Consider the following 115,343-nt stretch of genomic DNA (forward strand, 5'->3'; position numbering starts at 1 on the left):
CTTGACCAGGGCAGGGGGTTGCCGCCCAGCGTGGAAATCACGAAGTTGACGAACCCGAAGTCCTGGCCGAACAGCCACTTCCAAATGACGCCGACCACGATCGGCGAAATCAGCCAGGGCAGGAAGATCACCATTTTGGCTGCCGTCCGGCCGCGGACAGCCTTGCTGGCCAGCAGCGCTGCGACGCCCAGGGAGCAGACGTATACCAGCGGGACCGACAGGACGGTGTATGCGAAGGTCCGGCCCAGCGCGCTGTAGAAGGCTGCGTCGGCAAAGAGCTTCTGGAAGTTGGCCAGGCCGATGAAGTGCAGTTTGCCGATGCCGCGGTAGTCGGTGAAGGAGTACAGCAGGCCCAGCGCCCCCGGCCAGACGAAGAAGACCAGGAAGAGGACCACGTTGACGCCGATCAGGACCAGCGGCGCAATGACGTAGCGGTTCCGGCGCTTCTGTGCGGATTTGCTGCGGGGCGGCAGCGCTGGCGCTTCGGGCGCCGCCACCGTGCTGATGGTTGGTTGCGCCACGGGATCAGGCTCCGTTGTAGAGCTTCACGATGTTATCCACCGTGGTCTTGGCGTCCTGGCTTCCGGAGAGCATCTTGACGGTCTCCTCGCGCAGCGGGTCACCCGAGAACGGGGTTTCGGCGTAGGCCTCGGCCACGACGCGCTTGATGGCGTTGTCGCCCTTGGCCTGGTTCCCGGCAATCTGCTTCTGGTAGAGCTCGAATGATGGCTGCTGGAACTGGTACTCCACCTTGAGGTCCTTGGCCGGCAGGTAGCCGCCAAGCTGCGCGAACTCGATGTAGTTGGCGTCCTCATAGAACCAGTCGATGAACTTCTTCGCTTCCTCGTCCGCCCCGGTGTCCTTGAAGGCCACCATGAAGCCGCCGCCCAGGTTGGTGGCGTTCACTTCCTTCTTCGGCAGCGGGACCGACAGCCATTCGAAGTCCTTGATGTTCTTGTTGAAATCGGCAACCTGCCAGCTTCCGGAGTAGTAAGCCGCAACCTGGCCGCTCTTGAACATGGCATTCCCGTCCTCGCCGCTGAGCCAGACGGACTTGGGCATGGTCTGGTCGTCGTTGATCTTCCGGAAGTACTCCAGCGTCTCCACGGCCTTGGCATCCCCGGTGTACTTGCCGTTTTCCTTGGCGAAGGCGGTGCTGCCGAACTCGTACATCATGGCGCGCAGGCGGTGCCCGGAACGGTCCATGACCACGCCGTACTTGGCGCCGGCCTTCTCGCGGACCTGGTTGACGGCCGTGATGAACTCGTCCCACGTCCAGGTATTCCCGATGTCGGCCGGATATGTGACGCCGGCCTTGTCGAACAGGCTCTTGTTCACGAACAGGCCCACCGCGGTGAGGTCGGAGGGGATGGCAGGAATGATGCCGTCCGGGGATTCCTGAAGGTACTTTTCGTCGATCCCGTGGGACTTGGCAATGTCTGACAGGTCCTGGAGCTGGTTCGCCCAAAGCGGGTCCAGCCCGGTGACGCGGGCCAGGGCCGGGAGGTCGTTTGCCGTGGCCGCGTTCTTGAGCTTCGTGGTGATGTCGGCCGTGGGAACGTCCACCACCTCGATGGTGACGCCGGTGGCTTCCTTGTACTTCTTGGCCGCGGCAGCAAAGGCGCCGCCCTGGTTGGTGTCGCCGGACAGGATAAGCTGCAGGGTCTTGGCCGCACCGTCCGAGGAACCCCCTCCTCCCCCGCCACAGGCCGTGAGGCCGGCGGCCAAGGCTGACAGTCCGAAGGCCGTCAGGCCGAACTGGCGGCGACTGATGCTGGAGATTCTTGTCTTCTCTGACAATGCTCTGTCCTGTCTCTCGCGGTTTGGAGGGAAAACCCTTTCCGCAGAAAACTGTGACCTATGTCATGACATAAAGTCAAGAATACTTTTCACCGCCATAGAACTTTCGCACACCTTCAGCGCGCTCCTTCCGCAGCGCTCCCGGCGGCCGTACGGTGGACGGATGGCACTGAAAATCCAGGTGGTTGTCGATTCAGTACGTCCGCATGAGCTTGCCGATTGGTGGCGGAAACCCTGCAGTGGGAAGTGGAACCGCAGGACGGGGACTTCATCCGGTCCATGATCGAGCAGGGCTTCGCCGGCGAAGACCAGACCATGACCCACCGCGGGCACCTGGTCTGGAAGGACGGGGCTGCCATCCGGCCGGCGGAGGAGATCGAATCGAAGGACCCGGAGCGGCGCATCCTGTTCCAGACGGCGCCCGAAGGGAAAACCGTGAAGAACCGGGTGCACTGGGACGTCCGGCTGGACGGCCGGGACAAGGACGAGGTCCGGAACGAACTGGAAGCCCGCGGCGCCACGTTCCTCTGGACGGCGCGGCAGGGCCCGCATTCCTGGCACACCATGGCGGACCCCGAGGGCAACGAGTTCTGCATCAGCTGACGCCGATTACTAGACTTGGACGGTGAGCAACCAGATCCCCGCCCCGGTGTCCGATGTCTTCGATCCCACCCGCTGGCGGGTGGTCTCCGGTTTCGAGGACTTCCAGGACATGACCTACCACCGGCAGGTGGAGCGGGATTCCGACGGCGGCTGGGTGCGTGACCTGCCCACGGTCCGGATTGCGTTCAACCGGCCGGAGGTCCGCAATGCGTTCCGTCCCGGCACCGTGGATGAGCTGTACCGCGCCATGGACCACGCCCGGATGACGCCGGACGTCGCCACCGTCCTGCTCACCGGCAACGGCCCCTCCCCCAAGGACGGCGGCCACTCGTTCTGCTCCGGCGGTGACCAGCGCATCCGCGGCCGGGACGGCTACCGCTACGCCGACGGCGAGACGCAGGAAACCATCGACCCCGCCCGGGCCGGCCGGCTCCACATCCTGGAAGTCCAGCGGCTCATGCGCACCATGCCCAAGGTGGTGATCGCCGTCGTCAACGGCTGGGCGGCGGGCGGCGGCCACTCCCTGCACGTGGTCTCAGACCTCACCATCGCGTCACGCCAGCACGGCAAGTTCAAACAGACCGACGCCACCGTGGGAAGTTTCGACGCCGGCTACGGCTCCGCGCTGCTGGCACGGCAGGTGGGGCAGAAGACCGCCCGCGAAATCTTCTTCCTGGCCCGCGAATATTCCGCGGAGGACATGGTCCGCATGGGGGCGGTCAATGAAGCCGTGGACCACGAACGGCTGGAGGAGGTGGCCCTCGAGTACGCGGCGGACATCGCCCGGCAATCCCCGCAGGCCATCCGCATGCTCAAGTTCGCCTTCAACCTCGCCGACGACGGCCTCGCTGGCCAGCAGGTCTTTGCCGGCGAAGCCACCCGCCTGGCCTACATGACGGACGAGGCCGTGGAGGGCAAGGAGGCCTTCCTGCAAAAACGCGACCCCGACTGGTCCCGCTTCCCGCACTACTTCTAAGGCAGGACGGCAATGAACAGCGAAACTCCCCCTGTCCCGGTCCAGCACGGACCGCTCAACATCGAACCCGCCCTGAAAGCCCTGGCGGCCGCCCTGCACGGTGAGGGTCCCGCCGTCGAACTGTCCGTTGGCCCGGACGGCGCCCTGGTGGTGGGCCATGTGGAAACCCCCGGCTGCGACGACGCAGTGGCCGTGGTGCGCACGTCCGGGTCCACCGGCACGCCCAAGGCCACCCTGCTGACGGTGGAATCCCTGGCGGCCTCCTCCATGGCCACTGCGCTGCGGCTCAAGGGCGAGGGGCAGTGGCTGCTGGCACTGCCCGTGCAGTTCGTTGCCGGCATCCAGGTGCTGGTGCGGTCCCTGTTCGCCGGGACCCGGCCCTGGGTGATGGACATGTCCGGCGGCTTCACTCCCGAGGCCTTCACCGCCGCGGCGCTGGAGCTGACGGACAAGATCCGCTTCACGTCACTGGTGCCCACCCAGCTCCAGCGCCTCCTGGAGGATCCGTCGCCGGAAACGCTGGCAGTGCTCCGCCGCTTCAACGCCATCCTGCTGGGCGGCGCCCCGGCCCCGGAAGCACTCCTAACGGCAGCGCGGGACGCCGGGGTCCGGGTCATCACCACGTACGGATCCGCGGAGACCTCGGGCGGCTGCGTCTACGACGGCTACCCCCTGGAAGGCGTTTCGGTCCGGGTGGCAGAGGACGGCAGGATCCTGCTGGGCGGGGACACGGTGGCGGCGGGCTACATCGAGGCCCCGGACGAAGAAACCGGAACGTTCTTCGAGGAGGACGGGGTCCGCTGGTACCGCACCAGCGATCTCGGCTCGATTGACGACGACGGCCGGCTCACGGTCCTGGGACGGGCCGACGACGTCATCATCACCGGCGGCGTCAAAGTCTCCGCCGGGCACGTGCAGGAGCAGTTGGAAAAGTCCGACGACGTCGCCGCGGCTTTCGTGGCCGGGGTCCCTTCCGCGGAGTGGGGCCAGGCGGTGGCCGCGTACGTGGCGCTTACCCCCGAAGGCGCGTCCCGGCACGATGCCGGGGACCCCGCCGCCGTCCTTCAACACCAGTGGCAGCAGCAACTGGGGGTGCTCGCGCCCAAGACCGTCGTCACCGCACCTGCCCTGCGGATGCTGCCCAACGGAAAACCGGACCGGCTCGCCATGACTGCCGAACTCAGCGCCCTGCACCGGGGAAAGTAGAGTTGGACCTGCACCACCGAGGCGGGTGGGTACGTCCCGTCCTGCCGTCTGACCGAAACAACACGAGGTACTAACCGTGGCCACAGCCGCCCAATGGATCCAAGGCGCCCGACTCCGGACGCTCCCGGCAGCGATCGCGCCCGTGCTGATCGGCACCGCCGCCGCCTACGAGATGGACTCGTTCATCCTGCCCAACGCCATCCTCGCGGCGCTGGTGGCGCTCCTGCTCCAGGTCGGCGTCAACTTCGCCAACGACTACTCCGACGGCATCCGCGGCACCGATGATGACCGTGTGGGCCCGCTGCGGCTGGTGGGCTCCGGCGCCGCCAAGCCCGAACAGGTGAAGTGGGCCGCGTTCGGCACCTTCGCCCTCGCCATGGTGTTTGGCCTGGTCCTGGTGTTCCTCACCCAGGCGTGGTGGCTGATCCTGGTGGGGCTCGGCTGTGTCATGGCCGCGTGGGGCTACACCGGCGGCAAGAACCCCTATGGCTACATGGGCCTGGGCGACCTCTTTGTCTTCGTCTTCTTCGGCCTGGTGGCCACCCTGGGCACCACCTACACCCAGGCCGGGCACATCAGCCTGTCGGCCGTCATCGGCGCCATCGGTACCGGCCTGATCGCCACCGCACTGCTCATGGCCAACAACGTCCGGGACATTCCCACCGACATGCAGGCCGGCAAGAAGACCCTTGCGGTGCGGCTGGGCGACAAGCACGCGCGCGAAAGCTACGTCCTGATGCTTGCCGTCGCCATTCTGCTGGTGGTGATCCTGGCGCCGGGCCGGCCCTGGATCCTGATCGTGCTGCTGCTCATCCCGGCCTGCCTGATGCCTGCCTGGCTGATGATCAACGGCCGCAAGCGGAAGAGCCTGATCCCGGTCCTGAAGCAGACCGGCCTGATCAACCTTGGCTACAGCGTGCTGTTCTCACTGGGGCTGATCCTGAGCCACGGGCTCTAGCTGTTCTTGTTGCTGCTGCCCTTGGCGTTGTTGATGGTGATGTCCGGGTTGGCGTCCAGCAGGGCGTCCTCGGCGGTGGCGTCCTGGACCTCGCCGGCAGAGCGCAGGGGCTTAGCCTTGCCGGAGAACCGGTGCTGCAGGGCTGCGGCGGCAGCGTCCCGCTGCTTCTGGAAGAACAGGTAGCTGATGGCGAAGGCGATGAGCGCGGCGCAGATCACGGACATCAGAACCCCCACCTGCAGGAGCGCAAAGAGGACGAACAGGGGCACGAAGATTGCCAGCCGGATCAGGGAATATTTCAAAAAGGCCACTATTCAAGTTTAGCCGCCTCCGCCGGGGGCCCCTGCCCGTCCTGACGATAGACTTAATGGCATGCTCTTCCGTGTGGCATTGGCCGTGGCAGTCCTCGTCATCTTTGTGTATGGCCTGGTGGACGTGATCCGCACCGAAGGCCGCCTGACCAGGGGCATCTCCAAACCTGCCTGGATTGTCGTCCAGATCGTGCTGCCCGTCCTCGGCGCCATCCTGTGGCTGCTGATCGGCCGGCCCCGCGGCACAGCCCAGCCCCGGCCCAGCTATCCGCACCCCACCGCGCCCGACGACGATCCGGACTTCCTGCGCAACCTTGAGGCCCGGCGCCGCAACCAGGCCGAGGCCGACCGCCTGAAGAAGCTCCGGGACGACCTCGAGGCCAAGGCCAAGGAGGAAGACGGGAAGGGCCGGCGGGGCACCGACGAACATGACACCGACGGACTGAAATAGGTCCCGTGGCGTCCCAACCCGGCGGTGAGGAGCAGCATCTGCCTGCTCCCCCTCCGAGACCCGGGTTCTCCTACTCCGCGCCCCCGCCCATCCCGGTCACTCCTCCGCCGCCATGGCCCGTCCGCACCTCCCGCACCCTCTGGATCCTCAGCTTCATCGCCGGATCGGCTGTCCTGCTCGGTTCCTACGTTGCCCGCGACTCCAACCTGCAGCGGCTCCGCGGCGTGGTGGCGGGCATGGCAGCGGGCAGTGACGCCGGCTCGGTGGGCACCGCGGCGGAGATCGTTTTTTGGGGCAGCATCGCGGCCCTGCTGCTGGTCACCCTGCTGGAGGCGGCCGTCCTATCGATGCTGATGGGCCGCCGGATATGGGCCCGCTGGACCCTGGTTCCCCTCCTCGCCACCCATGTCCTCCTCCTGCTGCTGGCCTCAGCGTTCCTGGTCCCCGGTGGTGCCGCGGGAAGCTACGTCGTGATGCTGTGGGCTGCCGGCGTGGCCCTGGCTTTCGCCGGACTGGTACTCCTGTTCCTGCCTTCCGCCGGAGCGTGGTTGAAGCGCTAGGCTGGCTGCGCTTGCCGGTCCTGTCCCGCGCACTCGGCCAGTACGCCCTCGCAGCTGCGGATCACCACCCGGCACGCTTCGGCTGCGGACCGCGCCGTCAGCGGGTTCTCGGCGATCCTGCGCCAGCGCGTGAGGCAGCGCCGGGCTTCTGCAACCAGCAGACCGGGAGCGGCATCCGGGGCAAGGCCCAGCCGCAGCCAGGCCGGCGTGCCGCGGCCGCCCACCAGCCGTTCAGCCTCCGCCGCGAGTTCCGGGGCCAGCTCCACCCGGGCAGCCCGGAGCGCAGCCAGCAGCCTGAGCTCGCGGAATTCGTGGTCGCCGGCCTCAAGCCGTTCCAGGGACGCCGCAAGGTGTTCGGTGCCCGGGCGGGGGCTGCTGTGCAGGAGGTCTGCCACCGCCACCAGGGCGGTCCTGGCCTTCAACACCCCCGCCCTTGACTGGAACTGGCGGGCCAGCAGTTCCAGCAGCGGGTCCAGGCCGCTGCGGCGCACCAGTTCGTGGGCCAGCGGCGTGGGTTCGGTGAACCCGTTACGGATCAGGACCATGGCAAGCCGGATGCCAAAAAGCCCAAAGCGTTCCAGCAGGGAGGCCCTTGCTGCTTCCGTCAGCCCTTCCGGCACCGCGGACCGGCGGAACCTGTCCGCCGAAAGCATCATCCGCTCGCGGTCGCTCCGGTCCAGCGCTGCCAGTGCCTGGAGGGATTCGAAATCGGGCTGGCGCAGGGTACGGGCGCTCTGGGCCAGCAGGCCCGCCACCGGAAGCACGTCAAGGGCCAGCTTCCGAAGGTTGGGGTCCCGGCTGTAGCGTTCGGCGATGGTGGCCGCCGAAATCAGCGAGTCGATGCGTCCGGCCCCCACCTCGTCGGCACGGGACAGCACCGCAATGGCGTTGACCGTGCCGGAGCGGCCGGCGCCGGTGTCCCGGAACGACTCAAGGAAATGGACGTCCGAGGCGTGCAGGTGCCGCATCAGGTAGATGACGGCATCGGCCTCCGACGGCGAGTCCTCCGGTGCCAGGAACCGCAGAGACCGCGCTGACACGTCCTGGGACAGGGACGCGATTCCGGGGGTGTCGATCAGGGTTACCGCCTGCAGCGCAGGCGACGGCCATTCGACGTCGAGCCTTTCCACACGCTCCGCAGGCACACCGTCGAGGGCGAAGGCCAGGCGGCCGTCCGCCCGCCTCAACGGCAGGGCCCGCGATCCCCCGTCCGTGGCGTGCAGGGTGATCCGGGGGGTATGGCCGTGGCGGTACCAGGTGACGATCCTGGTGCATTCGCCAGTGTCCGTGGGAGCAATTTCCTCCCCGATAATTGCATTCAGGAGCGTGGACTTTCCCGCCTTCACCATGCCGCCCACCGCTACCCGCAGCGGCTCCGCGAGGCGCTGCGCGTACCCCCGGAGCGCCTCGGCGGCCTGGGCGTCATCGCCATAGACCTCCAGCGCTTCGCGGAGGAGGGCCGCCGCGCCCGCCGTGGTGGGTACCGTCATGGGACCCCCGCCGCCCTGGGGGTCCCGGCCGCGGCGACCTCCGCCGATACAGCCTCTGCTGCCCGGTGCAGCGCATCCACCTTGGTGAGCCGGGCCCTGATCTCCCGTACGCGCCCTTCCCTTTCCTGTGCATACGAGTTGGCCGACTTCTGGGCGGCGGCAACAGAATCGGACAGCGAGCGGTGGTATTCATCCGCGATATCGGTGAAGTGGTCCCGGATGGTCCGCTGGACCAGGCGCAGCCGGTCCTTCAGCTGCTTTCCCACCTGGAACGTCACATCGTCGAGCTGCCGCCGCACCAGGGCCTTCGCTTCGGCCTGGCGGCGCTTCAACCGGTTTTCCTGGTCGTCCCGGTACGCCTTGCGGCCAAGCAGGAGTCCGGCACCCACCGACAGCGGATTGATCAGGGCCATTCCGAAAATGCCCGTCAGGAGGCCAAACATCAGGACTCCGCCGTACGAACCGCGCATCCCGATCAGGACCTTCTGGACAGGATTCACGCGCCCCGGGTCCAGGTCCGCCATTCCGTCCACCGGGTCCAGGGCATCACCGGAATCGGCCACATGCAGGACGGGCAGCGACACCTCGTCAGCGGCGAAGTGTGCCGCCACCTGCCCGGCAAGCCATTGCGCCCGCTCACTGGTCCAGACAAAGGTGTCCGAGACCGCGTCGGCCACGCATTCCTCGAGCCATTGGGAGAATTCGGCCCAGACGGGTCCGGGATCGCCCTGGTCGATGGCATTTTCGGCTTCCTTTTGGATGTGGCGCAGCCGGTCCCGAAGGTCGTACTCCATGTCCGCGATGAGGTCGTTGATGCCGTCGCTGAGGGTCAGCTGCCAACGCGCTGAACGCTTCCTCAACTCATCTGCCTCGGTCTTGGCCTGTTCCAGGGCGGCCAGCATTTCAGGCTTGCCCTCCGGGTTCTCCAGTGCCCCAAGCTCGGACTGCAGCGACAGCCGGAGATTTTCGGTGACGGACAGCAGGTCCTGGCTGACGGAGTGGCGCTGGATGCGCTCCGCCTTGCCGACGACGTCGTTGCGGAGGTGGGTGACGAGGTCCGGGAAACCCGATTCGGCATTGAGTTCGCTGTCCTGCAATCGCGAGGCCTCGAGGCGCAGGTCTGCGGAGAGCGGAAAGAGCGGAATACCCGGGGCGACCTGGTCCAGGTGCTCCCTGTCCAGCTCCTCCACCCGCCGCCAGTCCGGGTAGAGATCGGTTTTGGACAGGACGGCGGCGACGCTGGGGGTGATACGCATGGCCTGCCGCAGGAACCGCAGCTCCGGTTCCGTGTATTCCTGGGAGGCATCCGAGACCATCAGCAGGGCGTCGGCTGTGGGAAGGGCGGTGAGGGTGGTCAGCGTGTGCGTGGAGCCCATGCCGCCCACGCCCGGAGAATCGATGATGGTGAGCCCGCCGGTAAGGATCCGGCGGGGCAGGCAGACTTCGGCAGCCGCGAGCTTCCGGCTGTTGCCAGGATTGCCCTGCTCCGACACGAGCGCGGGCAGTTCCGAGAGATCCACCGGCCTGCGCTCCACGCTGCCGTCCCTGCCGTCGGCCGCTTCCGTCCCGGACGGACTGTCCGCGGGAACCAGGACGGCGGCCGAAGCCGGTTCGCCGTAGCGGACGATGGTTGGGAGTGCGGTGGCAATATCGTCATCCACCGGGCATACGGGCGCGTTCACCAGGGCATTGATGAGCTTGCTCTTGCCTTGTTTGAACTCCCCCACCACGATGACCCTGACGCTGGGGTCCTTCAGCCGGGCCATGGCTTGCTCCAGCCGCCGGCGCAGGTCCGCGCGGTCCCCGCCGCCCACCAGCCGCAGGCCTTCCTCCACCAGCTTCACCAGCTGTCCGGCGGCCGCAGGCCCAACCGGCCCGGCCAGTCCTCCTTCTGCCACAGCGTGCGTCCTTCCACTGCCGAAACCTGTCACGGTGCCGAAAATCCCGCCGTCGGTGGTACTGGAAGAGCCCGCAGGCGGCGGATGCCTCCTGCGGGCGTTTGCTTCCCGGGACCAGCCTGTTACAGCGCGGTGGAGTCGTCAACCACTGAATCGTCAATAATGGCGTGGTTGTCCAGGTCCACATCGGTGTGGGTGGAGTTGTCCTCCGTGAAGTCGAGTTGGTTGTCCGCCACCACCAGGTTGTCCTGGACGATGGTTGTGGCGGCGTTGTCCTGGAACGAATCGTCCACCTGCACGTCCGTGGTGGCGGAGTTGTCCTGGTTGAACGAGTCGTCAACCGCGGTGGAGTTGTCCTGGTTGAACGAGTCGTCAACCGCCACCGTGTTTTCCGTGGAGTTGTCGGAGTTGTCGTTGAAGGAGTCCGTCAGGTCCACGTCGGTGCTGACGGAATGGTCGGAGTTGTCCGAGTTGTCGTTGAAGGAATCGTCCGCATCCAGGCTGAGATCAGTGTTGAAGGCGTCGGAGATGTGCGTCTCCTCGTTGCCGACGCTGACGCTGCCGCCGGCGTGGATCGAGTTGTCCGTTGAGTTGTCGGTGGAATTGTCGGTGTTGTAGGAATCCCTGATGTTGTTCGAATCCCTGACGCTGGCGTCGTCGCCTGCTGCCACGGCCCGGTCCCCGGTCGCGACGGCGGCCGCATTGTCGAACCACTGCTCCACGTCACCGTCCGCCCAGATGTTCTGGTGGACCGACTGGTCCGTAACGGTGTCCCGGTCATCGAGCATGGTGGTGCTCGTGGTGTAGGAGAAGTGGTTCACCACATGATGGAGCTGCTGCACCGCGTACGCATGGTCATCGCCGCCGTACCCCGCACCCTGTCCACCGGCATGGACGGCGGCCGCGCTCCCGGAGTGCGCGGCAGACGCGTTCACCTGTCCAGCCCAGGCGCTGTTGCCGCCACTGCTGGCGTATCCCCGGTCAAGTGCGGGGGCACTGACGCTGATGGGCGCGTAATCCAGGACGACGGGCATGGCCGCATCCACGTCAGCCGAGCACACGTTGGCCAGGCCGTGTTCCGCCAGGGTCTTTTCCGGGTTGTCCAGGAAATTCTGGATGGCCTTCCGGTTGCCGAAAAGATGCATCAGGAACTGGACAAGGTCGTTGGCGAGTGTTGGCATGTGCGTGGTCCTCACATCTTCGTCGAGTTCTGGATCATGCGGCGAACGGATCCGGTTGGCTTAAACCTAGGTTCCTTGCCGGGACGGGGCATCGGGGCGCGTCCCCCCTGCCCGCAGGTTCGGCTCCGGGGCCCGGAGGCCTCCGGCGGTAGGGGTACTAGGGGTCACTCCTGTTGCGGATTCAGTGGCTGCTGGTTGTCCACACCCAGCGCCAGGCGCAGCCTGGTCAAGAGGTCGGAGCGGTTCTCAGCGCCCAGGCGGCGCCGGATGCGGGCAATATGGTGCTCCGCGGTCCGGGGCGAAATATAGATCGCCTCACCAATTTCCCGGTAGGTCTTGCCTTCCAGCACCAGCCTGGCCACCTCCTTCTCCCGTTCGCTCAGTCCCGACGCATCCGATTGGGCCCGGCTGCCCGCAGTCTCCGCCGCTCCCGGCCGCAGGTCCGCGGCACGGGAGGCAGCACCGGCAGGAGGGCCCTGTGGGTGCAGGTCCCTGGCACAGGCCAGCAGGCGCATCATGTCGCGTCGTTCATCGGCACGTGCGGCCGCGTGCCCGGCGAGCCTCGCCCCTTCCCAGGGCATTCCCACGGCACCCAGCAGCCGTGCAGCGCCCTCCACATCAGCCGGACGGAACCGCCCGGCCAGTACGGACACCCAGGCTTTGCCTGCCGTGGCCAGGACCGCGGCTAGCTGGCTGTGGGCGGACGCCCGGGCCAGCGCCGTGGCGTGCGGGGCAAGATCGGCGGGACTCTCGTTCAGCAGCGCTGCCTGGACCGCGGCCCAGTGCAGCGGCACGGCCCACAGGGCGGGGTCGTCCAGCTGGCCCAGCAATTTCCACGCCTCGTCCAGGTACTGCGCCACACGGGGTGTTTCGCGGAGCCGGGCGGCCGCGATGAGCAGTTCCCCCCACGGCAGCAGGCTGTACAGGTCTACGGACGTGTGGAGCATGGCCTCGCGTGCCCGTTCCCACGCCCGGAGCAGTTCGGGTACGTCACCGTTGCGGCGGGCCAGTCCTACTTCCAGAGCCGCACACATGAACTCGTCGCGCGGGACCAGGGGCCACGGGTTGGCTTTGGCGGCTTCAGTGGCGGCGAGCCTGGCCTCCTCGGGTTTGTCCTGCATCATGGCGGCCCAGCCCTGGAGCAGCAGGAGCCGGGGCTGGGCGGAATTTCCCCCCTGCCCCGCTGCCGCCGCCGACCGGCAGACAGTCTCCGCGAGGTGGGGGTCACCACTGTGAAGGGCCAGCAGGGCTGCGAGGGCTGCCGGCGTTTCAGGCAGCGGAAGTGCGATGCGCGCAGAGTTCAGCATGTCCGAGGCGTGGATCAGCAGGGATATTCCCTGGTGCGGTTTGTCCCCCAGCGATGCGATGATGCCCTGGCCGGTCTGGACCAGCGCGGCTGCCAGGAGCGTTGGCGAGGCCGCAGGGGCGTCCGGCTGGAAGATCGACTCCGCACCGGATCTGTCACCGGCTCCGATCATGGCCACCGCTGCGAGCGGTGCGGAGGGCCCCACCCGGGCAGCGCCCAGCCAGCTGTAGACGTCCGCCGCCCGGGCGAGCATCCCGCGTTGGGCCCAAACAGAGGCTGCCACGTCTGCCCCGCGCCGCACATCCGGGGGGTCCGGGCTGACCAGGAGGGCGTCGATGATCCGTGCCGCGGCATCAAGCTCCCCGTCGCCGGCTGCGGCCTGGGCGCGCCTTGCCGCCGTTGCCAGCGGATCGGCGCCGGCCAGGAGCGCCTCCTCGTAGAGCTGGAATGCAAGCCGCGGGTCACCCTCCAGCGCCGCATCGGCCGCCTGTTCCAGTTCTGCAGCCACCCGGTGGTCGGCGAAGCCGCCACGGGCCAGCTCCCGGGCCAGGCTGCCAAGCGGTTGTCCGGCCGACATGAAGACCGATACGAGTTCGCGTTGGAGCGCATGCACCTTGGCCGTTGGGGTGCTGGCCAGCAGGGCATGCTGGACAGTTCCGAGTACCGTGCCGTCCGGCCGCAGCAGGCCCGCGGCCTCCGCCCGGTCCACCAGGGCGTCCAGGTCTTCCACTGTTCCGCTGTCGAGCTTGTGCTGCAGGTCTGCCGGCAGCGGCCCCGGGAGGGCGAAGCCCACCGAGAGTGCCAGCAGGAGGTCCCGGACGGCGGCCTGTGCACCCCTTAACTGGCTGGCGACCAGCTCCGTGACGTGGGGTGGATGCCCTTGGTGGTCGGGTGAAGCCTGCAGGGGTACGGGGCGTTCCGCCCGCTGGAGATGCCCGTCCATGTCAGGCCGCCGGAGGAGTGGTCGGGGCCGTTGCCATGGCGGTTTCTTCAACAGGGGGTGTTGTTTCGGCTGGTGGCGCCTGGGGCGTTGGGCTGGCTTCCGCGGCCAGGTCTGTTGGGGTCAGGGAAGGTTCGGTGGTGTCCGTAGGACTCGGGCTGTCCGTTGCGGTGGGCGTTCCGGTGTCCCCCGCCGGAGGCTCCGTCGCCCCGGGGGTCGTGGGGTCGGTGGTTCCGGGATCGGTGGTTCCAGGATCAGTCGTTCCGGGATCAGTTGGATCCTGGGTGTCCGTCGCTGTGGGGTCACCTGGCGTCTGGGTCGCCGGAGGGGTTGTGGGATCCCCGGTGGCGGATTCGGCGGTTGGCGCGGTCCCGTCCGTTGCCCCTGGGGCTGGTGCTCCGGCCCCTGTTCCGTCCGTGCCCGGATCACCCGGGACCGCCGGTGCACCGGCGGCGGCTGCCGGGCCTTCCGCGGCAGGGCCGGCTGCCGGAGGATTTGCTCCCGCCGTGGGCGTTGCGTTGACGGCAGCCTGTCCGCTGGTGGGGAGGGCGGAGGCACTCAGCCCCGGTCCCTGTGCAAGGGGTTTCCTGGCGCTGGCCTCAACGCCGGCGAGTGGCTGTGGGCTGTCCGGGGCAGTGGCTCCCCCGCCGCCGGTGTCCGCAGCGCCGGAACCGCCGGTGGTGCTTGCCCCGGCCTGGGGCACGAACATCGCGGTCAGGCTGCCGAAGCCGTCCGGGCTTTGCGCGGCGGTGGCCGTGAGGACTGTGAGGAGGGCCGCGGCTGCGGCCACGGCGGTTACCCGCACGGTGGGTGCCGGGGCATGCGCTCCCCGGCGCCTGCGTTGCGGGCCGCGGAGGGCCGGGCCCGCGGGGGCGCCTGCCACCAGCGTGTACTTGCGCGACCAGCTGGGCCTGCCGGCTACGGGCGGAGCAGGCGGTACGACGGCGGGAACGACGGCGGCCAGTGCCTCATCGGCGCCTGCCTCGGACCGTGCCGGGGCAGCAGCCTCTGCGGCAGCATGGTGGGCAAGGACGGCGGCCACCGCCGCCCCAAGGCAAATGGCCGACTTGGGGTCGGCGTCGACGGCGACCGGAAGGTCCAGTTCCTCCGATACCACCTGGGCCACCAGGGGAATCCGCGAGGATCCGCCGATCAGCAGCACCGTGGAGAGGTCTGCCGGTGCAAGCTGAAGCTGGGCCAGGGAGCGTTCAAGCGCGGCCACGGTTTCATGCACGGGTTCTTCGATCAAGGCTTCGAACTCGGCACGGACCAGGCGGACCTGCTGCTGGACGCCGGGCAGGAGCACCGGGATGGTGGCCTCGCTGTCCACGGACAGCGCTTCCTTGGCCTCGACGCATTCGCGCCGGAGCCGGGCCAGGGCGCCCAGCACTGCCGGGTCCGCGGGGTCCAGGCCGTCCAGCGCATTCCCGGTGTGGGCGGCAACGTAGCGGAACAGGGCCGCGTCGAAGTCGGCGCCGCCAAGGTCTTCGATGCCCTCGGGGCGGCCCAGGAGCTCAAAGCGGCTGCTGCCGGCCTTCCGCAGGACGGCCGTGTCGAAGGTGCCGCCCCCGAGGTCGTAGACGGCGATGGTGCTGCCTTCCTCCACCCTCACCTGTGAGGCGTAATGCAGGGCTGCCGCCTCGGGCTCGGGGAGGAGGGTCACGTTGTGCAGTCCGTGGGCTGCGAGGGCGTCGCGGATGCTGGAGAGGCGGTGGCTGCCCCACGCGGCGGGGTGGGTCAGGAAGACCTCCGACGCCGGACCGCCCTCGCGTTCGGCGGCCCGGTCCGCCACCCAGCGTGCCATGGTGGCGAAGATGTCCTCGGGCTGCAGGGCGAGTGTCCCCAGGATGATGGGAACCTCATCGCCGATCCGGCGCTTGAATTCGCGCACCACGCGTTCCGGGAAGTCCAGGCCGCGGCGTTCCGCTGCTTCTCCCACCAGGACGGCACCCTGCTCCGGATAGTAGAGCACGGAGGGGATCGCGGCTCCGCGCGCGCCCAGCGGCAGGCACTCGGGCACGCGTGAAGCACCATGGTCAAAACGTACAACGGCAGCTGCCGTGAAACTGGTCCCGACGTCAACGGCGAGAGCGTAGCTCATGGATACCTCGAAAGGCTGGTGGTCCACCTGCAAGCTTCATCACAGTGAACAGTCACCAAATTAGCATTCCGGGGAAGCCGGGAACAGCCCTGTTGCTACATCGAATGGTTAAACGGCAAACACGGCCTTGAAGGCCCTCAAATTCAGGCCTAAAGGCACTTGTATCGGGCCCGGTCGGTCCGGATTAAAGGCCGGAGTATGAGTGGAGCCCGTTGAAGAACGTGTTCACGATGGTGAAGTTAAAGATCACGCACAGGTAGCCCACGATCGACAGCCATGCGGCCCGGGTTCCGGTCCAGCCGCGGGTGGCGCGGGCGTGGAGGTAGCCTGCGTAGACCACCCAGATCACGAAGGTCCACACTTCCTTGGTGTCCCAGCCCCAGAACCGGCCCCAGGCCTTCTCTGCCCAGATTGCGCCGAACATCAGGGTGAAGGTCCAGCCGATGAAGGCGATGGCGTTGATGCGGTAGGAAAGGTTCTCCAGGCTGAGCGCCGACGGCACCAGGCGCATGAAACCAAGCTTGTCGGCACCGCCGGCCGCCACGGTCTTCTGCCGCTGGGACTGCACCAGCTGCAGGGCGGACATGGCGAAGGTCAGGGTGAAGAGGGCGGAGGACAGCACCGCAATGGAAACGTGGATGACCAGCCAGTAGCTCTGCAGGGCGGGAACCAGGTGGCCCACTGGGGTCCAGAAAGCCACGGACGCGGCAACGAGCATGATGATGACCAGGCCCACCACGAAGGTGCCCAGGAAGCGGAGGTCGCGCCGGATCAGTGAGAGCAGGAAAACGGCCGCGACAAGGAAGGCGCCGGTGGTGAGGAATTCGTACATGTTCCCCCACGGCACGCGGCCTGCGCCGAGCGCCCGGGTGACCACGCCGGCACCGTGGATGACGGCGGCGAGGGTGGTCAGGGCTACGGCGACCCGCGCCGGCACCCGGCGTTCCGTGGCGTACTTCATGTCGCCGTCGGCCGTCATGACGCCGCCTGTTCCTGATCCGCCGGCCTTGGCAGCGGACGACGACGGGCGCTCGGCCCGGTCTGCCGGCCCGTCAAGGCGGCCCCCGGCAGAGCCCGCACCGACGCCGGCGACGGCCGGAACCTTGGCGGCAACGCCGGCCTGCGCTGCCTTAAGGTCCACCGCCCGCAGCGCCTTGCTGCTCTTGGCCAGGTCCCAGGCGAAGGCGATGAAGGCCACCGTGTAGGTACCCGCCGCCAGCAGCATGAAGAGTTCGCTGTACTGGCCCATGGTTTCGTTGATTCCAAATGGCATTACTGGTCCTTTTCGGGCCCGGTGGGGCCTGCTGGGGTGGTGACGGAGCCGTCGGCATTTTCGGCGGGGCCTGCGGCGTTATCGACGGAGCCTGCGACATTATCGCTTGTCCGGCTGGGAGTTTGCTGGGATCCGCCGGCAACTTCGGCGGCCTGGCCTTCGTCTCCCCCGTCCGGGAGCTGCCACTCCGTGGAGAAGAGTTTCCGGAGCGCCGCTGCCTCGCCGGCAAGGCGGTGGTCCTCGCCGCGGGCCAGGAGGCCGTATTCCACCATGGTGCGGCCGTCCGCCGCGGTGCCCGTACGCACCCAGACGCGGCGGCGGTTGACGTAGAGCGACAGGATCAGCCCGGCTACGGCAAGGAGGGCGAAGACCAGTGCGGACACCTGGCCCGGGTTGTGGTGGATGTCCACGCCGATGTAGCGCTTCACGCCGTCGAAGCTGATGCTGCCCTTGCCGTCCGGCAGGGTGTAGGTGGAGCCGGGAGCCAGGGTGATGCCGCCGGCTGCAAGGTTCCTGGCGTTCAGCGGGGTGAGGTTCTTGACGTCGAGTTCAAAGACGTTCTGCGGAGCGCCGGTGTCCAGGCCCAGGTTCCCGTAATAGGAGTTCAGGGTCAGCTGCGGGTTGAAGAGTTCGGGGTCGGCGCTGAATGACACGTTCTTGTCCGTGACGAACGCGGTGGGAAGGAAGAAGCCTACGAAACCCAGCTGGTCCGGCTTGGCGTCCGGGACCTTGATCACCACGGAGGAGTAGTAGTTCTCCCCCTGCAGCTTGGCCACCACCGGCCCCTGCATGGCCACGTTGCCGGCACCGTCCCGGATGGTCACCACGGGGGCATAGCCGTTGCCGGTGAGGTAGATGCTGGTGCCGCCCAGGCTGACGGGATCGTTCACCTTCAGGATTTCCTGCTTGGGCGGGGCGTCCGGGTTCTCCTTCGTGGTCACGGTGGCCGCAAAGTCGATGGGCTGTCCGAATTTGCCCTTGGATTCGCGGTCGAACGTGATGTTGAACTTGTCCAGCTGGAGCGAGTAGGGCTGCAGCTGGCTGGACTGGAAGTTGGTGCCCGGATTAAACTGGTCGTAGCCCACCAGGGTGTTCACGAAGGTGTCGCCTTCCACCAGGATGCGCTGGCCGCTGTAGCCGAACAGGCCGCCGGCGGCGACGGATACCAGCACCCCGATCAGCGAGGTGTGGAAGACAAGGTTCCCCACCTCCTTCAGGAAGCCGCGTTCGGCACCCAGGGACGGCAGGGCGCCGTCGGCATCCCTGACCTCCACCCGGTAGCCGCGCTTGCGCAACAGCCCGGCCGCGTTGTTGATGGCGTCCGACGCCGGGATCCCGGCGTCGGACGGAATCACCAGGGTGCCGTATTCGGGCAGCCGGGACAGGCGCTGCGGGGTACGCGGCGGCTGGGAGCGCATGGCCTTGTAATGGGCGATGGCGCGCGGAACCACGCAGCCGATCAGCGAAATGAACAGCAGCAGGTAGATGGCGGAGAACCACACCGAGGAGTAGACGTCGTAGAGCTGGAGGGTGTCCAGCAGCTTTCCGTAGTCCGGGTGGTCCTTGATGTATTGGGTGACGGTGGCCGGGTTCGCGGGCCGCTGCGGGAACAGCGAGCCGGGCACGGCGGCGACGGCGAGGAGCAGCAGGAGGAACAGCGCGGTGCGCATGCTGGTCAGCTGGGTCCAGGCCCACCGCAGCATGCCCTTGGGGCCCAGGGCGGGGAGGGCAGCCTGGGCCTTCGCCTCCGCGACGGGGGCGGTTTGCTTCTTCTTTACGTTCACACGCTCGCTCATCAGATCGGCAACTTCACGTCGGTTTGGAACCAGTACTGCAGCCCGGTGACCCAGGCACCCCATACGCCGGTGGCCATCAGCAGGCCCAGCACCACCAGGATCCCGCCGCCGGTCCGCTGGATGGCGAGCCGGTGCCTGCGGAAGAATGCCATGACACCCATCCCCCGGCGCAGGGCCAGCGCGATCAGCAGGAACGGAATGCCCAGTCCCAGGCTGTAGACGAAGGCAAGGAAGGCGCCCTTTGCGGCCGAGGACCCTCCGGAGAGGCTCAGCAGCTGGACGGCGGAGTAGGTGGGACCGATGCACGGAGCCCATCCCAGGCCGAAGGTCAGGCCCAGCAGCGGCGCACCCCAGAGCCCGGCGGGCGGCTTGGCATGGATCTTTGCGTCCCGCTGCAGCCAGCTGAAGCCGCCCATGAAGACGATGCCCATGATGATCACCAGGACGCCCAGCAGCTGCGTGATCCAGGCGTTCTGGCTGCCGGTGATCAGGGTGCCCAGCTGGCCGAACGCGCCGCCGAGCAGGACGAAGATCACGGAGAAGCCAAGGACGAACAGCCCGATCCCGGCCAGCATCCGGCCGCGTTTTTGCTTCTGCAGGTCCACCCCGCTCAGCCCTGTGACGTAGCCCAGGTATCCGGGGACCAGGGGAAGGACGCAGGGGGAAAGGAACGACACCAGTCCGGCGAGCAGCGCCACCGGAATGGCCAGCAGGATGGAGCCGCTGAGGATGGCTTCGGCGAAGGGGCTGTTCACGGTGCCGGCCGCCCTACTCCGCCACGGCGGCAGTGATAAGGGCTTTCAGGGTGCCCTTTTCGATCTCGCCGAGGACACGGGAGGCCACCCGCCCCTGCTTGTCCAGGACCAGGGTGGTGGGCACGGCACCGGGGGGCACCAGGCCGGACACGGACAGCAGGACGCCGCCGTCCTTGTCGTCAAAGCTGGGGTAGGTCAGGTTGAACGTCTTCTCGAACGCCTCGGCCGTGGGCTTCTCGTCCCGGAGGTTGACGCCGAAGAACTGCACTCCCTGGTCCTTGAACTCCTGGTGCAGCGCTTCGAGGAGTGGTGCTTCCACCCGGCAGGGCGCGCAGGCGGCGAACCAGAAGTTCAGGACGCTCACCTTGCCCTGGAAGTCGGCAGGGGTTACGGCGGTGCCGTCGAAGAGGGCGCCCTGGATCTGCACGGCTTCCTTGCGGTCTCCGGCGGCGAACTCCGTGACGGAGCCGTCACCGGCAACATAGTTCTTGTTGTCCCCCGCCTTGGCCTGCTTGGCCAGTGCATCCTCCTGGGCACAGCCGGACAGGCCAAGGGTCAGCGCGGTCAGGGCCACGCCGCCGGCGGCCAGCAGGCCCCGGCGGGAGGGAAGGTTGTGATAGCTCACTGCTAGGCTCCAGGGGTGCTGGCGGCACCGGGAAGAAGGGATGCCGCGGGTTCGTTGTACTCGACCCGCAGCAGCGAGCCGTCGTCAGCGAACACCAGGGACGTAACGGATGTCAGGGTGCACTCGCGCTTGCGCGGGTCATGCCAGAGGGGCCGGCCTTCCGCGCTCAGCCGTGCCGCCCAGATCGGCAACTGGTGGCTCACCAGGATGGCTTCGGGACCGCCGGCGCCAAAATCGCCGTCGGCCAGCTCAATCGCCCGCAGCCGCGCATCCCGCGCAGCTTCAGCCATCCTCGCCGCCTGCCGCTTATAGGGTTCCCCCCAGGACGGGCGCAGGGGGTTGACCAGGTGCGGCCAGTGCCTGGGCCGGCGCAGTTCCGCCTGGGTGACCCGCATGCCCTCGAAGTAGTTTTCCGCCTCGATGATCCGCTGGTCAGTATGGACGGGCAGGTGCAGGGCTTCCGACGTCGGACGCGCGGTTTCCTGCGCACGCTCCAGCGGGGAGGCGGCCAGGTAGGTGATCCGGGCACCGTACGCGGCACGCTGCCGGAAGTGCTCGGCGAGCGTCCGCGCCATCTCCTGCCCCAGCTCGGAGAGGTGGAATTCGGGAAGCCGCCCATAGAGCACGCCGTCGGGATTATGGACCTCGCCGTGGCGGAGCAGATGGACAGTGGCTTGGGGCATGTTTACCAGTTTCTCAAAGATGGCGTGCGATCCGAAATCATCGCAGCTGCTTTCTACAAAGAGTAGAACTCAAGTTTTTGAAGAAATGTTCCGAAGTCGGGAACAAAACATGCAAACGCATGTTTATACTGGATGCAGCAAGATGGTTGAGACGTCAACTGATGAAGCTTCAATAGCATGCCAACCGATACATATTCAGAGGAGCAACATCATGGCACTTCCCGCAGACGTCACCACCGGCACCTGGACCCTGGACAACTCGCACAGCGAAATCGGCTTCACCGTCCGCCACGCAGGCATCAGCAAGGTACGGGGCCAGTTCACCGAGGCCGCCGCCACCCTCGACCTCGCAGAAGACGTGGCCGCTTCCCGGATCAACGCAACCATCAAGACCGCCAGCTTCGACTCGGGCGATGCCAACCGCGACGGCCACGTCAAGGGCGAAGACTTCTTCGACGTGGAGAAGTTCCCGGAGATCTCCTTCGTCTCCAACGGCCTGGTGGCCAAGGGCAACAGCTACGAACTCACCGGCGACCTGACGATCAAGGGCGTCACCCGCCCGGTCACCCTGGAAACCGAGTTCAACGGCGTTGCCGTGGACCCCTTCGGCAACACGCGCGCCGGCGTCTCCGCCGAGACCACCATCAGCCGAAAGGACTTCGGCCTCACCTGGAACGCCGTGCTGGAAACCGGCGGCGTGCTGGTCAGCGACAAGGTTGCCATCAACCTGGAGCTGGCGTTCATCGCCCCCGCAGCATAATGACCCTTCCCGGGCGGACCCCGGCGCCAAGCCTGCAATGCTTGGCGCCGGGGTCCGCTGTTTAAGGGCAACCACCTGCGCGGATACCGGGCGAATCATCCACAACGCTGCCCGCCGGGGGTACGGTGGACCTAAGCCATGCTGGGGGGAAGGCAGAGGACCGATTCCCGGCAGCCTACCTGGATCCCGACCTGCAGAAGGAACGCCCATGAGTACTCCTCCCGTCCCACCCCCCGCGCCCCAAGATCCGCACTCCGGCAACGGCCAAACGGGGAATGACCCGGCCGGAACCGGCGAGCCCGGAAGCCCGCAGCAGCCCGGGTCCCAGCCCCGCTACGGCCAAAACGCACCGCAATATGGCCAGAACGCACCGCAGTATGGCCAGAACCAGCCCCCGTACGGACAGAACCAGCCGCCGGCGCCGCCGCAATACGGCCAGAACGCGCCCCAGTACGGCTCCTCCTACGGGCAGAACGCGCCGCAGGCTCCGGGCTACGGCCAAGGGGCCGGACAATTTGGCCAATCACAGTACGGACAGTCACCCTATGGCCAGTCACCCTACGGCCAGTACCCTTCCGAACAGCCGCAGCCGGCCGGCAGCAACGGCATCCCGCAGCTGGTGAACATCTCCTTCTGGCTGCTGATTGCTTCGGCCGTGATCTTCGTCGTTTCAATGCTTGCTGGCCTGACCCAGCTCGACGACCCGCAGTTCCGGCAGATTTTCGACCAGCAGATGGCGGCCGGTGGGGCCTCGGGAGTCACCTATGACGACATCAAGGGGGTCATCGCCGGCACCCTGATCGTGTTTGCGGTCATCGGTACGGCCCTCTACCTGCTGGTGGCGTTCTTCGTCCGCAAGGGCAGGAACTGGGCCCGGATCCTGGGAACGGTCTTTGCGGCCTTGTCCGTCTTCGGCCTGTTCGGCGTTCCCGGCATCGGAACCATCGGGACCATCCTGGGCATCGCCGCCATTGTGCTGCTGTACCTGCCGGCGGCTGCCCCCTACTTCCGTAAGCAGCAGCCTTTCGCCAACCCGTACTCGGGCGGCTTCGGCAACCCCTACGGACGGTAACCGGCACGTCCACACCAGGCAGGCGGCCCGGGATGCAGCAACGCATCCCGGGCCGCCTGCTTTTAACGGGTCGCGTGACATGCCCGGACCACGCCTGGCCGCCGGCCGCCTGCTCTAAACCCTGCCCCTAGGCTGTCTGCCCGGGGGCCTGGGCGCGCTGGGCGTGGTAAGCCAGGATCTGCAGTTCGGTGGCCATGTCCACCTTGCGCAGGTTGACGCCCTCGGGAACCTGCAGCATGACGGGCGCGAAGCTCAAGACGCTGTGGACGCCGGCTGCCACCACGCGGTCACAGACCCCCTGGGCCACTGCCGCCGGCAGGGCGAGCACCACCATGTTGGCTCCGGTGCGGTGCAGGACCGTTTCGAGGTCGGCCACGTCGCTGACCCGCAGCCACCCCACCTCATTGCCCACCACCATCTGGTCGGCGTCGAAAATCGCCACGACGTCGAAGCCCCGGGATTCGAAGCCGCCGTACCGTGCCAGTGCCTTGCCCAGGTTTCCGGCACCGACGATGGCCACTTTCCAGTCATGGGTCAGCCCCAGCGCGGCGGCGATGTGCCTGCTGAGGTACTGCACCTCGTAGCCCACGCCCCTGGTCCCGTAGGACCCCACGTGGGAGAGGTCCTTGCGGAGCGTTGACGAACTGACGCCGGAGGCTTCCGCCAGGGATTCGGAGGAGACCCGCTCCACGCCCTCGGCCAGCAGCGTGTTCAGGGCCCGGAGGTAAAGCGTCAGCCGTGCCACGGCGGCAGGCGGGATCTGCTTGGCCGCAGTGCCGGCGGCATCCGGAAAGTCCGGCGCGGGCTGGGACGTGGAATCCAAGGACGTCACTGGCGTTCCCCTACCGGGCCATGGCGCGCTGCAGCACGCGTTCCAGCCGGGCCTCGTCGATCTTCCAGAAGTCGCGCTGCACACCATCCACCAGCACCACAGGGATCTCTTCCGCGTAGCGCTCCCGAAGTTCGGGCTGGTTGTCCACCAACTCTTCGCTCCACGTAAGGCCCAGTGAGGCAGTAACGCGCCCGACGGCGTCGCGCGCCTCCTCGCAAAGGTGGCAGTCAGCTTTGGTGACCAGGACGACGCGGGGTGTAGCCATGGCTTAACGGTATCGCCGTTCGCGGCATGCGGGTGACGCCGACGGCGGCAGGCCACCTGATTGACTAGACTCGGGACCATGCCCGAGGAGAAATACGTCGCCGTAGTCACGCGGCCGGCCGTTGCGCCGCAGCCCGCCGAGGCGGCGTTCTTCGACGTGGACAACACCCTGATGCGCGGCGCCAGCCTCTTCCACGTGGCACGGAAGATGCACCAGCGCGGTGCGTTCACGCTGGCCCAGGCGGCCGGCTTCGCCTGGAAGCAGTTCAAGTTCGTGGCCCGCGGGGAAAACATCGACGACGTCCACGCCGTCCGCGATTCGGCCCTGACCCTCGCCGCCGGCATTACCGTCGATGACATCAAGGCGCTCGGTGAAGAGGTTTACGACGAAATGATCGCGTCCCGGATCTGGCCCGGCGCCAAGGCGCTGGCGGAGCAGCACCTCCGGGTGGGGCGCCGCGTCTGGCTGGTGACGGCAACGCCCATCGAGGTGGCCACGGTGATCTCCACCCGCCTGGGACTGACGGGGGCGCTGGGAACGGTGGGGGAAGTTTCCGAGGGCATATACACGGGCCGGCTGGTGGGCGACATCCTGCATGGCTCGGCCAAGGCCGTGGCCGTGCAGGCCATCGCCGACGAGGAGGACCTGGACCTCAAGCGCTGCTGGGCCTACAGCGACTCCTACAACGACATCCCGTTGCTGTCCCTTGTGGGGCATCCGGTGGCCATCAACCCGGACGCCAAGCTCCGCCGCCACGCCCGCGACCGGAACTGGCCGGTCTACGACTTCCGTGCCGGCCGCCGTGCCGCCACCCTCGGCCTCAAGGCTGCCACCTTCGGTGGAGCCGTCTACGGCCTGTGGAAGGGCTTCGCCCGCATCCGCGGCCCCCGCGGGTAGCCGCTCCCCCTCGGCCACGGAAACGCCCGGACAAACGAAAATGCCCGCCGCCTGGAAGGCGACGGGCATGTCCACGCTGCTGGAAGTATTGCTACTTCTTGTTGCGGCGCTGGTGACGGGTCTTGCGAAGCAGCTTGCGGTGCTTCTTCTTGGCCATACGCTTGCGACGCTTCTTAATAACTGAACCCACGAAAGTTCCTTACAAACTAGATGCAGTACCTGTCTGATGGAGAATGTCCGTGGACAAAGCTACGAACTGAACAACTGACAGATTCTTACAATGACGTAAAACGTTCCTTAACAGGGTACCGCCTATCGGGAGCGGCTCAGGACAAGCCCTCTCAGGCGGTCTCGGTGTGGCCGTCCACCACAGCACCCTTGAGATACTGCTCGACGGCGTTTTCGGGGACGCGATAGGAGCGGCCAAAGCGCACTGCCGGCATTTCGCCGGAATGCACCAGCCGGTAAACAGTCATTTTGGAGACTCGCATGACCTCGGCTACTTCAGCCACGGTCAGGAACTTCGCGTTGGAGAAGTTCTGTTCTGCCGACATTTCCCTATATTCCTTTGCTGACGGATGGACAACAGTGACCCCAGGTACGTGCCAATGCGGTGTTCCGATGCTGAGCCATCCACCAACCACCTAAGAAGATACTCTAGATGTTCATGTGGCAGATGTGAAAGTAGGTAAAACCCCCTATTTCGACTGCCGCCGCTTCGCCGCCGATGCCGCCAGCTGTACCAGGACGGAGGCGGAAACCTCCCAGTCCATGCACGCATCCGTGACGCTCTGGCCGTACACCAGCGCAGAGCGCCCGGCGGCGTGCTCCGCGACGTCCAGGTTCTGGGCTCCGCCCACCAGGAAGCTTTCCAGCATGACACCGGCAACGGCGTGCGCGGCAGCACCGCCGTCCTCAAGCTGGGCACCGATTTCGAGGGCAACCTCCGCCTGCCGGTGGTGGCTCTTGCCGCTGTTGGCGTGGCTCGCGTCCACGATCAGGCGTGGGTTGAGTCCCTTGCCGGCCAGTTCGCCGGAGGCGCGTTCAACGTCGGCCGCGGAGTAGTTGGGTCCCTTGCGTCCGCCGCGGAGGATGACGTGGGTGTCGGGGTTTCCTGCGGTTGATACCAGCGCGGCCCGGCCGTCGCCGTCGATCCCCAGGAACGCCTGGGCCGCCCCGGCGGCGCCGCAGGCGTCGATGGCTACCTGCAGGCCGCCGTCGGTCCCGTTCTTGAAGCCGATCGGCATCGACAGGCCGGAGGCAAGCTGCCGGTGGATCTGGCTTTCCGTGGTGCGGGCGCCGATGGCACCCCAGGAGATCAGGTCCGCCATGTACTGCGGGCTGATCGGTTCAAGGAACTCGGTGGCAGTGGGCAGGCCCAGGGCGGTGACCTGCTGCAGGAACTGGCGGGCGGTGCGCAGCCCGGTGACCATGTCATGGCTTCCGTCCAGGCGGGGGTCGTTGATCAGGCCCTTCCAGCCCACCGTGGTGCGCGGCTTCTCGAAGTAGGTCCGCATGACGATCAGCAGGTCTTCCTTGTGCTTTTCGGCCTGGCTGACCAGCCGGCGGGCGTACTCCAGGCCGGCCTTGGGGTCGTGGATGGAGCAGGGCCCCACGATCACCAGCAGGCGGTCATCCACGCCGTCCATGATGGCGCGCACTTCGTCGCGTCCGCGTTCGACGACGGCCGCGGCCCGGGCGTCCAGGGGCAGTTCGGCGAGGAGTTCGGAAGGAGTGGGCAGCGCGGTGAATTCGCTGACCCGGAGGTTCGAGGTGGACGTCGTGTTGCCGGCGGGGGCTGCTGTGGTAGCGGTGCTCATGGTTTGGGTCCTGTTCCAGATGGGAAGCGGGCCCGGATTTCAGAACCCGCCGGAGAAACGGCGAAGGGCAGAGAATCATCTCTGCCCTGTTGGCTCTGAAGGAATGCTGGATGCGTGTCAGTTAGACGCGGGCCCCTCCAGAGCCAACGAAAAATACGAATACCAACGGTTAGTCATGGAAGAGACCATAAGCCCACGGCGGCGCGGCCGCAAAATCGGGTGCGTCACATTTGGTCCCAAGCTTGTTCGCGGATCCGGACGTACAAGGCACTGATCCGCGAACAGGCTTAGGTTCCACCAGAGCTGCCCGGGCTTACCCCAGGAGCTTGCGGAGGAACTCCAGTTGCCGGATCCAGTGGTGTTCCTGGCCGCCCTCGTGGTTGTTGAACCGGTAGACCTCGATCTCCTTCGCGGCCCCGGTGCTGGAGGAAGCATTGGTGCCCGAGCCGTAGGCGTTGAAGCTGGCGAACACGGTGGACGCCGGGCAGATGTCGTCCATCAGCGCCGCGGAGTACAGGGCCGGGGCGGTGGCAAGCCGGGCCAGGTTGACGCCGTCAAAGTAGTTCAGGACGTCCATCGCGGACTCGTAGCGGTCCCGGTGCCGCGCCAGGAACTGGGCGATCTCCGGGTAGGGCCCGCGTGGGGTGATGTCGATGGCGCGGGGGAAGTCCTGCAGGAATGGGACGTCCGGCAGCGCGGCGATGACGCCGTCGAGCCGTCCCGCAGTGAGCCCGGCCGTGGCAACCACCAGGCCGCCGCCCTGGCTGATGCCCGCCAGCACCACCCTGGCGGGGTCGACGGCGGGGTGGGCCTGGGCAGCCTCGACGGCGCGGAAGGCATCGACATAGACGCGCCGGTAGTAGTAGTCCTCACGGCTGGAGATGCCCCTGGTCATGAGGCCTGCGTGGGCCACGTCCCCGGCCGAGGGATGTGGGTCGGCAGTGTCCCCCAGGGTGCCGCCATACCCCTGGCCGCGGGTGTCCATGATGAAGTGGGCGTAGCCGGCCTGCGCCCAGCGCGTGTCCTGGTTTACCAGGCCGCGGCCGCCGGAATAGCCGATGTAGTTCACCACCACCGGCAGCCGGGCGCCTTCCCCGCGGTTGGCCGGCAGGTGCAGCCAGCCCTTGACCGGTGCGCCGCCAAAGCCGGCAAAGGTGACGTCGAAGGTGTCGATGACGGTGAGGTAGTTCTCCACCGGCTCGAAGGCCGCATCCAGCGGAAAGGCGCGGGCTTCGTCGATGGTGGCATCCCAGAAGGCGGCCAGGTCGTCCGGCGGGGTGACGCCGGACGTGTAGCTGCGGAGCTGGGCCAGGGGCAGGTCGAAGAGGGGCATCGTTGTCCGTTCCGGTGTGGGTGGTGGCGGCCTCGCGGTGGCGTTCCTCTATTTGTAGCGCACGTTGTCCACGACGTTCAGTTCCTGGCGGCGTTGAGGGTGAGGTCCAGTGGTTCGAAGCGGCCAAGGCTTGCCCCTGCCGCGATGATCGAACGCAGTTGTGCCAGGCCTCCGGCTGCCGCCCCGGCCGCACGTGCCTGGACCAGGACGTTGCCCATGGCCGTGGCCTCCACGGGACCGGCAACCACGGGCCTGCCCGTGGCGTTGGCGGTGAGCTGGCAGAGCAGCCTGTTCTGTGAGCCGCCGCCGACCACGTGCACCACGTCCACCCGCCGGCCGGCGAGGCGCTCGGCGGCGGTGATGGTCTTGGCATATCCGGTGGCGAGGCTGTCCATGATGCAGCGGGTGATGGCCGCGGGGTCGTTGGGCAAAAGATCCCCGGTGCGCCGGACCGCCGCGCGGATGCGGTCGGGCATGTTGTCCGGGGCAATGAAGTAGGGGTCATCCGCATTGATCTGCGGACCGCCGGCCGGCAGCGCTGCCGCGGCCGCCAGGAGGGCGGGAAGGTCAGGCTGGAAGCCTTCGCCGGCCCACGTCCGCTGGCATTCGCTGAGCAGCCAGAGGCCGCCGACGTTGCGCAGGTAGCGGATGGTGCCGTCCACGCCGCGTTCGTTGGTGAAGTTGGCTTCCCGGCTGGCCTCTGTCAGGACCGGGTGCTTAAGCTCCAGTCCAACCAGGGACCAGGTGCCGGAGGAGATGTAGGCGAAGCTGTCCCCGCCGTTGTCCGCTGTCGCGGGAACGGCGGCGACGGCGGAAGCGGTGTCATGCGAGCCCACGGCCACCACCCGGGTTTCCCGGGACAGGTCCACGACGGCGGCAACCTCCGGGAGGAGCCCGCCGTAGGCTTCTCCGGGCTGGATCAGCGGCGGGAACAGGTCCTTCCGCAGCCCCAGCGCGGTGAAAAATTCGGTGGCCCACTCCCCTGCCATGGCATCAAACAGCCCGGTGGTGGAGGCATTGGTGGCCTCGGTCCTCCGCACGCCGGTGAGGCGGAACGCGATCAGGTCCGGGATGAGCAGCGCCTGCACCCCTGCCAGGTCCTGTTCAGTGGCGAGTTGGTAGATGGTGTTGAACTGCAGGAACTGCAGACCGGTGGTCTGGTACAGGCGGGCGGGGTCCAGCTTGGCGTGCACGGGTGCGACGGCCGCGCGGCTGCGGTCGTCGCGGTAGCTGTGGGGCTGCGCCACGAGCTTCCCGGCCTTGTTGACCAGCCCGTAGTCCACTGCCCAGGTGTCGATGCCAATGCTGGCGATCGTCTCGCCCTGCACCGCCGCGACCGTGGCCGCGGCCTTGAGTCCTGCCAGCACCTCGGCGTAGAGGGCGTCGAAGTTCCAGCGGAGGCCGCCGTCGATCTCCACCACGCCGTTGGGGAACCGGTGGACGGTCTCCAGTGCCACCCCGGCGGGGGAAACGCGGCCCAGCATGACGCGGCCGGAGGACGCTCCGATGTCGATGGCGGCGAACACCGCCCCGGCGGGTGCCGGAGCGGTGTCCGCGGCTGATTCCGCGGTGCTCATCGGAGGAAGGCTGCGGCCACTCCGGCGTCCACGGGGATGTGCAGGCCGGTGGTGTGGGACAGTTCGTTGCTGGTGAGGACGGCGGCGGCGTTGGCCACGTGTTCGGGCAGGACTTCGCGCTTGAGCAGGGTGCGCTGGGCGTAGTACTCGCCCAGTTTCTCCTCGTCCACGCCGTAGACCGCGGCGCGCTTGGCGCCCCAGCCGCCCGCGAAGATGCCGGAGCCGCGGACCACGCCGTCGGGGTTGATGCCGTTGACCCGGATGCCGTGCTCGCCCAGTTCAGCCGCGAGCAGGCGTACCTGGTGGGCCTGGTCGGCCTTGGTGGCGGAGTAGGCGATGTTGTTCGGGCCGGCGAACACGGAGTTCTTGGACGAGATGTAGATGATGTCCCCGCCCATGCCCTGCGCGATCATCACCCTTGCCGCGGCCTTGGCCACCAGGAAGGAGCCCTTGGCCATGACGTTGTGCTGCAGGTCCCAGTCCTTTTCGGTGGTTTCCAGCAGCGGCTTGGAGATGGACAGGCCGGCGTTGTTGACCACCAGGTCCACGCCGCCGAAGGCCAGGACGGCTGCGTCGATGGCCGCGAAAACCTGGGCCTCGTCCGTCACGTCCGCCTGGACACCAACAGCAACGTCCGGGCCGCCGAGTTCCTCGGCCACTTTTTGCGCGTTCTCCAGGTTGAGGTCGGCGATGACCACGCAGGCGCCTTCCGCGGCGAGGCGGGTGGCGATGGCTTTGCCGATGCCCGACGCCGCTCCGGTCACCAAAGCGATGCGGGTGGCGTGGGACTTGGGCTTGGGCATCCGGGCAAGTTTGGCTTCCTCCAGCGCCCAGTACTCGATCCGGAACTTCTCGGATTCTTCGATCGGGGCGTAGGTGGAGATCGCCTCAGCGCCGCGCATGACGTTGATGGCATTGATGTAGAACTCGCCGGCAACGCGTGCGGTCTGCTTGTTGGCGCCGAAGGAGAACATGCCCACGCCCGGGACCAGCACGATGGCCGGGTCCGCGCCGCGCAGCGCCGGGCTGTCCGCGTCGGCATGGCGGTCGTAGTAGGCCTGGTAGTCCTCGCGGTAGTCGGCATGCAGCTCGTGCAGCCGGGCAATGGAGTCCTCGATCGAGGCGTCCGCGGGCAGGTCCAGGATCAGGGGTTTGACCTTGGTGCGCAGGAAGTGGTCCGGGCAGGAGGTGCCCAGGGCGCCCAGCCGCGGGTGTTCGGCGGCTTCCAGGAAGTCCAGGACGACGGCGTCATCGCTGAAGTGCCCCAGCTGCGGTTTGTCCGTGGAGGCCAGGCCGCGGATCACCGGTGCCAGGGCTGCGGCCTTGGCGCGGCGCTCATTTTCGGGGAGCGCACCGTAGCCGGGGAGCTTGGGCCCGAAGGGTTCGGCCTTGCCGTTGTCCGTGATGTACTTTTCTGCCTGCTCAATGATCCACAGGGAGTTGGCTTCGGCTTCTTCGCTGGTGGCGCCCCAGGCGGTGATGCCGTGGCCGCCCAGGATGGTCCCGATGGCCTGGGGGTTGGCGTCCTTGATCGCGGCGATGTCCAGGCCAAGCTGGAACCCGGGCCGGCGCCAAGGCACCCACACCACCTTGTTGCCGAAAATCTTGGTGGTCAGCGCCTCGCCGTCCACGGCCGTGGCAATGGCGATGCCGGAGTCCGGGTGCAGGTGGTCCACGTGGGCGGCGTCCACCAGGCCGTGCATGGCGGTGTCGATCGAGGGGGCTGCGCCGCCCTTGCCGTGCAGGCAGTAATCGAAGGCGGCCACCATCTCGTCTTCACGCTCCACGCCCGGGTAGACGTTCTTGAGCGCGGCCAGCCGGTCCAGCCGCAGCACGGCAAGGTTCTGTTCCTTCAGCGTGCCCAGGTCCCCGCCGGAGCCCTTGACCCACAGCAGCTGGACGTCCTCGCCCGTCACCGGGTCCGTTGCGGTGCCCTTGGCGGAGGTGTTGCCGCCGGCGAAGTTGGTGTTCCGCTTGTCCGCGCCCAGGCGGTTGGAGCGGGTAATCAGGTCTTCAACAGTCTTATTGGTCATAACTAATCAGGCGCCCCATCCGGCTTGCTGGCCGCCCACGCGGTCCTCATTGATCTGTTTCTGGTAGCCGCTGGCCTTGAAGGCGGCCATCGGGTCCGCGGGCAAACCGCGGGATTCGCGCCATTCGGCCAGGATGGGCCGGACGTCGGTGTAGAAGGCATCGTTGAAGATGCCGTTCGCTGCCAGGACGTCCCCGGCACGCTGCGCTTCACCCAGCGCCGCGGTGTCCACCAGCAGGGCGCGCAGGGTCATCTCCTGGACGTTGAGCACGGAGCGGATCTGGCCCGGGATCTTCTCCTCCAGGTTGTGGCACTGGTCCAGCATGAGCGCCACCCCGGAGTCCTTGCCGTAGCCGCCGCCCCGGATTACTTCGTGCATGATGCGGAAGAGCTGGAACGGGTCCGCGGCACCCACGATGAGGTCGTCGTCGGCGTAGAAGCGGGAGTTGAAGTCGAAGGAGCCCAGCTTGCCCAGGCGCAGCAGCTGCATCACGATGAACTCGATGTTGGTGCCCGGCGCATGGTGGCCGGTGTCCAGGCAGACGAACGCCTTCTCCCCCAGCGCGAGGGTCTGGGCGTACGAGGTGCCCCAGTCCGGGACATCGGTGTGATAGAACGCCGGCTCGAAGAACTTGTACTCCAGCACCAAACGCTGCTCATCGCCCAGGGCCGCGTAAATCTCCTGCAGCGACTCGGCCAACCGGTCCTGGCGGCCGCGCATGTCATCCTGGCCCGGGTAGTTGGTGCCGTCCGCCAGCCAGATCTTCAAGTCGCGGGACCCCGTGGCATGCATGATCTGGATGCAGTCCAGGTGGTGGTCGACGGCCCGCCGCCGGACGGCCTCGTTGGAGGAGGTCAGGGAGCCGAACTTGTACTCATCATCCTGGAAGGTGTTGGAGTTGATGGTGCCCAGGCCCACGCCCAACCCCGCCGCGTACTCCTTCAAAGCGGAATAGTCGTCCACCTTGTCCCACGGGATGTGGAGGGCCACGGTGGGCGCCAGGCCCGTCAGCTCGTGGACCTTGGCGGCGTCCGCCAGTTTCTCCTGGACGGTCCGGGGCGTGCCGGGCGTGCCGAACACCCTGAACCGCGTCCCTGAATTTCCATAGGCCCACGAAGGGACCTCGATGGCAAGCTCCCCGAGCCTGCCCAGCGCCGTTGCTACGTCGTTCATGATGGTTCTTTCCGGTGTTTGAGCGTCTGTTTGCTGGTCTGCCTGGTGCCCCGCTGCTGGAGCCTGGTACTGCTGTGGTCAGTGGGAGCCGGCTGCTGCCAGCTGGCTGTCGAGGTTGAAGACTTCTTCAAGGACCTGGAACCCTTCATCGGGCGCCTGGCCGGAGTCTTCGAAGAGGGTGGCCATGTCCGCCTGCCAGCGGGCGTTGACCTCTGTCAGCGCCATGCGGGCGCGGGCGGCGTCGAAGTCGTCGCATTCCACGTAGCCCACCAGGAGCCCGTCCTCGGCCAGGAACAGCGAATAGTTGTGCCAGCCCGCCTCCTTGAGGGCGCGCAGCATATCTGGCCATACCGCGGCGTGGCGGCGCCGGTACTCGTCCATCAGCGCCGGCTGGATGGAGGAACGGAAACACACCCTCATCGGGACCCTCCTTCAAAGTTTCCAAAATTTGAATCGTTTCATTGGTACGATTCAAAGTACTCTTGGATTTGTTCGTGTGTCAAGCAATGGCAGAAACTTTTAATCCCCCGCGGACGAGGACAGCCGCGGGCAGACCAGCACGGAGAATCGATGAACCGCACAGCCAGTATCAAGGACGTTGCCGTCCACGCGAGCGTGGCCGTGGGAACCGTCTCCAATGTCCTGAATTATCCGGACCGGGTGTCGGAGCGGACCAAGGAACGCGTCCTGCGGGCCATCGACGAGCTGGGGTTTGTCCGCAACGACGCGGCCCGCCAGCTGCGCGTCGGCCACAGCCGCACCATCGGACTGATCGTCCTGGACGTCGGGAACCCCTTCTTCACCTCGGTGGTGCGGGCAGCGGAGGACGCCGCGGCACTGCAAGGCAGCGCGGTCCTGCTGGGCGACAGCGGCCACAATGCCGGCCGGGAGGCCAACTATATCGACCTCTTCCAGGAGCAGCGGGTCCAGGGCCTGCTGATATCGCCGGTGGGCGACGTCACGGACAGGCTGGACCTCCTCCGCGAGCGCGGCGTACCCACGGTCCTGGTGGACCGGCTGGCCGACGAATCCAAGTTCAGTTCCGTGGCAGTGGATGACGACGCCGGCGGGTACCTCGCAGCCCGGCACCTGCTGGACACCGGCCGCCGCCGGCTCGCCTTTGTCGGCGGCCCCACGTCCATCCGCCAGGTGGCGGACCGCCTCCAGGGCGCCCGGCGGGCGGTGAAGGAGGAACCGGACGCCACGCTTGAAGTGCTGGACTCCGAGGGCCAGACGGTCCTGGCAGGCCGCAGCGTGGGCGACATGCTGGTGGAGCGGGGCCGGGAGGAGCTGCCGGAGGGCATCTTCTGCGCGAACGACCTCCTGGCGCTGGGCGTCATGCAGTCCCTGACCATGACCCACACCTTCCGCATCCCGGAGGACGTGGCGCTGATTGGCTATGACGACATCGACTTCGCCGTCTCAGCCGTGGTGCCGCTCTCCTCCATCCGCCAGCCCACCGAACTGCTGGGCCGGACAGCCATTGAACTGCTGTCCGAGGAAGTGGAGTCCCGGAATCCTGTGCATCGGGCCGTGGTGTTTACGCCCGAGCTGGTGGTCCGGCAAAGCACGGCTACGCCAGACGCCGGCTGATCCCCGGGTCCGGCTACTTTCCGGTCTGCTGCAGCCATTTCATGGATTCGTCCCGTGAAGTAAAGAAGCGGGTGGGGCAGGGCGGTATGTGGACGCCCAGGAAGAAGTTCGCGATGATCCGGTCCACCGGGCTCGACCCGAGGAGGGCGATGCGGTTGGCCGCGCAGGGGATTGAAAAGACCGAACGGGCCTGGATGCTGACGTTTTCCGTGGTGGCCATATCCACCAGCATCGGGTAGCTGCCCTCCCCGGCGAGCCGGTTCACGGCAGCCATCGCCGCCTTCGCATCCTCCGCCTCGATCCGGACCTTCGGTTCCCAAATGAGGTGGATGACGCCGTCGGAGCGCAGCTCCACGGTGCCCTTGCCGCCGTCGACCGTAACGGGCTCCATCCCCCGCCTCCCTCCAGTGGGCAGTTCCTGAACTCCTCTATCTTGCCTCAGCCGGGGAAATCAGCACGAGCCGGCACCAGGGTTGACTCATCAGCATGCTTACTAATACGTTGGTCCACGTGCCGTGGTCCGGATCACGTGCCGGTCCACGCGTCGCGGCCCGCAGGGCTGCATCAACAACTGCATTTGGAAGAAACATCTCCGCCGGGATTCTCCATGGGGGCGGGATTCCGGGGGTTCACTGCGCCGCAACCCGGCGCTGAAAGGATTAACCGAAAATGCGAACCAAGGTCTCAGCTTCGATCACCGCCGTCGCCCTCTCCGGCGCCATGCTCTGTGGCATGGCAGGCCCGGCGACAGCCGCCGCACCGGCGGCTCCTTCGGCCACCTCACAGTCCTCACAGGTTGCCGGCGTTACGGGAACCATCAACCAGACCATCGACGGCGTGGGCACCTTCGCCGGCTCATTCACCCCGTCCGGATTCAGCGTCCAGGACGGCCAGCTGATGGTCACCGGGCTGGTTGAAGGAACGTTCACCAACCTCGCTGGCGTTGCCACTCCGGTCAGCCAGACGGTGACCACCACCGCGGCCGCCGCGCCGACGACCAACGCGGCAACGGCCTCGGGCGGAGGCTGCGACGTCGTGAACCTCGTCCTCGGCCCGCTGCACCTGGATGTCCTGGGGCTTAATGTCGACCTGAACCAGGTGGTGCTGGACATCGTCGCGCAGTCGGGCGCGGGCAAGCTGGTCGGCAACCTTCTTTGCGCCGTTACCGGGCTCCTTGACGGCGGCAACGGGCTGAGCGGCCTGGCCAACCTGCTCAACAGGCTCCTCGGACTCTAGTTTCCGCAAGAGCCGTAGAACAACGGATGCGGCATCAGGCGGACGGTTCCCCTGGGAGCCGTCCGCCTCCCCGCATAGCCAAGAGCCCGGCCGCCGCAAGCCTTCCGGCTACAGCTTCTCCACCACCAGGTTGCGGTAGGCGGCCCGGAGCGGGGCCATCTGGCGGAAGCCCACCCGGCCGCCGCGCAATACCTTTTCCGAGGCATCCCGCCATTCGAAGAGGCACAGCCCGTTGATGGAAAACGCCACGTGCGGCCCGTCCTTCACCACGTCCAGCCGGTAGAAGTCCACGGCGTCTTCGGCGGGCGGCAGCGGGTCCGCGCCCTGGGCCACCAGCTCGAAGCCTGCACTCTTGCGCAGGTTGCACGTCCGGAAGGCGCGCTCTGATTCGTACTTGTGCCGGAAGTAGGAGACGTGCAAAGCATCGATGTCCCCCGAGTGGTACTGCGGATAGTAGCCCGTCCGGGGCGCGAGCTTGGGGCTGAAGAGGTCCAGCCCGTGATGCCCCGTGGCGGCGAAGAACAGCATGGCCAGGCCGGGCTCCGCGAGGGGCAGGAACTCCCAGCTGATCCGGATGCCGTCCGGAAACTCCTCGGGGCACCAGAAGGTCCAGTGCGCATGATCACCGAATTCCCGGTCGTCGAGTGCACCCGACAATGCCAGCGTGCCGCCGTGGCTGCCCAACGCGACCGGCCCTTCCTGCACCCACCCCGCAACGTCTCCCGGTCCTGCCAGCGGGTTGCTGTAGAGGATGCTTCCCACCTAGCCGCGTCCCGCCGTCGGGCTCGAGGCCAACGCCCTTGGCCCGTAGCCCAGCCGCTCCAGCGCCCAGGCCACCTCGCCGGCCACCAGCGCGGCGCCCCGCTGCGAGAAATGAGTGTTGTCTGCCAGGCCGTCCGGCCAGTGCGCATGTTCCCCCGGGGCGAAGTGGCAGAAGAGATCCCGCGAACCCTCCCGGCCCAGCCGGACGTAAAGGTCCCGGGTCCAGGCGTTGAGGTCGATCACTGCGGTCCGCAGCTCCAAGCCAAGTTCACGGACCACGTCCGGATAGTCTTCGAGGCTTTCCTCGAGGACAGCGTCCGACGGCGGCACGGCCAGGAAGTGCCGCCGCTCCACCGGAGTGCACAGCACCGGAACGGCGCCCGCCGAGCGCACCTCCCCCACCATCGTGCGAAGGTTCGCTGCATACCCGGTACGGGCCGCCAGGTGCTGCTTCTTCTGGTCGTTGTGGCCGAACTGGACGAGTACAAGGTCCCCGGGCCCCGCGCCGGCGAGAAGCCCGGCCCACAGCCCTTCGTCACGGAAGGATTCGGTGCCCGCGCCGCCCTTGGCATAGTTGTGGACCGGGCCCCACGTGTACGTCAGCGGGGCAAGCCGTGCTCCCCAGCCGCTCATGGGGAACTCGTGCGTGGGACAGGTGGCCACGGTGGAGTCCCCGGCCAGGAGGATCTTCATGGTGTCCTTTCGTCGGACGGTGGATTAGCCCTTGACGGAGCCAATGAGCATGCCCTTGGCAAAGTGCTTTTGCAGGAAGGGATAGAAGATGAGGATGGGCAGGGTGGCCACCACGATCACGGCGAACTTGATCCCCTGTTCCGGCGGGATGTAGTTCGGGTCCACGTTGCCGGTGCCCAGCAGGTCCGAGGCCGCCGTAACCTGCCGCAGGTACATCTGCAGGGTCCATTTGGAGTTGTCGCTGAGGTAGAGCAGGGGCGACATGAAGTCGTTCCAGATGCCCACCGCATAGAAGAGCGCAAAGGTGGCCAGGACCGGCTTGGACAGCGGCAGCAGGATCCGCCACAGGATCCCGATCTCGGTGGCCCCGTCCATCTTGGCCGATTCTTCAAGCTCCGCGGGGAGTTCCTGGAAGAAGTTCTTGATGATGATCAGGCTGAACGGGTTGATGGCCGCCGGCAGGATCAGGGCCCAGTACGAGTTGAGCAGTCCCAGGTCCTTGACCAGCAGGAAGGTGGGGATCATGCCGCCGGAGAACACCATGGCGAACACCACCAGGGAAAGGATGACGTTCCTGCCCCGCAGGGTCTTCTTGGCCAGCGGATAGGCCATGGTCACTGTGAAGGCGAGCTGGACCAGGGTACCCACCGCGGTGACCAGGACGGTGGTCACCAGGGCGCGGATGAACGCCGGAGTGGCAAAAATGTACTCGTAGGAGCCCAGGGTGAACTGTTCCGGCCAGACGAAGAACGCCCGCCGGGTGATCTCCGCTTCCGAGGCGAAGGAGCCGGCGAAGACGTAGACGAACGGCAGCAGCGTGACGATGCCGATCAGGGACAGGAACACGTAGTTGGCGGCGTCAAAGATCCGCCCGCCGCGGGTGTTGTGGATTTTCATTAGAACAATCCGCTCTGGTTGAATCGCTTGGCCAGCCAGTTGGTGCCGAAGATCAGTACGATGCCCACCACGGACTTGAACAGGCCGACGGCGGTGGAGTAGCTGTAGGCGCCCTGGGTAATGCCCACGAAGTAGACATAGGTGTCAAAGACATCCGCAACTTCACGGTTCAGGGCATTGGTCATCAGGTAGATCTGCTCGAAGCCGGTGTTGAGCATCTGCCCGATCGCCAGGATCAGCATGACGATGATGGTGGACCGGATTGCCGGCAGGGTGATGTGCCAGACCCGCCGGAACCGGCCCGCACCGTCGATGATCGCCGCCTCATACTGGTCCTGGTCCACGGTGGCGAGGGCGGCCAGGAAGATGATGGTGCCCCAGCCCGTGTTCTTCCAGATTTCCTGCAGCACAATCAGGGGCCGGAACCAGGCCGGGTCCGACAGGAAGTCGATGTCGGTGCCCATGACGGTGTTCAGCAGCTGGAACAGCGGGCCGATGTCCAGGGCGAACAGCAGGAAGCTCAGGGACGCCACGATGGTCCAGGACAGGAAGTGCGGGATGTACACCAGGGTCTGCACGGTGCGCTTGAGGATGGACAGCCGGACTTCGTTCAACAGCAGTGCCAGGACGATGGTCAGCGGGAACGCCACGCCAAGGTTGAGGAAGGCCAGGATCAGCGTGTTGCCCAGCAGCCGGGGGAAGTCCGGGTTGGCGAAGAAGTCTTCGAAGTTCCGCAAGCCCACCCAAGGGCTGCCGTTCACGCCAAGGAACGGGACGTAGTCCTTGAATGCGATGGACACCCCGTACATGGGGGCGTAGCGGAACACCGCGAAGTAGGCCACGCCCGGCAGCAGCAGCAGGTAGAGCCACTTGTAGTGCGCGAAGTGGACGGAGAACCTCCCCCGGTTCCGCGGAGCGGTTGCGGACGTGCGCACCCGCTCCCCGGCCAGGGGGTCGATGACAGGGGCTGCCATTTACTTGTTGTCCTGCCAGAGCTTGTTGATCTCTTCCTTGACCTTGTTGCCGCCGCTGGTGTCCCACAGCTTGATGGCGTCCTTGAGGCCCTGCTCGTCGATCTGGCCGGCCAGGTACTTGATGCGCGCGTCGGCAACGATGTTGTCCAGCTGGGCGCCCTTGGCCACGTAGGTTTCGGAGACGTAGGGAGCGGCCGGGTTGTAGACGGCGCTCTTGAGGTCCTCCGCCATCACTTCGGTGCGCTTGTCGAAGACCTGCTGCTCGTAGTCCGAGGGCTGCTTCACGGGGTAGAACTGGTTGCCGGCCACGTTCATGCCCAGCTGCGCGTAGCTCTTGATGTCCGTGGTGACTGCCTTGCCTTCGGGGGTTTCGGGCTTGATGGTTGCGGCCTTGCCGTCCTCCACCGCGAAGTTCACGCCTTCGATGCCGTTGTTCAGCAGGACAGCCACGTCCTTGCCGTTCATGGTGTTCAGGAATTCCAGGACCTTGTCCAGCTCAGCCTCGGTCCTGACGCTTGCCTTGGGGATGGCCAGGAAGCCGGAGTAGCCATCGGTGGGGTGGGCATGCAGTTCGCCGTCCGGGCCTTCGAGGTTGCCCACGAAGCCCACCTTGTTCTGGAAATTGTTGGGATCCGCCTGCTTGAAGAGGTTGATGAGGACACTGACCCGGGAGTCGACGTCGACGATGATGCCGCCCTTGCCGTTGAGGAAGGGTTCATTCCATTTCGTGGAGTCAAACGTGGCGAAGTCCGGGTTGATCAGCTTCTCGTCCACCATCTTCTTGATGAAGCGGTCGGCCTCGAGGAACTCGTCGGTTTCGAAGCTGGGGACCAGCTTTCCGTCGCGTTCGGTCCACCGGTTCCCGGCGCCGTACCATTCCTCGATCAGGTCGTAGGGGCTGTTGGTACCCAGGGCGCCCCACTTGGGGATGGTGATGCCCCAGGTGTCGTTCTGGCCGTTGCCGTCCGGGTCCTGCTCGGTGAAGGCCTTGGCAACCTTGTACAGGTCTTCCGTGGTCTTGGGCGGCTGCAGGCCCAGCTTGTCCAGCCAGTCCTGGCGGAACATCACGGCGGCGCGCATTGGTGAGCGGCCCCGGAAGACGCCGTAGACCTTGCCGTTGACGCTGGCATTCTTCTGGATATCAGGGAACGTGGTCTTCAGGTTGGGGTACTTGTCCAGCTTGCCGGTGAGATCCCAGAACGCCCCTGCCTGCGCGTTCTTGACGAAGCCGGGGGTCTTGCCCTGGATCACCATGACCTGCGGGAGGTCCGAACCCGCAAGCGTGATATTGGTCTTGTCCTCATAGGAGGCATTGGGTGCCCAGTTGATCTTGACCTGCTTGCCCGTGAGCTCCTCCAGCTTCTTCTGGACGGCGCCGTCCGCGCTGGGCGGCTGCGCTTCAAGGAACGGGGCCATGATGGTGACGGACGTGAGGTCGGCGGCCGGGGCGTCACCTCCGCTGCAGGCGGTGAGGGTCATGGCCGTGGCGGTGGCGACGGCGGCAGCAAGGGACAGTTTCCTACGGATCATAATGTTCCTGTTCCACTTCGTTGGGGCGCGCCAAGCGGGTTGGCGCAGCAGATTGATACGTTTCATTAATCGCGCCGCCGGCGGGCGCCAGCGGCTCACGGCAGTCGCGGCGGCAGCCGGCGCCGGGCTTCAGCCGCCGGCTGCTGCCCGCAGGGCAGGGGTGGCGGCGGCAGTTCCGGCCGCCCCTGCAACCGACTGGTCATTGGCGGCAAAGAACCGGTCGCAGAGCCATCCCGTGACGTACAGCCAGGCTCCGATGCTGAAGAACGGGACCAACCCGGGAAGGGTGCTGCCGGCGTACACCGCAGCGGCGGAGACAAAGAGCAGGACGACCGTCCCGGCAAGATGCCGCACCGCAAACCGGGATGACATCAGGAGGTACTGCGGCAGCGCCAGGTGGTACCGGGCATACATCGGGAACACATAGCAGGCGCTCCCCGCCAGGAAGACCGCCAGGACAGGGATCCCGGCCGCCATGAATTGCGGGAAGATTCCCCGCATGCCGGAAAAGTAGTTCCAGTTCAGGGCCAGCGCGGCGGCGACGGCCATGATCGGCAGCGCAAGTGCGTTTGCCCTGAAGAAGTTCCGGAAGTACGCGGAGGCGAAGCCGCGCAGCAGGGGTGCGGCGTCCCCGGCGGCCCGCCTGCGGACCAGTATCTGCGCGGCGGCAGTGGCCGGACCTGCGCCGAACACCCCTGCGCCCAGGAGGGCAAAGGCGATCCACAGCAGGTTCAGGCCCGCAATCCATACAAGCGTGTCGAAAAACGAGTAGGCACGTGCACTGAAGGTCCCGGACAGCATGGCAGGGCTCCCTTCTGTTCTCCATCGTTGCAGAGGCGAAGCGGAAAGTGTCCCGCATCACGCTGGTAATCGGTTTCTCGAAAATCTAGACCGCCTTCGGCCGCAGGTCAAGCAGATTTTTGAATCGTTACATAGCTGGACTCGGCGCCGCCCCATACCGCACACTAAAAGGTGGAAAGCGCTTGCTGGCCGAGGCGCGGGCTGGATGCAGGTGCCCGGCTTTGCTGGGCAGCGCCGGGCAGAACGGAGAACCATGGGAACGGCAATGGAAGCCGCCGGCAGAGACGCCGGAACAGCAGCAACGGCAGCCGCAAGGGTCGCCCTGGTGGGCGTGCACGGCTTCGGCACCCACCACTTGCGGAACCTCGAACGGCTCCAGTCGGCCGGGACCGTTGAACTCGTGGCCGTGGCCGATCCGCAGCCGCCGGCACCCGGGGGCGTCCCGCCGTCGGCCGCTGTCTACCCGGGGCTCGACGACCTCCTCGAGGCGACGCCGGACCTGGACGTCATCATCGTTGCCACGCCCATCCAGACCCACGCCCCGCTGGCGCTGGCCGCCCTGAACACGGAAGCGGAACTGTACCTCGAGAAGCCGCCGGTCGCTTCCCTGGCGGACTTCAACCGTCTTGCCGACGCCGCCGGACAGTCCGGCCACGGGGTGCAGATCGGATTCCAGAGCCTCGGCTCACACGCGCTGACGGCGATAGAGCAGCTACTGGCCGCCGGAACCATTGGCACGCTGGAGGGCATTTCCGCCACCGGCCGCTGGGTCCGGGACAGGGCGTACTTCAAGCGCTCCCGCTGGGCAGGAAAGCGGAGCATCAATGGGGTTGACGTGGTGGACGGCGTCGCCACCAACCCCCTGGCCCACGCCGTGGCCACCGCCCTCCGGATTGCCGGGGCACGCACCACGGCGGACGTGGCCTCCGTGGAGACGGAGCTGTACCGCGCCAACGACATCGAATCGGACGATACATCGGTCATCCGCATCCGCACCGCCACCGGGCTGCCCATCACCTGCGCCCTGACCATCTGCGCCCCGGAGTCCGTGGAGCCGTATGTCACCCTCCAGGGCTCCGCCGGGACGGCTGTCTTCCACTACACGGAGGACCGAGTGACGGTGGAGACGGCGGACGGGCGCACGGAGGAAACCTACGGCCGTGACGACCTGACGGAGAACCTCCTGGCCCACCGACGCAACGGGAGTCCTCTCATCAGCAGCCTGCTGGACAGCGGCGCCTTCATGCTGGTCCTCGAAGCCGTCCGCACGGCGCCCCTCCCGGCCCCCATCGATCCCGCCCACGTCCGGTGGGAGGGCGACGGCGACGCCGGCCACGCGGTGGTGGACGGGATCGAGGAGGTGCTGGAGCGGGCGGGCCGGCAGCATGCCACCTTCAGCGAGCTCGGGCTCCCCTGGGCTGCCGCCGCCCCCACCACCTTCCGGTTTCCTGCCTCCTGATGGGATTGCAGGAGCCGCTGCCATCCGGATCAGCAAAAGTGTCCGGGGACAGTGCCCCGGCCGGCGTCGGCGGCCTCTACGCGGCCAGCCTCCTGACGGAGGGGCTGTCCCATTGCCTCACCGCCTCCCCATCCCCCACCTTCGGGTGGCAGCTGGGACAGGACGACGACAACGATCCCGCCCTTTCGCGGCAAGCCGGCTACGAGCTTGAGGTCCGCGACGCCCAGGGCGCCGTTATCTGGAGTTCCGGACCGCTGGCCTCGGCCTCACAGTGCGGCGTCCCGTACGGCGGACCGGCACTCGGTGACGACGCGGACTACAGCTGGCGTGTCCGCATCGCGGATGCCGCCGGGGTTCCCGGGGCCTGGTCGGACCTTGCACCCTTCAGCACCGGCCTGACGGATGCTGCCTGGCAGGCCGGGTGGATATGCCGGGCTCCGGGCGGACGAGCACCACTGGAACTCTTCGATCGGGCACTCCGCGTGGCGGGGTCGCCGTTCCTGCCGTTCCCCTGCCCCGCACTTTCCAGTGTCAGGCTTGACGCCCGGCTGCGTCCCGTGATGGGTCGGGCCGGGCTGCTCCTGCGCAGCAGCGGTGCCGGAACAGGCCTGCTGCTGGAGCTGGGCCCCACGGGGGACGTGGTTCTTCGCCGCGCCCCGGTGTGGGAAATCCCCTCCCCCGCCGTGCCGGACACCGACGTGCTGGCGTCCGCGCAGGCGGCCCCGGCACTTGGTTCGTGGCGTGAGCTCACCGTCAGCGACGACGGCCGGATGATCCGTGTCGCCGTGGACGGTGCCGAACTGCTGGTGGTTGATGAGCCGGCCGAGGGGGCTGCAGGCACCCCCGCCTTCCACCAGGGGCCGCGGAGCCAGGCAGAGTACGCGGCGCTGCGCGTCACGGGCGCCGCTCCCGGCCAGGGCGAAACAGTGCTGCTGGACCACCGCTTCGACCACGGCACAGCAGAAGCATTCCCGGCAGGCTGGCCCCGGCTCACCGGCCACCGCCAGCCCGACGAATGGACCCTGTTCCGTGCGGCCATCCCGCTCACCGGCACGGTCCGCCGCGCCCGGCTTTACGCGGCAGCCCACCACCAGGCCCAGTTCTCCGTGGCAGGGACGCCCTGCCTCAGCACCACGTCGTTCGGCTACCCGGGCGAGGGATATTACGACGCCGCCGACATCACCGGACTGCTGGCCGGGCACCCCGCTGACACCCCCGTTCCCGTCACGGCGCTGCTGCACTGGTACGGCCCAGGCCAGGGACGTGCCGCAGGCAGCCCCGGGCTCCTGGTCCGGCTCACGGTGGACTACGACGACGGCCGCCGCGAAGTCCTCGTCTCGGGCCCGCGCTGGTCTGCCGGCGAAGCCCCCTACCGCCAGTCGGGCTACCGCAACGACGAGGGTGATCCCGTCGAACACCTTGACGGCCAGGCCGCGGCGTCCCCCACGGTTGACGACTGCCTGGCCGCCGCTGTCAGCTCCGGCGCCCACCCGTCGTCGGACTTTCCCCGGCTGCACCCCCGCCGGACGTTCCTGGCCGGGGACTTCGTGGCACCGCAGCAGTTCCTGACCGCCGATGACGGCACCCTGGTGGCGGACTTCGGCCGGGTGGTTCCCGCGCGGCCGGAGGTCGACTTCCTGGCCGGAGTTCCCGGCCGCACCATCATGCTGCGCGCCGGCTACGTCCTCCGCCCCGACGGAAGGGTGGACGCCGGGAAGACCGCCAGCCAGAACACGGACATGTCCTTTCCCTACACCCAGGCCGCCGGACCGCAGCAGTACCGGGCATCGGTGCACCTAGGCTTCCGCTACCTTGAGCTGCCGGGCATTGATGCGGCGGAGGTGTCCCGCGTCGGCGCCGTCACCGTGCACGGCAGCCATCCCGGCGAAGGCAGCTTCAACAGCTCGGACCCCGCCCTGGACGCGGTATTCCGGCTGCTCCGCGACTCAGCGCTGTACGGCGTCCAGGAGCAGTTCGTGGATACGCCCACGCGGGAAAAGGGCCAGTTCCTGGCAGATGCGGCCAACATCTCGTACGCCACCATGGCCTTGTTCGGCGAACGTTCCTACACAGCCCAGGCGCTGCGGGAGTTCGCGTGGTCCGCCCGCCGCTATTGGACTGCCGCCGGGGAAAAGGGCCGCTACAACGCCGTCTACCCCAACGGAGACGGCAAGCGCGACATCCCGGATTTCTCCCTGATGCTGCCGGAGTGGGCGGAGGAGTACCACCTGCGTTCCGCAGACCTGGCCCTCATCCGCGAACTGCTCCCCCACCTGCACGACACGGCGGACTACGCCCTGTCCTGCATTCCCGCAGAAGGCCCGACGGCGGGACTGGTCACCGACCTGGGCGGCGGCTCCGGCCCCTACCTGCACGGCATCGTGGACTGGCCCGCACCCGGCCGGTACGGCTACGACATGGAATGCGCGGCGAAGACCACCGTCAATGCCCAGGCCTGTTCGGCGCTGATGTCCACAGCCCGCCTCTGCAGCGCGGCAGGCGATGAGGACGCTGCGGTCCGCTATGTCGCCGCTGCCCGAAGACTGGCAGCGGCCATCCGGGCACGCCTGCGGGTGGGCGGCGTCATGGTGGACGGCCTCCACGCCGACGGCACCCCCAGCGCCCACGGTTCGCAGCACGCCACATCCTTCCCGCTCTCACTCGGCATCACCGCTCCGGAGGACGCGGCGGCGGATGCCGCGCGGATCGCCGCGATGGGCATGCGGCAGGGGCCCATGACGGTGCACCGGCTGGTCCGCGCGCTGGCAGGCCAGGGGTTGATGGACGCCGTGCTTGACCTGCTCACCACCAAGGAACAACCCGGCTGGGCGCGGCTGCTGGACCGCGGGGCCACCTTCACCTGGGAAGCCTGGGACCTGGAGGACGGCAGCGACTACAGCCAGTCGCACGCGTGGTCGGCGTCGGTGGTCAAGGAGATCCTGGAGTACCTGCTGGGCGTCCGGTACAGCACGCCGGGCGGCAGCGAGGTAGTGGTGGAGCCCCCGCTCTGCCGACTGGCGCATGCCCGCGGCAGCGTCCCCGTGGCCAACGGCTATGTCCAGGCCGGTTGGCGCCGGCGGGGCGAACTGGTAGAGCTGGAGTGCACCGTTCCGCCCGGCACCACCGCAACCGTCCGGCTGCCCGCCGGCACCTATGGGGTCAAGGGGCCCGCTGCGGATGCCGCCGTCGTGGTTTCCGCACCGGAAGGCCGCGCGGACGGCGCCATCAGGGACTTCCGGGTGCACGCCGGGACGTGGAGCTTTACCCCGGCGTAGCAGCCCGCCGTCGCCGCCCGTGCCACCACAGCAGCAGACCCACGACGGCGGCGGACAGCATGCCCAGGCCGCCGGTGGCCACCAGGCCGGCCCGGACGCCGAACTGCTCGGTCAGCCACCCCGCCAGGAGGCCCCCGCAGGCATGCCCGCCCAACAGGAGCGGCAGGTACAGGGCCATGACCCGGCCGCGGATGGCGGGACCGGCTTCAAGCTGGACGGCCGTGGCGGCTGAGGTCAGGAACAACAGCGTCATCACGCCCACCACCAGCAGCATGGCCACAAACAGTGCCAGGGTGGGCATCAGCGCGGCCACCAGCTGGGACAACCCGAACAGGCCCGCCGCGGCCACGATGCCCTTCCGGCCCATGGTGCCCAGCCGGGCCGCCAGGAGCGCACCGGCCAGGGCACCCAGGGCGCTGACCGTGTTGAACAGGCCAAACCCTTCCACCCCGTTGTGCCACACGCGCTCGGCAAAGGCGGCAAGGACCACCGGCCCGTTCATCCCGAAGGCACCCAGGAGGCCTGCGAGCAGGATCAGGAGGAGCAGCCGCGGCCGTTCGCGGACATACCGGAAGCCGGCAAGGACCTGGCCCCTGCCCCTTTCGGCCGGTGCGCCGGGGTGAAGTTCGTGCAGCCTGATGCCCGCGATCAGGCCGAGCACGCCCATCCCGATCAGGGCGTTCACCGCGAACGCGGCGGCCGGTCCTGCCTGGGCTATCACCACGCCGCCCAGGGCAGGGCCGGCCATGGCCCCCAGTTGGGACAGGGCGTTATTGAGTCCGATCGCCGGGCGCAGGGCGGCGTCGCCCACCACTTCATTGACGAAGACCTGGCGTGTGGGCTGGTCCACTGCGGCGGTGACGCCCAGCGCGATGCAGCCGGCGTAAACCACCCAGACGGTCAGCGAGCCGCTTGCCGCCCAGGCCGCAAGCCCCAGGCCGAGCAGCACAATGATGGACTGGCAGACCATCATGATCCGGCGCTTGGGGAAAATGTCCACTACGAGCCCGGCAAGTGGCCCCACCACCAGCATGGGCAGGAACTGCAGCGCGACGGCGGCACCCACCGCCGCGGGACTGCCGGTCAGCTGCAGTACCAGCCAGTCCTGCGCCAGCCGCTGCATCCAGACGCCAAGGCTGCCGGCCAGCTGCATGGCCAGGAAGAGGCGGTAGTTGTGTTGTTTGAGGGGGTGGTACCAGCGGGGCCGGGCGGTGCGGGGACTGGCGGCGGGTTCGGAACGGGTTCGTCGGGAAGGCACAGCTACCGGAGGGTGCGGCGGGAACGGAGTTTGACCGCGGCCGCGGCGAGGATCAGGGTGCCGGGGACCACGACGAAGAGTGCGGCGAGCATCCAGACGAACACCACGACACAGAACAGGGCGGCGGCCAGCAGCAGTGACCCGGTCCAGTCGCGCAGGGAGACGTCCTTGCCTGTCTGGAGGGCCTGGTGCCACGTGTCCTTGCCGGTGGACTGGCTGGTCTGGCTGTCGGACCAGGCGGACGCGGTGCGCAGGAGCAGGATGGCTGCCCCGGCGGCGAGGACCAGGGTGGCGGGCAGGACGATCTCACGGCCGGGGAGCTGCCCCACCCAGGCGAGCAGGAGGTTAAGAAGAATCACGACGGCGGCTGCCGCCGTCGTGATGCCCAGTTTCCAGCTGCCGGGCAGGGCGGCCTTGAACAGGCCCCAGAGGCCGCGGATCGAATCGTCCCTGCCGTTAAGGTGCCGGTCAAGGTGTGCGGTGCCGGCGGCGTAGGCGGCCGGGATGGTGACCAGCGGGATGGACAGCACCAGCACCAGCACGCCGGCCAGGAGGGTTTCGGAAAACAGGGCGAACCGGTTCACCGGGATGGGCTCGCGCCCGGGGGCGGGTGTGGTGCTGTCCATGGTGCTCATATTCTGTCCTGTTGTCCGTCAGCCTTTGAGGCCCTGGGTGGAGACGCCTTCGACGATGTAGCGCTGGAAGATCAGGAAGAAGACCAGCACGGGGAGCAGCGCCAGGACGGACATGGCGATCATGGCGCCGTAATCCGAGGACTGGGTCTGGTCCACGAAGAGCCGCAGGGCCAGCGGCAGAGGGTATTTCTCCGGGGTGTTCAGGTACAGCAGCGGGCCCAGAAAGTCGTTCCAGCTCCAAATGAAGGAGAAAATCGAGGTGGAAATCAGGGCCGGCTTCATCAGCGGGAGCATGATGGAGCCGAAGATCCGGGCGTGCCCGGCACCGTCGATGCGTGCTGCCTCGTCCAGTTCTGCCGGCAGGCCGCGCATGAACTGGACCATGAGGAAGACGAAGAACGCGTCCCCAGCCAGGAACTTGCCGATCAGCAGCGGGACGTAGGTGTCCACCAGGCCCAGCTGCTGGAAGATGATGTACTGCGGGATGATCACCACGTGGAACGGCAGCAGCAGGGTGGCGATCATCATGCCGAAGAACAGGCTGCGGCCGGGGAAGTTGATCCGGGCGAACGCGTACGCGGACACTGACGCGGAGAGGATGGTGCCGATGACGGCGCCGAGGGCCAGGATCAGGGAGTTGGTGAAGAACTGCAGGGTGGATACCCCGCCGATCCCGTCCATCGCGGTGACGAAGTTGTCGAAGCTGAAGTTGTTGGACCACAGGGACGTGTTCTGTCCGCCGATTTCGGAGTTCGGCTTGAACGACGAGGCAATCATCCACAGCCCGGGGTAGAGCACGATCGCGGTGAGGATGAGGGCCACAGCGTGGAAGATGGCGCTCTTGGCGCGTTTGGCGCCGATCGACTCGGACTTCGGGTTGTAGGCCGGGGCCGTGTCCGGGGTGGACTGGGTGGGGGTTGCCATGGTTGTCATCGTGAATCACCGCTGTAGTGGACCCAGGACTTGGACGTGCGGAAGAAGATCAGCGTGATGATGCCGACCACGATCACCAGCAGCCAGGCCATCGCCGAGGCGTAGCCCATCCGGAAATCGCTGAAGCCGCGCAGGTACAGGTACAGGGTGTAGAAGAGGGTGGATCCGGCGGGGCCGCCTTCACCGTTGGAGATGATGTAGGCCGACGCGAAGATCTGGAACGCGTGGATGGTCTCCATCAGCAGGTTGAAGAAGATCACCGGGGAGAGCATGGGCCAGGTGATGTTGAAGAACTTGCGCACCGGGCCGGCACCATCCATGGACGCCGCCTCGTAGAGCTCGCCCGGGATCTGCTTGAGGCCGGCCAGGAAGATCACCATCGGGGCGCCGAACTGCCACACCGTGAGCAGGATGAACATCGGCATGGTCATGGCCGGGTTGCCCACCCAGCCGCCAAGGTTGATCCCGAAGAAGGACAGGCCCTGGTCCACCGGGCCGGAATCGCCGAACATCGCCTTCCAGACAATGGCGATGGAAACGGACGCGCCGATCAGGGACGGGGCGTAGAAAGCGGACCGATAAAAGCCCTGGCCGCGGCGCTTGCTGTTCAGCAGCATCGCCACGGCCAGGGCCGCCGCGAGCTTCAGCGGGGTACCGAAGACGACGTAGCCCACTGTCACGCCCACGGACTGCAGGAAGCGCTCGTCCTGGAACAGTGTGGCGTAGTTGTCGAAGCCGATCCACTTGGGCGGCTCGAACAGGTTGTAGTTGGTGAAGGACAGGTACAGCGAGGAAATCATCGGCCCCACGGTGAGGGCGATGAACCCCAGCAGCCAGGGCAGCAGGAAGGTATAGCCGGCACGGGCATCCGCTCCCCGCTGCCGCGGCTTGCGCGGCAGCGGGGCGGCGGGCGACGCCGAACGCCTGCTCAGGGTTGGGCTTTGAGTCACGAGTTCATTCCGTCAGTAGTGGAACCTGGATGGGAGGCCATGGTGCCGGGTCAGGCGTTCTGCTTGATGAGGTCTTCGGCTTCCTTGAACCAGGCGTCCGCGGCACCGTCGATGGTGAGCTTGCCGTAGTTCAGGTCCGAGGCAATGCGCTTGAAAGAGGCTTCAAGGGTGCCGAAGCCAACGATGGGCGGCTCGGGCGCGTCCTTGAGGTACTTTTCGATGGACTTCTCGTAATCGACCACCAGCTTGTCGGTGCCTTCGAAGGTGGTACCGTCGCGCTGGGTCTTGGAGGCGGGAACACCGCGGGAGGTCTTGAAGATCTGGCCCACCTCGGGATCGTTGACCATGAAGTCGATGAAGCGGGCGGCGGCATCCTTGAACTTGGTCTTGGCGCTGGCCACCATCAGCATGGACGGTTTGAGGAACAGGCCCAGGTTGTCCTGGTCGTCGGACGGAACCGGGACCAGCTTGAGTTCCTTGGCGCCGCTGTCGGCCAGGTAGCCGGCCATGAAGTTGTCCCAGGTGACTTCGGTGGCCGTGACGTTGGAGCCGAACGGGGACTTGGGCTGAAGCTGGGTCACGCGGTCCTCGGGAACGATGCCGCCCGTGCCGCGCAGTCCCGCAGTGAGGTTCCACCACTTCTTCAGGTCGTCCTTGCTGAAGCCCAGCTTGCCCTCGGACGTAAAGGCCTGGATCTTGTTCTGGCGCAACCAGATGTTGAACATCCACCACACCCCGGTGTAGTCGGTGCCGCCAAACAGTGCACCGTTGCTCTTGGCGCCCACCTGGCTCAGGAAGTCGTTGAATTCCTTGTAGGTCCAGCTGCCGTCCGGCTCGGCAATGCCCAGCGAGGCCAGTTTGGCGGGGTCGTAGTAGACGGCGAAGGCGTTGGTGCTGGTGGGGATGCCGTAGGTCTTGCCCTTGATCTGCCCGGAGGGCAGCAGGGACTTTTCGAAGGCGGAGGTATCGATCTTGACCGTGCTGAGGTCCAGGAGCTGGTTGCGCTGGCCGTAGTCACGCAGGTAGGACAGGTCCCACTGCATGACGTCCGGCAGGCCGCCGCCGGCAGCCTCGGTGGCGCGCTTTTGCCAGTAGCCGGCAAAGTCGGTGAAGTTGCCGTTGACCTTGATGTCCGGGTTCTTCGATTCGAACAGCGCGATCGCCTTCCGGGTCCGCTCTGCGCGGTCGTCGTTGCCCCACCAGGTGTAGTTGATGGTGACGGGCTTCTCGGCGGTTCCGGTCTGGCCGGAAGAGCCGGATCCGGAGCCGCATGCCGAAAGGGCGGCGGCAGATGCGGTGCCGACAGCCACGGTGGTGAGGAAATGCCTTCTGTTGATCACGGGAGCCTCCTTGCTCGATGTGTGCTACGCCTTGTCTCGGCCTACAACGTGGGTAGTGAGCTGGCTTACACGGCTTCTGAAACGATACAATAGCGGCATTCCAGAAATTGGGCAAGCGTTTTCCAAAGGTCTGATATCTGTCGTGTTCCACCTCTTCCAGTAGACAAAGGAGTCCCATGACATCGCAGGAAACCAGCCGCCCCGGAAGCATATGGAACAAGGCCGGGGGCATCGCGTTCGGCGGCGATTACAACCCCGAACAGTGGCCCGTCAGCGTCCGGCTTGAGGACCTGGACTTGATGCAGGAAGCCGGTGTGAACTTCCTCAGCGTCGGGATCTTTTCCTGGGCCCTGCTGGAACCGGCCGAGGGGCAGTACGACTTCGGCTGGCTGGATGAGGTCATGGACAACCTCGCGGGCATCGGCGTGAAGGTCGCCCTGGCCACCGCCACGGCCGCTCCCCCGGCCTGGCTGGTCCGCAAGCATCCGGAAATCCTGCCGGTCACGGCTGACGGAACCGTGCTGGGGCCGGGCTCACGGCGGCACTACACACCGTCGTCGGCCGCCTACCGCCGCTATGCCACCGGAATCACCCGTGTCCTGGCCGAACGGTACAGGGCCCACCCGGCCCTTGCCCTGTGGCACGTGGACAACGAACTGGGCTGCCACGTCTCGGAGTTCTATGGGGAGGAGGACGCCGCCGCCTTCCGTGGCTGGCTGGAACGCCGCTACGGGACCATCGATGCCCTGAATGCCTCCTGGGGCACGGCATTCTGGTCCCAGAACTATGGCTCCTTCGACGAGATCCAACCTCCCGCCGTCGCGCCGTCCACGCTCAACCCGGGCCAGCAGCTGGACTTCCAGCGGTTCAGCTCCTGGGCGCTGATGGACTACTACCGGGAGCTGGTGGCCGTCCTGCGTGACGTGACCCCGGACGTTCCCTGCACCACCAACCTGATGGCGTCAAGTGCCACCAAGTCCATGGACTACTTCGACTGGGCCAAGGACCTGGACGTCATCGCCAACGACCACTACCTGGTTGCGGCGGACCCCGAACGGCATGTCGAACTCGCGTTCAGCGCAGACCTCACCCGTGGCATTGCGGGCGGCGAGCCGTGGATCCTGATGGAACATTCGACGTCGGCCGTGAACTGGCAGCCCCGCAACCAGCCCAAGATGCCCGGCGAGATGCTCAGGAATTCGCTGGCGCACGTGGCCCGCGGGGCAGACGCCGTGATGTTCTTCCAGTGGCGGCAAAGCTTCGCTGGCTCCGAGAAGTTCCACTCCGCGATGGTGCCGCACGGCGGCCGGGATACGAGGGTGTGGCGGGAGGTGGTGGAGCTGGGCGCCGCCCTGAAACGGCTGGAGCCGGTGCGCGGGTCCCGGGTCCGGTCCCGTGCTGCCATTGTCTTTGACTACGAGGCGTGGTGGGCCAGCGAGATTGATTCGAAGCCCAGCGTCGACGTGAAGTACCTGGACCTGCTGCGGGCGTTCCACCGCGCCCTGGTCCTGCGCGGGATCTCCGTGGACCTGGTCCACCCTTCAGCGTCGCTGGAGGGCTACGACCTGGTGCTGGTGTGCACGCTGTATGCGGTTTCGGATGGGGACGCCGCCAACATCGCTGCTGCCGCCGCTGCCGGTGCCACGGTGCTGGTGAGCTACTTCAGCGGGATCGTGGACATGCAGGACCATGTGCGGCTGGGGGGTTATCCCGGGGCTTTCCGTGAGCTCCTCGGGGTACGGGTGGAGGAGTTCCATCCGCTCCTTGCCGGCGGCCAGCTCAGGTTGAGCGACGGCGCGGTGTCATCGGTCTGGAGCGAGCACGTCCACCTGTCCGGGGCTGAGGCCATCCAGACCTTCACCGGGTATCCGCTGGAAGGCGTTCCGTCGCTGACCCGGCGTGCCGTGGGTTCGGGTGCCGCCTGGTACCTCGCCACCTTCCCGGACCGGGACGGGATCGAGTCGCTGCTGGACCGGCTGCTGGCGGAGTCCGGGGTATCCCCCGTTGCCGCCGCTGATCCTGGCGTGGAACGTGTGCGCAGGTTCGCTCCGGACGGGCAGAGCTTCCTGTTCGCGATTAACCACACCCGCTCGGAGGCTGCAGTGGAAGCCTCCGGGACCGACCTGCTGACGGGTAAGGCGTTCACGGGCACGGTTCCTGCAGGCGGCGTGGCGGTGGTGGCGGAGGGTTAGGCCCGCGTTCCGGGAAGTTCGACCACACTGACCGGCCGTCCCGGGGCACTTTGACCGCGTTTTCGGTGTACGTGACGACGGCGGCCGGCATGTCCGTGTCGAAGTGCCCCGTTTCGGACGGCTTGCGCCAGGGAGTTCTCCCGGCCTTAAACAGCCCTGCCCGGCAGGAACCGTTGGTTCCTGCCGGGCAGGGCTGCCACCCGCCGTCGGACGTCTGGGATGGGGAGGCATCCATCCGATCTGTCCGGAGCCGTGTTGGCGGGGTAGGACTAGCTGCTGATGGCGGACTTCATTTCGTCCGTCGCTTTCTTGCCGGCTTCCTCGGGGGAAAGCCGCTCGAACAGGACTTCCGAGGTGTAGCGTTTGATGATTTCCTGGATTGCTCCGGCGCCCTTGGGCGGCGGGGCCGGGGCCTCGCCGAGTTCATCCTTGATCTGGTCGATGAACGTGACCACCTTGACGTCGGCCGGGGTCAGTTTCGGCTGGATGGCTGCGCGGACCTCCGAGTTCGGGTAGACGCCCCGGTCGGCCAGGAGAGCCTCACCGGCTTTGACGTTGTTGGTCAGGAAGTTGATGAACTTGGCTGTCTCCTGCGGGTGCTTGGTCCGCGAGGATGCCGACCAGAACTGCGAAGCCTTGTACCAAAGCTGGGCGTCGGCCGCCGACCCGGTCTTCGTGGGGAACCGCAGGATCTTCAGGTCTCCGCCGCTGGCCTTTTCCAGCGCCGGCGCCTGGTTGGACCACCAGAACGCCATGCCGTTCTTCCCGGTCGCCAGGCCGCTTTGGTCAAGCGGCGCAGCTTCGGCTTCCACGACCTCGGACGCGGAGGGCACTGCCTTCTTCTGGCTCAGCTCCTTCAGGAACGCCCACCATTCGGCGATGTCGCCCGGCTCGAAACCGAGCTTGCCATCGGCCGTGTACAGTGACTTGCCGTTCTGCCGCAGCCACACACCCAGCGAAGCCTCGTCGGTACCGTATGCTGCTGCGCCGTAGGTCCCCTTGGGGGATTTGGCGGTGATTTCGGCGGCGATGCGGCCAAAGTCGTCCCATGTCCACTTTGAGTCGTCAGGCAGGGGAACCCCGGCGGCCTGGAAGACGGCGGGGTTGGCCAGGATCGTGGCGGCGTTGATGCCGGCGGCGATGCCCGTCAGCCCCTTTTCGCCTTTGCCGGCGTTCAGTGCAGCCTCGTCCAGCTTGGACGTGTCGATGTCGTACTTGGACAGGTCCAGGAGGGCGCCACGACTGGAGTACTCAGTGATGTACTTTTCATCCATTTGGATGATGTCGGGGGCATCGTTGGCCGCCACCTGGGTGGCGAGCTTGTCCCAGTAGCCGCTCCAGTCCCCGAATTCCGGCTTGATATTGATCTTGGGGTTCTCTGCCTCGAACTGCTTGATGGCTTCCTGGGTCAGCTGGGCGCGTTTGTCGCCGCCCCACCAGGAGAAGCGGAGCTCCACGGTCCCGTCGGCGTTCTGCGGTGCTGATCCTCCTCCGCAGGCGCTGAGGGCCATCACGGCGGCCACTGCAGCGGCGACAACGGCGGCCTTACGGGGTCGGCGCCTGGCGCCTGATGTTGGTGCCCCTGCATGCTGCGTGGCAGCGGATGCAGGTCGGGGAAAAAGCGGCACTGTCTACTCCGATCTTCGTTGATCCTGGTGCGGTGGGTTTCCGGGTTGCGGTTGGGGTGCTTCACCGCCCCTCGAAGGGCGGCCCGGACGTTCTGAAAGCGCTTTCTGACTCTAGATACTACAAGTAGGAAACTTGTATTACAAGAGCTTTCTCCAACCGGCACCGCCGCTAATAATTGCGGCGGACAGCCGAACGGCCCGCCGCAGGGACGGGCCGTTCGGGGTGGGGGCTTGGGAGGCGGGTCTATTTAATGCCGGTGGTGGCGATGCCCTTTATGAGGAACCGCTGGCCGAAGAGGAACACCAAAAAGACGGGCAGCAGCGACACGATGGACATGGCGAACAAGGACCCCCAGCTGGTGGCTGACTGCGAATCCACGAACGCACGCAGCGCCACCGGAACGGTAAACATATCCGGGTCCGTGAGGTAGATCAGGGCACCGAAGAAGTCGTTCCAGGTCCAGATAAACGTGAAGATGGTGGTGGTGGCCAGTGCGGGCACCATCAGCGGCAAAATCACGCGCAGGAAGATCCGGGGGTGGCCGGCGCCGTCGATCCGGGCGGCCTCATCGAGTTCGCGCGGGATGCCGCGGATGAACTGCACCATCAGGAAAACGAAGAAGGCGTCGGTAGCCAGCAGTTTGGGCACCAGCAGCGGCCAGAACGTGTTAACCCACCCGATCTGGGAAAACAGGATGTACTGCGGCACGATGACCACGTGGAACGGCAGCATGATGGTCAGCAGCATGATGCCGAAGAACAGCTTCTTGCCGGTGAACTGCAGCCGGGCAAAGGCATAGGCGGCCATGGAACAGGAGACCAGGTTGCCCAGGATCGAGCCGATCACCACGATGGCCGAGTTGAGCATGTAGTGGCCGAACGGGTGGGTCAGGGCTGACCAGCCGGAGGTGTAATTGCTCATTTCCAGGCTGTTCAGCCACAGGCCGGGCTCGCGGAAGATGAGTTCGTTGGGACGCAGGGAGGAGACCACCATCCACAGCAGCGGGTAGATCATCAATCCACCGGCCAGGATCAGGATGGCGTGCTTCATCAGCGCCTTGCCGCGCTGGGCCCGGCTGAAGGACAGGGTTCCCCGGGACTCGCGGACCCTGGGCTTGCGGTTCGTAGTCTTGCCGTCACCCGCGGACTTGCCAGTGGTGGGCAGCGTCTGAAGCTTAGTCGTCATAGAAAACCCAATACTTAGAAGCGATGAAGTTGATGGCGGTGAAGACACCGATGATGAGCAGCAGCACCCAGGCCATGGCGGACGCGTAGCCCATGTCGAACTGGCCGAAGCCCTTCTGATACAGGTACAGCGTGAAGAACATGGTGGAGTCCGACGGGCCGCCGTTGCCGCCGGAGACGATGAACGCCTGGGTGAACGACTGGAAGGACCCAATGATCTGCAGCACCAGGTTGAAGAAGATGATCGGGCTCAGCATCGGCATGGTGATCCGCCAGAACTGCTGCAGCGTGCTGGCACCGTCCACCTTTGCGGCCTCGTAGTACATGGTGGGGATTTGCCGCAGGCCCGCCAGGAAGATGATCATGGGTGCCCCGAAGGTCCACACATGCAGCAGGATGATGGAGCCCAAAGCGGTGCTCGGGTCCGAAATCCATCCGGGCCCCTGGATCCCGAACATCGCAAGCACCTGGTTGACGAGTCCGGTGGTACCGAAGATCTGCTTCCACAGGATGGCCACGGCCACCGAGCCGCCCAGCAGCGACGGCAGGTAGAACACCGAACGGTAGAACGGAAGCCCGCGGAGGCCCTTGTCCAGGACGAGGGCAATCAGCAGCGCCACCGCCAGCTGCAGCGGCACGCCAATGAAAACGTACGTAAAAGTCACCCGCAGCGAGTTGTGCAGCCGGGCATCACTGAGCATCCGCGTGAAGTTGTCCAGCCCGGTCCACTCCGGCGGCTGCAGCAGGTTGTAGTCGGTGAAGGAGAGGTAGAGGGACATCAGCATGGGACCGATGGTGATCGCCACCAGGCCCACCAGCCACGGAAGCAGGAAGATGTAGGCGGCCTTGTTGTCCCGCCTGTTGGCCTTCTTTTCTTCAGGAGTGGCCCTGCCTTTCCTGCGGCTCAGCGAGGACAGTTCACTGATGGCGCTCACCGGAGCTCCTTCCTGCGGTACGCCGGGCCTGCTGCGGCCGGCAAGGCCGGACGCAGTGCCCTGGGAATGTGTTTTGCGGCCATGTGGTCTCCTTTGGTCATCGTGGCCTCCACGTTGCGGTCATCGCCAAGCGATGCGGGGTCCGGTACCTTCCGGCGCAGCAGCCTGCCGATACCCTTCCGGGAGATTCAGCAGTGCGGCGGCCGGGTGCCGGTGAAAATTGCGGCTCCGTACCAAAGTAAACGCTTTCTTGACTCCTGTATAGCCCTTTGTTAGTTTTTGAGAAAACGCTTTCTGTTGCCCGGGTCATGCCGGTTCAAACTACAAGCCAAGGGGCGCAACAATGAAGTTCGGTCTCAAGAAATCCGTCATGGGCGTCACCGGCGCCGCCGCCGCGCTGGCCCTGGTCCTGACCGGCTGCGGCAGCAGCCCGCAGGCAGGAAAGGTGGGGACGGCCGAAGATCCGGTGACCATCCGCTTCGCCTGGTGGGGCAACGATTCCAGGGCCAAGACCACCATGGAGGTCATCAAGGCCTTCGAGGCAGCCAATCCCGGTATTAGGGTGCGGGGCGAAAACACCGAATACAGCTCGTACTGGGACAAGATGGCCACCCAGATCGCGGGCGGGACCACCCCGGACGTGATCGCCATGAGCGGCGCCTATCCCAGTGAGTACGCCAGCCGCGGTGTCCTCCTGGACCTGGACAAGGTGAAGGACCAGATCGACACCTCAAAGTTCGCGGAAGGAACCGTGGACCTGGGCAAGATCGACGGTACGCAGTACACCATCACCGCGGGCGTCAACTCCATGTCCATGGTTCTCGACCCGAAGGTCTTCGAGGCCGCGGGTGTGGCCATGCCTGATGACGAGACCTGGACCTGGGACGACTACGCGAGGATCGCCGCCGACATCACCCAGAAGTCGCCCGCCGGAACCTTCGGCACTACCCCGATGGCCAACGACTCCTTCCTGGCCGTCTGGGCCCGCCAGAACGGTGAAGAGCTTTACACGGACGACGGGAAGAAAATGGGCATCAGCGAGGACACCCTCTCCCGCTGGTTCGAGCTCAACAAGAAGCTCATGGACACCGGCGGCGCCCCTTCCGCATCACAGACCGTGGAGGACGGCTCCGCGCAGCCGGAGCTGACCCTGATGGGGCAGGGCAAGCAGGGCATGAAGATCTCCTGGAGCAACCAGATGACGTCCTACTCGGGGGCGCCGCTGGTCATGGCCAAGCTGCCCGGCGAAAGCAGGCAACCCGGCGCCTGGCTGCGGTCCTCCATGGAATACGCCATCTCATCCAAATCCAAACAGCCCAAGGAAGCGGCGCTCTTCATCAACTACCTGGTCAACACCATGGACGCAGCGGCCAAGATCAAGAGCGACCGCGGCATGCCCGCCAACACGGAGCTCAAGGCCGGCATCACTCCCCTGCTGAAGGAAACCCAGCAGAAGGAGGCGGCCTACCTGGACCGCATCGCCGCGATGAAGGTCGGGGCCCCCAAGCCGTTCCCGGCCGGGTCCTCCGCGACCATGGAAGTTTTGAACCGTTACAACACGGATGTACTCTTCGGAAAGATCTCCCCGCGTGATGCCGCGAAAGGCATGATCTCCGAGGTCAACCAAAACCTCACCTGACCCCCGCCGCACTACGCATACCTCATCGAAAGGAGGCAGGCAGATGACCCAGGCACCCCGCCCCAGCGCCATTCCGGGCTATGACGACTGGCCTGCCTACGTCCGCCGGCATCCCCGCCACCAGGCCTCCCATGCACCTGGGCAGGAGCTTTCGGACGCACTCGGCGTGCCTGGGCTGTCTGCACCTTCCGCGGTAACGGTGCATTGGGAGGAGACGTACGACGGCGCCACCACCTCCCAGCTCAGCTGGCAGTTGGGATTCGGACCCCGCAGCACGGGCTGGCTGGTCCGCCCGGCCGGAGGTACCGGCCCCCTTCCCGGCATCCTCGCACTGCACTGCCATGGCGGAAACAAGTTCGGCGGCGCCGACCGCCTGGTCGACCTTCCGGAGGCGCACCCGTCGGCCGCTGCTGCCCGCGCGGGCCACTACGACGGCCGGGCACTGGCCACGGACATCGCACGCCGCGGTTTTGCGGTCCTGGCACCCGACTCGTTTGCCTGGGGCAGCCGCAGGTTCGACCTTTCCACGCCGCCCTGGCGGACGGGCGCCGCAGCAGCGGCGAGACTGGCACAGTGGCGGGAGGACGGCGTCGTACCTTCGGATGCAGACGAATACAACGCCGCGGCAGCCTTCCACGAGGACACCGTTGCCAAGGCCGCCGGCCTGCTGGGCACCAGCCTGGCAGGAATGGTGGCCCACGACGACCTCGCCGCGCTGGACATCCTGGCAGCGCTCCCCGGCGTGGACAGCGGGCGCCTCGGCTGCATCGGGTTCTCCGGCGGCGGCGGCCGGTCCCTCACCCTCGCCGCCCTCAGCCCCCGGATCCGCGCCGCCGTGGTGGCGTGCATGATGACCACCTTCGAATCGCTCCTTCCCGCCTACCTCGACGCACACTCCTGGCTGCTGCAGACCCCCGGGCTGTGGAAGCTCGGCGACTGGCCGGAACTCACGGGCAGGTCGGCCGCCGCCCGGTTCCTGGTCCAGTACGCCCTGGCCGACGAGCTCTTTCCGGAAGACGGCATGCGCAAGGCGCACCGGCTTCTGGAAGCCCTGCACAGCGGCACGGACACGTACACCGGCAGGTTCTGGCCCGGCGGCCACATCTTCACTGCCGGCATGCAGGATGAAGCCATCGATTTCCTGGCCGAAACCCTGGCCGCCTGACCCCCTTTCCACCAGCTCCCCAAGGACCACCGTGACCACACAGTCCTCCGCCGCCGCGGACGCACCACACCAGCAGCCCGCCTCCACCGCCGTCCCGCGGATTGCCCTGGTGGGTGTGCACGGGTTCGGTGAACGCCACCTCGCCAACCTTGCCCGGCTCGAAAAGGCCGGCGCCCTGGAGCTGGCAGCCGTCGCCGATCCCAACCCGCCCCTGCCCGGCACTTTGGCGGGCACCGTTGCGGTGTTCCCAGGCCTGGACGGGCTGCTGGCCGCGTACCCTGGCGTCGACGTCGTCATCATCGCCACGCCCATCCAGACCCATGCGCCGCTGGCCCTCGCCGCGCTGGCGGCGGGCAAGGACGTCTACGTCGAGAAGCCCCCGGTGGCTTCCCTCGCCCAGTTCGAAGAAGTCCTCGCCGCTGCCAAAGACAGCGGACGGCTGGTCCAGGTGGGTTTCCAGAGCCTGGGCTCCCACGCCCTGCCCGCCATCCACAGCCTGGTTACCGGCGGGGAGATCGGGACCGTGCTTGGCCTGAGCGCCACGGGACAGTGGTTGCGGACCAAGGCCTACTTCAAGCGCTCACGCTGGGCCGGAAAGCGCAGCCTGGATGGAACCGACGTCGTGGACGGCGTGGCAACCAACGCACTCGCCCATGCCGTGGCAACGGGCCTCCACCTGGCCGGTGCACACACCTTGGCGGATGTCGCATCCGTTGAGACGGACCTGTACCGGGCGAACGATACCGAAAGCGATGACACCTCGGTCCTGCGGGTGCGAACGGCCCAGGGTGCCACGCTGCTGTGCGCCCTCACCCTCTGTGCACCCAGGCAGCTGGACCCCACGGTCACGGTGCACGGCACCCTGGGCGACATCACCCTTTCGTACACGAAGGACGAGGTAACCATCACCACCCCCGACGGCGAGCGCCGGGAGGCGTACGGCCGCACCGACCTGCTCGAGAACCTGTTGGCTGCCCGCGCCACGGGGGCGCCGCTGCTGGCCGGCCTGGAGGACACCGGAGCCTTCACCGCCGTCCTGGAAGCCATCAGGACATCGCCCGCGCCTGCCCCGATCGATTCCGCCTACCTGACGTGGGAGGGCGAAGGCGACGGCGCCCACCCGGTGGTCCGGGGCATCTCCGACCTCATGGAGCGCGCCATTAAGGCGGAGGCTACGTTCGCCGAACTCGGCGTCCCCTGGGCCCGGCCCCTTCCGCCGGTCCGGACACTGACCGTGGACGGCCGCTCCGTTGCGGACTACCAGGACGGCAGCCACATCCGCGCGGTCTCCTCCCCCCGCCCCTACCTCCACCCCGTCCGCACCCTGGGCGGAACCGTGGTCACAGACCACATGCCGCTGGACCATGTGTGGCACCTCGGCGCCGGCGTTGCCCTCCAGGACGTGGACGGCGTGAACTTCTGGGGCGGCCGCACCTACACCAGGGACGCCGGACGCTACATCTGGCGCCCGGACCACGGCAGCATCGCCGTCACCAGCACCGTGACCGAGGAGAACGACGCCGTGGAGGGCCGCGAGGGGCGGCTGCAGGAGGACCTTGTCTGGAGCGGGCCGGACGGTTCCCCCGTCCTGGTGGAGGAACGCACCTGGGCGTGGGCCGGCGTCGCGCCGTCCACCTGGCGCCTGTCGCTGGACTTTGCGCTGTCGCCTGCGGGAGACCACCCGGTCAGCCTGGGCAGCCCCGGATCCAACGGCCGCTTTGAGGGCGGCTACGGCGGATTCTTCTGGCGCCTGCCAGGTTGCCGGGACGCCACGGTGTGGACGCCGGCGGGCAGCGGCGAAGCAGGGACCCACGGCAGCGTCACCCGCTGGCTCGCCTGGTCAGGACAGTTCGACGGCGGCCCAGCCACCCTGGTCTTCGTTGCTCCGGAAGGCTCAACCGACCCGTGGTTTGTCCGGGTGGACGGCTACCCGGGCGTGGGCCAGTCGCTGGCCTGGGACACTCCCGTCATCGCAGCGCCGGGCAGTCCGGTCCGGCGCAGCATCACCGTTTTCGTGGCCGACGGATTCCTGGCCACACCCGACATCGAAGCACTGCTCAACCACCAGGGGGACCCGTCATGACACAGGCACCAACCGCAGCCGCCCCTCTGCAGGAGGCGCGCCTGGCTCCGGGATCACGGACGGACCGGGCCATCAAGCGCCGGCGGGTGCTGGGCATCCTTGATGCCGCCGGCCGCGATTCCCTGCTCCTGACCTCCAATACGGCCCTGACCTGGTATCTGGACGGCAGCCGCGTCCACGTCAGCCTGGCCGGGGATCCCATCGCCGCCCTGTTGGTGGACCGCGGCGGCGACCACCTGGTGACGTTCAACAACGAAGCCGGCAGGATCGCGGCCGAGGAGCTTCCCGCGCAGGTCAGCCTTCACACCGTGCCCTGGTACGGCAACCTGCACCAGGCCGCGGCCGCCATCGGGACCAGCACGCAGCCTCCGCTGGCCGAAGCGGAGGCCGCCACTGAACTGCGCGCCGCGCGCCAGCAGCTCCTGCCCGCGGAAAGTGCCCGCTACTCCCTGCTCAGCGCCGAACTGGCCGCCATCCTGACGGACGTCCTGTCCGCCGCCCGGCCGGACACCACGGAATTCGGCCTGGTTTCGGCGCTGGCCGCCCGCGTGGTGGCCGCCGGCGCGGAACCGCTGGTGCTCCTGTGCAACGGCAGCTCCCGCAGCGCCTTCCGGCATCCCTTGGCCACGCACTCCCCGCTGGGCAGGCGCGCCATGGCCGTAGTCTGCGCCCGGCGGGACGGCCTGGTTGCCAACATCACCCGATGGGTGAGGTTCGACGCCAGCACCCCGGAAGAGCGCGACGCCGAGGCGCGCATCGCGGCCGTGGAGGCGGACATTTTCGACGCGACTGTCCCCGGCGCACGGCTGGACCGGATCTTCGCAGAGATCCAGGCCGCCTACGTCCGGCACGGCTTCGGGGCGGACCAGTGGGAGCAGCACCACCAGGGCGGTCCGGCCGGCTATGCGGGACGCGATCCGCGGGTCACCTCGAATGCCACCGATGCCGTGGTGCTGGACCAGGCCTTCACCTGGAACCCCACCGCACCCGGGGTCAAGATCGAGGACACGGTGCAGCTCACCGGATCCGGACTGCGCATCCTGACCGTGGACCCGCGCTGGCCGGTGACCACGGTCAACGGCCTGGCCCGGCCGGTCACGCTGCAGCTGTAACAAAGGTGGCAGGCAAGTACCCCGGAGCCGACCGGCTCCGGGGTTTTCTCCGTCTGACGCCCGCTATCGACGCGCAAATTCACTGTCGACCCGCGCGTACCCTAACGCACCCCATATTTGGGCGCGTCCGGGAATCTGCGCGTCGAAGGAAAATTTGCGCGTCGCCAGGAGCCGCGGCAACAACTGCGGGAGCGTTTGTGCTCGTCCCGTATTCGGTGAGAGAGCGTGTTACGGAAGCACCAGTTCCCCGTCCACCCGCCGCGGGATACCCAGCGGGTTGTCCTCTCGCAGCGCCGGGTGCAGGACGTCCTCCGGGGCGTCCTGGTAGGCGACCGGACGCTGGAACCGGCGGACCGCCGTCGCGCCGACCGAGGTGAACAGGGACGTGGTGGCGGGGTAGGGGCCGCCGTGCTGCTGCGCCCAGTTGACGGCTACCCCGGTGGGCCAGCCCTCGAAGAGGACGCGTCCGGCCAGCCCGGACAGCTGCTCCACCAGGCCCGCGATGTCTTCACCGGGCTGGGCGTGCAGGGTGGCGGTGAGGCTTCCCGGGACCTTTGCCAGGACAGCGGAAAGCTGGTCCTGGTCCGCGTACTCGATAAGGATGGTGGTGGGTCCGAAGCATTCCTCCAGCAGCTGCTCCGGGCGTTCCAGGACCTTCGCGGCCGTGGTGGAGAAGACCACCGGCGCCGCTCCGTTGGCAACGGCGTCCTGCTCCACGCTGCCGCTGACCACGTCAACGCCGTCCACCGCGGCAAAGCTGCGCAGGCCGTGCGGGTAGGCTTCCGCGATGCGGCTGGTCAGCATGCCGTGGGCCGGTTTGTCCTTGCTGGCCGCGGCAACTTCGGCGGCGAACTGCGTCCCGGCGGGGATGAACACCAGGCCAGGCTTGGTGCAGAACTGCCCAGCGCCGAGGGTGAAGGACCCGGCAAGGCCCGCGGCGAGCTCTCCCGGGCGGGCCTGCAGTGCAGCGGCCGTGATGACCACAGGGTTGAGGCTGCCCAGTTCGCCGTAGAACGGGATGGGATCCGGCCGGGAGGTGGCGAGGTCGAACAGGGCACGGCCGCCGGGGATGGAGCCGGTGAAGCCCACGGCTTTGATGGCCGGATCCTGGACCAGTGCGGTGCCCACTTCGCGGCCGTGGACCAGGGCAAAGATACCTTCGGGTGCTCCCGCGCCGCGGAGTGCCTCTGCCACGATCTCCGCGGTCCGCTCGGAGAGCCGCAGGTGGCCCGAGTGGGCCTTCACAATGACGGAGCAGCCCACGGCGAGGGCCGAGGCGGTGTCGCCGCCGGCAACGGAGAAGGCGAATGGGAAATTCGATGCGGAGAAGACGGCCACGGGGCCGATGGGCTTGAGGATCCGGCGGAGGTCCGGCCGGGGCGGGATGGCGGCCGGATCCGCGTGGTCGATGATGGCTTCCAGGTAGGAGCCCTCGGTGATCACGCGGGCGAACAGCCGCAGCTGGCCGGTGGTGCGTGCCACCTCGCCGGTGAGCCGCGTGGCGCCAAGGCTTGTCTCGGAATCGGCGATCTCCACCAGTTCACTGGCGTGGGCGTCCAGGGCGTCGGCGACGGCGGTCAGCCAGACCGCGCGTTCGGCGTCGGAGGCCGCCGCGGCGATTTTGGCTGCCGAGGTGGCGGCGGCGGTGAGTTCGGTCAGGGAAAGCGTTGCAGTTGTCACGTCAGGTACCTGTTCTTGTCTCGGGTTCTTGGTCACAGCCCGTCCTTGAAGCGGAAACCCAGCCCGGGACGGTCCGCCAGGGTGACCCTGCTGTTGGTGAACCGCACCGGCGGCGGCCCGGCCAGGATGCCCAGCTGCTCGAACGACGCGTCTTCAACGTCCTCCACCAGGGTGGGCTCGGCCAGGGTCAGGGCCAGCTGTCCTGACAGTTCGGGCAGCAGGTGCGGCATCACCCTGATGCTGTTGGTCCGCGCCAGCTCCACGATCCGCCGGAAGGGGGTGATGCCGCCGACCCTGATGATGTTCGGCTGGATAATGTCCACTGCTTCCGCCTCAATGAAATCGCGGAACCGGTAGATGGTGTGGAGGTTTTCGCCAAGGGCGATGGGTACCGGTGAATGTTTCCGGAGCCGCCGGTAGGCCCACAGGTCGTCGGCCCGGAGGGGTTCCTCAAGCCAGTCAAGGCCGAATTCGGACAGGACGTCCAGGGCCCGGAAGGTGGCCGGCAGGTCCCAGCGCTGGTTGGCGTCAATCATGAGCCTGCGGTGCGGGCCCAGGACGGAGCGGACGGCCTGCACGCGTTCGTAGTCTTCGCGGAGGTCCGGCTTGCCCACCTTGATCTTCACCGCCTGGTGGCCTGCGGCAACCCAGCGTTCAGCCTGCGCCACCAGCTCCTCCAGCGTGTAGTGCAGGTTCACCCCGGACCCGTACACCTCGGCGGATTCCTGCCGCCGGCCGATGAGGCCGGTGACGGAGGTGCCGGCCCGGGTGGCCTGCAGGTCCCAGAGCGCCAGGTCCACGCCCGCCATAGCGATGGTGGTGAGTCCCCCGCCGCCGGCCTCGTGGAGCCGCTTCCACAGCGCGTCCCATACTGCCTCCGGCGACGCGGGCAGTCCCGTGATGAACGGGGCGATGTCGTAGTCCAGCAGCGCCTTGGCGGCCTGCGGGCCGATCGTGGGTGTCCAGGAGAACCCGTAGCCCGTGCCGCCGTCGTCCGTATGGACCTCGGTGGCGATCACGTGGTTCTCCGGTGCCTCCGCACCCCAGGACCTGCGCAGTGGAACTGTCAGGAGCCGGGTGGACAGGCCGGTGATGCTGGGAACAGTCCGCACAGCCTGGGCCGCCGGCGCGCTCATCAGTGGCCGGCCAGCTCGTAGCCCTTGGCCAGGATGGCCTTCAGTTCCACGAGCTGCTCTTCCGTGGGGTCGACCAGCGGCGGCCGGACGGATCCCACCGGCAGTCCGGCCAGGCGCAGTCCGGCCTTGATCAGGGAAACGCCAAAACCGGGGGTCTGGTCGCGGAGGCGGACCAGCGGCGCGTAGAAGCCCTCGAGCAGTGCGTTGCGGCGGTCCTCGTCCCCCGCGGTGTAGGCGTCGTAGTAGGCCTTGGCGATTTCGGGCGCCATGGCGAACGCGGCCGAGGAGTAGAGCGGGATGCCCAGTCCCCGGTAGGCGCCCTGGGTCAGTTCGGCGGTGAGCAGGCCGTTGAAGAAGGCGAAGTCGGTCCGGCCGGCGGCGTGGACCGCCGTGACGATTTCCTGGGCCAGGCCAACGTCGCCCAGGCCGTCCTTGAAGCCGATGACCTTGGGGTTGCCGGCGAGTTTGGCCATGGACGCGGCGGTGAACTTTGCGTTGCCGCGGTGGTAGACGATGACCGGCAGGCTGCTGGCGCCGGCAACAGCCTCGATGTAGGCCACCAGCCCGTCCGTAGGACCGGTCACCAGGTAGGGCGGCAGCACCAGGAGGGCGTCCGCGCCGGCTTCTTCAGCAGCTTTGGCCGCGGCAAGGGCGTGGCCCAGGGGTCCGCCGGCGCCGGCCACCACGGGCACTTTTCCTGCGACGACCTCGACGGCGGCGGCCACCACGGTGCGGACTTCATCGATGCTGAGAGCATGGAATTCGCCGGTGCCGCAGGCGGGGAACACACCGCCGGGACCAAAGGGCAGCCGGGAGCTGATGTGTTCCTTGAGCAGTTCCACGTCGACGGAGCCTTCGGCCGTGAACGGGGTGACGGGGAAGAAGAGTACGCCGTCGAATTTCATGATGTCTCCTTGCCTCCGCCGCCGGCGGTGACCAGCGGCAGGGCCTCGTCGTTGAGGGTGTGGTTGGACTTGAGTTCGGTGCGCCAGGTGCGCCTGGGCTGCCAGCCGAGCAGTTCCCGGGCCTTGGCAATCGAGAACGCCGGGCTGGTGCCGGTGAGGCCGGCGCTGAGCGCCTCGCTTCCCGGCAGGAACCGGGGCATCAGTTCCGCTAGGGGTGCCGTGGCAAGGGCGTCGGCTGCCCCGACGAAGAAGGTTTCCCCGTTGGGAATGTCCCCCATCCGCTGCAGGAGCAGGTCCAGGAAGTCCGCCACATCCCGCGCGTCCACGTAGTTGAACAGTGCCGGCGCGGAGAGGGCGGGGTCGGCCAGCCGTTCGGCGAGCGTGTGGCCCTGCTGGGTGGGGGCACCGTCCCATTCCTCGGGCGAGATCACGAAGCAGGGGCGGAACGCCGCATAGCGGATCTTTTCCCCCTGGGCGGCGGCGAACATCTGCACGGTCTGTTCGGCGATGAGCTTGGACAGGGCGTAGGCGTTCCAGGGCTTGGGCGGGGTGCGTTCGTCCAGCGGGAACGACGGCGGCAGCCAGCCCGCGGGACAGCCGTAGCCCAGGACGGTGGGGCTGCTGGCGGTGACGATTTTTGGCACGCCCAGCTCCGTCGCGGCGCTGATGACGGCGAAGGCAAGCCGGGTGTTGGTGCCAAAAATGACATCCTCCGGCGCGCTGAACGGTACGGCGATCGCCGCGAGGTGGATCACGGCGTCGGGCCTTGCTGCCCCGATCAGCCGGGCAGCCTCCCCGGGCGCCAGGAGGTCCGCAGTTTCCTGGACGACGCCGGCCGGCAGAAGTCCGGCGGGCACCGCCTCGCGGTCAACCGAGACCACCTCGTGGCCTGCGAGGGCCAGTCCCGCCACCACGCTGCGGCCCAGGCGGCCCGAGCCGCCGGTGACGAATATCCTGCTCATGGTTCTTCCTTACTTGCCGCGGCGCAGGTCGACGCCGAGGTCCAGGTCCTCGACGCGGACGGGCAGGGAGGTTTCAAGCGACCTGTTGCCGGCGATGCCCACGGAAACGGACCGCAGCCCGTCCAGGTAGCCGGAAGGACGGCCCAGCGGATCCTCGCCGGGACCGTTGAACAGGTCCGAGAGCAGCAGTTCGTCGCCGCCGCCGTGGCCGCCTTCGCCGTTGACGATCGGGACCTCGTAGGCGGCCTCCCAGTGACGCTGCACCACCAGGCGTTCACCGTTGCGGCGTACTGCGTCTTCTTCCTCCACCGGCGTCGCGCTGGGATCCACCACAGTCTTCCGGTCAGTGCTGTGCAGGACCGCGGCGCGTTCCACCACTTCCAGCTCTGCACGCCCCTCGGTACCGTTGACGGCCACGCGGTAGCCTTCCCAGGGGCTGTGGGCGTTCAGCGAGTAGCTCAGTCGCGGGCCGCCCTGGTACTCCACAACGAGGGCGAGGTTGTCCTCGATGGTGATGCCGGCGGTGAAGACGTCCTGGTCGCGGCGGTAACCGTCGTAGTGCTCGTTGTCGAGGAAGAGGGCCTTGAGCCGCTCATCCTCCCTGAGGTCCAGCGCGAAGGGGTCCTTGTCGCCGGCGGGGGCATCGGCGTCGGGAGTCCCGCGTTCAGGGCGGGGGCCCAGGCCGCGCTCGGCGGCGTTCCTGTCGCCGTAGAACTTCAGGCCGCCGGAGGCAAAGACCCGTTCGGGGACGTCGTCGATCCACCAGTTGACCAGGTCGAAGTGGTGGGAAGCCTTGTGGATCAGCAGGCCGCCGGAGTTTTTCTTCTCCCGGTGCCAGCGGCGGAAGTAGTCCGCGCCGTGGACGGTGTCCAGGACCCAACTGAAGTCGATGGAGGTCACTTTGCCGATCACGCCGCTCTGGATGATTTCCTTCAGCGCACTGTTGCGCGGCGAGTAGCGGTAGTTGAAGGTCACCACCACGTTCCGGCCGGTTTCATGGACGGCCTGGACAATGCGGCGGCAGCTTTCCGCGTCGATGGTCAGGGGTTTTTCCACGACGACGTCCGCCCCCGCCCGGAGTCCCTCCACGATGTAGTCGGCGTGGGTGTAGTCGGGCGTGGTGACGATAATGCGGTCGATGGCGTTGGCCTGGACGAAGCTGGTGAGCTCCGCGGGGTCGAACGATGCCACCGGTCCCGGGGCGCCCAGCTCCTGGATGAGCTTCTGGTAGAACTCCACCCGCCCGGGGTTGACGTCGGAAAAGGCCACCAGCTCGGCCGTATCCGCGTGCTTGCCGAAGATGGCACGGACGTACATCTCGGAGCGGCCGCCGGTGCCGATGAGGGCGATCCGGGCCTTTCCGTCCTTTCCGGGTGCGGCAAGTGCGGCGGCGGTGTCAGCGGCGGCGGTGCCGGTGTCGGAAGCAGCGGCGGCCGACGTGGTCTCGGCTGTGTTGACCATGGGGTCCCTTTCGAAAACTTGTGTTCCGCAGCGGGGTGCGGGGATTCGGCGGCGGCACTTTGCTGCACCGTGCGAAGAGAGCTGAGAAAGCGTTTTCTCGTTGCCCTATAGATGTTGTATCAACCCCTCGGCGTATCCGTCAACCATTTGCTGGTACGGAAGAAAGCGTTTTCCATGACATCCATGCAAATCCGGATGCGCGGCTCCGGAAACCAGCAGGAAGCAGGGTAGAAATCGGTTTCCTGCTCCCGTATATGCTGTCTGTCAAAGCACCTGCCGTCCGAGTGCGGCTGCCGCGGTGACCAGTCTGTCGCGGCGGGACTGCCCGGCGGCGCAAACGAAGGGTTCCTTATGGCCAGGAAATCGGCAAGCGGCAGGATCGGCATCGCGGATGTCGCCGTGAAAGCGGGAGTTTCGCATGCAACGGTTTCACGCGTCATGAACGGGAACTTCACCGTGGATCCCGACATCGCGGCCCGGGTCCGTGCCGCCGCCGCGGAACTGAAGTACCAGCCCAACCCGGTGGGCCGCAGCCTGGCCCTGGGCAAAACGGACACTATCGGCATCGTGGTGCCGGACCTGGCCAACCCCACCTTCCAGGCGATCCTTCGCGGCCTGAGCAGGGCCGCCGCCCAGGACGGCTACCGGGTGCTCATTGCCGATTCCTTTGAAGTGTCCAGCGAGGAGTCGATCCTGGCCGGCGAAGCGAGGCGGCGGTGCGACGGGCTGGTCCTGTGCGCCCCCCGCATGACCGATGCGGAACTGGAGGAGATTGCCCCGTCGCTCCATCCCCTGGTGCTGATCAACCGCACCACGGCCGCCCCGGATGTCCCCAGCCTGGTGGTGGACTACGGCCAGGGCGTCCAGGACATCGCCGGGCACCTGGTGGAACTGGGCCACACACGCCTGGCCTTCCTCGCGGGACCGCCCCGCAGCGCCTCTAATGAAATGCGCCTCAAGGGCCTGGAAAACTTCAAGGCTGCCCATCCCGAGGTTGACGTGACCATGCTGGAAGGCGGGTCGGACTTCGATACCGGGCATGAAGCCGTTGATGCCGTGCTGGCCAGCGGCGCCACCGGAATCCTGGCTTTCAACGACCTGGTGGCCATGGGCCTGATGAGCGGGCTGCACGAGCGCGGCCTGGATGTCCCGGGTGACATTTCCGTCACCGGTTTCGACGACATTCCCTTCGCCAGGTATACGACGCCGGCACTCACCACCGCGGCCGTCCCCATCACCGAACTGGGCGAGCAGGCATGGCACCAGCTGCGCTCATTGATCCGGAAGGAAGGAAACGAGGCCCCTGGCAGCCGCTACCAGCCGCGGCTGGAAGTCCGGGCCAGCACCGGTCCGGTCAAGGCTCCGCGCAGCACTGTGCACGGCTAAGCAGTCGATGGCTGAATGGAAGCCCGGCCCGGGGCCCCTTAGGCGCTTCTCCCCAGCCCGGCCTCTTGGTAGTACCCCTCGATATGGGCGGCCACCAGCCTGGCCGCACGCCCGCCGTCGTCGTTCCTGATGGCTGCCAGAATGCCCTGGTGCTCCCCATGCAGCCTGGCCGCGGTTGCTTTCCAGTCCGGAAGGCCGGCCGTCAGCTCAGCCGCGTAGCCCTGGATGGCTTCGCGCAGCGAGCCCATCATGGCGCTGACCACGGCATTGCCGGCGGCGTTGGCAAGGGCCAGGTGGAACCGGACATCGAGGGCCAGGAACTCATTGACCGCCAGATCCTCCGGCATGTCCATGGCGTCCAGCAGGGCCGCCGCCTCCACCAGCTCCGGGGCGTCCGGACGGGCCTTGCCCGCGGCCCACGATTCCAGCAGGATGCGGGTTTCCACGATGTCCGCCACGGGCAGGTGCTGGGTAGCGACGTGCAGCCGGAGGGCTGAGCCAAGAGCGGAGGTGGGGTCCGAAATCACCACTGTGCCTGCGTCCGGGCCCGACCCCACGCCGGCGCGGACCACCCCCATCGCCTCCAGGATCCGGACTGCCTCGCGGACCGAGGTGCGGGACACCTTGAGCTGCTCGGCCAGGCTTCGTTCCGCGGGCAGCCGCCCACCCACGGTCAGCCTTCCGGCGGCGAGCTCGTTCTCGATCCACGACAGGACCAGCTGATGGGTACGCACCGGTCCATGGTACTTGATGTGGTCCAACCACATGGCCTAGAGTGTGGTTGGACCACAGCAGACCGGACCGGCATCAGCCGAACGGAAGGACGCCATGACGCACACCATCCAGCCGAACAATCCCGAGGCCACCCCGGCACCGGGGACCACGGACATTCCGGCAGCGCCGGCAGCCAGCCCCGCGCCGCCGTCGTCCGCCCTGCCTCCTGCCCTCAAGCGCCGCATCCCCAAGTACTCGGACCTGGCACCCCTGATGCAGTTCAAGAAGCCGGAGTTCAGCAAGGAAGCGCGGTTGAAGCGGGCCAGCACCATCTGGGAACTGCGCGACATCGCCAAGCGCCGCACGCCCAAGGCGCCGTTCGACTACACGGACGGGGCCGCCGAGGAGGAGATCACACTCCGCCGCGCCCGCCAGGCCTTCCTGGACATCGAGTTCCGGCCCGGCATCCTGCGCAATGTCTCCAGCATCGACCTCAGCACTGACATCCTCGGCAAGCCTTCCCGACTGCCGGTCGGGATCGCGCCCACGGGCTTCACCCGGATGATGCAGTCCGAGGGTGAATACGCGGGCTCGCGGGCGGCCGAAGCCGCCGGCATCCCCTACACCCTTTCCACGATGGGCACGGCGTCGATCGAGGACGTGGCGGCAGCCGCGCCGAACGGCCGCAACTGGTTCCAGCTGTACCTCTGGACGGACCGGGACCGCTCCCTTGAACTGATTGAACGCGCCGCGAAAGCCGGCAATGACACCCTCATGGTCACCGTGGACACTGCCGTGGCCGGCGCCCGCCTCCGTGACGTCCGCAACGGCATGACCATCCCTCCGGCACTGACGGTCAAGACTGTCCTGGACGCCTCCTACCGGCCCGCCTGGTGGTTCAACTTCCTCACCCACGAACCGCTGACCTTCGCGTCGCTGTCCCGCTACACCGGCACCGTCGCGGACCTCATCAACTCCATGTTCGACCCCACCCTCACCTTCGAGGACCTCGACTGGCTCCGCGAAACCTGGAAGGGCAAGCTGGTGGTCAAGGGTATCCAGACCGTTGAGGACGCCCGCCGCGTGGTGGACCACGGCGCTGACGGCGTTGTCCTGTCCAACCACGGCGGCCGCCAGCTCGACCGTGCGCCCATTCCGTTCCACCTGCTCCCGGAGGTCAAGCAGGCCTTCGCGGGGGACAACAGCGAAGCCGCCATCATCCTGGACACCGGCATCATGAGTGGCGCGGACATCGTGGCGGCCCTGGCGCTCGGCGCCGATTTCACCCTGATCGGGCGCGCCTACCTGTACGGCCTGATGGCGGGTGGCCGCGCCGGCGTGGACCGCGCCCTTCAGATCCTGGAGAAGGACATGGCACGCACCATGGCCCTGCTGGGCGTCAGCCGGATTTCCGAGCTGACCCCGGAGCACGTGCGGCTGCTGGGGAAGTAGGCGCTACTTCCGGCGCCCGAACTTGGGCAGGGTGGGCAGGTTGGCCAGCAGGTCCGCGGCCTTCGTGGCGGCGCGGCCCACGGTGCGGCCAATCTGCTGCGGGACGCTGTCGTCACTGAGCGGGGCTGCGGTGCCGCCGGGAATCACGACGGCGGGACTCAGCTCGGCGCCTTCCCGCACCAGGACGGGCGCCGGGACCTCCTCCCGTGCCGGCTGCTGCGGCTCCGCTGTCCGGGAGGCCGGGGGCAGGGCGGCGGCAGCAGCGGCCACGCCTTCCTTCAGGTGGGCGGGCGCCTGCTCCCCTGCGGCTTGGCCGGTCTCCTTCCGGCCCTGGGCGGCCGGGTCCAGGGCTTTCCCTGCGGGCACTTCCCCGCCCCGCGCTTCCTGGCTTTGGACCGACGTGTGTGGAACTGCCTGGAGCGTGCTGGTGGGCGACGCGGACGCCTTGGCGCCGGCGCCGACGTCGAACGTCTCGAGCCAGCTGGCGATCCCCTCCAGCGGCCCGCGGTTAAGCGCGTAGTACCGTTTCTGGCCCTGCGCGCGCATGCTGACCAGCTGGGCTTCGCGAAGGACTTTCAGGTGCTTGGAAATGGTGGGCTGGCTCGCCGCCAGCTCCTCCACCAGTTCCCCCACGGCTTTATCCCCCGCGCGCAGGGCCACCAGGATGTCCCGCCGCGTGGATTCCGCTATGACGGCAAATACGTCGTCTGTCACCATGCCTCCCACCCTAGCGACATATACGCCGAAAGGCATCAACTATTTCGGGCTGCCGCACGCCGGCGGTGGCCGCATTTGTGCTAGTCGAACCAGGGGTCCAGCCCGTGCAGCGGAAACACTGCCTTGCGGGTGGCCATGACGGTGCGGTCCACGGCGTCGTTCGGGTCGAAGCCCACTTCCCAGGAACGCCACCACAGCTCCACGTCATCTCCCATGAGGGCGGGCGCCTCTGTGCCGAACTTCTCCATCACGTACTGCCGCCAGTCGCCCGGCACCGGGGTGCGCACCGGCACGGGCCGCCCCGCGGCGATCGCCACCAGGTGGCTCCACGCCCGCGGCACCACCTCCAGCACGTTGTAGCCCCCGCCGCCGGTGGCGATCCAGCGCCCGCCGCAGTAACGCTCCGCAAGATGCCCGACGGCGTTCGCTGCCTCGCGCTGTCCGTCCACACTGAGGTTGAGGTGCGTGAGGGGGTCGCTGCGGTGCGAATCGCAGCCATGCTGGCTCACGATCACCTCCGGCGCGAACGCGCCCACCAGTTGGGGCACCACGGCGTAGAAGGCCCGCAGCCAGCCGGCGTCCGCGGTGCCGGCCGGCAGGGCGACGTTGACGGCCGTTCCTTCAGCGGCAGGGCCGCCGATCTCATTCGCGAACCCGGTCCCCGGGAAAAGGGTCAGCCCCGTCTCGTGCAGCGAGAGCGTCAAAACGCGGGGATCGTCCCAGAAGATGTTCTGCGTCCCGTCGCCGTGGTGGGCGTCGACGTCGATGTAGGCCACTTTGCGTACCCCGCCGTCGAGCAGCTTCTGCACGGCAAGGGCGGCGTCGTTATAGATGCAGAAGCCGCTGGCCCGGTCACGGGCCGCATGGTGCATTCCGCCGCCGAAGTTCACAGCATGAAGGGCTGACCCGTCAAGCACCCGTTCGGCGGCCAGCAGGGAGCCGCCGGCCAGCCGGGCGGACGCCTCATGCATGCCGGCAAACGCGGGGTCATCCTCCGTCCCCAGGCCCCGGGATTCGTCCGGCTGCGAAGGATCGGCGCTGACCCGGCGCACTGCAGCCACGTAATCGGGAGCATGGACGGACTCCAGCTCCGCGTCGGATGCCACCTCCGGCGCCGCCACTTTGACGTGGTCCAAATCGAAAAGCCCCAGGCTGCGGGCCAGGCGGGCGGTCAGGTCCATCCGCTCCGGCGCCATGGGGTGGCCGGGACCAAAGTTGTACGCTGTCATGTCTGGACTCCACGCCACCATCGTCGGCGGCGCGGGCTGGCTGAGTCCGGGCAGGTATGTCATCAATCACAGGCTACCCGAGCGCGCACCGCCGCCCGTCCGGCCATGACGCGGCCTTTAGTGGTTTACTACTGGGGGAAGCCGTTTCAACCGAGGAAAAGCCACACATGACGCAGAGCCAGTCGAGGCCCCGGACCCCGGCCACCTGGCACCCCCCGGCGCAGGAGCGGGAGGGCCTTTGGATCTTGACGCGGCTGCGCGACTTCATCGACGACATCGCCAACACCACCCCGGCCCGGCTGGCCCTGACGGCCTTCGCCGCGGTCTGCACGGTCTTCACGTTCCTGCTGTCCCTGCCGGTCTCCTCTGCCGACGGAACACCCACACCGATCCACCAGGCGCTCTTCACCGCGGTCTCGGCAGTGTGCGTCACCGGCCTTACGGTGGTGTCGACGGCGGTCCACTGGTCCTTCTTCGGCCAGCTGGTGATCCTGGTGGGCATCTTCATCGGCGGCCTGGGAACGCTGACGCTCGCATCATTGCTGGCCCTGATGGTCAGCAAGCGGCTTGGTGTCCGCGGCAAGATCATCGCCGCGGAGTCCATGAACAACGCCGGCCGCCTGGGCGAGGTGGGAACCCTGCTCCGGATCGTCATCAGCACGTCCGTGGTCATCGAAGGGGTCCTTGCGCTTGCGCTGGTACCGCGGTTCCTCGGACTGGGCGAGCCCTTCTGGCAGTCCGTCTGGCACGGCATCTTCTACGCCATTTCGTCCTTCAACAATGCCGGCTTCACCCCGCACTCGGACGGCATCGTGCCCTACGAGACCGACCTCTGGATCCTCATCCCCCTCATGGTGGGTGTGTTCATGGGCAGCTTGGGATTCCCGGTGGTCATGGTGCTGCAGCAGAACGGGCTGAACTGGAAGAAATGGAACCTGCACACCAAGCTCACCATCCAGGTGTCCCTCATCCTGCTGGTTGCGGGAGCATTCCTGTGGGGCCTGATGGAGTGGGACAACGTCCGGACCATCGGCACGATGAGCGTGGGTGACAAGATCACCCACGCGCTCTTCGCCTCCGTGATGACCCGTTCGGGTGGATTCAACCTGGTGGACCAGAACCAGATGGATTCCACCACCATGCTGCTGACCGACGCCCTGATGTTCGCCGGCGGCGGCTCAGCCTCCACGGCCGGCGGCATCAAGGTCACAACCATCGCCGTGATGTTCCTTGCCATCATCGCCGAGGCCCGCGGCGACGCCGACGTCAAGGTCTACGGCAGGACCATTCCGCAGGGCAGCATGCGGGTGGCCATCTCCGTGATTGTGGCCGGCGCCACCCTGGTGTCAGTGTCGGCTTTCCTGCTGCTGCACATCAGCGGCCAGTCGCTTGACCGCGTCCTGTTCGAAACCATTTCCGCGTTCGCCACCGTGGGGCTCAGCACCAACCTGAGCGCGGAAGTCCCGCCCGCCGGGGTCTACGTCCTCACGGCGCTGATGTTTGCCGGCCGCGTGGGTACAGTTACCCTCGCCGCTGCACTGGCCCTGCGCCAGCGCAGCCAGTTGTACCACTACCCCGAAGAGAGGCCGATCATTGGCTAGTTCCACCGACGCCCCCAGGCGCCCCGCCCACAACGCCCCGGTCCTGGTCATCGGGCTGGGCCGCTTCGGATCGTCCACCGCAGAGCAGTTGGTCAAGCAGGGCCGGGAAGTCCTCGCCATCGAACGCGACCGGAGCCTGGTGCAGAAATGGGCTCCGCTGCTGACCCACGTGGTGGAGGCCGACGCCACCAACATCGACGCCCTCCGCCAGTTGGGCGCGCAGGAGTTCAGCTCCGCCGTCGTGGGCGTGGGCACCTCCATCGAGTCCTCGGTGCTCATCACCGTCAACCTGGTGGACCTTGGCATTGAGCACCTCTGGGTCAAGGCCATCACGCCGTCCCACGGCAAGATCCTCACGCGGATCGGCGCCAACCACGTCATCTACCCGGAGGCAGACGCCGGTGTCCGTGCCGCGCACCTGGTTTCGGGGCGCATGCTGGACTTCATCGAGTTCGACGACGACTTCGCGATCGTGAAGATGTACCCGCCGCGCGAGACGGTGGGGTTCACGCTGGACGAGTCCAAGGTCCGGTCCAAGTACGGCGTCACCATTGTGGGTGTGAAGTCCCCCGGTGAGGACTTCACCTACGCCCGGCCCGAGACCAAGGTGTCCTCCCGGGACATGCTCATCGTCTCCGGCCACGTGGACCTGCTGGAGCGGTTCGCGGCCCGGCCCTGATCCGCGGCTAGCCGAGCTGGCGGGTGATCTCCGCTGCGCGGTCGGCTGCGGCCTTCGCGCCGGCGGCAATGATGGCCGGAATGCCCTGCTCGTCAAAAGTGGCAATCGCGCGCTCGGTGGTGCCGTTGGGGCTGGTGACCGCCTTGCGCAGTGCGGCGGGATCCGCACCGGGCTCGGCCAGCATCAGCCCTGCGCCCGCCACCGTTTCGCGTGCCAGCAGCACCGACAGCTCGCGGTCAAGGCCCAGCTTCTCCCCGGCGGACGCCATCGCCTCCGCCAGGTAGAACGCGTAAGCCGGGCCGGAACCGCTGATGGCCGAGAGCGCGTCCACCTGTTCCTCGGGAACCTCGACGACGGTGCCGGCACCCTGCAGGATGTCCTTGACTTTCCGGAGCTGCCCAGGCGTGCAGTGGGTACCGGGCGAGACGGACACGACGCCGCGGCCCAGCCTTGCCGGCGTGTTGGGCATGGTCCTGATGACCGGCTGCCCCTCAGGGAGCGCCGCTTCCAGTTGGGCGATCGAGACCGCGGCAGCCACGCTGACCACGACAGTGTCCGGTGAAAGCGCCGGTCCGATTTCGCGGGCCAGGTCCGCGATGCCCACCGGCTTGACGCCGAGGATCACGACGGCGGAGCCCTTGGTGGCCTGCCGGTTGTTGTCGGGTTCCTCCTCGCCGGCGATGGCGGTGATGCCGGGGTACCGCTCGGCCAGTTCCTGGGCGCGGGCGGCACGGCGGACCGTGGCCACCACATCCCCGGGGTCCGTTCCTGCTTCCAGCAGGCCGCCAAGAATGGCCTCGTTCATGGATCCACAGCCAAGGAATGCGATTCGGTTGCTCATGCCTCCATCATTGCAGTTCCCACGCATTCACAGGCAACTCCCATCTTGGGCGCAGGCAGCACACAACTTGGGGTCCTAACGTAGTTATTACCTCATTGAGGGTGCGAGTGATGCGGCAGGCATGGGGATGCCTGCCAGGGCACCGGCGGCGCGGCAACAGGTTTTCCCCCATTTTCCTGTTGCCCGCCCCGGTGCTTCCGCATTTAACGGCGGGGTGGGACTAGACGGGCGCTTCCACCACACGCGAAGCGGCGGCCACGTGGGGTGCGGGTTCCAGCGGTCCTGAGAACACCAGCTGGTCCAGGCGCCGGAGGATGAGCCCTTCACGGAGCGCCCAGGGGCAGATGCGGAGTTTCTTGAACTTGAACATTTCCAGCGCGGCCTCTGCCACCAGGGCGCCGGCCAGGAGCTGGTGGGCGCGGGCCTCGGAGACGCCCGGAAGGTGCAGCCGGTCTTCCGAGCTCATTGCCGAGATCCGTTGGGTCCAGATCCCCAGGTCCGAGGCATGCAGTTCGCGTTTGACGTAGGGGCCCTCGGCGCTGGGGGCGGCGCCGGCGATCCGGGCCAGGGAACGGAACGTCTTCGAGGTGCCGGCCACCACGTTCGCGCGGCCCAGGCCGTCGAATTCGCGGACGGCAGGCTTGAGGGTGGCCCGGATGTAGCGCCGGAGCTCCTTCACGCTCTTGGCCGACGGCGGGTCCTCGGCCAGCCAGTCCCGGGTCAGCCGGCTGGCGCCGAGCGGCACGGATGTTGCCACTTCGGGCAGTTCGTCCTGGCCGAACGCCATTTCGAAGGAGCCTCCGCCGATGTCCAGGTTGAGGATGGGGCCTGCGCCCCAGCCGTGCCAGCGCCGGACAGCGAAGAAGGTCATGGACGCTTCCTCGCTGCCGGTGAGTTCCTGGAGCGTCACGGTGGTCTCGTGCTTGACCCGGGCCAGCACCTCCGGACCGTTGGTGGCTTCACGGATGGCCGACGTACAGAAGGCCAGCAGGTCCTCGGCTTTGTGCCTGGCCGCGAATTCCCAGGCCTCCAGCACGAACTCGGTCAGTTCATGCTGGCCTTCGTCGTTGATGCTGCCGTCCGGTTCAAGGTACTGCACCAGGGACAGCGGCCGCTTGTGGGACGCGAACGGGACCGGCTGCGCACCGGGGTGGGCATCCACCAGCAGCAGATGGACGGTGTTGGACCCTATGTCGAGGACGCCTAGACGCATGGGGACATTATTGCTCGTCAGCGCGCTTGAAGTCGCGCCGGATGTTGGCCACACCTTCCGGATTGATCTCGAAGCCATAGGCGGCACCCGGGTTGATCACCATGCCCAGTTCGTCACCAAGGTTGGCGATGATCGCGGCGCCCTGCGTGCCCAGCACGTTGGGTGCGGCTTCCAGGTACTGCTGGTCCACCCTGCTCGGGTGCGAGAAGACGGCAAGGACGGGGTCGCCGTCGGCGTTGGCCAGCACCAGCGGTTCCACCTGGGAGTCCACACCCTCCACCGTGTCAGAGCTGATGATGTAGACCTCGCTGTTCAGGAACGACAGGATGACGTCCACCGGGTTCGCGTCAGGCTGCCCGCCGGTGGCGAGCTTCTCCTCGAGGTCGTTGAGCGGGTTGGTGTCGTCGATTCCCTGCTGTTCAGTCATGTGACTAGCCGATCACGATCCGGAACCGCATGCAAACGCTACTTCTTGGCGGTTGCCTTCTTCTTGGCGGGTGCCTTGCGCGTGGCGGTCCGCTTGACCGGGCCCTTGGCCCGCTTTTCCGCCAGCAGTTCCACGGCCTGCTCCCGGGTGAGCTCTTCAAGGGAGGTGGCCCGGGGAACCGTGATGTTGGTGATGCCGTCCGTGATGTAAGGGCCGAAGCGTCCCTCCTTCACCACGATGTTCTTTTCCGACACCGGGTCCGGGCCGAACTCGGCCAGCGGCGGTACCGCGGCACGCGCACCGCGCTGCTTGGGCTGGGAGTAGATCTCCAGGGCCTGTTCCAAGGTGATGGTGAAGATTTCCTCTTCCGAGCCGATGGAGCGGGAATCCGTCCCCTTCTTCAGGTACGGGCCGAACCGGCCGTTCTGCACCGTGATGAGGTTGCCTTCGGCGTCCTCCCCCAGCGCCCGGGGCAGGCTCATAAGCTGAAGTGCCTCGTCCAGGGTGACTGACTCAACGGTCATCGACTTGAAGAGCGAGCCCGTCCGGGGCTTGGCCTTGACCGGCTTCTTGGGCGGCTTGGGCTTGCCGTTCTTGTAGTACTCCACCGGCTGCTTGGCCAGTTCTTCCTCGGTCATCTCAGGGATGATCTCGGTGACGTACGCGCCGTAGCGGCCGTTCTTCGCCACCACGGTGTGCCCCGTGTGGGGATCGGTGCCGAGCACCCGTTCCTCCGGCGCAGCCGTCTCCATCAGTTCAACGGCCTTGGCTGCGGTCAACTCGTCCGGGGCCAGGTCCTCGGGGACGTTGGCGCGCGCCGATTCCACGATCTCCCCGGTCTTCGGGTCCACGACGGCGGCGGAGCTTTCCAGGTACGGGCCGAATTTGCCCACCCGGAGGGTGATCTCGTCCGTGATGGGAATCGAGTTGATTTCCCGTGCGTCGATCTCGCCGAGGTTGTTGACGATGCTCAGCAGGCCCGGATCGGAGCCTTCGCCGAAGTAGAAGTGCCGGAGCCAGGACGCGCCGGCTTCCTGGCCGTTGGCGATCTTGTCCAGGTCGCCTTCCATGTCCGCGGTGAACTCGTAGTCCACGTAGTCCGAGAAGTGCTGCTCCAGGAGGCGGATCACGGAGAACGCGATCCAGCTGGGAACCAGTGCCGAGCCCTGCTTCCGGACGTAGCCGCGGTCCTGGATGGTGGAGATGGTGGAGGCGTAGGTGGACGGGCGTCCGATGCCCTTCTTCTCCAGTTCCGCGGTAAGCGACGCTTCCGTGTACCGCGGCGGCGGCGAGGTCTCGTGTCCCAGGGCCTGGATGTCCGAGGCGGACAGGGCATCACCCTTGGCCACGTTGGGCAGGCGTCGTGCTTCGTCGGAGTCGTCGTCGCCGCGGGTCTCGTCCTTGCCTTCCTCGTACGCTGCGAGGAAGCCGGGGAACGTGATCACCGTGCCGGAGGCGGAGAACTCTGCGTCCCGCCCGTCGGTGGACACGGCACCGAGCCGGATGGTCGCCGTCGAACCCTTGGCATCGCCCATCTGGGAGGCGACGGTGCGCTTCCAGATGAGTTCGTAGAGGCGGAACTCGTCGCCGGAGAGCTGCTTGGCCACTTGGGCGGGCGTGCGGAAGGAGTCGCCGGCGGGGCGGATGGCCTCGTGGGCTTCCTGGGCGTTGGCGGCCTTGTTCGAGTACACGCGCGGTGACTGCGGAATATATTCCGGGCCGTACAGTTCAGACGCCTGCCGGCGGGCGGCGGTGATGGCCTCGTCGCTCAGGGCGGACGAGTCCGTACGCATATAGGTGATGTAGCCGTTCTCATACAGCCGCTGCGCGATCTGCATGGTGCTCTTGGAGGAGAAGCGGAGCTTGCGCCCTGCTTCCTGCTGGAGCGTGGAGGTGGTGAACGGGGCCGCGGGGCGGCGGGTGTACGGCTTGGTGTCCACCGAGCGGACGCGGAACTCCGCGTCCTGCAGCCCGGCGGCCAGGGACGTCGCCAGTTCCTCGTTGAGGTGGGCCACGTTGCGGGACGTGAGTTCGCCGTTGTCATTGAAGTCACGGCCGGACGCCACCTTGGCGCCGTCGACGGCGGCGAGCTTGGCCTTGAAGGAGCCCGAATCCGCGCCGAACTGGCCGGTCAGGTCCCAGTAGGAGGCGGCCTTGAAGGCCATGCGTTCGCGTTCGCGGTCCACCACCATGCGGGTCACCACGGACTGCACGCGCCCGGCGGAGAGGCCGCGGGCCACCTTGCGCCACAGGACAGGCGAGATTTCGTAGCCGTAAAGGCGGTCCAGGACGCGCCGGGTTTCCTGGGCGTCCACCAGGTCCTGATCCACGTCGCGCAGGTTGCCCATGGCACGCTGGATGGCTTCCTTGGTGATTTCGCCGAACGTCATCCGGTAGACGGGAACCTTGGGCTTGAGCACTTCCAGCAGGTGCCACGCGATGGCTTCGCCCTCGCGGTCCCCATCGGTTGCGAGATAGAGTTCGTCGGCATCCTTGAGCGCGGCCTTGAGCTCGGTGACCTTTTTCTTCTTGTCCGGGGACACCACGTAGTACGGCTTGAAGTCGTGCTCAATGTCGACGGCGAACTTGCCGACGGAGGTCTTCTTCAGCTCGGCGGGCAGTTCGGAGGGCTGCGGCAGGTCGCGGATGTGACCGATGGAGGCCTCAACGATGAAGCCCTCGCCGAGGTACTTGGCGATGGTCTTGCTCTTGGCCGGAGACTCCACAATCACGAGTTTCTTGCCGGTTTTGGCCTTGCTTGGCACGGTGCTCCTACAGAAAAAGGTTGCTGGGGCAGATGAGCCCATGTTCGCCTAGTTCACCATATTTTGGGGAATCGTGCGCATTCATGTGGAAAAGCGGGGGGCCTAAGGGGGCTTACTGTTCGGCGGTAAACGCGGCCGGAACAAGGAACCCGTCCTGCACCAGGTTGGCAACATCGGCCAGCAGCGAGCGCTGGAATGTCCCTGCGTCTCCGCCCAGGAGCGCCTCCAAAGCCGCGGCAATCTGTCCGGCGGCCAGGTCGCCGTCGCACGCCGACACGAAGCCGGCCAGCTCGGTGCTCATCAGGTTGGTGCGGCGCAGCCCGGCACCCTGCCGGAGCAGGATCACTCCCGGGTGTTCGGCACCGGGGCGCTGATGGCGTTCCTCGGTGACGTCGTCGGCCACGAGCAAATGCGTGCCGGCAAGATCATGCGTGTCCAGCCAGTCGCTCCGGTCGACGGCGGCGCCCAGGTGGGGTCCGATGGGCTGCTCGATGGGGTACGTGATTTCCTCAAAACGGCTGATGGACGCCTGCCGCCCTTCAGCCGGGCGCCGCAGCCACACCATGCCGAAGCCGATTGCCTCGACGTTCCGGGACCCGAAGTCCGCAAGATAGGCGGCGTACGCCTCCCGGTAGTGCTGCCGGTCCCGGGACTCGGACGCGTCCTGCAGCCAGGTTTCGGCGTATTGTTCCGGGCTGACCTGCTCGCGCTGGATAAACCAGGCGTCCGTTCCGGGCCGCACCCATGAGCGTGGCCTGCCGTCCCAGTCCGCACCGGCGGGCACTTCCCAGTTCCCCAGCATCTGCGCCCATCCCCCGGGCGCCAGGATGCCGGGCAGGTCCGCCACCAGGTTCGCGACAATCCGGTCGCCGGGCAGGCCGCCGTCGCGGTAGGTGAACTGGTCCGCCGCCTCCTCCCCGTCGCTGCGCGGGGTGATGACGAAGGGCGGGTTGGAGACCACCAGCCCAAACTCCTCGCCTGCCACCGGCTCCAGCAGCGATCCCAGGCGCAGGCTCACCCGGTCCTCGAGCCGGTCCGGGTCCACGGAAAGCGCCCCGGCGTTGAGCAGGATGTTGAACCTCGTGAAGGCCAGGGCGCGCTCGGAGATGTCGGTGGCGGTGACGTGCTGGCAGTGGTGCAGCAGGTGGAACGCCTGGATGCCGCAGCCGGTACCCAGGTCAAGGGCGCGCTCGGTGTGGCGGCGGATGGTGGCCTGCACCAGGGTGGTGGATGCCTGCCCGATGCCAAGGACGTGGTCGTGCCGCAGCACCCCGGCCTGCTGGTGGGCGGCGAGGTCGCTGGCCACCCACAGTTCGGCGCCGCCGCTGCCGTCGTCATTCTTGTCCCAGCCATAGGGCCGCAGGTCCGCCTTGGCCGTGAGCAGATCCGAGCCGGGGACGGGCTGCACCAGCCCAAGGTCCACGAGGCCCTTCGCGCCGGTGCCCGGCAGCGCGGCGTCGAGCGTTTCCCGGTCCTGCGGCTCGGCCAGGAGCCACAGGCGGACGACGGCGGCAAGCGGCGCGGCGCCGTCGTCCTCCCGGACTGCACGCTCGGCGGCAAGCAAGGCGGGAATGATCTGGTCCCGGTTCAGTGCCGCGGAGGCCGTGGGGCCCAGCAGCCCGGCGACGCCGTCGAGGGTGTAGTCCAGGCGGCGCAGGTCTGCCGCCAGGGCGGCCAGCAGGTCCGGAAGGTCGCTGCGGGGCGCATCGGGGGTGTTGCCGGCGGTGAACTCGTAAGGGGATCTAGACACCGCTCAAGTTTAGTCCGGCGTTGCTGCGGGGTACGGTGGAGCCATGCCTTCCCGCCTTGCCTTGATTCCGCGCGCCCGCCGGTCAGCAGCTGCGGCGCGCCGCCTGCTGCCCGTGGCAGTGGTTGCCGTTGGCCTCAGCCTCGCCGCGGCGGGATGCTCGCCGGCGACGTCCGTGGAAAACGCCGACGTCCCCAAATGGCGGGCCACGGCCCTGCCCAGCACCCCTCCGGGCGTCGTACTCCAGGACTCCGGCAAGATCCTCAACCGCAACCGCATTGTGCAGGAAGCCGCCAGCGTGCCGGCCGGCAACTACGTGCTCACAGCGGTGTGCGACGGGACCGGCAAGGCCTTCTTCGCCGTGACGCTGGACGGCAAGCCGGTAACCGAGGCCGGGGCCGCCTGCAACGGCCGGCGGGAGACCACCAAGGTCAGCCTGCCCGCGGCCGGACGGGTCGACATCAGCAGCTCCAGCGTGGACGCTCCGCTGCTCTACGCCTACCAGCTGGCGCCGGCGCAGTAACCGTCTTTTCGGCTCTGGCCCGCCGCCCTCGGCGGGCATAAAGTCGGACTATGCCCAGTGTGCGGGGAACCCCCGCGCCCCTCCCCAGAGGGACAGCACGGGCGCCCCTGGCACCGAGGCCGGCGGCCGCCGTCGTCCTTGGGCTGGTGCTTGCGGCAGGTGCGCTGGCCGGCTGTGAATATACGTACGACGACGGCAGGGCCGGCAGTGCGCAGGCCGCCACCGCCGCCCCGGCGCCGGCCCCCACCAGGGATCCGTTGCAGCAGGACCCGGTCAGCGCCGCCGATCTGCCTGATTGGGTGTTCCGGGCGCTCCCGGACGGCACCGGCCCGGTAGTCCAGGCCGATGCCGGGATCCTGGGCGATGGGGAGGTGCAGACCGTTATGTCGCCAGTGCTGGAGACCGGAACCTACAGCCTGGCAATTGCCTGCCGGAGCCAGCGCCGGGTCACCTTCACGGTGCGCACCGAAACCCTTACCCTGCTGGACCTGGCCCTGAGGTGCGGAATCAACCGCGACAACGTCATCTACCTGTCCACGGACAGCGTCCTGATGGTCAGGGTTGAGGCCAGGACCGCAGCCAACTTCGCGTTCCGGGTGCGCCGGCTCTGACGCGGTGTCAGGCCGCCGCGCAGCCGTCCGGGCAGCGGAGCGTGTCGGGGCTGGCCGCGCACTCGTCGCAGTACAGGGTGAGGGTGCGGCAGCTGGGGTTGGAGCAGTTCTCGAATTTGCTGGTCGGCGCGTCGCAGCGGGCGCACTGGCCAATGGTCTTGGCTTCGTCGCTGAATTCCAGGTGCATGCGCTTGTCGAAGACGTAGAGCGAGCCTTCCCACAGCCCCTGGTCCTTGAACGCTTCGCCGTAGCGCACAATGCCGCCGTCCAGCTGGTAGACCTCTTTAAAGCCGCGGTTCACCATCAGGCTGGAAAGGACCTCGCACCGGATGCCGCCGGTGCAGTAGGTGACCACCGGTTTGTCTTTCAGGGCGTCGTATTTGCCGGAGTCCAGTTCCTTGATGAAGTCGTGGGTGGTGGCGACATCCGGGACAACTGCGTCCTTGAACCGGCCGATTTGGGCTTCGAAGGCGTTCCTGCCGTCGAAGAACACCACGTCCTCGCCGTCCCGCTTCCTGGCGTCCACCAGCTGGTGCAATTCTTCGGGCTTGAGGTGCTTTCCGCCGCCCACTACGCCGTTGGCGTCGACCTTCAGTTCGCCGGGGGCGCCGAAGGAAACGATTTCATCCCGTACCTTGACGCTGAGCCGGGGAAAGTCCTCCGCACCGCCGTCGGACCATTTGACGTCGATGCCGCGGAAGCCGGGATATTCGCGGGTGGTCTTGACGTACTGCTTAACGGCGCCGATTCCGCCGCCCACCGTGGCGTTGATCCCGTCCTTGGAGATGATGATGCGGCCGGTGAGGCCGAGCTTCTCGCACAGGGCACGCTGCCAGAGCCGCACCGCGTCCGGATCTGCGATGGGGGTAAAGCCGTAAAAGAGCACAATCTTGTTTAAAGCCACGTATTTAAGGGTACCGGGTGGGGTGCCGGACCGTTTCGGCCGCTGCTTCCCGCGGCCGGTGCTGATCACAATTGCATAAGCTCTTCGCCACCCCCTGTTGCTGGCGATCCGGCTGGAATAATCTCTTGCCATGAGTCCGGAAACCGTGGTTGAAGACATCACTGGCCTGCTTGAAGTGTGGGTCGCGGGCTGGGCCGGCTGCCGCGGCTACCGGACCTCTACCGAAGGCCGCTTTCCTTCCGCGCTACGGACTGACACCAGCGGGGAGTGGGAAGTCTTTGCCTCCGAACCCACCGATGACGAGTTCGCTGCACTGGCCGGCAGGACGGCCGAGGCGCCGGCCCGGGTCCTGACCATCCTCACCAACGACCCCGCGCGGTACGCGGCGATGGCAGGCCGGCAGGGCCTGAATGTCACCTCCGATTCGCAGGCGATGATGATCGTTGACATGGAGACCCAGGACGCGGAGGACCCGTGGCTTTCCGATGACGACCTGAGCCTTTCCACCTATGAACAGGGCGGCGTGTATTACGCCGAGGTGCGTTCCGGCAACGTGATTGCGGCCAGCGGCCGGGCCTTCGTGGTGGGTGACACCGCCGTCTTTGACAAGATCATTACCCAGCCTGCATTCCAGCGCAGGGGCCTCGGAAGCCTGATCATGCGGGCACTGGCGGCCCAGGCATCCGGCCGCGGCATCCGGACCGGCCTTCTCTTGGCGTCGGTGGACGGGCAGAAGCTGTATTCGCATCTCGGCTGGTCGGTCGTGGCCCGGGTCCTGATGCTGTCCGCCTCGCATGACGGCTCGGACCTGTCCCTGAGCTGACGCGGCACCGGCTGTGCCGGACTTCGGGGTTCCCCGTGGGCGAACCGTGGCCTGACGTGGTGCATCGGATGAAAGAATGGTGGGGTGAACCCCCATGACTCGCTGATTCCCCTGCTGGGCCGCGGCCCGGAACCGGAGCAGCTCCGTCATGTGCGCACCATCCAGGCACGGGATGCGGTCCACGCACCGTGGCCGGCGTGGGTGCACCCGGATATCGCCGGGGCTTACGCGTCCCTGGGCATCCGCGAGCCGTACCGGCACCAGGTGGATGCTGCCGACGCGGCCCACGCGGGGCAACACGTAGTGGTGGCCACCGGAACTGCTTCGGGAAAGTCGCTGGCCTACCAGCTGCCGGCGCTGGATGCGATCCACCGTTCCGAACTGCGTGTGCTGGCGGACCCGGGGAAGATCCACGACGACGGCGCCGTCACCCTGTATCTCTCCCCCACCAAGGCGCTGGCGGCCGACCAGTTGAATGCCGTACGTTCCCTGCGGCTAACCACGGTTCGGGCCGAAACGTACGACGGCGACACGGATCCCGCCGCCCGGCGGTGGATTCGGGACCACGCCAACTTCATCCTGGCCAATCCTGACATGCTGCACTTCGGCATCCTTCCCAACCATGCCTGGTGGGCCGGCTTCTTCCGCCGGCTGCGCTATGTCATCGTGGACGAGGCCCACAGCTACCGGGGCGTGTTCGGATCACACGTGGCCAACCTGATGCGCAGGCTCCGCCGGATCTGCGCATACTACGGGGCCGGAACCGCCTTCCCCGAACCGGTGTTCATCGCCGCGTCCGCCACCGCCTCCGACCCCGACGTATCGTTCTCCCGCCTTATCGGCGCCCCCGTGAAGGCAGTGTCCCAGGACTGTTCGCCCCATGGTGCTACGACGGTGGCGTTGTGGGAACCGGCCCTGACGGAAGTCCGGGGCGAGAACGGGGCCAAGGAGCGGCGGACCGCGGTGGCCGAAACCTCCGACCTGCTCGCCAACCTGGTTTCCGCCCGGATCCGGACCATTGCCTTCATCAAATCCCGCCGCGGCGCCGAGACCATCTCCGCCATTACCAAGCGGCTCCTGGACGAGGTGGATCCCAGCCTCCCGCAGCGGGTGGCGGCCTACCGGTCCGGATACCTGCCGGAAGAGCGGCGCGCGGTGGAGAAAGCGCTGCGGTCGGGCCAACTGCTGGGTGTCTCCAGCACGTCAGCCCTGGAATTGGGAATCGACATTTCCGGCCTGGACGCGGTCCTGGTGGCCGGGTGGCCCGGAACGCGGGCCTCCCTGTTCCAGCAAATCGGCAGGGCCGGCCGGGCCGGACAGGATGCCATAGCCGCGTTCGTGGCCAGTGACGATCCGCTGGACACGTTCCTGGTGAACCACCCGGAAGCGATCTTCGACGTGTCCGTTGAAGCCACGGTCTTTGACCCGTCCAACCCCTATGTCCTGGGACCGCACCTGTGCGCGGCAGCGGCGGAGCTCCCCCTGGGTCCGGCAGAGCTTGACCTCTTCGGCCCCACCGCCGAAACGCTCCTGGACCGGCTGGTGGCCCAAGGCTACCTGCGGCGGCGCCCAGCCGGCTGGTTCTGGACCCATTCACAGAGCGCCGCGGCCATGGTCAATCTCCGGGCGGACGGCGGAGGCCCGGTGAGCATCGTCGATGCCGAAACTGGCTCGCTGCTTGGGACCATGGACTCGCCGCAGACCCACTACCAGGCCCACACAGGTGCCGTGTACGTGCATCAGGGAGATACCTACGTGGTGGAGGACCTGAACGAAGACGACCACTGCGTCATGGTGCGCCGGGCCAACCCTGACTACTACACCACGGCGCGGGACGTGACCCAGATCGAGGTGCTGGACACCCTCCGGAGCATGCAGTGGGGCGATATCACCGTGCATTTCGGGGACGTGAAAGTTACTACGCAGGTCGTCTCCTTCCAGCGCAAGGCGTTGATTTCCAATGAAGTCCTGGGCGAAGAGCCGCTGGAACTGGGGGCCCGCGAGCTTTTCACCAAGGCGGTGTGGTTCGTGGTGGACAACCGCTCCCTGACCGGGGCAGGACTCATTGTGGCCCAGTTCCCGGGAGCCCTGCACGCCGCGGAGCACGCGGCGATCGGACTCCTGCCGCTGGTTGCGTCCAGCGACCGCTGGGACATCGGAGGGGTCTCCACCGCGCTGCACGCCGACACCGGGGTGCCCACCATCTTCGTGTATGACGGACACCCCGGCGGGGCCGGGTTCGCCGAGCGGGGTTTCGACAAGGCCAAGGTGTGGCTGGCGGCTACCCGCGACGCCATCAAGGCCTGCGAGTGCGAGTCCGGCTGCCCGTCCTGCGTCCAGTCCCCCAAGTGCGGCAACAAGAACAACCCACTGGACAAGGCCGCCGCGGTGACCCTGCTCGACGTCCTGCTCAAGGACGCGACCGAACTCTCCGGAGTGGAAGTGGAAGCACGCGGCTGAGGACCGGTTGGTGTCTCCCCGCAGGACACCCGGCAGAGGAACGCCCGCAGCTGATCACCGGTTGGAGTGGCCCAGCAGGACACCCGGCAGAGGAACGCCCGCAGCTGATCCCGGTTGGTGTCTCCCCGCAGGACACCCGGCAGAGGAACGCCCGCAGCTGATCACCGGTTGGAGTGGCCCAGCAGGACACCCGGTAAGGCAAATCACATGGGGTGCACCGTATCCTCGCCGCACCGGCCAAGGCATCAAGGCGCGGCATGGCCGCCTGTTACGCCCGGACATGGGCGGGCTTTCCTATGGCGGTGGCCCCGCCCGGGCACGCCCGGTTGCTGCGCCCAGCAGGGGGTTCCCGCCAAGCTCGGTCCGCACCTCGACGGTCTGGCCCGAACCTTCGGAGCAGCTGGCCACGGTGGCGCCGTGGCGGGACGCCACCTCGGCGGCCACTGTACAGGGATCACCCGTCGTAATGCCGCGAAGGGCGTCTGCTGCGGCAAGGGCGGCAAGGTCAGCAGCCGCAGCCGCCCTGCTCGCCAGTACGGCTGACTGGGCAAGCAACAGCATGATGCCCATGGCCAGCATGACCACGAGTGCCAGCCCGGCGGCCAGGACGGTTCCCGAACCACGCTCACTGCCATCCGGCGGGCCTACGCAGCCATAATCCCCGCCGCGGCCTGCGCGTCCGCCTATCCCCGTCATCACGGACTCCTGCCGTCCGCCCGTCCGATGACTGCGCCTGTTCCACCCACGGCTCCGGTTCCAGTCCCTGCTGTCTCGCTGCGTGTCGAGGCGCGTGCAGTGAGTGTCCAGGGGATGGAGGACCCCAAAGGTCCGGAGACATGGTCGGTGACGGTGACGGTGAACCATTCGCCGTCGGCAGCAACGGATGCGGCAGCAGACCCGCCGGTGAGCACCCTGACCGCCCGTTCCACCGCCGCCGGATCATCACCCCTGGCGAGCGCCCGGGCACCTGCGCGGGCTCCCTCCTCAATGCGCAGCTGGGTCATGCCCGCTGCGGCACCGGCCAGCAGCATGGCCAGAAGAGCGAGCACTGCGGGCAGCGCCACCGCAAACTCTGCTGTTACGGTGCCGCGGGCGCTGCCAGCCGCGTTGCCAGTCCAGCCTTGTTCCCGACGGCGCAGGCTCCAGCCCCGGTTACGCAGAATCCACGCCCGGTTACCCAGGCTCCACGCCCGGTGACGCAGAGCCTGGGCCTTCGGGCACCGGTCATACAGGCTCCGCCAGCGCTGCGCCGGCGGCGAAAGGATCACGGCAAGGCCAGGGCGGTCCGGATGAGGTTGAGCAGGAAGCCGCGTACCTCATCGCTGCGGAGGATGAACACGAGCAGCCCGGCGAATCCGACCGCGGCAAGGGTGGCGATGGCGTACTCCGCCGTGGCCATGCCGGCCTCGGAGGCCCAACGCCGTGGGCTGCGCCAAGCCTTCGGATCAACGCTGGATCCCGGGTACAGCTCCACCACGTTGCCGGGAAGTGGGGCCGTCGCACTCGTGATCGTTGCGCTCATCGTAGAGGTCCTGCCAGCGGCGGCGGTGGCAGTGGGAGGTGGAGGCACGGCAGGCATCCCGGTGCTTACCATGCGGGAATCCCCTTCACCGCGCCTTTGACGCGACAAGGCGAGCGCGGATGTTCCCGCGGAGTAGTGGCGGCGGTAGCGGTTGCTGGACATGTGGTTCCTTTCGATTGTTCGCCGGGAGCGTTCCCGGCTGTCTTGACTCTTCCGCGCCGTGACATGACCGGTAAGGGAGGCGGTGCGCTAAGTGGAAAAGTGTGGTCGTTCCCCCGCTGTGGAGGAGTTGATGCACGGCGGTCGCGGGATTGCCGGCCCACGAAGATGGAGCACATCCCAGGAACGCCGCGGAGCGGCCTGGAATGCTAGGACCCGGACGGCACCAGGGCGAGCAGCACCGGGACGACGCCAAGGCAGATAAAGGCGGGAAGCGAGCACAGACCCAGCGGCACCACCAGTTTCACCCCGAGGGATGCGGCCCGTTTCTCGGCTGCGCGGAACCGTTCCCGGCGAAGCCGTGCGGCCTGGGCGTAGAGGATCGCGGACGAAGGCGCGCCCGTGAGCGCGGCGAAGCCCAGCGCCTCACGAAGCTCCAGGACCTCCGGGAGGCGTACGGCGGAGCTGCGCCAGGCCGTATGCCAGTCGGCCCCGATGGCCAGCGCCGACACCACGGGCCGCAGGGCATCCCTGTACCGGGGCGAGGCGGAGGCAGCCAGCAGTTCCAGGGAGCGGGCGATGCTGGCTCCGGCATCAAGCATCGCCGCCACCAGTTCGAGCATCATGGCGGTGTCTTTCAGGCCGCTGCCGGTTTCTGTCGCGGGCCCCTCGGTTGCTGCCTGCCTCCCCAGCGGCGTTCCACCGGCCAGGTGGCGCAACCGCCGGCGCGAGGCGTCCTGCCCCCGGCAAACCAGACAGGCACCGGCCGCCAAGAGCAGGAACAGTGCTATTCCGGAAGGCCAGAACGGCGTCATGCCGCTCCTGACCCCGCGGCTGCCCCCACCAGCCGCGCGGACCAGGCCCTCCCGGCGGCGGTGAGCACCACGCCTGCAAGCAAGGCTGCCATTCCGATGGGTGTCCCCAGCAGGGTGGCCAGCGGGTCGACGCCCAGGGCAGCGCCAAGCCCGAGCCCCATCAGAGGAAGCCAGGTCAGGAGCCGCACTGTTGCCTTGGGCCCGGCAAGGGCAGTTTGCCGCGCCGCATCCGCGTCGTCCTCCGCTTCCAGCTGCGCCGCGAACCTGGTGAGCACGTCGGCAAGCGGACATCCGCTGGCTTCAGCGATGTCGAAGCAGGCGGCGAGCTGTGACCAGATCCTGGCTTCCCTGTCCCTTTGCGGGAAGGCGGAAGCTACGGCCCGCCGGATTGCCGCCGAGACGGGAGCACCTGTTGCCGCAGCTGCACGGGCGGAGCCCAGTACCGCAGTTGAACCTTGTGACAGCGCCTTCCTTGACGGATGTTCCTCCTGGGGCTCCTGCCCGCCACCGGGGTCGGCGCCATAAACCGTCCAGAGCTCGTCCCACAGCCGCCCGGGCGTCCTTCCGCCCCTGAGCAATGCCGCCAACTGCTGCACCACCAGGGTCAGGTTTGTTCCCTGCGTCCTTGCCGTCCTCCCGGCTCGCCGCATCGGTGGCAATATCCGGCCGCGCACGGCACCTGGCGCTCCCCGCCTTCTTCCTGTCGTGGCCGCCCGCAGCCGGGATGCCGCGTTCAGCGGCGGTTTGAGCAGGAGGAGGGCCGCGCCGGAGAGAACCAAACTGAGGAGGAGCGTCACAGGATTCCTCCGGCGTCCATCCCCAGCCGGGCAGCCAAGGCCGGCCACGCCGGACCGGGCGCCCCCGATTCTTCAATGGCCGGAACCACGGTGAGCCCCTCGGCATCGTCTGCCATAAGGCCAACGCATAGAACCTTCCTGCCCAGGGCAGTCCGGCCGACATGGATAACGGCATCGAGGGCGCTGGACGCCTGGAGCCGCACGGCGTCGGGGCCCAAGCCTGCCAGCGCGCCCAGGGCGTTAAGCCTGGCGGGCACCGCGGCGGCTGTGTTTGCGTGGATGGTGCCTCCGCCGCCGCTGTGTCCGGTATTCATGGCGGTGAGGAGTTCGCGCACTTCAGCGCCACGGCATTCACCCACCACCAAGCGGTCGGGACGCATTCGCAGCGCCTGCCGGACGAGTTCCCCCAGGTCCACCTCGCCGCCGCCCTCGAGGTTCCCGTGCCGTGATTCGAGGGCCACCACGTGCGGATGCACGGGGTTCAATTCTGCTGCGTCTTCAATCAGGACCAGCCGCTCCCCGGCTGCGCACAGGCCCAGCAGGGTGGACAGCAGGGTTGTCTTCCCTGAGCCAGTGGCGCCGCTGATCAGGAAGCTCAGTTTCTTTTCGATAATTTTCTCCAGCACGCCCTGCACGCCGGGACTGAACATGCCGCCCGAGCCCAACTCCGCCATGCTGAAGACCCTTTCCCTGCGGATCCGGACGCTCAGCAGGGTTCCTGAGGTGGAAACCGGCGGCAACACGGCGTGGACACGGTAGCCGCCGGTAAGCCGGACGTCGACGCAAGGTGAACCGTCATCGAGGCGCCGGCCGCCTGCAGCCACGAGTCGGCAGGCCAGCGCCCGCAGCTGTGATTCGTTGTCGAACTGGACCGGGACGCGTTCGATGCCCCGGCCTTGGTCCACCCATACGGAGTCGGGTGCATTGACGAAGATGTCTGTAACGGCGGGGTTCCGGGTCAGGACCTGCAGCGGTCCAAGCCCGTTAAGCTCGGCGCTGATCCTTTCCACGGCGGCCAGCGACCCGGCGGTCCCCAGCAACCTTCCGCTGGCCTGGACGGCTGCCGCCACCCGCGAAGGAGTTACAGTTCCGGCCTCCGCCATCATCGATTGGCGGACTGATTCCAGCAGCCCGGCATCGACGGTCCTGCGGCCATGGGCCAAGTCCCTGCTTCGCGGCTGGCTGCCGGCCTGGTCCGTCGCGAGGATTCGGGCCCTCCGACGGGCGCCCAAGGCTTCAGTTGGGGTGGCCCGGCCCGGTTCGCTGGCGGGAACCGACGGACCGGCAGAAGTCCTGTTCATGCCGTTTCCCCGGCGTGCAGGTCCGCGCCAAGCCAATCAAACACGGAGGCTCCGAACTGCCGGATGGTACGCCGCTTGCCAAGGTCAAGCAGCCTGCCGGTTTCCATGGCTGCCGGGACGCCGCGCAGCTCGGGAATGCGCCCTTGCACCGGGAGTCCAATGGCGTCGGCGATCAGGGAAGCATCCAGTGCTGCTCCGGGCCGTCCGCGCACCAGCAGGGCGGCCTCCACCGGTGGAAGCTCTTGCAGCAGCCTCAATGCCGCGACGGCCGCCTTCAACTGCGCCGGCACCACCATCATGATCCGGTCGCAGTCCCATGCCGTCGTGTGAAGCGGGCCGGCGCCGCGGCCGACGTCGACCACCACCAGTTCGTAGCCGCGGCGGGCGGCGTCCAGCACCCCCGTGGTGGCGGCAGCAGGGACCGGGCCAGCCTGCTCCCGGGTGGCAGGCCATGACAGGAAGGAGAAGCCTCCTGCCACGGGGAGGGAATCCGCGAGCTGAAGTGGGTCGATGCTTCCCCGGGCCTCGGCCAGGTCCGGCCAGCGCAGTCCCGGGGTTTCCTCGGCGGCGAGCGCCAGTTCCACGCCTCCGCCCCAGGGGTCGCCGTCAACCAGCAGGACCCGGGCACCCAGGCCTGCGGCGGCCTGGGCAATCCAGATGGCCGCCGTGGTGGCGCCCGCGCCGCCGCAGCCGCCGGTGATGCCAAGGACAAGCCCGCCAGGTCCGGGAGACCGCGACCGGCTGAGGTGGTCGGCAAGCCACGCCGCGGCGTCGGGAAGCACGGCGACCCGTTCTGCACCCAGTGCGGCCGCCAGATGCCAGAGGCTGTCCCCCTCTCCGTCGAGGCCCACCATGACTGCCGGTGTGCGCCGCCGTGGCGGCAGCTCGCGGACATCACTGCCCACCAGGACAGCGGAAGCGGCGTCCCAGTAACGCCCGCCATCCACTGCGTCGGAGACGACACGCAGGCCTGCCCCGGCTGCGGCCACGATGCGCTCCACCTCGGTGCGGAGAACGACGGAGGCGGTGACCAGCAGCACTTCCCCGGAAGGGTCCGGCGCCTCATGGTCCCGGGCCCAGTGGTCCACGTCCCTAACGACCGGCACCGAATGACCCGTTGCCGATGTATCCGGGCCGGAGCTCTCCGGCAGCCATGGGACTCCCGCCGGGGCAGCATCGTGGGCCCCGCCGAGGGGCAAGGGATCCGCATGCGCCGGTGGCCCCAGACCGGAGGGCCGGCTGGATGACCTTGTGGTTTCGCCGGGCCGGGGAAGGGACGGATCGAGTTGGTGCCTGCTCATGCAGTCACTCTGCCGTGATGCCACAATGCGGGTAAGGGAGCAAAACCCCTATGTGGACAACCGGTGTCCGCGCACTCCCGGACATGGCCGGTCCCGCCCGGTCGGGCGCAACATTGCCGGCTTAAGCGCACCTGCCGACCTCCCTGGCCCAGGCGCGCCCCCCAACCTCGCCGGCCCAAGCTCACCCGTACGGGCTGCACCTGCCGGTGTGGCCCAGGCGGCCCGCACCGGCAGGGCACAATAAGAACATGTACCTGCTGCTCGCCGCCCATCCCCGCGGCGTCGCGCTCCAGGAAATCCTGCAGGCGGGCCAGGCACATCCGGCCAACCCCGAACCCCGCCTCGTGGCACCCGGCGACCTCCCCGCCGTCGTCCGTGAACTCGAAGCCCGGCGCCCCGGAGGCCAGCCGCCCCGCTGGATCTGGCACCGGACCCAGGACTGGTACCCCGCACTGCTCGCCTCGGGAGTGGAGGTGGAGCGCTGCTACGACGTGGCCCTGTGCGGCAACATCCTGGCGTTCTCCCAGTTCAGTGCCCATACCGCGTACGCCCGGAACACCGACAGGGTCCCGGTGGAGGATCCCCTCCTCCCGCCGAAGGGACTGCTGCCTCCGCGTCCGCCGGCGGACCAGGGGGCGCTGTTTGATGACCCCGGTACCGGGCAGGTATCCGGGTGGACGCTTGAAGAGCTCCGCGCAGAATATGCGGAACAGCAGGGCGCGCTGCGTGAGGTGGACACAGCGGAAAACCGCCGGAACCGCCTCCAGTTGCTGCTGGCGGCCGAGTCCGCGGCCGCGATGGTGGCCGCCGAAATGCAGCACGCGGGCGTCCCTTGGCGGGAGGACCTGCACGAACAGATCCTGGTGGATCACCTCGGGCCCCGGCCGCCCGCCGGCCGGCGCCCAGCCAGGCTGGAGGCGCTTGCCGCGGAACTCCGTGGCCTGCTCAACTCCCCCGGCCTCAACCCGGACTCGCCGCAGGACCTGATGCGGGCGCTGCACCGCAACGGGATCGAGGTGAAGAGCACCCGGAAGTGGGAACTGCGCGAGTCCAGCCACCCCGCCATCGAGCCGCTGCTGGAATACAAGAAGCTTTCGCGCCTGCACACGGCCAACGGCTGGGCCTGGCTGGATGCCTGGGTGTCGGGCGGCAGGTTCCGCCCGGAGTATGTGGTGGGCGGTGTTGTCTCGGGACGGTGGGCGTCCCGGGGCGGAGGGGCCCTGCAGATCCCCCGGCAGGTCCGGGGCGCGGTGCACGCTGACCCGGGCCATAAGCTCATTGTCGCCGACGCCTCGCAGCTTGAACCCCGGGTCCTGGTGGCGCTGGCGCAGGACTCCATCATGGCGGAGGCGGCACGGGACCAGGACCTGTATGCCGGCATCGCCGCAAAGGGCTTTGGCGGCGACCGGGCCAAGGCGAAGATGGCCCTGCTGGGCGCCATGTACGGTGCGACGTCGGGCGAGGCGGGCAGGCTGATGCCGCAGCTGGCGCGGACTTATCCGCGCGCCGTCGACTTCGTGGAGCGGGCAGCCCGGGCGGGTGAGGCCGGCGGGACGGTGACCACCAGGCTTGGCCGCAGCAGCCCGCCGCCCTCGGAGCACTGGTACCTGAGCCAGCGCTCATCCACTGCAGAGGAGCAGCGAAGGGCAGAGTCCATTGCCCGGTCCCGGGGGCGGTTCACTCGGAACTTCGTGGTCCAGGGCTCGGCCGCGGACTGGGCGGCGTGCTGGCTGGCGGAATTACGACGGCGGCTGCGCGCCTTGCGGACGGCCGGCACCGGCGGAGGATCCGGCGGTGAGCTCGTCTTCTTCCTGCACGACGAAGTCATGGTGCATGCGCCTTCGGAAGGTGTGGAGGGCTGCATCAAAGCGATCGAGGAATCGGCCCGCGCTGCGAAGGAACTGCTGTTCGGGCCAATTCCCGTGGAGTTCCCGGTCAGCCTGGCGGTTGTGGACTCCTATGACCTCGCCAAATAGGAGTCCTCACAGGCTGTTTCCGGGTCTTCCGGAGCCCATTGCGGAACGCCAAGTAATCTACCCGGCGGTAGCTATGCGGGCACGGTGACGGACGTTACAGTCGAAGCGGCGACTGATGCAGACCGGTCCATACGCTGATGCAACGCCGCATACCAGGGAGGTCCCCGTCCATGGCGGGAAGATTTGAAATACACCGTGCAGGCGACGAGTCGTACCGGTTGCGGCTCACCGACGCGGAGGGCAACATCGTTGCGGTCTCGCCAACATTCAAGTCCCTGAACCTGCTCCGCGACGGCATCAAGGCCATGCGTGAAAATGCCGCCACCGGAATCGTGGTGGATCTGCGCCAGCAGCAGGCGTAGGCCTAAACCCCCATGGGGTGCAGCCGGTTCCGGTCCCACGGAACGGACCAGCCGAGCTGGTCGAAGAGGCCGCTCAGGACAATCCCGGTGAACCCCCACACCACCACGCCGTTGACGGTAAAGGCAGGGCTGTCGAAGGTGCGGCCCGCACGGTGGACGGTGGCCATCACGCGGTTGTCCGGGTCCAGCAGATCCCGGACGGGGACACGGAACACCTGGGCCGATTCGGCGTAGTCAACCACCCGGACCGGCGACGGCGATTGCCACCATCCGAGCACCGGCGTCACCAGGAAGTTGCTGTGCGCCAGCCCGAGTTCCTGCAGCGTGCCCAGTACCTCCACACCGCCGGAATCCAGTCCGGTCTCCTCCTCGGCTTCCCGGAGGGCGGCAGCAACGGGTGTCTCGCCCCTGTCGATACTCCCGCCGGGAAACGCCACCTGGCCCGGATGGGACCCCAGGGTGTGGGCGCGTTCCAGGAGCAGGACGTCCAGGTCCGCGGGCGCCAGCGGCTTGCCCGATTCGGCCGGGACATCGTCCAGGACGCCGAAAAGCATCAGGACCGCTGCCCTGCGGGCGCGCGCGGCATCCACGGTCAGTGCGGCCCAGCGCGGATCGGCCGGCCCTGGCGTTCCGGATTCCGCCCGGCGGACCAGCTCCGCCAAATCGTCCCGCGCGCTCACGGGGTTCTCTTCTGGGACGCCATCCGGATCTCCGCGGCCCGGTGCTGTTCCGCCAGGTATTGTTCCAGCAGTGCCTCGTTGCCGGGCGCGAGTTCATACTTCAGCAGCTTGGCGGCCTTGACGGGGTCCGTCTCGCCCAGCCCATAGCTGGGACACCAGGTGGCCACCGGGCACGCGCCGCAGGCGGGCTTCCTGGCATGGCAGACGCGCCGGCCGTGGAAGATCACGCGGTGGGACAGCATGGTCCAGTCCCGCCGTTCGAACAGCTCCGCCACGTCCTGTTCGATGTGCACCGGGTCCTCGGACTGGGTCCACCCGAAGCGCTTGGCCAGCCGGGCGAAATGGGTGTCCACGGAGATGCCGGGGATGCCAAAGGCATTGGCCAGCACCACGTTGGCGGTCTTGCGGCCCACGCCGGGCAGCGTGACCAGGTCCTCCATCCGCCCCGGGACTTCGCCGTCAAAGTCATCCACCAGCCGTCCGCACAGCGTCAGGACATTCCGCGCCTTTGCCCGGAAAAATCCCGTGGGCTTGAGGATGGCCTCAAGCTCCGTGGCGTCCGCCTCGGCAAGGGATTTCGCGTCGGGCCAGCGCGCGAACAGCACTTTTGTGACCTGGTTGACGGTGACGTCGGTGGTCTGGGCGGACAGGACCGTGGCCACGAGCAGCTCGAACGGGTTGCGGAAATCCAGTTCCGCGTGCGCGTAGGGATACTTTTCGGCCAGGGCTTTGTGGATGCGCCGCGCCCGCCGCTTCAGTGCCAGGACGGATTCGGACGAGACCGCGGGCATTCCTGCGGCCTGGCCGGTCTTGGTGCGGGGCCCGGCCACGGCGTCAGCCGCGCTCGATGTTGCTGAGGTCGCGCAGGACGCCCAGCCGTCCGTCGGTGTGCTGGACCAGGAATTCCTGGCCACGGTCCTCCAGGGCCAGCACCCACCCGCCGGGTTCAATCACGAATGCCGGGGCCCCGGTACGGGGGTCGAACGCGGTGCGGTGCTGTGCCACCGCGAACCAGAAGGCTTCATGGATTGGCTGCCCATCGGTATCGTCGTGCCGGCCGGCCGGGTCCACGGTCGCTCCAATGGGCTGCTCCGCCTGGACCTGCTGATGCACGGCGGTGGCGGCCGGCGGTTCCCAAGCGGCCTGCGGGGCCTGGGCAGCGGGAGCCTCGCCGTGCCGGGTCTCCTCCGCTTCAGGCGACGAGGCGGGACGGACGACGTCGGCCGCCTGGGTGGGCGGGCCGGCATCCACATCAGGGGTACGGTCGGAAACTTCGGGGGCGGTTGCCACCGGCGTGGAGCCGGGGGCGCCCGCGGCCGGGCCTGCTTCGGCGGCAGGGGTGCCCGCTGAAGGGCCAGCTTCGGCGGCCGGGGCGCTGGGCGCTGCGGCGGCAGCCCCGGGCATGGCCACGGGGACGGCTGCGGTGGCGGGAACCTGGGCGGAACGGACGGGTTCAGGGCTGGGGCCGGTGCTTCCGGCACCCGGCTGGACAGCGGAGGAACCCGGCTGGGCAGCAGAGCCTGGCTGGACGGCCGAAGACCCGGCACCCGCGCCGCCAAACAGGCCACCTGCCTTGCCGCCGGTCTTGGACGGGCTGGGACCGGATTCGGGCTTGGCTGCTTTGGGGGCACGGGGCTTCCGCGCCGGGACGGCAGCGTCCCTGGCCACAATATGTGCGGGCGCCTCCGGCCGGTCCCTGAAATCGCCGGACAGATACGGGAGGAAACGGCCCAGCACGGTGGCGGCGAACAGAATGAGCGAGCCGATCAGGCCCACCAGCAGGCTGGTGACGTACCCTCCGGCGACCGAGAGGAAGAAGAAGGCGACGGCGAAGGAAGCCACCACGGAGGCGAACTGGTCGATCGAGAGCGAACCCACCCGGAGCCGGGTCGCCGGGGCAAGGCGGCGCGCGGCGAAGAGCGCGCTGGCGATGACCGGCAGGATGATGCCCAGCCCCAGGAAGAACAGGTTGTTCAGGTTCCACAGGTTGTACCGGGTGCCGAAGAGGGGCAGCAGGGACGCGACAAACAGGATGAGTGTTCCGCCAAAGACGGCCAAGTCCCGCACCGTGAACGGGCCGAGGACCGCCTGGTTGGCGTTGGGGTCGATCTTCCCGGAGGCAGCCTTCTGGCCTGCAGCCTGTCCCTTGGCGGCGTTGCCGGCGGGCGCGGTCCCTGATCCGCCGGGGGCGGATCCGAAGCCTGCGTGGCCGGTCCCGGTGTCCGGGCCCGTTCGCTGGCCGAAGCTCTGCTGGTTCATTCTGCTCTCCTTAGCGTGGCGGCACCGGGCCCGGTGCGGACCCGAAAACTGTGCCGTCTTGACATGCGGTCCGGGCCCGGCAAGGCACTGTCCGTGCCGGTCCGGAGGGGTCCGAAGTGAAGTCACAATTCCATCTCAGCCTAGTCAACAGCCAGGCTGATCACTAGCTGGCACGGGCCTTACCGGCCGCCCTGCGGGCAGCGGGAACGCCATTCACCGCTTAAAAAATGCCGCTTACGGGTGTGCATGTGACGCGCCGCACAGCGGACGGCCGGCAAGCATTAGGCTTGATTCCGGAACAGCTCTTTGCGGTATGTCCGCTCCCGGCTGGAGCCGGCGCCGTGAGTACGGCAGGCCCGAGGGGACGGCATGCCGCGCGGCAAAGATCGATGAATGATGAGGTTCACATGTCCCAGGACACTCCCAGCTCCACTGCCACCGTTCCGGCCGGATCCGGCCGGCAAGGCCACCAGGGCGACGCCTTTGAGAACCTGCTCAATGAGACCCGGGCGTTCCCGCCCACTCCGGAATTCGCAGCGAACGCCGTCGTGACCGCTGGGGAGTATGAAGACGCTGCCGCGGACCGTCCGGCGTTCTGGGCCAGGAAGTCGCGGGAACTGCTGACGTGGTCCAAGGACTTTACGCAGGCGCTGGACTGGTCTGATCCGCCGTTCGCCAAGTGGTTCGTTGGCGGGGAGGTCAACGCGGCCTACAACGCGCTGGACCGGCACGTGGAGGCCGGTAACGGCGACCGCGTGGCCATCTACTTCGAGGGCGAGCCGGGTGACACGCGCACCTACACGTACGCGCAGCTGACCGAAGAAGTGAAGAAGGCAGCCAATGCCTTCGAGTCCCTGGGGGTGGCCAACGGTGACCGGGTGGCGGTATACCTGCCCATGATCCCTGAAGCCGTCATCACCATGCTGGCCTGTGCGCGGATCGGGGCCGTCCACTCCGTGGTGTTCGGCGGCTTCTCCGCCGAAGCCCTGCGTTCCCGCATCGATGATGCGGAGGCCAAGCTGGTGGTCACCGCCGACGGCACCTACCGCCGCGGCAAGCCAAGCCCCCTGAAGCCGGCCGTCGACGAAGCGCTGGCGCACAAGGGAGATGGAGACGCCCACACGGTGCAGAACGTGGTGGTGGTCAAGCGCAATGGCCAGGACGTTGACTGGCAGGAGGGGCGCGACCACTGGTGGGCCGACACCGTGGAGAAGGCATCCGCCGAGCACACCGCGGTGGGCCACGATTCCGAGCACCCGCTCTACATCCTGTACACCTCCGGCACCACCGGGAAGCCCAAGGGGATCCTGCACACCACCGGCGGCTACCTCACCCAGACTGCCTACACGCACCGGGCGGTCTTCGACCTGCATCCGGAAACGGACGTGTACTGGTGCACGGCCGACGTCGGCTGGGTCACCGGCCACTCCTACGTCACCTACGCCCCGCTCATCAACGGCGCCACACAGGTCATGTACGAAGGCACCCCGGATTCTCCGCACCAGGGCCGCTGGTGGGAGATCGTGGAGAAGTACAAGGTCTCCATCCTCTACACCGCCCCCACCGCCATCCGCACCTTCATGAAGTGGGGGGCGGACATCCCGGCGAAGTACGACCTCTCCTCGCTGCGGGTGCTCGGCTCGGTGGGTGAACCCATCAACCCCGAAGCGTGGATGTGGTACCGGAAGGTTATCGGCGGCGACAAGACCCCCATCGTGGACACCTGGTGGCAGACCGAAACCGGCGCCCAGATGATCGCCCCGCTGCCCGGGGTCACCGCAACGAAGCCCGGCTCCGCCCAGGTCCCGCTGCCCGGCATCGCCGTGGACGTGGTGGACGAAATGGGCGAATCGGTCCCCAATGGACACGGCGGTTTCCTGGTCATCCGCGAGCCCTGGCCGTCCATGCTGCGCGGCATCTGGGGCGATCCCGAGCGGTTCAAGGACACCTACTGGTCGCGCTTCGAGAACATGTACTTCGCCGGGGACGGGGCCAAGAAGGACGAGGACGGCGACATCTGGCTGCTGGGCCGGGTGGATGACGTCATGAACGTCTCCGGGCACCGGCTCTCCACCACCGAGATCGAATCCGCCCTGGTCAGCCACCCCGCCGTGGCGGAGGCCGCCGTCGTGGGTGCCACGGACGAGACCACCGGCCAGGCCGTCGTCGCGTTCGTCATCCTCCGCGGCGACGCCGCCAACAACGGCGACGAAACCGTCCAGGAACTGCGCAACCACGTGGGCAAGGAAATCGGCCCCATCGCCAAGCCCAAGAACATCCTGGTGGTGCCCGAGCTGCCCAAGACCCGGTCCGGCAAGATCATGCGCCGCCTCCTCAAGGACGTCGCAGAAGGACGCGACCCGGGCGACGCCACCACCCTCTCCGATCCGACGATCATGCAGCAGATTGCCCAGTCGCTCAGAAAGTAACACTGGCTTAGCATCAGCTCCGCAAGGGCCGGACGGCCCTGTTTCCCCGCCAATCCGGGGAAGCAGGGCCGTTTTTTCTTTGTGACGATTCAATCAGCGGCGTTGCCAAAATTGTTATTTAACGTTCTTCCATGTTCGGTTTTGCACGGTTATAGTCGAGCTATGTGAGGTGCCTCACACGCGGCTATTTTTCAAGGGAGAGAACATGGCGACAAGGCCCGATGCGTCGGCCAACGCATTTCCAAGCAGGCGGACCATCCTCAAAACAGTTGGCGTGGGGGCAGCCGGCCTCGCCGGCATCCCGTTCCTGGCAGCTTGTACGGGCGGCAGCGCCCCGTCGGCAACAGGCACGGAATCATCCGGCCTGACATTCGGCTCGGGCGCTTCGGACGACGTTCCCAAGCGTGCGTACCAGGCCGTCGCAGACGCTTTCACGGCAAAGACCGGCAAGAAAGTCACCACCAACGTTGTGCCCCACAACGATTTCCAGAACAAGATCAATTCGTACCTGCAGGGTTCACCGGACGACGCCTTCACCTGGTTTGCCGGCTACCGCATGCAGTACTACGCCGGCAAGGGGCTGCTTGCCCCCATTGATGACGTCTGGCAGACCATCGGCGGCAACTTCTCCGACGCGCTGAAGAAAGCCTCCACCGGGCCGGACGGCAAGATGTATTTCGTTCCCAACTACAACTACCCGTGGGGGTTCTTCTACCGGAAGAGCCTGTGGGCGGAAAAGGGCTACCAGGTCCCGGAAACCTTCGACGCACTGAAGTCCCTGGCCACGAAGATGAAGGCCGACGGCATCATCCCCATTGGCTTCGCCGACAAGGACGGCTGGCCGGCGATGGGTACCTTCGACTACATCAACATGCGGCTGAACGGCTACCAGTTCCACGTGGACCTCTGTGCACACAAGGAATCCTGGGACCAGCAAAAGGTCAGCAACGTTTTCGATACGTGGAAGGCGCTCCTTCCGTTCCAGGATCCCGCAGCGCTCGGCCAGACCTGGCAGGACGCCGCCAAGGCCCTGGAAGCGAAGAAGACCGGCATGTACCTCCTGGGTTCCTTCGTCACGCAGCAGTTCACCGATCCCGCGGTACTGGACGACATCGATTTCTTCGCCTTCCCGGAAATCGCGATGGAAGGCCGGGACGCGGTCGAGGCACCCATCGACGGCCTGCTGCTCTCGAAAAAGGGCGGTGAGAACAAGGCCGCCCGCGACTTCCTGGCGTTCCTCGGCACCCCCGAGGCCCAGGACGCCTACGCCAAGGTGGACAACTCGAACATCGCGACCGCCAAGGGTGCGGACACCTCGAAGTTCACGCCGCTCAACAAGAAGTGCGCGGACACCATCAAGAATGCCAAGTACATCAGCCAGTTCTTTGACCGCGACGCATTGCCGGCCATGGCCAACAACGTGATGATCCCTGCCCTGCAGAGCTTCATCAAGGACGGCAGCGTTGATGTCAAGAACCTTGAGGCGCAGGCCAAGACCCTTTACGCAGCGCAGTAACTGAACACAGCGCAGTAGTCCCGTCAAAGGAAGGACGACGGCGGCAGGAAACTTTCCGCCGTTGTCCTCCCACCTGCACCAGGCCCCAGCAAGGGAAAGATTTCCATGAGCAGCACCGCACAAGAACTGATTCCGCCGGAAGCGCGGGAACCCGCCGGCCCCCGGGGCGCCAAAGGAGGCCGCGTCCGCCGTTTGTCCGGCCGGGACAAGCTGGTCCTGTCCCTGATGGTGGGCATCCCCACCCTGATCGAACTGGCCCTCGTCTGGCTGCCCACGCTGATGTCCGTGGGACTCAGCTTCACCCGCTGGAACGGGCTGGACCTGGCGGACATCCGTCCGGCAGGGACGGAAAACTACCAGTTCATTTCCCAGGACTACCCGCCGTTCTGGCCCGCAGTCCAGCACAACATGCTGTGGCTCCTGTTCCTGGCCCTGATTGCAACGCCGCTGGGCCTGTTGCTGGCCGTGCTTCTGGACCAGAACATCCGCGGCAGCAAGATCTACCAAAGCATCTTCTTCGCCCCCGTCATGCTGTCCCTGGCCCTGATCGGCATTATCTGGCAGTTGTTCTACCAGCGGGACAACGGGCTCCTGAATTTCCTCCTGGGCACCGCCGGCACACCGCGGGCCGTTGATTGGTTCGGCGACTCGTCAATCAACATCTGGGCCGCCATGATCGCGGCCACCTGGCGCCATGCCGGCTACGTCATGCTGCTCTACTTGGCCGGCCTGAAGGGCGTCGATCCGAGCCTCAAGGAAGCCGCGGCGATCGACGGCGCCAATGCCGTGCAGACCTTCTTCCGGGTGGTCTTCCCGGCCATGCGCCCCATCAACATCGTCATCGTGGTGATCACCATCATCGAGTCCCTCCGCGCCTTCGACGTCGTCTACGTCATCAACCGCGGCACCAACGGCCTGGAAATGCTCAGCGCCCTGGTGATCCAGAACCTGGTGGGCGAGGGCCAGGTGATCGGCGTCGGATCCGCCCTGGCAGTGGTCCTGCTGGTCATCTCGCTTGTTCCCATCGTCTTCTACCTCAGCCGCACCTTCGGCAAGGAGAACCAAGCATGAGCATTGCCGCTGCCCGCGCCGCCGGGAACGACACCACCAGCCAGTCCCGCTCAGGCAGCCGGCCCAAGCGCCATTACGGAACACACATCTTCCTGGTGGCCATGGCTGTCATGTGGCTGGTTCCGCTGGGCTGGGCCCTCTACACCGCGCTCCGGCCGGTGGCCTCCACCAACGAGCATGGCTACTTCAGCGTGGCCGGGGATTTCAACTTCGACAACTTCGTCCAGGCCTGGACGCAGGGCGGATTCGCCACGTATTTCTGGAACTCGGTCATCATCACGGTCCCCGCAGTCCTGGTGACGCTGTTCCTTGCCTCCCTGATGGCGTTCGCCGTGAGCCGGGTGAACTGGAAATTCAATATCACGCTGCTGATCATGTTCACGGCCGGCAACCTCCTGCCCCCGCAGGTCCTGGCAGCGCCCCTTTTCGAGATGGCCAAGCACCTGGAGGTGCCGTATTCGTTCAGCGACTCCGGCAACCTGCTGAACACGTACATCGTCGTGATAGCCATCCACATCGCATTCCAAATGGGGTTCTGCACCTTCGTCCTGTCCAACTACATGAAGGCGCTCTCCGCCGACCTGACCGAGGCTGCGCTGGTGGACGGTGCGGGCATCTGGCGGCAGTACCGCGAGATCATCCTGCCGTTGTGCCGGCCCGCGTTCGCCGCACTGGCCACGCTCGAGGTCATCTTCATCTACAACGACTACTTCTGGCCGCTCCTCTTCATCCAGAGCGGCAACCGGCTGCCGATCACCACGGCAATCAACAACCTGCAGGGACAGTTCCTGAGCAACTACAACCTCCTGGCCGCGGGGGCAGTCATCACCGTCATCCCCACCCTGGTCATCTACCTGCTCCTGCAGCGGCAGTTTGTTGCGGGCCTGACACTGGGTTCGAGCAAGGGGTAGGTAAAGATGGAGTGTGACCGGGAGCCAGCTCCCCCAGACGCCGCCCGAAAGGAACAGCATGCTCCCCGCCGCTCGACACCAGGCCATCGTGGACACAGTCCAGCGGGAACGGGTCGTCCGCGTGTCCGACCTTGCCCAGCAGCTGGGCGTCTCCCTCATGACCGTCCGGCGGGATATCGAGCTCCTCGAGGAGAGCGGCCAGGTGGAGCGGATCCACGGCGGTGCCAAGCTGCCCGGCGGAGCCACCACGCATGAGCCCGGTTTTGAACTCAAATCCACCCAGTTGCCCGCCGAGAAGCGGGCCATCGCCGTTGAAGCCGCTGGAATGGTCCATGAGGGCATGGCAGTGGGACTCAGCGCGGGAACCACCACGTGGGCGCTGGCCCAGGAGCTGGCACGGGGACCGCGGATCACCGTGGTGACCAACTCCGTGCGGATTGCCGATCTTTTCCACCCGGCCGCCCCGTCCGGGACCACCTTTGGCTCCACGGTGATCCTGATCGGCGGCGAGCGCACGCCGTCGGACGCGCTGGTGGGGCCAATCGCGACGGCGGCGCTGAAGCAGCTGCACCTGGACCTGCTGTTCCTGGGCGTGCACGGCATGGACAGGGATGCGGGCTTCACCACCCCAAACCTGCTGGAAGCCGAGACGGACCGCGCCTTCGTGGCGGCATCCCGCAAGCTGGTGGTGGTGGCCGACCACACCAAGTGGGGAACGCAGGGCATGAGCACCATCGCCGCGCTCGAGGAAGCGGACGAGGTCATCAGCGACGCGGGACTGAGCGCCGATGCGCGGCGCACCCTGGAGGAGAGCGTCAGCCGGCTGCGGATTGCCCAACCCGTCTGACGGAATCCCCGGGCGCTACGGGCAACCGCAGGACTGCCTGATGTGCAGCTTGGTGGAAAAGATCCGGTGCCGGGGCTTTTCCCCCCTCCCGGCGCCGACCAATGCCGCAACGGCGGCCTCGGCCATCGCGACCACCGGCTGCTCCACCGTTGTCAGCGGCGGCCAGGAGTATTCGGAATCCGCCGAGCCGTCAAAGGAGGCAACGGCCATGTCACCCGGCACGGACAGCCCTGCTTCATGGATCGCCCGCAGGAGTCCGATGCCCTGCATGTCGGATGTTGCGAAGATCGCGGTTGGCCTGTTCACCGATGCCAGCAGCCGCTGCCCTGCCGTGTAGCCTCCGGGCCGGGTGAATGCGCTGTAGGCGATGGGCCCCTCGGGCAGGCCCGCCTGCTGCAGCGCCTCACGCCAGCCTACTTCGCGGCCATCGGTGGAACCGGACACGTTGGTGCCCATCGCCAGGCCGATGTTCTTGTGCCCGTGTCCGATGAGATGTTCCACCGCCATCCGCGCCCCGGACGCCAGGTCCACGCCGATGCTGTTGAACCCGGGGGCATCGCGCTCCTGGTTCAGCAGCACGGACGGGATGTCTGCCGTTTCCAGCGCCTCCAGGTCCGGCTCGAAGAGAACGCTGGCCAGCAGCACCCCGTCCACCTGCCGGGCGGCCAGGTTGCGGATGTTCCGCCGCTCCTTGGCAAGGTTGCCGTCCGAGTTGCTGAGTACCAGGGCGTAGCCCAGGGTCGCCGCGGCGTCTTCCACGGCGTGCGAAAAGAGCGAGAAGAATGGGTTGGAGATGTCCGGGACAATGAGCCCCAGGGTCTCGCTGGACCCCAGTTTCAGCGCGCGGGCTGCAGCATTGGGCCGGTACCCCAGCACACGGATGGCGTCCTGGACCTTAGCTTCGGTGGCTGGCGCCACCTTCTTGGGGCCGCCATTGACCACGTAACTCACGACGGCGGTGCTGACGCCGGCATACCGCGCCACGTCCTTGCGGGTCACGGGGCCGCGCGGCGCCGGCACAGCCGAGGTGGTCATGGAATACATGCTAGCTAGGAGTTGGCCGGGGCATCACCAAAGTCGCGGATGGGCAGCCGCGCGCCGTTCTGCTGGGCGGACCGGTGGGCCACGATTCCGGGGAGGGTGAAGCGGGCGGCCACCCACGCGTTGATCGGGGGCAGGGTGCGGCTGTTGACGGCGGTCACGAAGTCGTCCACCAGGAAGTGGTGGCTGCCTTCATGCCCGTTGGGGGCGCCGCGGAATTCTTCGGGCAGCCTTTCCGCGTCGTGCACCGGTGCCAGGCCTGACACGAAGGCGTCCCGGAGTTCGGGGGCAACGTGGGCCAGGGACGGGTCGTCCAGCGGGATGCTGGGGCGGGTTTCCATCTGCCCGGAGATGTCGTGGACGTCCTGCTTGTCCTGCCAGACGGTGACCTTGGCGAGTTGTTCGAAGCTCGCCTCCGTGCCGAAGAACCTGAACCGGGATTCGCGGATATGGGAGGGGTAGCCCACGCGGCGCATTTCATTTGTCCGCATCGCACCGCCGTCGCTCAGTTCAAAGAGCGCCGTGGCGTTGGAGAAGTCGTTGCCGAACATACTGATGTCCTTGTCGAACACGCCGTCGTTCCGCCCGTCCCTGACCCCGACGCAGCTGACGCTCACGGCGTGTGCCGGAATGGCGCCCAGGACACCTCCGATCGCGTGCGTGGGGTAGAGCATGGGCGGGTAGCTGGCCGTTTCCTTCCACCGTTCACCGCCGCTGTACTGGTACGCGTCGTAGAAGCCGAGGTCCATGTCGTGGACGTAGTCGCCCTCGGAGTAGAAGATCCGGCCGAATTTGCCGGCAGCATGCTGTTCGCGCGCGTAGACGGTGGCGGGGTTGTAGTAGCTGGTCTCCCCCATCATGTAGACGTTCCCGGTCTCCCGGACAGCGGTGATGATGCGCTCGATCTCCTCCTCCGAAACCGCCATGGGAACGGCCGAGTAGACGTGCTTGCCGGCGCGGAGGGCCCGTTCCACCAACGGGCCGTGGGTCCAGCGCTGGGTGAAGATGGCGACGGCGTCGACGTCGGACGCCAGCAGGGCATCGAAGTCGGCTTCCTGGCCCGCCAGGTGGTAGCGCTCAACCGCCTCGGCGGCCCGCTCGGGGCGCTCGTCCACCACATGGACGGCGCTTACACCCGGATGGAGGTTGAAGAGGTGCGCAAACTGGGAGCCGAACTGGCCGGCGCCCACGATGCCGATGGAGAACGTCATTGTCTCTTGCCTTTCGTTAGGGATGCTTGAGTCTTGCACCAGCATCTACTCGAGTCAATATCTATTGGATGCACGAAAACGCTCAGGAAAAAAACAAAAAGTAACCTCTTGCAGATCATCGATCTACTCGTGTAGATTGCGTTGCAGCCTGTTACTTCCATCACACTTAGGAAAGGGTCGACGATGACCACCCTTACCAGGACCGCCAGCCCGGCAGAGCACGCCCTGCGCCGGTCGCTGAAGCGCCGGGGACACAGTGATTTGAAGATCGCACTGTTCTTCATCGCTCCGGCAATGATCGGATTTCTCGTCTTCTACCTGGTGCCGACCCTTCGCGGCATCTACCTCAGCTTCACCGAATACAGCATCCTCGGAGACCCGACGTGGATCGGCACCGGCAACTACGAAGCAATCGCCAAGGATCCCCTGTTCTGGAACGCCTTGGCAGTGACATCGCAGTATGTCCTGATCAACATCGTCCTGCAGACCGCGCTCGCCCTGGGGTTGGCCCTGCTGATGCACCGGGTGGCCAAATCAACCCTGATCCGCGGCGCACTCCTGCTGCCATATCTGATGGCCAACGTGATCGCTGCCCTCCTCTGGTTCTGGCTGCTGGACTACCAGATCGGGATCGTCAACTACTTCATCGAGTCCTTCGGCCTGCCCAAGGTGGCGTTTTTCGGCAGCGAGGAATGGGCCATCCCCACCCAGGCACTCATCAATACGTGGCGGCATATGGGCTACACCGCGCTGCTGCTCTTCGCCGGCCTGCAGGCCATCCCCCACCATGTCTACGAGGTGGCCAACCTGGATGGCGCCTCCCCCTGGCAGACCTTCCGCAAAATCACCGTGCCGCTGCTGCGTCCGGTGCTGGTCCTGGTTCTGATCGTCACGGTCATCGGCTCCTTCCAGGTGTTCGACACCGTGGCCGTGACCACCCTCGGCGGTCCGGTCAACGCCAGCCGGGTGCTGCAGTTTTACATCTACCAAAAGGCCTTCACGGAATCCGACTTCGGATACGGGTCCGCCCTGGCAGTCATCCTCTTCGTCATCCTCGCCTTGGTGGCCTTCATCCAGATGAAGTTCCTCAAGGGCAACGAATCAGACCTGGACTAAGGACACTTCCATGACCACTACAAAAGTTTCCGCCCCAGCCCGGGCCGCGGGCCGCCGCCGTCCGTTCAGGTGGCGCCGTGCCGCCGCGTGGGCCCTCGTCGCCCTCGCCGTCGCCGTATCCGTCCTCCCGTTCTACTGGATCCTGCGGACTGCGCTGTCCACCAACGGGTCACTTGCCGGCAATGCCACCAACCTGCTCCCGGCTGACTTCAACCTGGGCGCCTTCAAGCGCGTCTTCGGCCTGCAGTCACCGGAGGAAGCTGTTGCCGAGGGCGGCTCCGGCGCCCAGATCGACTTCTGGATCTACCTCCGCAATTCCGTGCTCTTCGCCTCCATCACCACCATGGGGGCTGTGTTCTTCAGCGCCATGGCGGCCTACGCTTTCGCCCGGCTGCGGTGGCGGGGACGGAACCTGGTGTTCAGCCTGTTCCTGGCCACCATGATGGTGCCGCCGATCTTCACGGCCCTGCCCAACTTCCTGCTGATCAAGAACCTGGGCCTGCTCAACACCCTGGCGGGGCTGGTACTCCCCTACATCTTCATGACCCCGTTCGCCATCTTCTTCCTCCGGCAGTTCTTCCTGAACATGTCCCGCGAGGTGGAGGAAGCGGCCATGCTCGACGGCGCCAAGCACCTTCGCATCTTCTTCCAGATCATCCTGCCCAACGCCGCAGCACCCATCGCCACGCTCGCCCTGCTGACCTTCATCGGGCAGTGGAACGAGTACTTCTGGCCCTTGCTGGTGGGCCAGGAAGAATCCGTCCGTGTCCTCACTGTGGGCCTGGGCGTCTTCAAATCCCAGTCGCCGCAAGGCGCACCGGACTGGTCCGGGCTGATGGCAGCCACCCTGGTCTCCGCCCTGCCCGTCCTGATCCTGTTCGCCGCATTCGGCAAGAAGATCGTCAACTCCATCGGCTTCTCCGGCATAAAGTAACCCTCCTTCCCGCATAACCCACCCGTCCCATCCCCGGCGCCGGGCCATGGCGGCCTGCCCGGAGGCACTGTGAAAGGAACACCCATGAAAAAGAAAGCACTCACCTCCCTGGCCGCAGCGGCAGCCGCAGTCCTGGCGCTCTCGGCCTGCGGAGGCGGCGGATCAGCCGAGGCCGGCAAGGGCGAAATCAACTACTGGCTGTGGGATGCCAACCAGCTCCCGGCGTACAAGCAGTGCGCTGACGACTTCCACAAGGCCAACCCGGATATCACCGTCAAGGTCACCCAGCGCGGCTGGGACGATTACTGGGGTACCCTCACCAACGGCTTCGTGGCGGGCACCGCTCCGGACGTCTTCACCGACCACCTGGGCAAATACCCCGAATTCATCAAGAACAAGCAACTGCTCGCCCTGGATGACGCCGTCAAGAAGGACAACATCGACACCGGCATCTACAACTCCGGGCTGGCTGACCTCTGGGTAGGCCAGGACGGCAAACGGTACGGCCTCCCCAAGGACTGGGACACCATCGCACTGTTCTACAACACCAAACTTGCTGCCGACGCCGGCGTCACCCCCGAACAGATGGCCAACCTGACCTGGAACCCCCAGGACGGCGGCACATACGAAAAGACGATCGCCCACCTGACCGTGGACAAGAACGGCAAGCGCGGCGACGAGCCGGGCTTCGACAAGAACAATGTGGCCGTTTACGGTCTCGGCCTCAACGGGTCCGGCTCCGGCCAGGGCCAGACCGAGTGGAGCTACCTGACCGGCACCACCGGCTGGACGCACACGGACAAGAACCCGTGGGGCAAGCATTTCAACTACGACGACCCCACGTTCCAGGAAAGCATTGACTGGTTCGCGGGGCTGGTGGACAAGGGATACATGCCAAAGCTTGAAACCACGGTGGGCGCCAGCATGGCGGACACCTTTGCCGCCGGCAAGTCCGTCATCAATGCCAACGGTTCGTGGATGATCGGTCAGTACACCGGCTACAAGGATGTCAAGGTGGGAATCGCCCCGACGCCTACGGGAGTCGACGGCAAGCGCGCCAGCATGTACAACGGCCTGGCGGACTCCATCTACGCCGGCACCAAGAAGCCGGAGGCCGCCATCAAGTGGGTGGAATACCTGGGGTCCGCGGCTTGCCAGGACGTGGTCGCTGCCAAGGCAGTCGTCTTCCCGGCGATCAAGACCTCCGCCGACAAGGCAGTCGAAGCGTTCAAGGCCAAGGGCGTGGACGTGACACCATTCAGCCAGCAGGTCAAGGACGGCACCACCTTCCTTTACCCGATCGCGGATAACGCCGCCAAGGTTGACGGCATCATGAAGCCGGCCATGGACGCCGTGGTGTCCGGCAAGGCCAAGGCGGGTTCCCTGACGCAGGCCAATGACCAGGTCAACGCCCTGTTCAAGTAAACCCTCCAGCGTGGCTGCGTATGTGGTCGCAGCCACCGGCCGGGCGACGCCGTCCTCCTCCTCGCGGCGGCGGCGCCCGGCCACCCCTTCCCGGATTTCCCTCCTGTGCGTAACTTAAGACGCAACGCTGAACACTGAAAGAGACCTCCCTATGGATCCCCTGCATCTCCGTTCCGCCGGCACCAGCCTGGTGATCAGCTTCGACAGCGGGGAGGCCGAGGTCATCCACTGGGGTGCCGACCTGGGCCCTGCCCTGCCGGACCTGGCCATCCTCGGCGCTGCCGTTCCGCCGTCGTCGATTGACGCCCGGGTTCCCGCCGGCCTGCTCCCGCAGGCGTCCTCCGCCTGGCGCGGGCGGCCCGCCCTGCGCGGCCACAGGATGACCGACGACGGCCCGGGCCACGACTTCTCGTCCCGCCTCCGCACCACGTCGGCATCAGTGGAGGGCAACACCGCCACCATCGTGCAGGCCGATCCCGACACCGGCATCAGCGTGGCCTCCTTCCTCGCACTCCACCAGGGCGGCCTGCTGGAACTCCGTCATACCGTGACGAACAAAGGCACCACCCCATTCCAGGTGGATGAACTGGCCACCGTCCTGCCCGTGGCGCCGGACGCCGTCGAGCTTCTCGACCTGACCGGACGGTGGTGCCGGGAACGCCACCCGCAGCGGCACGCCATCCAGCAGGGCACCTGGGTCCGGAGCGGACGGCACGGCCGCACCGGTCACGACTCCTCCCTCTTGTTCGCCGCCGGCACCCGGGGCTTCGGCAACCGCCACGGCAAGGTCTGGGCGACGCATTTGGCGTGGAGCGGCAACCACGAACAGTTCGCGGACACCATCGGCGACGGCCGGACCATGATCGGCGGCTCGGAACTCCTCGGCCCTGCGGAAGTCGTCCTCGAACCCGGGGCCGGCTACTCCACGCCCGCCCTGTTCGCCGCCTACTCGGACCGCGGCCTGGACGGCATCACCGAGGCCTTCTACAGCTGGTTCCGCTCCCGGCCACATCACGTGCTGCCGGCCGCGTCCACCGGCCTGCACGCCGGCAAGGCCCGGCCGGTCGTCCTCAACGTCTGGGAAGCGGTCTACTTCAACCACAACCTGGACGTCCTCACCGAGCTGGCAGAATCGGCCGCCGACCTCGGCGTGGAGCGCTTCGTGCTCGACGACGGCTGGTTCCGCGGGCGCCGCGACGACCATGCAGGCCTGGGCGACTGGTATGTGGATGACACCCTCTGGCCGGACGGCCTGGCACCCCTGATCGACGCCGTCACGTCGCGCGGGATGGAGTTCGGGTTGTGGGTGGAACCGGAAATGGTGAACCTGAACTCCGATATCGCCCGCGCCCACCCTGAATGGATCGTGCGCCCGTCGGCGGCAGCGCACAAGGACGGCGGCCGGCTGCCGCTCGAATGGCGCAACCAGCATGTGATTGACCTCGTGAACCCCGCTGCGTGGCAGTACATCTACGACCGCATCGATGCCCTCCTGTCTGAAAACAACATCAGCTACCTGAAGTGGGACCAGAACCGGGACCTCGTGGAGCACGGCCATGCGGGCCGCGCGTCCGTCCACGAGCAGACCCTTGCCGCGTACCGGCTGTTCGACGAGCTCCGCAAGGCCCATCCCGGCGTCGAAATCGAAAGCTGCTCCTCGGGTGGCGCCCGGGTTGACCTGGGGATCCTGGAGCGGACAGACCGGATCTGGGCCTCCGACTGCAACGATGCGCTGGAGCGGCAGACCATCCAGCGGTGGACCGGGGCGGTGGTACCGCCGGAGCTGGTGGGCAGCCACATCGGACCCACCACCTCGCACACCACGGCCCGCACCCATGACCTGTCCTTCCGCGCCATCACCGCCTTCTTTGGCCACTTCGGAATGGAGTGGGATGTGCGGGGCGTGCAGGGAAAGGAACGCGAAGAACTTCGGCGGATTGTGGGGCTGTACAAGGAGCACCGGGGCCTGGTCCACAGCGGCCGGCGGGTCAACGCCGACGTGGCTGACGAGTCGTTCCTGCTGCACGGCGTGGTGGCGGAAGGCTCTGTAGCGGAAGGAACGACGGCGGCCCTGTTCGCCGTCGTCAGCACCCGCACCTCCGCTGCCGAGCAGCCGGGGCGCATGGGACTTCCCGGCCTGGAACCGGAGCGGAATTACCGGGTGGAGCTCATCGCTCCTGTCCCGGAGGACGACGATTACGCGCACACCTTCACCCAGGCGCAGCCCCCGTCCTGGCTCGCCGACGGCGCTGTTGCAGGCGGCCGCTTCCTGGCCGAGGTGGGGCTGCCGATGCCGGTCCTCAACCCGGAGCACGCCCTGCTGCTGAAGGTCACGGCCCTCTGACATCCATTGCCGCGTACTTGTCGTTTTGGAGCTTCAGAACGACAAGTACTCAGCAGTCGATGGTGTGTGCCGGCGTAAAAATGCGCGGCGGACCGGGCCAGCCGATAGATTTGCAGGCATGACTGAAGCCTCCTCCACCG

The 115,343-nt window shown here is 67.1% G+C and carries 101 protein-coding genes and 1 pseudogene (2 of these 102 only partly in view); 38 read left to right on the plus strand and 64 right to left on the minus strand.

The window, feature by feature from the left end:
• Both RM50_RS10285 and RM50_RS10290 read right to left on the minus strand, forming a co-directional pair.
• Positions 1-521: the 5' portion of a carbohydrate ABC transporter permease gene (locus RM50_RS10285; protein WP_205622248.1), read on the minus strand. Its footprint begins 421 nt before the window's first position; the window shows 521 of its 942 coding nt (coding positions 1-521); it begins with the start codon at positions 519-521; its stop codon lies off the left edge, out of view.
• A 4-nt stretch (positions 522-525) separates the two neighbouring features.
• Complete coding sequence (locus tag RM50_RS10290; protein WP_052260127.1) at positions 526-1,800, minus strand: extracellular solute-binding protein; 1,275 nt, start codon at positions 1,798-1,800, stop codon at positions 526-528.
• Positions 1,801-1,963: 163 nt separating this feature from the next.
• Between RM50_RS10290 and RM50_RS10295 the strand changes: the two are divergent.
• From RM50_RS10295 to RM50_RS10310, 4 genes and pseudogenes are all read left to right on the plus strand, one after another.
• Positions 1,964-2,403: pseudogene (locus tag RM50_RS10295) on the plus strand (VOC family protein).
• Positions 2,404-2,425: 22 nt separating this feature from the next.
• Positions 2,426-3,379, plus strand: a complete 954-nt coding sequence (locus RM50_RS10300; protein WP_043452376.1) for a 1,4-dihydroxy-2-naphthoyl-CoA synthase — start codon at positions 2,426-2,428, stop codon at positions 3,377-3,379.
• Between the two features lie 12 nt (positions 3,380-3,391).
• The gene (locus RM50_RS10305) at positions 3,392-4,585 is read left to right on the plus strand and encodes an AMP-binding protein (RefSeq protein WP_052260129.1); all 1,194 of its coding nucleotides are present in this window, start codon (positions 3,392-3,394) and stop codon (positions 4,583-4,585) included.
• 76 nt (positions 4,586-4,661) lie between these two features.
• Complete coding sequence (locus tag RM50_RS10310; RefSeq protein ID WP_043452377.1) at positions 4,662-5,543, plus strand: 1,4-dihydroxy-2-naphthoate polyprenyltransferase; 882 nt, start codon at positions 4,662-4,664, stop codon at positions 5,541-5,543.
• On the opposite strand, the gene RM50_RS10315 is transcribed toward RM50_RS10310, so the two are convergent.
• Positions 5,540-5,854, minus strand: a complete 315-nt coding sequence (locus RM50_RS10315) for a DUF4229 domain-containing protein (RefSeq protein ID WP_205622249.1) — start codon at positions 5,852-5,854, stop codon at positions 5,540-5,542. The two genes, RM50_RS10310 and RM50_RS10315, sit on opposite strands and share 4 nt — an antisense overlap.
• A gap of 61 nt (positions 5,855-5,915) precedes the next feature.
• Here RM50_RS10315 and RM50_RS10320 point away from each other — a divergent pair, with 61 nt between their 5' ends.
• Together RM50_RS10320 and RM50_RS10325 are read left to right on the plus strand one after the other, a co-directional pair.
• Positions 5,916-6,305, plus strand: a complete 390-nt coding sequence (locus RM50_RS10320; protein ID WP_043452380.1) for a PLD nuclease N-terminal domain-containing protein — start codon at positions 5,916-5,918, stop codon at positions 6,303-6,305.
• A gap of 5 nt (positions 6,306-6,310) precedes the next feature.
• The gene (locus RM50_RS10325; RefSeq protein ID WP_240471938.1) at positions 6,311-6,865 is read left to right on the plus strand and encodes a hypothetical protein; all 555 of its coding nucleotides are present in this window, start codon (positions 6,311-6,313) and stop codon (positions 6,863-6,865) included.
• On the opposite strand, the gene RM50_RS10330 is transcribed toward RM50_RS10325, so the two are convergent.
• The 10 genes from RM50_RS10330 to RM50_RS10375 all read right to left on the minus strand — a co-directional run bounded on the left by RM50_RS10330 (position 6,862) and on the right by RM50_RS10375 (position 20,913).
• On the minus strand, positions 6,862-8,355 hold the full coding sequence (locus RM50_RS10330; protein ID WP_043452381.1) for a dynamin family protein: 1,494 nt from the start codon (positions 8,353-8,355) through the stop codon (positions 6,862-6,864). The two genes, RM50_RS10325 and RM50_RS10330, sit on opposite strands and share 4 nt — an antisense overlap.
• Complete coding sequence (locus RM50_RS10335; protein WP_052260131.1) at positions 8,352-10,253, minus strand: dynamin family protein; 1,902 nt, start codon at positions 10,251-10,253, stop codon at positions 8,352-8,354. The genes RM50_RS10330 and RM50_RS10335 overlap by 4 nt, the downstream gene beginning before the upstream one ends.
• Before the next feature lie 122 nt (positions 10,254-10,375).
• Complete coding sequence (locus tag RM50_RS10340) at positions 10,376-11,434, minus strand: IniB N-terminal domain-containing protein (protein WP_043452382.1); 1,059 nt, start codon at positions 11,432-11,434, stop codon at positions 10,376-10,378.
• A gap of 164 nt (positions 11,435-11,598) precedes the next feature.
• Complete coding sequence (locus RM50_RS10345; RefSeq protein WP_043452383.1) at positions 11,599-13,683, minus strand: LuxR C-terminal-related transcriptional regulator; 2,085 nt, start codon at positions 13,681-13,683, stop codon at positions 11,599-11,601.
• 1 nt (position 13,684) lies between these two features.
• The gene (locus tag RM50_RS10350) at positions 13,685-15,781 is read right to left on the minus strand and encodes an Hsp70 family protein (protein WP_043452518.1); all 2,097 of its coding nucleotides are present in this window, start codon (positions 15,779-15,781) and stop codon (positions 13,685-13,687) included.
• Between the two features lie 184 nt (positions 15,782-15,965).
• On the minus strand, positions 15,966-17,054 hold the full coding sequence (ccsB, locus tag RM50_RS10355) for a c-type cytochrome biogenesis protein CcsB (RefSeq protein ID WP_043452384.1): 1,089 nt from the start codon (positions 17,052-17,054) through the stop codon (positions 15,966-15,968).
• On the minus strand, positions 17,054-18,850 hold the full coding sequence (gene resB, locus RM50_RS10360) for a cytochrome c biogenesis protein ResB (RefSeq protein ID WP_043452385.1): 1,797 nt from the start codon (positions 18,848-18,850) through the stop codon (positions 17,054-17,056). The genes ccsB and resB overlap by 1 nt, the downstream gene beginning before the upstream one ends.
• Positions 18,850-19,605 carry a cytochrome c biogenesis CcdA family protein gene (locus tag RM50_RS10365; RefSeq protein ID WP_043452386.1) on the minus strand — a complete coding sequence of 252 codons (756 nt, stop codon included), beginning with the start codon at positions 19,603-19,605 and terminating at the stop codon, positions 18,850-18,852. Before RM50_RS10365 ends, resB begins: the two co-directional genes overlap by 1 nt.
• 13 nt (positions 19,606-19,618) lie before the next feature.
• Positions 19,619-20,230: a TlpA family protein disulfide reductase gene (locus RM50_RS10370; RefSeq protein WP_205622250.1), complete on the minus strand. Its 612-nt coding sequence runs from the start codon at positions 20,228-20,230 to the stop codon at positions 19,619-19,621.
• Positions 20,231-20,232: 2 nt separating this feature from the next.
• A complete protein-coding gene (locus RM50_RS10375) occupies positions 20,233-20,913 on the minus strand; it encodes a histidine phosphatase family protein (RefSeq protein WP_043452387.1) in 681 nt (226 codons plus the stop codon).
• Between the two features lie 211 nt (positions 20,914-21,124).
• Here RM50_RS10375 and RM50_RS10380 point away from each other — a divergent pair, with 211 nt between their 5' ends.
• Both RM50_RS10380 and RM50_RS10385 read left to right on the plus strand, forming a co-directional pair.
• Positions 21,125-21,673: a YceI family protein gene (locus tag RM50_RS10380; RefSeq protein WP_043452388.1), complete on the plus strand. Its 549-nt coding sequence runs from the start codon at positions 21,125-21,127 to the stop codon at positions 21,671-21,673.
• Positions 21,674-21,881: 208 nt separating this feature from the next.
• On the plus strand, positions 21,882-22,745 hold the full coding sequence (locus RM50_RS10385) for a Yip1 family protein (RefSeq protein WP_043452390.1): 864 nt from the start codon (positions 21,882-21,884) through the stop codon (positions 22,743-22,745).
• A gap of 127 nt (positions 22,746-22,872) precedes the next feature.
• Here RM50_RS10385 and RM50_RS10390 read toward each other — a convergent pair whose 3' ends face one another.
• Together RM50_RS10390 and RM50_RS10395 are read right to left on the minus strand one after the other, a co-directional pair.
• A complete protein-coding gene (locus RM50_RS10390) occupies positions 22,873-23,577 on the minus strand; it encodes a redox-sensing transcriptional repressor Rex (protein WP_043452391.1) in 705 nt (234 codons plus the stop codon).
• Positions 23,578-23,587: 10 nt separating this feature from the next.
• Positions 23,588-23,842: a glutaredoxin family protein gene (locus RM50_RS10395; RefSeq protein ID WP_043452392.1), complete on the minus strand. Its 255-nt coding sequence runs from the start codon at positions 23,840-23,842 to the stop codon at positions 23,588-23,590.
• Between the two features lie 78 nt (positions 23,843-23,920).
• Between RM50_RS10395 and RM50_RS10400 the strand changes: the two genes are divergently transcribed.
• Entirely contained in the window at positions 23,921-24,739 is an 819-nt protein-coding gene (locus RM50_RS10400) for an HAD family hydrolase (RefSeq protein WP_043452393.1), read from the plus strand.
• Between the two features lie 91 nt (positions 24,740-24,830).
• Here RM50_RS10400 and RM50_RS20370 read toward each other — a convergent pair whose 3' ends face one another.
• The 8 genes from RM50_RS20370 to RM50_RS10435 form a co-directional block, all read right to left on the minus strand.
• Complete coding sequence (locus tag RM50_RS20370) at positions 24,831-24,929, minus strand: 30S ribosomal protein bS22 (protein ID WP_003792170.1); 99 nt, start codon at positions 24,927-24,929, stop codon at positions 24,831-24,833.
• A 151-nt stretch (positions 24,930-25,080) separates the two neighbouring features.
• The gene (locus tag RM50_RS10405) at positions 25,081-25,293 is read right to left on the minus strand and encodes a helix-turn-helix domain-containing protein (protein WP_043452394.1); all 213 of its coding nucleotides are present in this window, start codon (positions 25,291-25,293) and stop codon (positions 25,081-25,083) included.
• A gap of 144 nt (positions 25,294-25,437) precedes the next feature.
• Complete coding sequence (locus RM50_RS10410) at positions 25,438-26,559, minus strand: 3-deoxy-7-phosphoheptulonate synthase (protein ID WP_043452395.1); 1,122 nt, start codon at positions 26,557-26,559, stop codon at positions 25,438-25,440.
• Between the two features lie 313 nt (positions 26,560-26,872).
• Positions 26,873-27,892, minus strand: a complete 1,020-nt coding sequence (locus RM50_RS10415) for an acetylxylan esterase (RefSeq protein ID WP_043452396.1) — start codon at positions 27,890-27,892, stop codon at positions 26,873-26,875.
• Between the two features lie 77 nt (positions 27,893-27,969).
• Positions 27,970-29,469 carry a rhamnulokinase gene (locus RM50_RS10420; RefSeq protein WP_043452397.1) on the minus strand — a complete coding sequence of 500 codons (1,500 nt, stop codon included), beginning with the start codon at positions 29,467-29,469 and terminating at the stop codon, positions 27,970-27,972.
• Positions 29,466-31,502, minus strand: coding sequence for a bifunctional rhamnulose-1-phosphate aldolase/short-chain dehydrogenase (locus RM50_RS10425; protein WP_043452398.1), 2,037 nt, complete (start codon positions 31,500-31,502; stop codon positions 29,466-29,468). Before RM50_RS10425 ends, RM50_RS10420 begins: the two co-directional genes overlap by 4 nt.
• A 6-nt stretch (positions 31,503-31,508) precedes the next feature.
• A complete protein-coding gene (rhaI, locus tag RM50_RS10430; RefSeq protein WP_043452399.1) occupies positions 31,509-32,675 on the minus strand; it encodes an L-rhamnose isomerase in 1,167 nt (388 codons plus the stop codon).
• 78 nt (positions 32,676-32,753) lie between these two features.
• Complete coding sequence (locus tag RM50_RS10435) at positions 32,754-33,095, minus strand: L-rhamnose mutarotase (protein WP_043452400.1); 342 nt, start codon at positions 33,093-33,095, stop codon at positions 32,754-32,756.
• 150 nt (positions 33,096-33,245) lie between these two features.
• On the opposite strand from RM50_RS10435, the gene RM50_RS10440 reads away from it, so the two are divergent.
• The gene (locus RM50_RS10440) at positions 33,246-34,268 is read left to right on the plus strand and encodes a LacI family DNA-binding transcriptional regulator (RefSeq protein WP_043452401.1); all 1,023 of its coding nucleotides are present in this window, start codon (positions 33,246-33,248) and stop codon (positions 34,266-34,268) included.
• Positions 34,269-34,281: 13 nt separating this feature from the next.
• Here RM50_RS10440 and RM50_RS10445 read toward each other — a convergent pair whose 3' ends face one another.
• Entirely contained in the window at positions 34,282-34,659 is a 378-nt protein-coding gene (locus RM50_RS10445; protein WP_043452402.1) for an STAS/SEC14 domain-containing protein, read from the minus strand.
• 278 nt (positions 34,660-34,937) lie between these two features.
• Between RM50_RS10445 and RM50_RS10450 the strand changes: the two genes are divergently transcribed.
• Entirely contained in the window at positions 34,938-35,504 is a 567-nt protein-coding gene (locus RM50_RS10450; RefSeq protein WP_043452403.1) for a hypothetical protein, read from the plus strand.
• Between the two features lie 108 nt (positions 35,505-35,612).
• On the opposite strand, the gene RM50_RS10455 is transcribed toward RM50_RS10450, so the two are convergent.
• From RM50_RS10455 to RM50_RS10480, 6 genes are all read right to left on the minus strand, one after another.
• Entirely contained in the window at positions 35,613-36,266 is a 654-nt protein-coding gene (locus RM50_RS10455; RefSeq protein WP_043452404.1) for a DUF1961 family protein, read from the minus strand.
• Positions 36,267-36,959: a rhamnogalacturonan acetylesterase gene (locus tag RM50_RS10460; RefSeq protein ID WP_043452405.1), complete on the minus strand. Its 693-nt coding sequence runs from the start codon at positions 36,957-36,959 to the stop codon at positions 36,267-36,269. It lies immediately after the preceding gene.
• A 24-nt stretch (positions 36,960-36,983) separates the two neighbouring features.
• The gene (locus RM50_RS10465) at positions 36,984-37,856 is read right to left on the minus strand and encodes a carbohydrate ABC transporter permease (RefSeq protein ID WP_043452406.1); all 873 of its coding nucleotides are present in this window, start codon (positions 37,854-37,856) and stop codon (positions 36,984-36,986) included.
• Positions 37,856-38,830, minus strand: coding sequence for an ABC transporter permease (locus tag RM50_RS10470; RefSeq protein ID WP_156133860.1), 975 nt, complete (start codon positions 38,828-38,830; stop codon positions 37,856-37,858). The genes RM50_RS10465 and RM50_RS10470 overlap by 1 nt, the downstream gene beginning before the upstream one ends.
• The gene (locus RM50_RS10475) at positions 38,831-40,360 is read right to left on the minus strand and encodes an extracellular solute-binding protein (protein WP_043452407.1); all 1,530 of its coding nucleotides are present in this window, start codon (positions 40,358-40,360) and stop codon (positions 38,831-38,833) included.
• 129 nt (positions 40,361-40,489) lie between these two features.
• On the minus strand, positions 40,490-41,161 hold the full coding sequence (locus RM50_RS10480) for a YesL family protein (protein WP_043452408.1): 672 nt from the start codon (positions 41,159-41,161) through the stop codon (positions 40,490-40,492).
• Positions 41,162-41,414: 253 nt separating this feature from the next.
• Here RM50_RS10480 and RM50_RS10485 point away from each other — a divergent pair, with 253 nt between their 5' ends.
• Both RM50_RS10485 and RM50_RS10490 read left to right on the plus strand, forming a co-directional pair.
• A complete protein-coding gene (locus RM50_RS10485) occupies positions 41,415-42,620 on the plus strand; it encodes a Gfo/Idh/MocA family protein (protein ID WP_043452409.1) in 1,206 nt (401 codons plus the stop codon).
• A gap of 38 nt (positions 42,621-42,658) precedes the next feature.
• Positions 42,659-45,895 carry a family 78 glycoside hydrolase catalytic domain gene (locus tag RM50_RS10490; RefSeq protein WP_043452411.1) on the plus strand — a complete coding sequence of 1,079 codons (3,237 nt, stop codon included), beginning with the start codon at positions 42,659-42,661 and terminating at the stop codon, positions 45,893-45,895.
• Here RM50_RS10490 and RM50_RS10495 read toward each other — a convergent pair.
• Genes RM50_RS10495 through RM50_RS10515 form a run of 5 tightly spaced genes read right to left on the minus strand, consistent with a single transcriptional unit; the run spans position 45,882 to position 51,011 of the window.
• Positions 45,882-47,153 (minus strand): MFS transporter, encoded by a 1,272-nt coding sequence (locus tag RM50_RS10495; RefSeq protein WP_043452412.1) that lies wholly within the window; start codon positions 47,151-47,153, stop codon positions 45,882-45,884. The two genes, RM50_RS10490 and RM50_RS10495, sit on opposite strands and share 14 nt — an antisense overlap.
• 2 nt (positions 47,154-47,155) lie before the next feature.
• Entirely contained in the window at positions 47,156-47,788 is a 633-nt protein-coding gene (locus tag RM50_RS10500; protein WP_043452413.1) for a hypothetical protein, read from the minus strand.
• A gap of 18 nt (positions 47,789-47,806) precedes the next feature.
• Complete coding sequence (locus RM50_RS10505) at positions 47,807-48,721, minus strand: carbohydrate ABC transporter permease (protein WP_043452414.1); 915 nt, start codon at positions 48,719-48,721, stop codon at positions 47,807-47,809.
• Positions 48,718-49,671, minus strand: a complete 954-nt coding sequence (locus tag RM50_RS10510; protein ID WP_043452415.1) for a carbohydrate ABC transporter permease — start codon at positions 49,669-49,671, stop codon at positions 48,718-48,720. Before RM50_RS10510 ends, RM50_RS10505 begins: the two co-directional genes overlap by 4 nt.
• Before the next feature lie 50 nt (positions 49,672-49,721).
• On the minus strand, positions 49,722-51,011 hold the full coding sequence (locus RM50_RS10515) for an ABC transporter substrate-binding protein (protein ID WP_043452416.1): 1,290 nt from the start codon (positions 51,009-51,011) through the stop codon (positions 49,722-49,724).
• 176 nt (positions 51,012-51,187) lie between these two features.
• Between RM50_RS10515 and RM50_RS10520 the strand changes: the two genes are divergently transcribed.
• Positions 51,188-53,203: a beta-galactosidase gene (locus tag RM50_RS10520; RefSeq protein WP_043452417.1), complete on the plus strand. Its 2,016-nt coding sequence runs from the start codon at positions 51,188-51,190 to the stop codon at positions 53,201-53,203.
• A 269-nt stretch (positions 53,204-53,472) separates the two neighbouring features.
• Here the strand turns inward: RM50_RS10520 and RM50_RS10525 are convergent, their stop codons facing one another.
• From RM50_RS10525 to RM50_RS10535, 3 genes are all read right to left on the minus strand, one after another.
• Positions 53,473-54,831, minus strand: a complete 1,359-nt coding sequence (locus RM50_RS10525; protein ID WP_043452418.1) for an ABC transporter substrate-binding protein — start codon at positions 54,829-54,831, stop codon at positions 53,473-53,475.
• Between the two features lie 244 nt (positions 54,832-55,075).
• The gene (locus tag RM50_RS10530) at positions 55,076-56,017 is read right to left on the minus strand and encodes a carbohydrate ABC transporter permease (RefSeq protein ID WP_043452420.1); all 942 of its coding nucleotides are present in this window, start codon (positions 56,015-56,017) and stop codon (positions 55,076-55,078) included.
• Positions 56,007-56,951: a carbohydrate ABC transporter permease gene (locus tag RM50_RS10535; protein ID WP_043452421.1), complete on the minus strand. Its 945-nt coding sequence runs from the start codon at positions 56,949-56,951 to the stop codon at positions 56,007-56,009. The genes RM50_RS10530 and RM50_RS10535 overlap by 11 nt, the downstream gene beginning before the upstream one ends.
• Positions 56,952-57,294: 343 nt before the next feature.
• Between RM50_RS10535 and RM50_RS10540 the strand changes: the two genes are divergently transcribed.
• Genes RM50_RS10540 through RM50_RS10555 form a run of 4 tightly spaced genes read left to right on the plus strand, consistent with a single transcriptional unit; the run spans position 57,295 to position 62,950 of the window.
• Entirely contained in the window at positions 57,295-58,590 is a 1,296-nt protein-coding gene (locus RM50_RS10540) for an ABC transporter substrate-binding protein (protein ID WP_240471939.1), read from the plus strand.
• A gap of 43 nt (positions 58,591-58,633) precedes the next feature.
• The gene (locus tag RM50_RS10545) at positions 58,634-59,755 is read left to right on the plus strand and encodes a dienelactone hydrolase family protein (RefSeq protein ID WP_043452422.1); all 1,122 of its coding nucleotides are present in this window, start codon (positions 58,634-58,636) and stop codon (positions 59,753-59,755) included.
• Positions 59,756-59,786: 31 nt separating this feature from the next.
• Positions 59,787-61,838: a DUF6807 family protein gene (locus tag RM50_RS10550; protein WP_043452423.1), complete on the plus strand. Its 2,052-nt coding sequence runs from the start codon at positions 59,787-59,789 to the stop codon at positions 61,836-61,838.
• Positions 61,835-62,950, plus strand: coding sequence for a M24 family metallopeptidase (locus RM50_RS10555; RefSeq protein WP_043452424.1), 1,116 nt, complete (start codon positions 61,835-61,837; stop codon positions 62,948-62,950). The genes RM50_RS10550 and RM50_RS10555 overlap by 4 nt, the downstream gene beginning before the upstream one ends.
• Positions 62,951-63,178: 228 nt before the next feature.
• Here the strand turns inward: RM50_RS10555 and RM50_RS10560 are convergent, their stop codons facing one another.
• From RM50_RS10560 to RM50_RS10580, 5 genes are read right to left on the minus strand one after another with little or no spacing between them, the layout of a single operon-like run.
• Complete coding sequence (locus RM50_RS10560; protein ID WP_043452522.1) at positions 63,179-64,630, minus strand: aldehyde dehydrogenase (NADP(+)); 1,452 nt, start codon at positions 64,628-64,630, stop codon at positions 63,179-63,181.
• Positions 64,631-64,662: 32 nt separating this feature from the next.
• Positions 64,663-65,766, minus strand: a complete 1,104-nt coding sequence (locus RM50_RS10565) for a mandelate racemase/muconate lactonizing enzyme family protein (RefSeq protein ID WP_052260132.1) — start codon at positions 65,764-65,766, stop codon at positions 64,663-64,665.
• Complete coding sequence (locus tag RM50_RS10570) at positions 65,766-66,671, minus strand: 5-dehydro-4-deoxyglucarate dehydratase (RefSeq protein WP_043452425.1); 906 nt, start codon at positions 66,669-66,671, stop codon at positions 65,766-65,768. The genes RM50_RS10565 and RM50_RS10570 overlap by 1 nt, the downstream gene beginning before the upstream one ends.
• Positions 66,668-67,633 (minus strand): NAD-dependent epimerase/dehydratase family protein, encoded by a 966-nt coding sequence (locus RM50_RS10575; RefSeq protein WP_043452426.1) that lies wholly within the window; start codon positions 67,631-67,633, stop codon positions 66,668-66,670. Before RM50_RS10575 ends, RM50_RS10570 begins: the two co-directional genes overlap by 4 nt.
• 9 nt (positions 67,634-67,642) lie before the next feature.
• Positions 67,643-69,094: a Gfo/Idh/MocA family protein gene (locus RM50_RS10580; protein ID WP_043452427.1), complete on the minus strand. Its 1,452-nt coding sequence runs from the start codon at positions 69,092-69,094 to the stop codon at positions 67,643-67,645.
• Between the two features lie 351 nt (positions 69,095-69,445).
• On the opposite strand from RM50_RS10580, the gene RM50_RS10585 reads away from it, so the two are divergent.
• Positions 69,446-70,480 carry a LacI family DNA-binding transcriptional regulator gene (locus RM50_RS10585; RefSeq protein ID WP_043452428.1) on the plus strand — a complete coding sequence of 345 codons (1,035 nt, stop codon included), beginning with the start codon at positions 69,446-69,448 and terminating at the stop codon, positions 70,478-70,480.
• Positions 70,481-70,518: 38 nt separating this feature from the next.
• On the opposite strand, the gene RM50_RS10590 is transcribed toward RM50_RS10585, so the two are convergent.
• Positions 70,519-71,247: a FadR/GntR family transcriptional regulator gene (locus RM50_RS10590; RefSeq protein ID WP_205622251.1), complete on the minus strand. Its 729-nt coding sequence runs from the start codon at positions 71,245-71,247 to the stop codon at positions 70,519-70,521.
• 61 nt (positions 71,248-71,308) lie between these two features.
• Here RM50_RS10590 and RM50_RS10595 point away from each other — a divergent pair, with 61 nt between their 5' ends.
• Entirely contained in the window at positions 71,309-72,646 is a 1,338-nt protein-coding gene (locus RM50_RS10595) for an alpha-hydroxy acid oxidase (RefSeq protein WP_043452429.1), read from the plus strand.
• 3 nt (positions 72,647-72,649) lie between these two features.
• Here the strand turns inward: RM50_RS10595 and RM50_RS10600 are convergent, their stop codons facing one another.
• Entirely contained in the window at positions 72,650-73,363 is a 714-nt protein-coding gene (locus tag RM50_RS10600; RefSeq protein ID WP_043452430.1) for an ArsR/SmtB family transcription factor, read from the minus strand.
• An 80-nt stretch (positions 73,364-73,443) separates the two neighbouring features.
• Entirely contained in the window at positions 73,444-74,655 is a 1,212-nt protein-coding gene (locus RM50_RS10605; protein ID WP_043452432.1) for an acetoin utilization protein AcuC, read from the minus strand.
• Positions 74,656-74,759: 104 nt separating this feature from the next.
• Between RM50_RS10605 and RM50_RS10610 the strand changes: the two genes are divergently transcribed.
• Complete coding sequence (locus RM50_RS10610) at positions 74,760-76,193, plus strand: TrkH family potassium uptake protein (RefSeq protein WP_043452433.1); 1,434 nt, start codon at positions 74,760-74,762, stop codon at positions 76,191-76,193.
• Positions 76,186-76,872 (plus strand): potassium channel family protein, encoded by a 687-nt coding sequence (locus RM50_RS10615; protein ID WP_043452434.1) that lies wholly within the window; start codon positions 76,186-76,188, stop codon positions 76,870-76,872. The genes RM50_RS10610 and RM50_RS10615 overlap by 8 nt, the downstream gene beginning before the upstream one ends.
• A gap of 7 nt (positions 76,873-76,879) precedes the next feature.
• Here the strand turns inward: RM50_RS10615 and proC are convergent, their stop codons facing one another.
• The 5 genes from proC to RM50_RS10640 all read right to left on the minus strand — a co-directional run bounded on the left by proC (position 76,880) and on the right by RM50_RS10640 (position 83,868).
• Positions 76,880-77,713, minus strand: coding sequence for a pyrroline-5-carboxylate reductase (proC, locus tag RM50_RS10620; RefSeq protein WP_043452435.1), 834 nt, complete (start codon positions 77,711-77,713; stop codon positions 76,880-76,882).
• A 220-nt stretch (positions 77,714-77,933) separates the two neighbouring features.
• Positions 77,934-78,926, minus strand: coding sequence for a Ppx/GppA phosphatase family protein (locus tag RM50_RS10625; RefSeq protein WP_043452436.1), 993 nt, complete (start codon positions 78,924-78,926; stop codon positions 77,934-77,936).
• Positions 78,927-78,933: 7 nt separating this feature from the next.
• The gene (locus RM50_RS10630) at positions 78,934-79,353 is read right to left on the minus strand and encodes an SseB family protein (RefSeq protein WP_043452437.1); all 420 of its coding nucleotides are present in this window, start codon (positions 79,351-79,353) and stop codon (positions 78,934-78,936) included.
• Positions 79,354-79,391: 38 nt separating this feature from the next.
• The gene (gene topA, locus RM50_RS10635; RefSeq protein ID WP_043452439.1) at positions 79,392-82,118 is read right to left on the minus strand and encodes a type I DNA topoisomerase; all 2,727 of its coding nucleotides are present in this window, start codon (positions 82,116-82,118) and stop codon (positions 79,392-79,394) included.
• Positions 82,119-82,230: 112 nt separating this feature from the next.
• Positions 82,231-83,868, minus strand: coding sequence for a N5-glutamine methyltransferase family protein (locus tag RM50_RS10640; protein WP_043452440.1), 1,638 nt, complete (start codon positions 83,866-83,868; stop codon positions 82,231-82,233).
• Positions 83,869-83,911: 43 nt separating this feature from the next.
• Between RM50_RS10640 and RM50_RS10645 the strand changes: the two genes are divergently transcribed.
• Both RM50_RS10645 and RM50_RS10650 read left to right on the plus strand, forming a co-directional pair.
• Complete coding sequence (locus RM50_RS10645; RefSeq protein ID WP_043452441.1) at positions 83,912-84,388, plus strand: hypothetical protein; 477 nt, start codon at positions 83,912-83,914, stop codon at positions 84,386-84,388.
• A gap of 50 nt (positions 84,389-84,438) precedes the next feature.
• A complete protein-coding gene (locus RM50_RS10650) occupies positions 84,439-84,999 on the plus strand; it encodes a hypothetical protein (RefSeq protein ID WP_043452442.1) in 561 nt (186 codons plus the stop codon).
• A gap of 7 nt (positions 85,000-85,006) precedes the next feature.
• Here RM50_RS10650 and RM50_RS10655 read toward each other — a convergent pair whose 3' ends face one another.
• On the minus strand, positions 85,007-85,903 hold the full coding sequence (locus tag RM50_RS10655; protein ID WP_043452525.1) for a rhodanese-related sulfurtransferase: 897 nt from the start codon (positions 85,901-85,903) through the stop codon (positions 85,007-85,009).
• 130 nt (positions 85,904-86,033) lie between these two features.
• Between RM50_RS10655 and RM50_RS10660 the strand changes: the two genes are divergently transcribed.
• Together RM50_RS10660 and RM50_RS10665 are read left to right on the plus strand one after the other, a co-directional pair.
• A complete protein-coding gene (locus RM50_RS10660) occupies positions 86,034-86,726 on the plus strand; it encodes a GNAT family N-acetyltransferase (protein WP_043452443.1) in 693 nt (230 codons plus the stop codon).
• An 84-nt stretch (positions 86,727-86,810) separates the two neighbouring features.
• Positions 86,811-89,186, plus strand: coding sequence for a DEAD/DEAH box helicase (locus RM50_RS10665; RefSeq protein ID WP_043452444.1), 2,376 nt, complete (start codon positions 86,811-86,813; stop codon positions 89,184-89,186).
• A 294-nt stretch (positions 89,187-89,480) separates the two neighbouring features.
• On the opposite strand, the gene RM50_RS10670 is transcribed toward RM50_RS10665, so the two are convergent.
• From RM50_RS10670 to ssd, 7 genes are all read right to left on the minus strand, one after another.
• Positions 89,481-89,882 carry an Rv3654c family TadE-like protein gene (locus RM50_RS10670; RefSeq protein WP_082007039.1) on the minus strand — a complete coding sequence of 134 codons (402 nt, stop codon included), beginning with the start codon at positions 89,880-89,882 and terminating at the stop codon, positions 89,481-89,483.
• Complete coding sequence (locus tag RM50_RS10675) at positions 89,882-90,250, minus strand: TadE family type IV pilus minor pilin (RefSeq protein WP_043452445.1); 369 nt, start codon at positions 90,248-90,250, stop codon at positions 89,882-89,884. The genes RM50_RS10670 and RM50_RS10675 overlap by 1 nt, the downstream gene beginning before the upstream one ends.
• Before the next feature lie 200 nt (positions 90,251-90,450).
• Positions 90,451-90,870 (minus strand): DUF4244 domain-containing protein, encoded by a 420-nt coding sequence (locus RM50_RS20665; RefSeq protein WP_043452446.1) that lies wholly within the window; start codon positions 90,868-90,870, stop codon positions 90,451-90,453.
• Positions 90,871-91,076: 206 nt separating this feature from the next.
• Positions 91,077-91,682, minus strand: a complete 606-nt coding sequence (locus tag RM50_RS10685; RefSeq protein WP_043452447.1) for a type II secretion system F family protein — start codon at positions 91,680-91,682, stop codon at positions 91,077-91,079.
• Positions 91,679-92,479, minus strand: coding sequence for a type II secretion system F family protein (locus RM50_RS10690; protein WP_043452448.1), 801 nt, complete (start codon positions 92,477-92,479; stop codon positions 91,679-91,681). The genes RM50_RS10685 and RM50_RS10690 overlap by 4 nt, the downstream gene beginning before the upstream one ends.
• A complete protein-coding gene (locus tag RM50_RS10695) occupies positions 92,476-93,780 on the minus strand; it encodes a TadA family conjugal transfer-associated ATPase (protein WP_156133861.1) in 1,305 nt (434 codons plus the stop codon). The genes RM50_RS10690 and RM50_RS10695 overlap by 4 nt, the downstream gene beginning before the upstream one ends.
• Entirely contained in the window at positions 93,777-94,817 is a 1,041-nt protein-coding gene (gene ssd, locus RM50_RS10700) for a septum site-determining protein Ssd (RefSeq protein WP_043452527.1), read from the minus strand. The genes RM50_RS10695 and ssd overlap by 4 nt, the downstream gene beginning before the upstream one ends.
• 512 nt (positions 94,818-95,329) lie before the next feature.
• Here ssd and RM50_RS10705 point away from each other — a divergent pair.
• On the plus strand, positions 95,330-97,057 hold the full coding sequence (locus RM50_RS10705; protein ID WP_043452450.1) for a bifunctional 3'-5' exonuclease/DNA polymerase: 1,728 nt from the start codon (positions 95,330-95,332) through the stop codon (positions 97,055-97,057).
• A 170-nt stretch (positions 97,058-97,227) separates the two neighbouring features.
• Positions 97,228-97,419 carry a YegP family protein gene (locus tag RM50_RS10710; RefSeq protein ID WP_043452451.1) on the plus strand — a complete coding sequence of 64 codons (192 nt, stop codon included), beginning with the start codon at positions 97,228-97,230 and terminating at the stop codon, positions 97,417-97,419.
• Between the two features lie 2 nt (positions 97,420-97,421).
• Here RM50_RS10710 and RM50_RS10715 read toward each other — a convergent pair whose 3' ends face one another.
• Genes RM50_RS10715 through RM50_RS10725 form a run of 3 tightly spaced genes read right to left on the minus strand, consistent with a single transcriptional unit; the run spans position 97,422 to position 100,358 of the window.
• Entirely contained in the window at positions 97,422-98,099 is a 678-nt protein-coding gene (locus tag RM50_RS10715) for an NUDIX hydrolase (protein WP_043452452.1), read from the minus strand.
• Entirely contained in the window at positions 98,096-98,890 is a 795-nt protein-coding gene (gene nth, locus RM50_RS10720) for an endonuclease III (RefSeq protein WP_043452453.1), read from the minus strand. Before nth ends, RM50_RS10715 begins: the two co-directional genes overlap by 4 nt.
• 43 nt (positions 98,891-98,933) lie before the next feature.
• Entirely contained in the window at positions 98,934-100,358 is a 1,425-nt protein-coding gene (locus RM50_RS10725; protein WP_043452454.1) for a hypothetical protein, read from the minus strand.
• Positions 100,359-100,765: 407 nt separating this feature from the next.
• Here RM50_RS10725 and acs point away from each other — a divergent pair, with 407 nt between their 5' ends.
• From acs to RM50_RS10750, 5 genes are all read left to right on the plus strand, one after another.
• Positions 100,766-102,787: an acetate--CoA ligase gene (gene acs, locus RM50_RS10730; protein ID WP_043452455.1), complete on the plus strand. Its 2,022-nt coding sequence runs from the start codon at positions 100,766-100,768 to the stop codon at positions 102,785-102,787.
• Between the two features lie 274 nt (positions 102,788-103,061).
• Positions 103,062-104,303: an ABC transporter substrate-binding protein gene (locus RM50_RS10735; RefSeq protein ID WP_240471940.1), complete on the plus strand. Its 1,242-nt coding sequence runs from the start codon at positions 103,062-103,064 to the stop codon at positions 104,301-104,303.
• 105 nt (positions 104,304-104,408) lie between these two features.
• The gene (locus RM50_RS10740) at positions 104,409-105,374 is read left to right on the plus strand and encodes a carbohydrate ABC transporter permease (RefSeq protein ID WP_043452456.1); all 966 of its coding nucleotides are present in this window, start codon (positions 104,409-104,411) and stop codon (positions 105,372-105,374) included.
• Entirely contained in the window at positions 105,371-106,285 is a 915-nt protein-coding gene (locus RM50_RS10745) for a carbohydrate ABC transporter permease (RefSeq protein ID WP_043452457.1), read from the plus strand. The genes RM50_RS10740 and RM50_RS10745 overlap by 4 nt, the downstream gene beginning before the upstream one ends.
• A 58-nt stretch (positions 106,286-106,343) precedes the next feature.
• Positions 106,344-107,132 carry a DeoR/GlpR family DNA-binding transcription regulator gene (locus tag RM50_RS10750; protein WP_043452458.1) on the plus strand — a complete coding sequence of 263 codons (789 nt, stop codon included), beginning with the start codon at positions 106,344-106,346 and terminating at the stop codon, positions 107,130-107,132.
• Between the two features lie 15 nt (positions 107,133-107,147).
• On the opposite strand, the gene RM50_RS10755 is transcribed toward RM50_RS10750, so the two are convergent.
• Both RM50_RS10755 and RM50_RS10760 read right to left on the minus strand, forming a co-directional pair.
• Entirely contained in the window at positions 107,148-108,176 is a 1,029-nt protein-coding gene (locus tag RM50_RS10755) for a LacI family DNA-binding transcriptional regulator (RefSeq protein WP_430929404.1), read from the minus strand.
• Positions 108,177-108,181: 5 nt separating this feature from the next.
• Positions 108,182-109,384: a Gfo/Idh/MocA family protein gene (locus RM50_RS10760; RefSeq protein WP_043452460.1), complete on the minus strand. Its 1,203-nt coding sequence runs from the start codon at positions 109,382-109,384 to the stop codon at positions 108,182-108,184.
• Between the two features lie 183 nt (positions 109,385-109,567).
• Here RM50_RS10760 and RM50_RS10765 point away from each other — a divergent pair, with 183 nt between their 5' ends.
• The 5 genes from RM50_RS10765 to aroQ all read left to right on the plus strand — a co-directional run.
• Complete coding sequence (locus RM50_RS10765; RefSeq protein ID WP_043452462.1) at positions 109,568-110,500, plus strand: carbohydrate ABC transporter permease; 933 nt, start codon at positions 109,568-109,570, stop codon at positions 110,498-110,500.
• Between the two features lie 10 nt (positions 110,501-110,510).
• Positions 110,511-111,434, plus strand: coding sequence for a carbohydrate ABC transporter permease (locus RM50_RS10770; RefSeq protein ID WP_043452463.1), 924 nt, complete (start codon positions 110,511-110,513; stop codon positions 111,432-111,434).
• A gap of 84 nt (positions 111,435-111,518) precedes the next feature.
• A complete protein-coding gene (locus RM50_RS10775; RefSeq protein ID WP_043452464.1) occupies positions 111,519-112,859 on the plus strand; it encodes an ABC transporter substrate-binding protein in 1,341 nt (446 codons plus the stop codon).
• Positions 112,860-113,010: 151 nt separating this feature from the next.
• Entirely contained in the window at positions 113,011-115,203 is a 2,193-nt protein-coding gene (locus RM50_RS10780; protein ID WP_043452465.1) for an alpha-galactosidase, read from the plus strand.
• A 118-nt stretch (positions 115,204-115,321) separates the two neighbouring features.
• On the plus strand, positions 115,322-115,343 hold the start of the coding sequence (aroQ, locus tag RM50_RS10785; protein WP_043452466.1) for a type II 3-dehydroquinate dehydratase. The gene runs 443 nt beyond the window's last position; only the first 22 of its 465 coding nucleotides appear in the window; the start codon lies at positions 115,322-115,324; its stop codon lies off the right edge, out of view.

The sequence above is a fragment of the Pseudarthrobacter phenanthrenivorans genome (genome assembly GCF_000813845.1).
Classification (GTDB): Bacteria; Actinomycetota; Actinomycetes; order Actinomycetales; family Micrococcaceae; genus Arthrobacter; species Arthrobacter phenanthrenivorans_B.

Bases quoted from the DNA above. Each gene is read 5' to 3' on its own strand.
- RM50_RS10545 (WP_043452422.1), top strand. From the start codon at position 58,634: ATGACCCAGGCACCCCGCCCCAGCGCCATTCCGGGCTATGACGACTGG.
- RM50_RS10555 (WP_043452424.1), top strand. From the start codon at position 61,835: ATGACACAGGCACCAACCGCAGCCGCCCCTCTGCAGGAGGCGCGCCTG.
- RM50_RS10750 (WP_043452458.1), top strand. From the start codon at position 106,344: ATGCTCCCCGCCGCTCGACACCAGGCCATCGTGGACACAGTCCAGCGG.
- RM50_RS10605 (WP_043452432.1), bottom strand. From the start codon at position 74,655: ATGACATACCTGCCCGGACTCAGCCAGCCCGCGCCGCCGACGATGGTG.
- RM50_RS10570 (WP_043452425.1), bottom strand. From the start codon at position 66,671: ATGAAATTCGACGGCGTACTCTTCTTCCCCGTCACCCCGTTCACGGCC.
- RM50_RS10485 (WP_043452409.1), top strand. From the start codon at position 41,415: ATGGGAACGGCAATGGAAGCCGCCGGCAGAGACGCCGGAACAGCAGCA.
- RM50_RS10770 (WP_043452463.1), top strand. From the start codon at position 110,511: ATGACCACTACAAAAGTTTCCGCCCCAGCCCGGGCCGCGGGCCGCCGC.
- RM50_RS10710 (WP_043452451.1), top strand. From the start codon at position 97,228: ATGGCGGGAAGATTTGAAATACACCGTGCAGGCGACGAGTCGTACCGG.
- RM50_RS20665 (WP_043452446.1), bottom strand. From the start codon at position 90,870: ATGTCCAGCAACCGCTACCGCCGCCACTACTCCGCGGGAACATCCGCG.
- RM50_RS10670 (WP_082007039.1), bottom strand. From the start codon at position 89,882: ATGACGGGGATAGGCGGACGCGCAGGCCGCGGCGGGGATTATGGCTGC.
- RM50_RS10600 (WP_043452430.1), bottom strand. From the start codon at position 73,363: ATGGTGACAGACGACGTATTTGCCGTCATAGCGGAATCCACGCGGCGG.
- RM50_RS10575 (WP_043452426.1), bottom strand. From the start codon at position 67,633: ATGAGCAGGATATTCGTCACCGGCGGCTCGGGCCGCCTGGGCCGCAGC.
- RM50_RS10780 (WP_043452465.1), top strand. From the start codon at position 113,011: ATGGATCCCCTGCATCTCCGTTCCGCCGGCACCAGCCTGGTGATCAGC.
- RM50_RS10435 (WP_043452400.1), bottom strand. From the start codon at position 33,095: ATGAGGGTGTGTTTCCGTTCCTCCATCCAGCCGGCGCTGATGGACGAG.
- RM50_RS10695 (WP_156133861.1), bottom strand. From the start codon at position 93,780: ATGAACAGGACTTCTGCCGGTCCGTCGGTTCCCGCCAGCGAACCGGGC.
- RM50_RS10500 (WP_043452413.1), bottom strand. From the start codon at position 47,788: ATGAGCACCATGGACAGCACCACACCCGCCCCCGGGCGCGAGCCCATC.
- RM50_RS10405 (WP_043452394.1), bottom strand. From the start codon at position 25,293: ATGTCGGCAGAACAGAACTTCTCCAACGCGAAGTTCCTGACCGTGGCT.
- RM50_RS10415 (WP_043452396.1), bottom strand. From the start codon at position 27,892: ATGCCCCTCTTCGACCTGCCCCTGGCCCAGCTCCGCAGCTACACGTCC.
- RM50_RS10460 (WP_043452405.1), bottom strand. From the start codon at position 36,959: ATGAAGATCCTCCTGGCCGGGGACTCCACCGTGGCCACCTGTCCCACG.
- RM50_RS10540 (WP_240471939.1), top strand. From the start codon at position 57,295: ATGAAGTTCGGTCTCAAGAAATCCGTCATGGGCGTCACCGGCGCCGCC.
- RM50_RS10480 (WP_043452408.1), bottom strand. From the start codon at position 41,161: ATGCTGTCCGGGACCTTCAGTGCACGTGCCTACTCGTTTTTCGACACG.
- RM50_RS10375 (WP_043452387.1), bottom strand. From the start codon at position 20,913: ATGCCCCAAGCCACTGTCCATCTGCTCCGCCACGGCGAGGTCCATAAT.
- RM50_RS10740 (WP_043452456.1), top strand. From the start codon at position 104,409: ATGAGCAGCACCGCACAAGAACTGATTCCGCCGGAAGCGCGGGAACCC.
- RM50_RS10760 (WP_043452460.1), bottom strand. From the start codon at position 109,384: ATGACGTTCTCCATCGGCATCGTGGGCGCCGGCCAGTTCGGCTCCCAG.
- RM50_RS10450 (WP_043452403.1), top strand. From the start codon at position 34,938: ATGCGAACCAAGGTCTCAGCTTCGATCACCGCCGTCGCCCTCTCCGGC.
- RM50_RS10470 (WP_156133860.1), bottom strand. From the start codon at position 38,830: ATGGCAGCCCCTGTCATCGACCCCCTGGCCGGGGAGCGGGTGCGCACG.
- RM50_RS10645 (WP_043452441.1), top strand. From the start codon at position 83,912: ATGCCTTCCCGCCTTGCCTTGATTCCGCGCGCCCGCCGGTCAGCAGCT.
- RM50_RS10595 (WP_043452429.1), top strand. From the start codon at position 71,309: ATGACGCACACCATCCAGCCGAACAATCCCGAGGCCACCCCGGCACCG.
- RM50_RS10745 (WP_043452457.1), top strand. From the start codon at position 105,371: ATGAGCATTGCCGCTGCCCGCGCCGCCGGGAACGACACCACCAGCCAG.
- RM50_RS10650 (WP_043452442.1), top strand. From the start codon at position 84,439: ATGCCCAGTGTGCGGGGAACCCCCGCGCCCCTCCCCAGAGGGACAGCA.
- RM50_RS10395 (WP_043452392.1), bottom strand. From the start codon at position 23,842: ATGGCTACACCCCGCGTCGTCCTGGTCACCAAAGCTGACTGCCACCTT.
- RM50_RS10345 (WP_043452383.1), bottom strand. From the start codon at position 13,683: ATGGACGGGCATCTCCAGCGGGCGGAACGCCCCGTACCCCTGCAGGCT.
- RM50_RS10385 (WP_043452390.1), top strand. From the start codon at position 21,882: ATGAGTACTCCTCCCGTCCCACCCCCCGCGCCCCAAGATCCGCACTCC.
- RM50_RS10475 (WP_043452407.1), bottom strand. From the start codon at position 40,360: ATGATCCGTAGGAAACTGTCCCTTGCTGCCGCCGTCGCCACCGCCACG.
- RM50_RS10520 (WP_043452417.1), top strand. From the start codon at position 51,188: ATGACATCGCAGGAAACCAGCCGCCCCGGAAGCATATGGAACAAGGCC.
- RM50_RS10705 (WP_043452450.1), top strand. From the start codon at position 95,330: ATGTACCTGCTGCTCGCCGCCCATCCCCGCGGCGTCGCGCTCCAGGAA.
- ccsB (WP_043452384.1), bottom strand. From the start codon at position 17,054: ATGCCATTTGGAATCAACGAAACCATGGGCCAGTACAGCGAACTCTTC.
- RM50_RS10685 (WP_043452447.1), bottom strand. From the start codon at position 91,682: ATGACGCCGTTCTGGCCTTCCGGAATAGCACTGTTCCTGCTCTTGGCG.
- RM50_RS10305 (WP_052260129.1), top strand. From the start codon at position 3,392: ATGAACAGCGAAACTCCCCCTGTCCCGGTCCAGCACGGACCGCTCAAC.
- RM50_RS10660 (WP_043452443.1), top strand. From the start codon at position 86,034: ATGAGTCCGGAAACCGTGGTTGAAGACATCACTGGCCTGCTTGAAGTG.
- RM50_RS10465 (WP_043452406.1), bottom strand. From the start codon at position 37,856: ATGAAAATCCACAACACCCGCGGCGGGCGGATCTTTGACGCCGCCAAC.
- RM50_RS10610 (WP_043452433.1), top strand. From the start codon at position 74,760: ATGACGCAGAGCCAGTCGAGGCCCCGGACCCCGGCCACCTGGCACCCC.
- RM50_RS10765 (WP_043452462.1), top strand. From the start codon at position 109,568: ATGACCACCCTTACCAGGACCGCCAGCCCGGCAGAGCACGCCCTGCGC.
- RM50_RS10420 (WP_043452397.1), bottom strand. From the start codon at position 29,469: ATGAGCACCGCGGAATCAGCCGCGGACACCGCTCCGGCACCCGCCGGG.
- resB (WP_043452385.1), bottom strand. From the start codon at position 18,850: ATGAGCGAGCGTGTGAACGTAAAGAAGAAGCAAACCGCCCCCGTCGCG.
- RM50_RS10565 (WP_052260132.1), bottom strand. From the start codon at position 65,766: ATGAGCGCGCCGGCGGCCCAGGCTGTGCGGACTGTTCCCAGCATCACC.
- RM50_RS10725 (WP_043452454.1), bottom strand. From the start codon at position 100,358: ATGAACCAGCAGAGCTTCGGCCAGCGAACGGGCCCGGACACCGGGACC.
- RM50_RS10445 (WP_043452402.1), bottom strand. From the start codon at position 34,659: ATGGAGCCCGTTACGGTCGACGGCGGCAAGGGCACCGTGGAGCTGCGC.
- RM50_RS10350 (WP_043452518.1), bottom strand. From the start codon at position 15,781: ATGAGCTACGCTCTCGCCGTTGACGTCGGGACCAGTTTCACGGCAGCT.
- RM50_RS10625 (WP_043452436.1), bottom strand. From the start codon at position 78,926: ATGCGTCTAGGCGTCCTCGACATAGGGTCCAACACCGTCCATCTGCTG.
- RM50_RS10580 (WP_043452427.1), bottom strand. From the start codon at position 69,094: ATGGTCAACACAGCCGAGACCACGTCGGCCGCCGCTGCTTCCGACACC.
- RM50_RS10410 (WP_043452395.1), bottom strand. From the start codon at position 26,559: ATGAGCACCGCTACCACAGCAGCCCCCGCCGGCAACACGACGTCCACC.
- RM50_RS10530 (WP_043452420.1), bottom strand. From the start codon at position 56,017: ATGACGACTAAGCTTCAGACGCTGCCCACCACTGGCAAGTCCGCGGGT.
- RM50_RS10590 (WP_205622251.1), bottom strand. From the start codon at position 71,247: ATGTGGTTGGACCACATCAAGTACCATGGACCGGTGCGTACCCATCAG.
- RM50_RS10585 (WP_043452428.1), top strand. From the start codon at position 69,446: ATGGCCAGGAAATCGGCAAGCGGCAGGATCGGCATCGCGGATGTCGCC.
- RM50_RS10380 (WP_043452388.1), top strand. From the start codon at position 21,125: ATGGCACTTCCCGCAGACGTCACCACCGGCACCTGGACCCTGGACAAC.
- RM50_RS10630 (WP_043452437.1), bottom strand. From the start codon at position 79,353: ATGACTGAACAGCAGGGAATCGACGACACCAACCCGCTCAACGACCTC.
- rhaI (WP_043452399.1), bottom strand. From the start codon at position 32,675: ATGAACGACGTAGCAACGGCGCTGGGCAGGCTCGGGGAGCTTGCCATC.
- RM50_RS10320 (WP_043452380.1), top strand. From the start codon at position 5,916: ATGCTCTTCCGTGTGGCATTGGCCGTGGCAGTCCTCGTCATCTTTGTG.
- RM50_RS10340 (WP_043452382.1), bottom strand. From the start codon at position 11,434: ATGCCAACACTCGCCAACGACCTTGTCCAGTTCCTGATGCATCTTTTC.
- acs (WP_043452455.1), top strand. From the start codon at position 100,766: ATGTCCCAGGACACTCCCAGCTCCACTGCCACCGTTCCGGCCGGATCC.
- RM50_RS10775 (WP_043452464.1), top strand. From the start codon at position 111,519: ATGAAAAAGAAAGCACTCACCTCCCTGGCCGCAGCGGCAGCCGCAGTC.
- RM50_RS10755 (WP_430929404.1), bottom strand. From the start codon at position 108,176: ATGTATTCCATGACCACCTCGGCTGTGCCGGCGCCGCGCGGCCCCGTG.
- RM50_RS10440 (WP_043452401.1), top strand. From the start codon at position 33,246: ATGAACCGCACAGCCAGTATCAAGGACGTTGCCGTCCACGCGAGCGTG.
- proC (WP_043452435.1), bottom strand. From the start codon at position 77,713: ATGAGCAACCGAATCGCATTCCTTGGCTGTGGATCCATGAACGAGGCC.
- RM50_RS10425 (WP_043452398.1), bottom strand. From the start codon at position 31,502: ATGACCAATAAGACTGTTGAAGACCTGATTACCCGCTCCAACCGCCTG.
- RM50_RS10400 (WP_043452393.1), top strand. From the start codon at position 23,921: ATGCCCGAGGAGAAATACGTCGCCGTAGTCACGCGGCCGGCCGTTGCG.
- RM50_RS10505 (WP_043452414.1), bottom strand. From the start codon at position 48,721: ATGACAACCATGGCAACCCCCACCCAGTCCACCCCGGACACGGCCCCG.
- RM50_RS10330 (WP_043452381.1), bottom strand. From the start codon at position 8,355: ATGACGGTACCCACCACGGCGGGCGCGGCGGCCCTCCTCCGCGAAGCG.
- nth (WP_043452453.1), bottom strand. From the start codon at position 98,890: ATGCCCGCGGTCTCGTCCGAATCCGTCCTGGCACTGAAGCGGCGGGCG.